Origin of the sequence: Trichocoleus sp. DQ-A2, assembly GCF_039961915.1 — a bacterium.
Lineage (GTDB): Bacteria > Cyanobacteriota > Cyanobacteriia > Cyanobacteriales > FACHB-T130 > FACHB-T130.
This window is the reverse complement of sequence record NZ_JAMPKD010000012.1, coordinates 1-115,343: the sequence shown is the minus strand read 5'-3', so window position 1 is coordinate 115,343 and position 115,343 is coordinate 1. Positions and strand designations below refer to the sequence as shown.

Sequence of the window (115,343 nt, the reverse complement as noted above, 5' to 3'; positions counted from 1 at the left end):
TACCACAAAATGTTGGTGGATGGCAAGGTAGAAGCTGAAACGAGAGGCATCCGTAAAGATGGCTCTATTTTTTATAAGCAAGTGGTGATGATCTGCGATTACGACCAAGAGCAGCGATTTATCGGTCATCACTGTTTTATGAAAGACATCACCGAACGTCACCGAACCGAACAAGAGCGATCTCAATTAGCTAATCACATCCAATTGCTGCTGCAATCGACCGGGGAAGGCATCTACGGGATAGATTTACAGGGACGTTGTACCTTCATCAACAAAGCGGCGGCTCAGATGCTGGGATACCAGCCGGATGAAGTGATGGGCAAGGATATGCACGAGTTAATCCATCACAGTCGCCCCGATGGCTCCTTCTATCCCAGTGTTGAGTCTCCGATTTTTTGTGCTGTTCGCAACAGGAACAGTTGCCGGATTGACAACGAAGTTCTATGGCGGCGGGATGGAGCTGCTTTTGCTGCCGAATATTCGGCTTATCCGATTTTTGAGGGTGAGGAAATCAAAGGGGCTGTTGTCACCTTCGTTGATATCAGCGATCGCAAGTTAGCAGAGTCAGCACTCAAACAGGCGAATGAAGCCCTCGAAATCCGAGTCGAGGAACGCACCGCCCAATTAAGGCATACCCTCCAGCAGCTAGAAGACGAAATAACTGAGCGCCAGCGGGCAGAGAAAGCTTTATACAAAGAAAGAGAATTCTTAAATGCATTGCTGAATAACTTGGCAGATGGCATTGTCGCTTGTGACGCTAATGGAGTTTTAACGCTATTTAATCGAGCGACACAAGAGTTTCATGGATTGCCGGAACAAGCTCTTCCTGCCGAACAATGGGCTGAACACTTCGATTTATATCTGCCTGATGGGAAAACACTGATGAAAACGGAAGATATTCCGTTGTTTAGAGCGTTTCGGGGAGAGACGGTTCGGGAAGTAGAAATGATCATCGCCCCGAAGCAAGGAAAAATCCGCACCCTCCTCGCTAGTGGACAAGCGATCGTTGATGCTCAGGGAAAAAAACTAGGTGCAGTTGTGGCGATGCACGACATCACCGAGCGCAAGGAAGTAGAAGCGGCTTTACAACAGAGTGAGTTACGACTCAACAGTATTCTAAATTGTCTTAAAGATTTGGTGTGGTCTATTTCAGCCACCACCTATAAAACGCTGTTTATGAACCCAGTGGCTGAGAAGTTTTATGGGCGGTCTTACTCGGAGTTCTTCAACAACTCCAACCTCTGGCTGGAGGTTATTCATTCAGAAGATCGCGAACTCGCCCTTGCCTATAACCACAGGGTTATGCAAGAGGGCAATGGTGAACTGGAGTACCGAATTATCCGACCCGATGGCGAAGTGCGATGGGTTTACAGTCGAGCCTGGATGATTTATGACGAGCACGGTACTGCTACCCGCATGGATGGTCTGTCCACCGATATCACAGATCGCAAGCAAGCCGAGGCAGCTCTGAGCGAAAGCGAGTCGCGGCTCAACAGCATCCTAAATTCGCTGAAAGACGTGGTGTGGTCTGTTTCAGCCAGCACCTTTGAAGTGCTTTACCTCAACCCAGCGACCGAGAGTGTTTATCAACGCCCAAGACAAGATTTCTTTGACAACCCCCAAGTGTGGTTTGATAGCATTCACCCCGAAGATCGCGATCGCGCCTTTGAATACAACCGTCAGGTTATAGTCGAGGGCAGCGGTGACATAGAGTACCGAATTCTCCGACCCGATGGCGAAGTTCGTTGGGTTCGTGACAAGAGCCGAGTGATTTACGATGAAACCGGGAAAGCTATTCGTATAGATGGTTTAACTTCTGACATTACCGAGCGTAAACAGGCAGAAAAAGCTCAGGCAAGACTGACCGCAATCTTAGAAGCAACACCTGACTTCGTAGGCATCGCCAATGCAGAAGGACGCGCCTTATACGTCAACAAGGCCGGTCGCCAAATGATAGGAATTGGCGAGAATGAGGATATCACAACGATGTATATCCCCGATTTCATGGCAGCTTCAGTCATCGACGGGATTCTGAACGAAGGGTGGCAGACTGTTGTCAGAGAAGGTATTTGGAGTGGCGAATCAGCGTTGCAGCACCGGGATGGCAGAGAGGTTCCTATCTCCCAGGTATGGATGAGCCATAAATTAGAAAATGGGGAGGTTGAATTTTTCTCTACGATCGCCCGCGATATCACTCCTGCTAAGCGGGCAGAGGAAGCCATCCGCCAAAGCGAAACTAGACTTGCAGAAGCTCAAAAAATTGCCCATATCGGCAGTTGGGAATTCGATCTGGCGACTGGAGAAATCGCTTGGTCGGAGGAACTATTCCGCGTGTGGGGTATGGAGCCGAACCAACCCGTACCGACTTACGAAGAGTTGGTGCAAAAAATTTATCCGGATGACCGGGAAGTTTTTGTAAAAGCAGTTGAGCTAGCAATTACTGAAGGCAAGCCCTACGAATTCGACAATCGCACTTTGCGCCCTGATGGTTCGATTGGATATATGTTCTCCAAAGGGCAACCGATTATCAACTCTGAGGGTCGGGTCATCAAGCTATTTGGAACAGGACTAGACATCACCCAGCGCAAGCAACAAGAAGAAGCCCTACGACAAAGCGAAGAACTATACCGCGCCCTTGCCCGAAATTTCCCCGACGGTTCGGTGGCTTTATTTGATAAGGACTTGCGCTACCTGCTGGCAGATGGAAGCGAATTAGCCGCCATCGGGCTTTCCAAAGAACTTATGGAAGGAAAAACCCTATGGGAGGTTTTTCCTCCAGACACCTGCGAAACTGTGGAACCGATGTATCAAGCAGCATTAGCTGGTGCCATGACGGTTTCTGAAATCCCCTATGGCGATCGCACCTATCTGGTGCAAATTCTGCCTGTCACTAACCAGCAGGGAGAAATCTTTGCGGGGATGACGTTGACGCAAAATATCAGCGATCGCAAACAGGCAGAGGAGGCGTTGCGGCAGCGGGAAGAACAATTGCGCCAGATTCTTCAGAATATGCCAGTTATGATGACTGCCTTCGATGCAGACGGAAACATCACTGTCTGGAACCGCGAGTGCGAAAGGGTTGCAGGCTACAGTGCTGCGGAAATTGTTGGCAATCCCAAAGCACTGGAGTGGGTGTATCCAGATCCCGCCTATCGCACATCAATGCTGACCATCTGGGCTGAACTTGGCAATAACTACCGTAACTGGGAATGGGAAATCACGGCTAAAGATGGAAGTGTCAAAACAGTAGCATGGTCGAATATCTCCGAGGGATTCCCCATTCCCGGCTGGACCACTTGGGGCATTGGTGTGGACGTAACCGAACGCAAAGCCGCTGAAGAAGCTCTAGCAGAGAAAGCTTGCTTAGCCGCGTTTCGTGCGGATGTAGACACTGCGCTGACTCAGGGCGATCGCTTGCAGGTGATACTGCAACGCTGCACCGAGGCTGTAGTCCAACATCTCGATGCCGCGTTTGCAAGGCTATGGACGCTTAACAGAGAGGAGAATGTATTGGAGTTGCAAGCGAGTGCGGGGATGTATACCCACCTTAATGGCTCTCATAGCCGCGTACCCGTTGGTCAATTCAAGATCGGCCTAATTGCCCAAGAGTGCCAGCCCCACCTGACCAACTCTGTGATTGACGATCCTCGTGTTGCTGATAAAGATTGGGCAGAAAGAGAGGGCTTGATCTCCTTCGCTGGTTATCCCCTGATTATCGAAAACCAGATATTAGGGGTTATCGCCATGTTTGCCCGGAAACCGCTTACCGAAGCTACGCTGGGGGCGCTAGAATTTGCAGCCGACGAGATTGCATTAGGTGTTAAGCGCCTACAGGCAGAGGAGGCGTTGCGACACTCGGAAGCACGATTTAGACAACTCGCTCAACGCGAGGCACTGCTCAACCGTTTGTCCAGCGATATCAGGAACTCCCTTGATGTCAGTACCATATTAGGAACGGCTGTGCAGGAGATCCGCAATTTGTTGCAGATTGACCGATGCCTGTTTCTTTGGTATCGACCATCAGCAGAACAACCAGTCTGGGAAGTGGTAAAAGAAGCGAAGATACCTACCCTGCCTAGCTTGCTGGGTCAATACCCAGCCCCAGCAAGTTCGCTAACTCAGAAGTTCACCAACTTGGAAATCCTCCAAGTTGACGATCTTGCAAACGCCAGCGATCCAGCCGAACAGGAACTCTATAGTGCTTCGGGCTACAATGCTATCCTATCGCTGCCAATTCAAGCTCCTTCTGGTGAGATTGGTGTGGTCAGTTGCATCCATCATCGTGGTTCTCGGTCTTGGAGTGGCTCGGAGGTGGAACTGCTGCAAGCGGTAACTGACCAACTCGCGATCGCGCTTTTCCAAGCCGAACTCTACACGCAAGCTCAAGACTCTGCACAGCAAGCTCAAGAAAAAGCTCACCAGCTACAGCAAACTTTGCACCAGTTGCAACAAACTCAAAGTCATCTGATTCAAAGTGAAAAGATGTCCAGCCTCGGTCAGATGGTTGCTGGTGTTGCCCACGAAATCAATAATCCTGTCAACTTCATCCACGGCAACCTCACCCACGCAAATCAATACAGCCAAGATTTACTGAATCTCCTCCAACTCTACAAGCAGCACTATCCCAATCCAGTTCCGGAAATTCAAGATGAAATCGAGGCGATTGACCTTGATTTTGTGGTAGAAGACCTCCCGAAAATCCTGGGTTCGATGAAGATGGGGACTGACCGCATCCGTCAGATTGTTCTGTCGCTGCGGAATTTCTCGCGCTTGGATGAAGCCGCCATGAAGGCAGTGGATATTCATGAAGGGATTGATAGCACCCTCCTGATCTTGCAAAATCGACTGAGAGCCGCCCCCAACTATCCCAGCATTGAAATTGTTAAAGAGTATGGCAATCTACCGCTGGTTGAGTGCTACGCGGGACAGCTCAATCAAGTGTTTATGAACCTGCTCAACAATGGGATTGATGCCCTAGAAACGCAGCCCGAACCGAGAATCATTACCATTCGGACTGAAGTGGGACGTGGGAAATCCCTTCCTGACCCTTATGTTTTGATTCGGATTGCTGATAACGGCCCAGGGATGACCGAGCCAGTAAAAGCTCGCCTATTTGATCCCTTCTTTACGACTAAACCTGTAGGGAAAGGTACAGGTCTGGGATTATCCATCAGTTATCAAATTGTGGTGGAAAAGCACGGTGGCACTTTAAAATGTGTCTCCAAACCAGGACAAGGAGCGGAGTTTTGGATTGAGATTCCCATTTCTCAAGGTCTAACTTAACTGGAATTATGCATAAAAAAAGAGAGGGAAGTTAATCTTCCCTCTCCTCGAATCTTTACTATTTTCAGATTCACCCTGGTCTTTTAGCTTCTTCCGCAACATCTTCTGTTGCTTTCTAATCTGTCTCGCCCTAGCGGAGCCACCTTTCCCTTTGTCGTTTCGTCCCTCTCGGCGGGGAGATTCCCACCGCTTGAGTCGTTGAGTCATGGTCGTTCTCTTGTGTAAAGAGTGGGCAGGGAGAGAATCGAACTCTCACGATCTCACGATCGTCAGATTTTGAGTCTGATGCGTCTACCAATTTCGCCACCCGCCCTTGGGTTTAGCTTCACTATTATAGCCTATCGAATGCTGTTGTAGCAAGGCTTGATATTCTTGACTGCTAGCCCAACGGTCAATTTCCCGCGCCCGCAGGACGGGTACTGGGTGGCTGAGTTGGGCTGTCTGCGCTTGTTTGAGCATTTCACCCAGCTGATTTTTACTGATATCGTCGTAAGCTCTGGCTTGATCTAAAAAGGCTTCCAGATTCAGCTGCGGCGCAAGAATGGGTGAACCTCCAGCCAGTTTCATTAAGACGGAACTGACGACTTTAGAGTCTTGAGTGGCGAGAAGTGCAGCGCGATCGCAAGTAAATTCTGCACATCGCAGCCACTGTAGCATCTGTCCCCTCAAAGTTTCAGCGATCGCTGCACCCCAAGTGGGAATTAATCCTGCTGCTAACACCATAATATTGACGGGTGTTAGGTACACTCCATGCTCGCATTTTAGGTGTCCCAGTTCGTGAGCGATGACTGCTTGAATCTCTTCGGGTGTCAGCAAATCGATTAATGAGGTGTGCAACACAATAAATGGCTGCTTTCCTCGCATGGCAAAGGTGTAGGCGTTTGGCGTGGGTGAGGAACGGACGTACAGTTGCGGGGGTTCCAAATCCAATATCTGGCAAGCTTCTAACAGCAGTTTATGCAGATGAGGTAGCTGTTGTTCGCCTACGAGGACGCCCGCCGCTATATTTTCCAAATAAAAAAACTGTTCTGCGAGGGGACCAAGCAGATTTCTGACCAGGATATCCATTCCCGGCAGTTGTTTTAAGGCGTTAGTCGCTTCTAAATCTAAGGGATGGCGAAATTTATCTGCCGAGAGACCGATTAAGGGTGTCCTTGAAGGCAACATGGAGGAAATCTCAAAAAAAAGAACTAAAACAAAAGAATTGATTGATGCGGTGCTAATCTCAGGGCGATCGTGAGATTAGATATCCCAAATTAGTATAGCGAGGGCGCTTTGTTTTTGTTTCTAAGCGGCGCATCTAACTATGATTTATTAATGCGATTTACAAAATATTGTACCTATTTTCTCTTCCTCTTCGCCCACGAATGGTATACTTTTATAATGGGATAGTTATGCTTTTTTTATAATGGTTAGTATTCCATTATTTAAAATATATTATTCATGTTTAATTAAATAATTATATCCTGAAAAGCCCTAACTTCTTCAATATTTTACTTTCAAAGTTAGGGATTCTGAGGACAATTTCCAATTAGGTAAACAACCAGTTTTTTACCCGATTTAAACCCTTCCAGTCGGGTTTTCTCGCTAATCCATCCTCAATACTTTCTTGGATATCGGGGCGTAATTCTGGATTAATCGCCAGAGATCGCTGAGCCTCTTCAATGTGTTGCCGGACGCCGGTTTTCCCTTCTTCAAGCATTGCCAGAACTAGGTTAATGTGAGCCTGGGGATCTTGGGGATTTAACTTAACAGCTTTTTGAGCGGCTTTGTAGGCCAGAGTGGCTTGATCGTCCAACAGATACAGCCACGACAGGCAAATCCAGGCAGCAGTGAGTTTAGGGGCGCGATCGCAAATATCCTTGAAAACAGGAAGCAAAGTATCCGGGCCTTCTCCCGCTTTATAGCGTTCTAGGCCATTGTCAAAAAGGTCGTTAATTGGCTCGGTCATTTCTGAAAGATGAAAGATGTTAGCGATCGCGTAGCGGATGGCGGGCTAGATAGCGACGCTCTCTTCGCCGGATGCGTTATTTTACGGGGCAATGGGGGGTTGAATCCACCCTTATCTGGAAAGCAGGCGGGATACCTGCTTTCCAATCAGAAGTTTTTACAAACTGTAAGCCAAGCTTGAACTTAGACACCAAATGCAAATGACTTAGACTCCAAATGACTTACCGCAGCCACAGCTTTGAGCAGCATTGGGGTTTGTAAATTGGAAGCCACCGCCAATCATGGCATCGCTATAGTCCAGCATCAGACCATAGAGGTATAGCATACTCTTGGGATCGCAGACAATTTTGAAGCCATCGTAGTCGTAGACTTCATCATTGTCCCGAATTTGACTAGGCTCTTCAAAATCCATCATGTACGACATTCCAGAGCAGCCACCTTGGCGGACGCCAACTCGCAGGCACAGATCCTTGCCTTGTTTCTCCCGCAGAGAGAGAACGTGTTTGAGGGCAGATTCGCTTAACTGGATGCCGCGTTTTTGCGATTGAGTAGCTTGTGTCATGGCGCTCTCGACTCCTAATTTGGTGTTTTATCTAGACGACTTGAGGAAGCCAGTCCACTAGGTCAATTTTATCGAAGATTCTTAACTTAACCGCAGACCGGCGAAGCGAAAAGCTTTTTATTATTTATGTTAACGATTAGGCGTTGAGGTTAGATAGAGCGATCGCGCAAGGATTGTATTGTGGTGCTTTCATCACTGCCAAGCATTAGTTTAGAGGAGGACGGCAGAGAGGCGATTAGTATTTAAAATGAGGATCTACAAAGCGCACGGTGTGTTGTTCCCCCAGTTGGCATAGTCTATGTCTGTTCTCACTCGCTCCACGTCTCGTCGGCTGCAAACTTTACAACAAATTCCTAGCGTCTGGGAAGGCGATCGCCGTCGATTATCTGCTGGGATGGCGCAAAGCTTAGAGTCGGATACTCAGACAGACAGCGAATGCATTGTTTGGGTGGATGGCGTCGAAGGAATGGTTCGAGCGATGGATGTCGTAACTTCCGAGACTGGGCCGGAAGCCGTTGTTCGCGCCCTGCTGCGAGCAATGGAACATCCCCACAGCCCTGCCAAGCCATCCCGTCCTCAGAAAATTGTAGTCCGACACAGAGAACTTCAGTTCTACCTGCGGGGTGTTCTTCAGGATCTAGACATTGCTGTTGATTATGTACCAGAACTGCCCCTGATTGACGAACTATTTCGCGGGTTCCAAGAAATCACCAGCACTCGCCCCCCCAAACTACCGCCTGAATATGCCGAGTTACTGGTGCAAAAAGCTTATGAAATTTGGGACGATGCACCTTGGGAACTGCTTGCCGATCACCAGATTATCTCAATTGAGCTAAATCAGTGGGATGTGGAGACGCTGTACGCCTCGGTGATGGGGATGCTGGGCATGGAGTACGGCATTTTGTTGTATCGCTCTCTGGACTCTCTGAAACGGTTTCGCTCGTCGGTTTTGGCAAAAGAGTCTTTTGAGGAGCTAGAAGAAGCATTTTTAGGGCAAGATTGCTTGTTTGTCACCTTCGAGCAGGCTGAAGATTCCTTAGACGAAGATGAAGAGGACGAAGGCATTGATTTAGCTGACTTGCCGCTTTCAGAAATTCAACCCAATTTTGGAAATGTGCATCCGTTAGAGGGGATGCGACCCTTTTTATATGAGGAAGAAGCGATCGCAGTTTACGTGGCACTCGAAGCCCTCCATCGCTTTTTCCGAGCATCCAATCGCCAGCTGGCAGCAGAGAAATTCCCTACCTTGAGCAAACGCTACCGCATCGCCGCGCCGCTAGAGGCGGATCTGCAAAAATCGATTCCCGTTAAGGTGGCAACGGTTCCCGATGTGGCGACGGAACTGTTTGACATGGCAGAGGTGGCAGGGTTGGCAGAGGAGGAAGACAGCGATCTCGAAGAGATGATGCTGCCCCTGCGGGATGACTTAGTGCCCAAAGATTCTTTCCTCAGCTTGGGGATGATGACTTGGGACAAAGTAGAGTTGCTGCGTAAAACCGTTGATTGCTATCAAGCGAAGGAAGCGATCGCGGCGGGAGAGGGAATGCCAGTGGTTTTGATTCAAACTTCCCGTCCCAAGGCAAAGGAATTGATTGAGCAAATCCAAAGCGCGGGAGGGTTAAAGGGAATTTGCTTTAATCCGGGAGAAGATCCTTTTGAAGGCGATCGCTATGACTTGGGAATTCTCCAAACAGAAAATGGCAATATGTACCTGTTTGGTGAATTTCAAGAAGACGATCCGATTCATAGCGAAGCTCGTCGCAAATGGGATCAGCGTTGTAAGAAAACCAAAGGCTACTGTGGCTTGATTGTGGCTAGGGGGCTAAAAGGCGCATCTAGGGGAAATCCTCAGCTAGGCGACATGATGGCTTTATTTGAAGCGCGATCGCTCTCTAGTAAAGATTTAGGATTGGGGATGCTCCAGCTGATGCCGCAGTTTGAGTTCGAGTGAAGCGGCAAAGGCCTAGAGGACATGGGGACGCCGTGAGCGATCGCCAATACCTAATTCCTTAATCCAAGCGATGAAAATCGGTAATCTTCTGCTGTCACCTGTTAAACTTTGTAAAGAAATTGAGAAGGACAGATGGCATGCGGGTTGCAATCGTCGGGGCAGGATTGGCTGGAATGGCAGCGGCAGTCGATTTAGTCGATGCCGGTTGCGAAGTCGAAATCTTTGAGTCTCGTCCGTTTGTGGGGGGTAAGGTCGGCAGTTGGGTGGATGCCGACGGCAATCACGTTGAGATGGGATTGCACGTCTTTTTTGGGAACTACTACCAGCTATTTCAATTGATGAAGAAGGTGGGGGCAGGTGACAATTTGCGCCTGAAAGAACATATCCACACCTTTATCAATCAAGGAGGCGTCACAGGTGCCTTGGATTTTCGCTTCATCACGGGTGCGCCTTTCAACGGATTAAAAGCATTTTTTACAACATCGCAGCTGTCATTGCAGGATAAAGTACAGAATGCGATCGCCCTTGGCAGCAGTACCATCGTGCGCGGCTTGGTAGACTTCGAGGGTTCGATGAAAACAATTCGCGCTCTCGATAAAATTAGCTTTGCCGATTGGTTTCGCAGTCACGGTGGCAGTAATGGCAGCATCAAGCGGATGTGGAACCCAATTGCTTATGCACTTGGATTCATTGATTGCGAAAATATTTCTGCTCGTTGTATGCTGACCATCTTTCAGATGTTTGCTGCTAGAACCGAGGCATCGGTGCTGCGAATGCTGGAAGGTTCTCCCTCCGAGTATCTGCACAAGCCGATTATTGAATACATAGAAGCCCGAGGCGCGAAAATTCACACTCGTCGCCGGGTAAGAGAAATTCAATATACTGGCGAAGGCAATGAGACGCGAGTAACTGGCTTACTGATTGCTAAAGGCGAAACTGAAGAAACCATCACCGCCGATGCTTATGTCTGCGCCTGCGATGTGCCCGGAATTCAGCGCGTTTTGCCGCAAGCGTGGCGTCAATGGTCGGAATTTGACAATATTTATAAGCTGGATACAGTGCCCGTCGCGACAGTGCAGCTGCGGTTTGATGGCTGGGTGACTGAGTTGCACGATGCCGAAGAAAGACACCAAGTGCATCATGCTGCCGGAATTGATAATCTGCTTTATACAGCGGATGCCGACTTTTCCTGCTTTGCAGATTTAGCTTTAACGAGTCCCTCTGATTATTACCGTGAGGGACAAGGTTCGTTGTTGCAGTTGGTGCTAACGCCGGGAGATCCGTTTATCAAGGAAAGTAACGAAGCGATCGCTCAACACGTCCTCAAGCAAGTACACGAGCTATTCCCTTCCTCCCGCGATTTGAACATGACTTGGTACAGTGTGGTGAAGCTGGCTCAGTCTCTCTATCGCGAAGCCCCTGGCATGGACCCCTATCGTCCTCCTCAGAAGACGCCAATCGCCAATTTCTTCCTTGCAGGTAGCTATACTCAGCAAGATTACATCGATAGTATGGAAGGGGCAACCCTGTCTGGGCGTCAGGCAGCAAAAGCGATTTTAGAAAATGTGCAGGAAATAAAGGGTAAGAGCCAACTGTCGGCGGTTTAGAGGAATAAACCGCAAAAACGCGGCTATAGCAGAGGAAGAAAAGAAGTAAATGGCTGAGTGGCTAGAGCATAGCGTGCAGGTAGAGGTGCCGGTTCCCATTGACGAGGTGTGGAACCTTTGGTCCGATCTGGAGCAAATGCCTCGATGGATGAAGTGGATTGACTCGGTTACAGTTCTGGATAATGACCCAACCTTGTCGCGCTGGAAACTAGCCACGGGTGGCTTAGAATTCACTTGGCTTGCCCGTATCGTCAAAAAGGTGCCTAACCAGATTATCCAATGGGAATCTGTTGGTGGATTACCCAATCGGGGTGCGATTCGCTTTTATGACCGACACGGCAGTAGCATTGTTAAGCTAACGGTGGCTTACGCCATTCCCGGTTGGCTGGGCAGGTTAATGGATAATCTCTTCCTGGGGCGCGTTGTCGAATCGACTATCCAAGCCGATTTGGATCGGTTTCGAGAATACGCCATTAACTCCCAAGCTAAAACTCAGTAGTCATCACCCCTTCTCAAAACTTTAGGGAGATTTTAGAGGGGTATATTGAGAAAGAGACGGAAGAGCGATCGCATTTTCCATCTTCGCGGTTCAAGAACTTTGCGGTAGCAGCGTGACAAACGCAATCACCAATCCGCCAAATAAGCACATCAAATACACGCCTAACAACAACAGCCTGGTTCCCCAACTGGAATGGGATTCCCGACAGCGTTGGGCAATATCTTTGACCATTCTGTACTTCTGAGCAAACGGTAGGGAACCGTAACCAGACTTTTTGAGCGTCAGGAAAATAGCCATCAGTACGCTATCAGAATCGTCAGTTGATTGGGGCAGTTCTCGCCGCAGGATCTTCAGAATCTTGGCACTGCGAAAGCTAGCAGGGATGCTAAACGCAATCAAAAATCCGAGGAAAAGAAAAATACCAGTCCCCGGACTCATGCCGATAAAAACTAGCAACCCGACGGCGAAAAGTTTGAACAAAACATCGGTGTAGGGATGGCGGGAAAATATTAATAAATCTAGGATGCGTCCTCCATCCAAGGGCAAGATAGGAAGTAGATTAAAGTAGTTAATAATGACCAGAAAGCTGATTACTTCTTGCAACCCTAGGGAACGCTGGAGAGAATCGGGAATTGCCAGCGCGATCGCAACTCCTAAGATTATCCCCGGAACCGGCCCCGCCAGCAAAACTAGAAATTTTTCCCGAATCGTCGCATTGTCTTTGCGTCCGGAAGCCGCAGCACCAAATAAGGGCAAGAAGAAAATCGATGTATCTTTATAGCCACAGCCTCTCATCGTCAAAAAGTGCCCTAGTTCGTGCAAAAACAGGACGCCGATGAGAATCAGCAGTGTCTGCAAGTCGAAAAATGGCGTGAACGAGATAGCAAACACGACCAAACTGCCAAGCAACAACCACGACTTTATCCCCTTTCTGGCACGTCCCCGTTCGATTCGTTCCATGCGGCGGAATCCCTCCACTTCCACCGCCGAAGGAATCTCCACATACCGATAGGGTTCTGTTTTTGCCTTTTGCGTCCACTTTTTGACCAGAGTTGTATACTTGCCGCTATCCCGCCCCATCTTGATAGCTGTTTTCATCGCAGCACTGAGATTGAGTTCTAGCAGTTCCGTTCCTCTAATCGGTGACAGCTGCCCTGATTTCACCAAGCTGTCTATGTAGGTGACATGATGCGATCGCAATCTCTCAATAAACGCTTTTGATGACATCGCGACGGGCGTTTTTGCAAGTGCCAAATGCTCAAGCTTGCCTTGATGGACTTGCCACTGCTCTTGGGTTTCCACCGCGTAAGGATCTTGGAGAATGGTATTGGGTATTTCTCCAATCACCCCGAAAGCCTGTCCATTCATCGTGTGTAATAGGAGACCATCCTCAAAAAAGGTAAGAAACTCGATCGTAAACAGCCTCACCGATTCCGGTAGGCTACGAATGTTTACATTAGCGAATGTTTTAAATGCCTCGTTGTATAGCACCATCCCCCAGCTTTTCGAGACATCCAGGTAAATGTCATTAAAGCTGAAATAGGAATGGAACTGAAACCCTAGCTTTTCAAGTTCTGGCAACGGAATCTCAAATAAATCTTTGATATAAGTAGGGATTTCCTCGCCGCTCCGAATTTCGTAATCGATGTACTGTAGAGTCAAGCCTAAAAGTCGCTGAAAAAAAATCAAGTAGCGGCACGCTACTAGCAACCCATAGACTGCTAATCCGTAAAGCAAATATTCCATTAACGGCCCAACCCTGTGTGTAGTTTGCTACCAGGCGGGGTCAACGTAGAGATTGATTGTTAATTGTTCGCACCCTGCCGGTACTGCTGTGATACAAGCACAGATGGTATGTCCGTCCGCTACCTCCACTTCGCAGGCGTGACACGAACCCATCAGGCACCCGGTGGGAATGAACACCCCAGCCCGTTCTGCTACCTGTAATAACGCTTCTCCTACCTCAGCGTCAACCGCAATCTCGTCAGGTAAAAAAAGTACACTTACGCTCATCAGTAGTTGGTAATGGGTAATGGGTATTTGCTAATGGGTAATGGGTGAAAAGCAATGACCCATTACCCATGCCTTAAGACAAAATAGGGTTTAAATCTAGGTGAGCTTCCACCGTATCTGCCAGCGAATCCAGAATGGTTTCTCGGTGTTCGCGGTAGTTGGCGACGCCTGTGGGGAGAGATGGAAGTCCCCGTTGCTGCCGTAGGTGATTTAACCAGGCTCTTCGCCAAGGGCCATTATCAAAAAGACCGTGGAGATAAGTGCCCACAACGGATTGAGTAGCATCGACAATCCCTAAACTCGGATCGTCAAATAGGGTTTTGTAGGAGTATTGCTTGGGTGCGTGTCCGGATGCCCCCATTCCTTCCTCTGAATCCAACAGCCGCGTGCGCCCTTGATGGATTTCATAACCGGCGACGGGTAAACCAGTTTGAGGATAGTTAGAAGTTACGAGTCGTTGGCGGGCAATTTTTTGGGCGGTAATTACGGTTTTTACGGGTAACAATTCCAGACCTTTGTAACGTCCGGTTTCACCTTCAATTCCTTCAGGATCGGCTAAAAATTTGCCTAGCATCTGGAAACCGCCGCAGATTCCCAGAATAGTACCGCCTGCTGCGGCGTAATTTTGAATTGCCTGCGCCATGCCGGTTTTTTGCAGCAGCATCAAGTCAGCGATGGTGGTTTTGGAACCTGGAATAATCACGGCATCCGGATGTCCCAAGGGTTCTCTGGGGCTAATGTATTTCACCGTAACGCTGGATTCTGCTTCTAGGGGGTCAAAATCGGTGAAGTTAGAAATCCGGGGAAGGCGGATGATGGCAATGGTGAGATCGCTGTGAGATTTGGTCGTGCGACGCTCAAACAAATCTAGGGAATCTTCGGCGGGCAAAGCTTGATCGATCCAGGGAATGACACCTGCAACGGGAATGCCGGTGCGTTCTTCTAGCCAGGTGATGCCGGAGTCTAAGAGCGATCGCTGTCCTCGGAATTTATTAATGACAATCCCCTTAATCAGCGCCCGTTCTTCCTTCTCCAGCAACTCCAGAGTACCCACTACATGGGCAAAAGCGCCCCCCCGGTCGATATCCACGACCAGCAAGGTTGAGGCATTTAAATGCTTCGCGACCCGCATATTCGCCATGTCGCGGTGCTTAAGGTTAATCTCCGCTGGGCTACCCGCTCCCTCACAGACCAGTAAGTCAAATTCTTCGGAAAGACGTTGCAGCGATTCTTCAATTGCCTGCCAACCTATATCAAAATACTGCTCGTAGTACTCCGCAGCACCCACTTGCCCGACGGATCTGCCCTTGATAATCACCTGGGAAGTCATGTCCCCTTGGGGCTTGAGTAAAATTGGGTTCATCTCCACCCAGGGCGTTACTCCCGCAGCCCAAGCTTGCACTGCCTGGGCATAACCAATTTCTCCTCCAGTGGGCGTTACGTAAGCATTCAGCGCCATATTCTGCGCTTTAAAGGGAGATACTCGCCAGCCGCGCCGAGATAGAATCCGGCAAAGTGCTGCGGTTAGTAGAGATTTTCCTGCGTGGGATGTGGTTCCCACGACCATAATCGCTTTCATTTTAATAGTTTGGGGTTATAGGGAAGAGCAGGCAAGCAGGCAAGCAGGCGAAAGGCACAAAACAGGGGGGCAGGGAAAAATTCTTACTCAGTCCTCAGTCCTCAGTCCTCAGTCCTCAGTCCTCAGTCCTCAGTCCTCAGTCCTCAGTCCTCAGTCCTCAGTCCTCAGTCCTCAGTCCTCAGTCCTCAGTCCTCAGTCCTCAAAACAAGCGGAACCAACGATTTAAGGCATTATAGAAGCGATCGCTAAGAGAGGGGGCAGGCCACGAACCACCCTGAAGTTCCCATTTTTCAACCAATTGGCGTCCCAAAGGCGTGAGGCGAAAACTATCGGTGATTCCTTGACCATCCACCTCTCGCCGCAGAATGCCTACTTGAATCAGCCACAACAGAGAACTTTCTGCGCCTAGTTCCCGCACAGGATGGCGGGTGTACTGGTGTTGGACGCCTGAAGCACCAGCGATCGCTTGCAGGGGAACGCTGGTTGAGCGCATCGCTGCAAACAAAGGCAGGAGGAAGGGCGAACAGCGCATCGCTCGTTCGGCACGGGATACACTGCCAGGGGAATATTGAATCGACTGGGAGTTTTTTGCCTCAACAGAATTCATCTCTTCATCTAATGTCAGGAAACAGCAGAGGATTAAAAATTGCCATCTAGTCAATATCGATTATTTATTAACCGACTTTTAGCGATCGCACCCACAAGCTTTATGGTTTTAGCTGTAGACGCTCTCCGGCGCGTCTCGTTAGGAGACTGACTGCCGTCATCCACCTTAGCTTAGCCCAAGCGGAATTTTAAAATATTGTAAAATTTGATTTTCACCAAACAATCATAACTGAGCAGGAAATAGAATTTATGGCTCTAGCAGTCGGTACAACGGCACCCACTTTCACCGCCAAAGATACCAATGGGAACACTGTCTCGTTGTCTAATTTGGCAGGAAAAACTGTGATTTTGTATTTTTATCCCAAAGATGATACACCCGGCTGTACCAAACAAGCTTGTAGCTTTCGAGATGCCTATGCAGACTATCAAGGCAAAGATATTGTAGTCTTGGGCGTTAGCAAGGATGATGAAGCGTCTCACCAGAAATTCACCGAGAAGTTCAATTTGCCTTTTCCCCTACTGGCAGATGTCGATGGCAGCATTATCAAAGCTTATGACGTTGAAGGAAGTAGCGGTTATGCCCAGCGCGTAACTTACGTGATTGATGGCACTGGCAAGATCGTTCACGTTGATTCCAGCGTCAACACGGGTAGTCATGCTCAGGATATCTTAGCGGCACTGGCTTCTTGAGCCGACGACTTTAGTCTCTAGAAATAATCCGAGAAGCCCGGTTTCCTTAAGGAAATCGGGCTTCTCAATCACAGGACTATTTGAATACTGATTAGTTATGGCGTCGAAGAGGCGGGTGTTACTGAGTTTACTGGAGTGACAGGTGCTACAGGTGCTGCCTGATTGGGAGTACCAAGAAGTTGTAGTTGTTGACGTCGGAACTGATCGGCGGCAGTATTCAGATTATTCTTCTGGTCAGTATTAAACTCGTCCATACTGCGAATGTTGCCCAAGGTGGCTCGATGCATCAAGTCAAAGACACCAGACGCACCGCCGTTATTCGTCCGAGAAAATGGGTCTGTATTTTGCTCTTGGAAAGTGTCTGCGGGACTGACCGCTCCTGGTTGCGACAGGGTGGATTGAGCCAGAGTCAATTGAGGCAGCAAGCAGGAGGCGAATCCCATGCCAGCCAGAACACCGAGAACCAGTTTAGTTTTTTTATTCATGACAATTTGGGGCGAAACACGCTACGAAAGTTGTGAGTTTTGAGTTTTGAATAAAGACGAAAAAATTGATCTCTATGTTCAACTTTATAACTCAAAACTCACTCAAGACTTGGTACTCATTACTCAAGACGATTCTTAAGCAAACCGACGACGCAGCAGTGGTTGAATTGCTAATAATATTACTGCATCAAAACCGAGAAGCACCAATATGGCAGTGCCAAAAGTTACAGTGCCCCAAGGAGCTTGCATTACCACGCTACTGAGTGCCCAATCACTGTGGAGATACAGATAACGAATTGGCTCAATCGCATAGCTGAGGGGATTGAGAGTTGCAACAACCTGCAACCAATTGGGCATGAAGGATAAAGGGGCGAGGGCTGTACTGGCAAACAGTAAAGGCAGGTTAGTAACAAAAATTACAGCAATCAGCTCGACGTGACCGGGCAAAGCAAAAGCTAAACCCAAGCTCAAAGCGGTGACACCCAGAACCAGCAACAGAACAATCAATGCGATCGCGCCCAAGCCTAAAAGATTAGGTAAACCGGCTCCCAGAAAAGCGCTAGCTGCAACAATTACTGCCGCTTGGATTAAGCTCAGCGTCACAATATAGATAGATGAGGCAGCAACAATCGAAAATCGGGATGCCAGAGGAGCGACTAATAAGCGGTTGAGAAAGCCAAATTCCCGGTCAAACATCACCGGCAATCCAGCATTCAGTGCCCCGGCAAAGGCGGTAAAAACAATCACACCGGCACCAAGAAATTGCCCGTAGCTCAAATCATTGCCAAAAATGCCTTGAGGAGCATTTTGAAACAGCGCCCCGAATAGAACCAACCACATTAAAGGCTGGATAATTCCCGCCACGAGAGTCGAAGGACGCCGTTGCAATTGAATGAATAAGCGCTTCGTTAAAGCCAGAGTTTCTTGAATAAAGTCACTGACGAGGCTGGATGCAGCACCGGCATTAGATTTACCCGCTGCCTCTGGCTGCAACCGGATATCAGGTTTAGGAGGCGTTATCGTACTGCTCATATCAATTTCAGATGTTGATGTTGGATTTTGGATTTTGGTCGCTTGGTGGTGTAAAAGCTTGTTTTAGCGCATATTCTGCTTTTTCTCTGCCTTCTGATCTCGGCTACCGGCTGCTGCAAGTTCTGCATCCATCAGGGTTCTCCCCGTAGCCGCAAGGTAAACATCATCTAAGCTAGGTCTAGCTTGGGCAATGCCAAAAATCGGTAAATTAGCGGCTTGGAGAGATTGCTGTATTGTCATCAGGGCGTCGCTTTGGGGCGTGACTACTAAATTGAGAGAATTCCCCTGAGCGTTATTGATGATTGCTTCTTGCACAAAGGGCAGAGATTGCAGCATATTTTTCGCTTTCTCTGCTTCTTCAACGGGAGAAAATTCGCGGATACGCAGGGTGATGCGATCGCCTCCCACCCGATCCTTCAACTCAGAAGGCGTCCCAGAGGCAATCACTACCCCTCGGTCGATAATCGCCACCCGGTCGGCTAAAGCATCAATTTCTTCTAAATAGTGGCTGGTGATCAGCACCGTTGTCCCGGATGCTCGCAACTGGCGCAAGAAATCCCACACGACTACACGGCTTTCAATATCTAGCCCTACGGTTGGTTCATCCAGAACTAAGACATCTGGCTGATGCAGCAACCCAGCGGCTAAGTCGAGGCGCTTGCGTAAACCGCCAGAGTAGGTGCCAGTTTTTTTATCAGCGTATTCTTGCAATCCCAAGACGCTCAGCACCGCCTCAATTCTCTGTTTCGCCACGGCACCGGGGAGGTGATACAGCGCGGCTTGCAGTTGCAAGAGTTCCCTTCCTGTCAGCACCTTATCTAAGGCGACCTCCTGAGCCACATAGCCTAAGCGCTGCCGTGCCCCCCTGGGGTTATCCACAACGGAGATGCCAGAAACTTCAATTTTGCCAGCATCAGGTGTTGTCAGGGTACACAAGACCCGCAGGGTTGTCGTTTTCCCGGCACCATTGGGTCCTAATAGACCAAAAATTTCACCAGGTTCGACCTGAAAGGAAACATTTTTAACGGCTTCTACTGAGCCGTACCGTTTCTGAAGCTTTTCGATTAAAACAGCGGGAGCCATAAATGTCCCAAATTAACAAATCTAAACACTATTTGTTTCTATTGTATTTCAATCCCTCATCAGGATTTATACTCCTACCGTGCTGGACTTCTCTACTTGAAAGGCGAAAAGTCCGTACAGTGACATCTCAGGACGATACAGCGCCAGACAATTATACGGATAAGCGATCGCGACCGTCCCCATATCTGAGATAGAGAAAGCGCGATCGCTTGATTTAACTAAATTGGGAAACTCTAGCCGGATTAGTGACAGAGTGCTATTTGCGTGACAGAGAAAGGAAGTTCTTTGCTATCATCCACAGCCATTCTTCGTTCCCAGCTCTTTCGCTCAGAAATCCACCTGAAACCCGCCTGTTTTGCCTGTTGACGATTGTCATAGGTTACAAGAGCTTTAAAAAGAGCTTTGGGTCTTAAAGCTTTCTCAAACATAGCTTGCAAGTTTTCCATGCGATCAAAAAGAGCTGCGATTAACTGGCAATCAGTTAGTGCCCTATGCGTTCCAAAAACTCCAATGTCATGAGCTGCTGCCAATTCGAGCAAAGATTGACCGGAACGGGTTTGACGAGGCCATTTGAAATCGTTACAAGTACATACCCAAGGAAGCGGTTCCCCTTTAAAGTTCAATAAAGTAGGTAATGTGCTTTTCCCATTTTTTGAGAGACCAAACCACTTCTTATCAAACTCGGCATTGTGCGCCACAATAACTTGCGCCATTTTTGCCATCTCAACGAGCATCCGCACTCCCCGATCAGCTTGTTCTGCTGTCATTTCCATTAGCGGTGCTGGTTTAATTCGGTTTATATGCTCTGCCGGATTACTCTGTGCAGGCAAAATTATTGAAAATTGCTCGATGGTGGTTTGGTGCTTCACCGAATAAAGGATTGCTCCAATTTCTATCACCTGGCCCGCGTTTACTTCCAGATGTGTTGTCTCTGTATCGACGATTAAAACCTGATCGGGCGTGTGAAGCCGTTGCTGAGGTACAGCTAATGGATTGTGGTTCATAATGGAGATAACAAATTAACTACAGGCCCCCAGCCTTAGAGCTGGCGGGCTTTTTTTTGGCAATTCTGCCCTTGACATCCACAGCATAACTTTGCCAATATCGCCCTGTCAACTGTTTGGGTCGCTAGTTTCTTTAGCGTAATATCTACAAGCGTGAGTAATATTCACTATGATAGCTATAGTGAGACACGTCCTGATTAAGTCTTAAGTGGTAAACAAAGCGCTTATGAAAAAAATTCGCTGTAAGTTAAAGGATTTGATGGAAAAACGGGGGCTATCCCAGTACAAACTAGCTAAAGAGACGGGTCTTAGTATCAATGCCATCAGCAGGCTTTACAAAGGTGAGTTTGATCGAATTGACTGCAATACATCTGAAGTTTTATGCAACTACTTTGGCTGCGACTTATGCGAACTTTTTCCCCTAGAAGCTGATTCCTCAGAACCAATGAAAGAGGATGAGCTTCGGAAGCGATATGCAGCAGGAGAGAGGGATTTTTCAGGAGTAAACCTCAGCTTTGCCAGCTTAAATGAGGAAAATCTGAGTGGGGCTATTCTAACTGGAGCTATGCTGAACTCAACTATTCTGACTGGCGCAAACCTAAGCAAGGCAAACTTGGATCAGGCAGACTTGACAGGAGCATATCTGGAAAAAGTAAACCTGAATGCAGCCACCCTAAGAGGATCAAAGCTCAGTTTAGCAAGACTAGATGCTGCAAAACTTGTCTATGCAGAACTAACTGACGCAGACCTCAGCCAAACTTCTTTAGAAGATGCAGAGCTTCGTTGGGCAAACCTAAGTGGGGCAGTTTTAAGAGGAGCAAACTTAAATAACGCACAAATGACTAGAGCGAACCTGAGAAAAGCCGACTTGACCAATGCAGAACTAACGGGAGCGCATTTAATGTGGGCAGACCTGAGTGAAGTAAAGGCGATCAGTGCTGCTCCTGAGGTGAGTAGTGCAAATTTTAGTAGTGCTGACTTGAGCGGTGCTAACCTCAGCAGTGCTAACCTGAGTTGTGTTGATCTAACAAATGTCAACCTCACAAATGCCAATTTGAGTAGTAGCAATTTGAGTCTTGCCATTCTGAATGGTGCTGACCTAACTGGTGCCATTCTAAATAGTGCCAATATGAGCAATAGTATTTTAGAAAAAAGCTATCGGGGAAACAATACTGTGGTAGTAGCTTTGAGTGGTGCTGACTTGAGTGGTGCTGACTTGAGTGGTGCTGACTTGAGTGATGCTGACTTGAGTGGTGCTGACTTGAGTGGTGCTGACTTGACCCATACCAATCTGAGTGGTGTCAACTTAAGAAATGCTAATCTACAGAATGCTAACTGGGACAATGCTAAATTGAGGGGAACAACAATGCCTGATGGCAAAATACTTAGCAGTTTAGAAGAGGATTTCTCCGAATTCTAGCTGTTAGATTTAGATGGATTTTGCCGGTTGAGCGATCGCGCGAATTGTTGATAGAAATGCGATCGCATTCCCAATCCTTTCCGCAAGAGTTTAAACAGAGCGACCGCTTTCAATGCAAAAAACCCGCCAAGGCGGGTTTTTTTGTTTAGATGCGATTTCTAATCGCGGGATCATTGCAAAATTGCGATCGCGCTAATGAATGTCTGGAGATGTTCGCCAACAAATGCGGTGAATTGATGCGTTACTGGTAAACTATCGACGACAATGCCGGTGCAGAGCAGCATCATGTAGAGGATGGAGTATTTAAACAGCGATCGCGCGACCTGTTTATCTCCAGGTGACTGCAACATCTGCCATGCTTTCTTAATAAAGAGACTCCCCAGGATTGAGGCAACAATCCCATAAACGATACCAGACGCGCCCAAAGGATAAACCAGCAACAACGTCATCGGTACCATAATCAGCGTGTAAAGCCAAATTTGCCGAGTCGTGACCACTTCCCCTTCAACCACTGGCAGCATCGGAATCCCGACCTTGGCGTAGTCATCTCGAATCATTAAAGCTAACGCCCAGAAATGGGGAGGCGTCCACACAAACACAATCGCAAAAAGCAGCCAAGCTGCCCAGCTTAAGGTGCCGGTAACAGCGGCCCAACCGACTAGCGCCGGGATCGCTCCTGCGGCACCGCCAATCACGATGTTTTGCGTGGTGTGGCGTTTTAGCAAGTGGGTGTAGATGCCCATGTAGAAGACAACGCCTGACATTGCTAAGAGGGCGGACAGCAGGTTGGCGAAAACTGTCAGCAAGGTGAAAGAAAGACAAGCCAGGACAATTGCAAAAATTAGCGCATCGCGGGATTGCACACGACCAGAAGGAATCGGGCGGTGGCGGGTGCGCTCCATTGCATAATCGATATCGCGATCGTAGATGCAGTTGAGGGTTTGAGCAGATGCGGCAGCGAGCGTTCCACCCGCCATCGTCACCAATAACAACAGCGGATCTACCTGTCCATCTGATGCCATCCACATACTCGCCGCCGTTGTGATCAGCAGCAGCGGGATAATTCGGGGCTTTGTCAGCTGGTAGTAACTCTGAATGACCTCTAGGAAGTTTTGGTGTCTGCGGGAGACATCGGTTCCAACTATCATTTCCTGCATTATTTATTTTTTCCTAAATTACTTAGCCTGCCGCAACGCGATCGCTCAAGGGTAAACGAGCGCAGGCTTTGTTTGTAGAGTCCCACCCTGAGGGGTGCGGATTGATGAAGAGCTATACGGAAGGGTTGGGAATGACACTGGCGCGATCGCGCAACGCCAAAACAGTAAAAGCAACAAGCGTTCCGAGTAAGGCGGCTCCGACTGCCTGGTGAGCGACGGTCAGTGGTTCTACTTGGAGGTGCAAGCGGAAGGTCGCCACACCGAGAATCACTTGTAACACCAGTAAACCACCACCCAGATTAGCCAGACGGCGCAGCATCGGGTGCAGTGCGGGTGTGCGCCATGCCAAAAGCACGACAGCAACGATCGCTAAAGTTGGGGGAACGACACCCGCAATGTGGCTATTCATCACCGTACACAACTCTTGCGCCCCAAAGCACTGATGGAGCGCCCAGCGAGAACCCACTAATCCACCCAGGAGGCTTTGTAGATAGACCAAAATTGCAGCCGTTAAACTCACCCACGGCAATTTTCCAACCGTTCCCGTGCCTTGATAAGGCAAGAGTGCCGCGCCGATTGTCAGTAGGGTGATAAAAAACAACAGTGCGGTTCCCAGGTGAGCGGTGACAATGTCAAAACGCAGCAGTTGCGTGACCGTCAGTCCCCCCAAGACGCCCTGAAATACCACTAAAAAGAGTGCGAAGGTGGACGCCCAAGGCAACCATTTAGGGAGCGATAGCCGATGCCACCAGGAAAGAACTGCTAGCGCGATCGCGCCGAAGCCGATTGCTGCCGCGTCCAACCTGTGAAACCACTCCAGAAACACCTGAAGATTCATCTGCGAAGAAGGCACCAGTTGACCGTAGCATAGAGGCCAATCCGGGCACGCTAGCCCAGCATTCATCACTCTTGTGGCACTCCCAATCGCCATCAAAACCAGCGTAGCGACGCCCAGCCGAAACACCAAGCGACGGATCTTGTCCCTTGGGTGGGAATCCTCCGGAGTGCGAACATCCTGATGAAGGACGGATTCTGTCATAGCGTTCAAAAAGCTAATTTTTCACCAATCAAATCAGAGTATCCGCTCAATTCCAACCTAGCATCTGAATGGAGGAAGATGACCGGCTCTAGCTACCACTCTAATGACCCCGTTGCATCATCAGCCACCGCTTTAGGAATTTCTTCCAATTGCCGAGATTTTGCGGAAATTGAGGCGAATTAGGGCAATGCAATAACCTCTGCGGCTAAAATTTTTAGATTTCTTCTAAATCAAGTATTTCATTGTAAAAAAGAATACTGGTATTCAAAGAGAAAACCGCTAGAATCCAGAAGCAATCTTCTAGCTCTAAATCCCGAATCCCTGACAGGGCGGGAGACGCCTCCCAGGATTCATCCTAGCGGAAATGGCTTTGTCTGCTGGTACCTTTCCTGAAAATGGCGGCGATCCCAAAAAAATTCCAAAAGATAACTCAGATTGGCTCACCTTTATGGGATCTCTGCCTTACCGTGGTTAATGAGGCTCTTACTGATTTCCTAAGATCGAACACAAAGGCAGCTTCACTTCGAGGCAGTCTAGATAGACCAAATCGGTCTGGGCATCAGCCCACACTGTTTTGTTTAGAATTGCACCAAATCCAAGACAAAGCCCGTGAAAATCCCAAGCTCGATATTAACTTTACTGGTTGGCATTGTGCTGACCCTTGTCAGCCTGTGGTACGGTCAAAACCACGGTCTTTTGCCGATAGCAGCCTCTGAGGAAGCAACCCTAATCGACAGGCTGTTTAACGCGATGATGACCATTTCCACAGGTCTGTTCCTGCTGGTTCAGGGAATAATTATCATTGCGGCAATTAGATTTCGGCAACGTCCTGGCGATGATACGGACGGGCCACCCGTGCATGGCAACGTTCCCTTAGAAATTTTGTGGACGGCGATTCCAGCGGTGATCGTCCTAGGAATCTCGATTTACAGTTTTGAGGTTTATGGTCAAATCGGCGGACTGAATCCGATGGATCATTCGGTTGCTCACGCTCCGAGTCATCAGCAGGTTGCCAAAATGCCTGGAGCGGCGATTGCAGCTACCTTAACAGAGGCTGAAAACGCCACGGACACTGAAAATCGCAATCAGCAGCTGCAAGATAAAGTCTTAGAAGACCCCGCTACGGCAAAAGTCCGCAAGGAGCTTCCTCAACTGCGGGATTCAGCCGATGTAGGCGTAACTTCTGGTCGCATTGGTCCCACACCTGACAAGCAAGGTCAAGATCCAGAATTTTATGTGAATGTTACGGGTCTACAGTTTGCTTGGCTTTTTAGCTACCCCGGAACCGATGTGACAGCGGGCGAATTGCATCTTCCGCTTGGACGGGAAGTGAAATTGAACATCTCGGCAAATGATGTTATACACGCTTTTTGGGTGCCTGAGTTTCGCCTCAAGCAGGATGCGGTTCCAGGACGCCAAACTGAGCTGCGGTTTACACCCAACAGACTCGGTGAGTATCCGCTCATTTGTGCGGAACTCTGTGGTGCTTATCATGGAGTCATGAAGACAACGGTCATTGTTCAGACCCCCGAAGATTTCCAGAATTGGCTTGCCGAGCAGCAAGAAGTTGCCAGTTCTGAGGCTCTCGATCGGGCGGTGGCAGTAAACCCCGCAGAACGCTCAGATGCTGAGTTTTTGGCTCCCTACGCCAGTGAAATGGGGATCGATGCCGAAACTCTACACCCTCTCCACCACCACTGAGTAAGAGAGTGATGAGTGATGAGTGTTGAGTTGTGAGTTAAAAAAGTTCTCGTAAAAATCTTTTATTTAATTCAAAACTCAAAATTCAAAACTCAAAACTCTTCTGACCCCCCTTAACTTCTGAATTTGAGATGACACAAGTAGAGCTTCAAGAAAAAGCAAATCTACCAGCCCACGGTGAACAACCGAAGGTAACGCATTGGCGAGAATACTTTAGCTTTAGTACCGACCACAAAGTGATTGGGATTCAATACCTGGTCACGACGTTTATCTTTTATTTGATTGGTGGAGTCCTGGCAACAGCCGTTCGCACGGAACTGGCAACCCCAGAGTCCGATTTTGTCGCCCCAGATGTTTACAACAGCTTATTTACGGTTCACGCGACGGTGATGATCTTCTTGTGGATCGTGCCTGCGGGAACCGGCGGCTTTGGGAATTACCTGGTGCCCTTGCTGATTGGAGCAAGGGATATGGCGTTTCCGAGACTGAATGCGATCGCCTTCTGGATCATCCCACCGGCCGGGTTGCTGCTGTTGAGCAGTTTCTTGGTCGGGGCACCCGGTGCGGGTTGGACTTCTTATCCCCCCTTGAGCGTTGTTAGTGGCAAACCCGGTGAAGCGATTTGGATTCTCAGCGTCCTGATCCTGGGGACCTCTTCGATCCTGGCAGCGATCAATTTTCTCGTCACCATCTGGAAGATGCGGACGCCAGGGATGGGGTGGAATCAAATGCCCTTGTTCTGCTGGGCAATGCTCGCCACTTCTGCATTGGCTCTTATCGCTACGCCTGTATTAGCAGGGGCACTGATTCTACTATCCTTTGACCTGCTGGTGGGTACGTCCTTCTTTAACCCGACTGGAGGGGGCGATCCCATCGTGTATCAACACCTATTCTGGTTTTACTCCCACCCGGCGGTTTACATCATGATCCTCCCCTTCTTCGGGATGATCTCAGAAATTTTGCCGGTTCACGCCCGCAAGCCGATTTTTGGTTATAAAGCGATCGCTTATTCCAGTCTGGCAATCAGCTTTTTGGGGCTAATCGTCTGGGCGCACCACATGTTTACCAGCGGCACCCCTGCCTGGTTGCGGATGTTTTTCATGATCACCACAATGGTGATTGCTGTCCCTACCGGGATCAAAGTATTTAGCTGGTTGGCAACCATTTGGGGCGGCAAACTGCGCCTGAACAGCGCCATGCTGTTCGCAATGGGCTTTATCTCCATGTTTGTCATCGGCGGCATCAGTGGCGTCATGGTGGCAGCTGTGCCCTTTGATATCCACGTTCACGACACCTACTTTGTCGTGGCTCACCTGCACTACGTCCTCTTTGGCGGCAGTGTTTTCGGCATTTATGCCGGATTCTATCACTGGTTCCCCAAGATGACGGGGCGGATGCTGAACGAAACTTGGGGCAAAGTTCACTTTGTCCTGATGTTGGTTGGCTTCAATATGGCATTCCTGCCGATGCACAAGCTAGGTCTAGAAGGGATGAACCGACGGATTGCTTCGTATGACCCGAAATTTACCACTCTCAACGTGATCTGCACGATTGGGGCATACATCCTCGCCGTCTCCACCATTCCTTTCATTGTTAATGCCTGCTGGAGTTGGATAGCGGGTCCCAAGGCACCTGATAACCCCTGGCAAGGACTGACCCTAGAGTGGATGACAACCTCGCCCCCGCCACCGGAAAACTTTGAAAAAGACCCAGTGTTAGCCACTGGGCCTTATGACTATGGGATGGGCGATCGCCGCACTCAAGTAGAGGTGCCCTTTGACGAGCCTCGAAATCCAGTCTTGGCTGCTGGCCCTGACTCGGCTCTCCGTGCCGATCCCGATCCCGCAGTGGCGGTGAATCCCGATGACCGCCAAGGAGAAAGTCACAATCGGTAATGGTAATCGGTAATCGGGAAACGATGACCCATTACCGATTCTCCACTACCCATTACGTATCCAACTCTTTCTAGAGGAGATTCATGCAAGGTTCAACGATTGACCCAGCGAAAACTGCCCTCAACTATCACCACAACTCAGAAGCGACTGTGGAAGCCCACGGCGTAGAACATCATGATTTCCGCATCCAGGGGCTGATTGTGTTTCTGATTGCGGAAGGCATGATCTTTGTCGGCTTATTTACTGCCTATCTCGCCTTTCGCGCTGTGGCACCCAGTTGGCCCCCGGAAGGAACGCCAAAGTTAGAGCTATTACTGCCCGGAATCAACACACTGATTCTGATTTCTAGCAGTTTCGTGATCCACAATGCGGATACTGCCATCAAAAAGAACGATGTGGCAGGTTTAAGGACTTGGTTTGCCGCAACTGCCTTAATGGGAGCGATTTTCCTGGGGGGTCAGGTTTACGAGTATACCCATTTGGAATTTGGCCTCAGCACTAACTTGTTTGCCAGCACGTTTTATGTTCTGACTGGGTTCCACGGTCTCCACGTTCTTTTAGGACTAGGGGCGATGATTGCTGTTTTGTGGCGCAGTTTAAAACCCGGTCACTACAGCAGCGAACACCACTTTGGCGTTGAAGCCGCAGAGATTTATTGGCACTTCGTCGATATTGTGTGGATTATTTTGTTCACCATCCTCTATCTGATTTGAATCTTTGTTTTTGCTTTTTTGACAAAGCTTGCCCCCAATTGGGGGCTTTTTTATGAGGAAAAGTTACTCTACTGATTGGAGGCGGGAAGGAGTCCTAAAATTTTAGATTTGGGGTTTGGGATTTTGAGTTGAAAATCTTAGACAGTCAGCGACTTTCCCGATTGAAAATCATGCAACTGTTCCGCAAATTGGTATGAATCGATGGACGCAGATGAACTACTGAGGAAATATGTAGAGGGCGAAAGAGATTTTTGTCTAGCCGACCTAAGTGGAGCCGACCTGAGTGGGGTAAATCTCAGTCAGGCGGATTTTAGTGGGGCCAACTTAAAAAAAGCTACCTTGAGTCGAGCGATTCTGAGCCGATGCACCCTAGCCGCAACCCACATGGAGGAAGCGGACTTGTGTGAGGCAGACTTGCGTAGAGCCGATTTGAGTGGAGCTGAAATGTTTGGAGCCTTCTTAATTGCAGCCAACCTGAGTTTAGCCGACTTGATTGGCACCGACTTGACGAAAGCCAATTTGAGTTTAACCGACTTGATTGGAGCTGACTTGATTGGAACTGACTTGAGTGAAGCTAACTTGAGTTTAGCCGACCTGCGGGGAGCTGACCTGAGTGGAGCTAATCTGAATGAGGCTAATCTGAGTGCATCCCATCTCTATGAAGCTGACTTGAGTGAGGCCAACTTGGAGGGAACGAACTTCCGGAGAGCGCTCTACAACGAACAAACTAAGTTTCCCGAAGAGTTTGATCCAAAACTAGCAGGAGCATTGTTGATTGCCCCGAATGTATTGCTGGCAGGGCTAGACCTGAGTAGAGCGAACCTTCCTGGGGTTAATCTGCGTGGAGCTAACTTGAGCGGTACTAACTTGAGCAAGGCAGATATGGTTTGGGTAGATTTGAGTGGAGCCAATTTGAGTGGAGCTAATTTGAGTGGAGCCAATTTGAGTGGAGCCAATTTGAGTGGAGCCAATTTGAGTGGAGCTAATTTGAGTGGAGCCATCATGCCTGATGGCAGCCTTCATGATTAAGGTCAAATAGTGAGAGATTAGACAAGACTCGTAGGGCGAATCTCTGAAAGGATTTATGCTGTTAGCGATCGCTCCATTGTTTCTCAAACTGGGCATAAGCTTGATTAATTGCCTGCATTTGAGCTTGGGCATTGGTAGAAGGATTAACATCAGGGTGATACTGCCTTCCCAAACGTCGGTAAGCACGCTTAACATCATCAGCATCAGCGTTCCTTTCCACGCCTAAAACTTCCCACCATTCCCCAGATGGCACTGCGTCAAGTGTAGATTCACTCACGCCAAAGCATTTTTGCCAAATTTTCAGTGTGTTCTTCTCACCGCCACTCACCAGCGTCTGTCCATCGAAACTGAAAGCAACAGGATGACGCCCAGGCAGAGTATCCAGCAGTTCTCCATCTAGGTTCCAAAGTTTGATAGTACCGTCTCGGCTGCCACTGGCGAGGGTTTTTCCATCAGGGTTAATAGCGATAGAAACAACCCCAGATGAATGTCCTGTAAGAGTGCGAAGCAATTCTCCAGTCTGGAAATTCCACAACTTAATTGTCGCGTCTCCACTCCCACTCGCTAGAGTCTTTCCATCCGGGCTGAAGGCGACAGAAGTAACCCAGCCTGAATGTCCGATAAGGATGCGATGCTGTTGTCCACCGCTCAAATTCCAAAGCCTGATAGTTTGATCGGCACTTCCACTAGCAAGAATTTGGCTATCAGGACTAATCGCAACAAACAAAACCGCGTCAGAATGTCCATTAAGAGTGCTTCTTAGTTTTCCCGTATAGGCACCCCAAAGCCTAATCGTTTTATCAGCGCTTCCACTCGCAATAATTTTTCCGTCAGGGCTGAAGGAAACTGAGTAAACAAAGCCCGAATGACTGTAAGAGGAGTTTAAATAAAAAAAGGTGCGGAGAAATTCTTTTTTAGGCAGATTCCAGGTAGTAATTTTTTGGTCAAAACTGCCACTGGCAATCGTTTGACCATCTGGGCTAATTGCCACTGAAGAAACTTCCTGTCCTTGCCCAAAGAAGTTAAAAATCTGTTTTCCAGTCTTCAGGCTCCACAGGGTAACGATTCTATCATCACTCCCACTAGCAATCGTCTGATTATCAGAGCTGATGGCAATTGAATTGACTGCGGCTGAATGCTCTTTTAGGGTGTGTACGCATTTCCAGCCTTGAGGTGTCTGAGACTCAATTTTTGTCAATCCTGGTGCCATCTTAGGCTGAGAAGATTCCGGTTGAGGTAACGGTGTTTGATGAGTAGAAATTTTAGGCGTTACAGAGGGATTTAAACTTGGGTGAAATGTAGAAAATTTGGATGAAATATTTTTATAAGGTGCAGAATAATTTAGATTTAAAACAGTCTTCGCTGGTATTTTTGCTTTTAGCGCCTTCAACTCGTCTTCAATTTCTATAGCGGCAAATTTTTCCTCTAAAACATCACCTGCTAGCTTCTTATCTAGCGCTGCTAATTCTAGCTCTAGAAGAGCATTAGTATAAGCTTCTTGCCATGATACTTTCTCTTCCATCCGCTCGAAAGCTTGATATGCGGTTTCCCCGCTTCCAGAGCCGTCAATCAGCTTCAATAAACCGTAAACTCCCAGCCCAAAAACTGCACCTGTTGCCGCAAAAGAACCCATACCAATTCCAACCGTTGTTCCCTTGAAAGCTAATCCCATGCCGCCAAAAACAGAGGAAAAACCTGCGCCGCCTACTGCACCAATTCCCATCGAACCTAAAGCGAAAGCATCTCCTTCTCCTACCGCTTTGAATGCTCCATAAGCAGCAGCACCAGCAACCGCGCCCGCTGCTGTAACGGGTGCCATGCCAATTCCAACTGCTCCGAATCCTCCGACTAATCCCATCCCACCAACTGCTGCGGAAACTCCAGCACCCGCCGCCGCGCCTCCGGTAACAAATGCAGCACCTGAGATAACATCATCTTGTTTATGGGTTTGAAACATTGCTTTTTTTGCTAGATGGCTGGGATAATTTGGCAACTGGAAGTTTCCTTATATACCTAGCACAAGCAAGTTTAGCCTTAAATCGTATTTTTACTTAATTTTAAATTTGTTTACAACAAATCCAATTAGTATTTGTTGCTATCTGAAATTATTTGTGAAGGCAAAAACAGTGTATTGAACCGCAAAGACACAAAGAACACGTTGGCGTTCGCGTAGCGGCGCGGATGTGCTTAGCCTGTGCGTTAGCGAAGCGGCTCTGAAAGAGCTAGCGCTTAGGAAGAGACAAAGAGGAACTGATTGGTTCACAAAGGAAATAGATTGCTATAGTCTCAATTTCATTGACGTTATGTTTTTAGTGAATAGCACATGAAAAGCGCCTCACTTTTTTCATCGACATATAATGATGTTAGATAGTCTTGAGTTATAAGCCTTATCAAAAAATGCAGTGTGAATTGTGTGAAAGAGAAGTGGAGCGGTTGACCGTCCATCACTTGATTCCAAGGCAGAAAACGAAACGGAAAAATGAAGATCCAGGACCGACTGCAAAGATATGTTCTGCCTGCCATCGGCAAATACATAATTTATTTGACAATACGCGATTAGCCCAGGAACTTAATTCTTTGGATAGGCTGAAGGATGAGCCGCAAATGGAGAAGTTTTTGTCTTGGGTGAAGAAGCAAGACCCGAATAAGCGGGTTAGAGTGCATCGGGGAAACAATTAAAGATTAAAAAACTAATTTTTAATTGTTTAGGGGTTTTGCGATCGCTTTAATAATTCCTCTGCATTAGAAGCCCACTGGGTATTCCCTTGGGCAGTGTAAAGCTGTTTGGCATATTGCAAAACTTGCTGGGCGTCACTGTAACGACCTTGGCGAAGGAAGACTAACCCAGCAGCGTAGTAGGCATTGGGGTAGTTAGAATTAGCCTCTGCTGCCTTGCGAAAGGCGGCGAGAGCTTCGTCTAAATTCCCCTGATTCATCAGGATGGAACCGAGATTATAGTGGGCTTCTGGATATTTAGGGCTGATTTTAATGGCTTGCTGGAATGCCTTTTTTGCTTCGTTCAGGTTGTTTTGTTGTAGATAAGCAAGTCCCAGATGATAGGCAGGTTCTGGTGCGTTGGGACTCAACTGCATCGCTTGTTTAAAAGACGCGATCGCTCGTTCCTCATCTCCCTGCTGTTCCCTTACCAAACCTAGATTGTAATGAGCAACTCCCAACTGTGGGTTGAGTTCCAGTGCCCGTGACAAATAATCACCCGCCTGCTGCAAGTTGTTTCCCTCAAGCAGCGCTGCACCCAAATTGGCATAGGCGAGAGCAAAGTTAGGATCGGCTTGAACTGCTTGGTAAAAGGCATCCGCTGCTGGCTGCAATTGCCCCACCTGACGCAAAGCCAGCCCCAAGTTGTAATGCGCGGGTGCCAGTTTGGGGTCGAGTTTGGCGGCTTGTCGAAAAGAGGCGATCGCTTCTTGTGTTTTTGCTTGACCGATTAGCTGGAGTCCCTGATTCATCAAGTCCACTGCCGATTGAGCTTGAGCAATTTGTACCGGCGTCACGGGTGTCCCAGCCACCGCTGGCGTCATCCTCCCACCCAGTAACAGTATTAACCCTCCAGCTATCCATCTCATCTGCTGGTACGTTCTCATTCTCCGTGTCACCTCTTTACAATTGTTACGTTTGTCGCCACCCATTCAGATTTTCTTCTAACAAATTTGCGGTTATTTGTTGCATATATTCATAAAATTTATAGCTAATTAATACTGATTCATTCAACTTAAGTTTTTGCTGGGTTTGCTTTAAAAGAAATTGCAATTTCTCAGTCATTGCCCCTAGAACGCGCTAACCTCACATTCAGGGATACAAAATTCCATCTAACTGTTAACAGCGATCGCCATCGGCACGGGAGGGCAAAAATTCTCCGGGAGCTGCCAATGGCATCAATCCCGTATACCCATGCGATCGCTCACATCTCTACATCTTTTTTATTTTGTTGGGGGTGAATCATGAACGAAAAAGTCATGTCCGGGGTACGCAATGTTGCAATTGTTGGCCCCTATTTAAGTGGCAAAACTACGTTACTGGAAAGTTTGCTTTTCGTCACGGGTGCGATTTCCCGCAAAGGTCGCACTTCAGACGGTAACACGGTGGGAGATAGTTCCCAAGAGGCACGCGATCGCCACATGAGCGTGGAAGTATCAACTGCCAGCACCGAGTACGACAGTGTCCGCTTCACCTTTGTCGATTGTCCCGGATCGGTTGAATTTGCTCAAGAAACCTACAATGCTCTGATTGGCGTCGATGCAGCAATTGTCGTGTGCGAACCCGTGAGCGATCGCGTCATGACTCTCGCGCCGCTATTTAAATTCCTCGACGACTGGGAAATTCCGCACCTAGTCTTCATCAACAAAATGGATCGGGCGAACAACAACTTCATGGACGTGCTGCACGCCCTAAAAACGGTCTCCAGTCGCCCCGTGATCCCACACCAGTATCCCATTGGTCAAGGCGAACAGCTCAGCGGCTTTATCGACCTGGTGAGCGAACAAGCTTATCACTACCATCCTGGTGCCGCCGCCGACCCGGTGCCGATGCCAGATAACCTCAAAGAGCAGGAACAAGCCGCCCGTGCCGAAATGCTGGAGGAATTGGCAAATTTTGACGACCACCTGCTAGAAGAACTGCTAGAAGAAATTAACCCGCCCCAAGAAGAAATTCTCCAAGACTTGAAGATGGAGTTAGGGGCAGATTTAATCGTGCCTGTATTCCTGGGCGTTGCCGAGCAAGATTACGGAGTGCGACCGTTGCTGGAAGCGTTGTTGCGAGAAGCACCCGATCCATCCACCACTGCCGAACGTCGGGGAATCGTTCTCCATGCCGATGCCCCCCTCGCACAAGCGATTAAAACCTATTACACTCCTCAAGGCGGGAAAATCTCCCTGGTGCGGGTGTGGCAGGGCACGTTGACTGATGGAATTGTCCTCAATGGCGTTCGGACTGGTGGCTTGTATCGTCTGATGGGTCAGCAACAACAGCCGCTGACTTCAGCCGAAGCCGGTGAGATTGTTGTCTTGGGACGCTTAGAGGGAATTAAAACAGGCGATACCTTGACCGCTTCCGGCGACCCACTGGCGACCGAACTCCCCAAAGCCGAGCAAATGGCACCCGTTTTTGCTTTAGCGATTACGCCCGAAAAACGCAACGATGAAGTTAAACTCAGCAGCGCCATCACAAAGCTGCTAGAAGAAGACCCCTCCCTAGCTTGGGAACAACATGGAGACACCCACGAAGTCATCCTTTGGGGTCAAGGTGAAATTCATCTGCAAGTTGCCCTCGACCGACTGCGGCGCAAGTACAACCTGCCAATGACGACTCACCTGCCCCGCGTACCCTACAAAGAAACCATCCGCAAACCCGCATCCTCGATTCACGGGCGCTACAAGCACCAAAGTGGCGGTCACGGACAGTTTGGCGATGTTTATCTGGATATCAAGCCGCTGTCGCGTGGCGAAGGCGTTAACTTCAGTCAAACAATTGTCGGTGGCGTCGTACCGAGACAGTATATCCCTGGCGTTGAGACGGGTGTTCGGGAGTATTTGGTACATGGCCCCTTGGGCTTCCCCGTGGTCGATGTAGCGGTGACGCTGACGAATGGTTCTTACCACTCGGTTGATAGTTCCGAACAAGCGTTTAAACAGGCAGCCCGGATTGCGATGCAGGAAGGAATGCCCAAGTGCGAACCAACGCTCCTAGAACCGATTACCGCGATTCAGGCGTGTGCCCCAGCCGAATTTACCTCTAAGGTTCTCCAGCTAGTCAGCGGACGTCGGGGACAAATTCTCGGCTACGAAGGGAAGTCAGATTGGCCCGGTTGGGATTGCATTTCTGCTTACTTACCCCAAGCAGAGATGCACAATTTTATTGTGGAATTGCGATCGCTTACAATGGGCGTCGGCTTCTTTCACTGGAAGTACGACCATCTCCAAGAAGTTCCAGACAAGCTGGTTGAACGCGCGATCGCAACTTCTGGAAACGGCAACGGCGCACATTAACTAGAAAAGTTATGAGTTTTGAATTTTGAATTCTGAATTAATTGCTCATCATTCAAAACTCATCACTAAGCTACTCTTCAAGGCGTTTTTTGCGAATCTTCACCGAATGACTGCTACACAAATCTGGTATATTGTCAAGCGCCAAGAAGGAAAATGCGAAATCCTCTCCAGCGAACAAGTCGAAGGAGAGGATAAATCAGCTTTTGTGGAACGATGGGGACCATTTGATTCTCAAGCGGAAGCGATCGCTCGTCGCGTCGGCTTAATTCGCGCTGGAAAGTGCCAACCCCAATAAGTTATGAGTTTTGAGTTTGGAATTTTAACTCAAAACTCATAACTCAAAACTATTTCTGCGCCTGGTTCCCTCGCTGGGCGGCAATCCTCTGATTCAGCACTTCCAGCGCTTTAGCGTATTGAGGATCGTCAGCACTGCCGATTTTATTGCGATCGGCTTGCAATGCCTTGCGCTGCTCTTCCGTCATTTCCAGCACCACATCCGGCTTGATCCCCGCCTGATTAATATCGCGCCCGTTGGGAGTGAAATACTTAGCGATCGTCACCGCTAGTCCCGAACCATCCCCCAGCCCCCGCACCGATTGCACCAAGCCTTTACCAAAGGTTTTTGTCCCTACCAAAACAGCTCGCTTGTTATCCTGCAACGCCCCAGAGAGGATTTCACTAGCACTCGCCGAGCCGCCATCTACCAACACCACCAACGGTTTATCTGTGAGGGCGCGATTATTCGCTTTCTCTCGCTCCCTTTCGCCCTGACGATCCACCGTTGAGACAATTGTGCCGTCTTTTAACCACATCTGGGCAATTTCAATACTGGCGTAGAGTAATCCACCTGGATTAGAACGCAGATCCAGAATGTAGCCATTTACCTTCTGCCGTTCTAAACCCTTAATCGCATCTGCCATTTCCTTAGCAGCATTGGCGCTAAACTGATTCAGGCGAATGTAGCCTATCTCACCCGTAGGACTGTTCTGCTTGCTAGAGCGCACCGGATGGATTTCAATCCGCGCTCGTTTCAGAGGAAATACTAATTCCTTTTCGCCCCGCTGAATGGTCAAGGTTACTTGCGTTCCTGGTTGTCCTCGGATCAGGCGCACAGCATCATTGACATCCATGCCCTCGGTACTCTTGCCATCAATTTTAGTGATAGTGTCCTTTGCCAGAACACCAGCCTTAGACGCTGGTGTATCTTCAATTGGCGCAATAACCGTTAGCTTTTTCGATTTCTCATCTTGAGCGAGTTGAATGCCAACGCCAGTTAATTCCCCAGAAGTATCAATCTGCATGCTCTTGAACTCTTCCGGGTCCATGAAGCGGGTGTAGGGATCGTTCAGCTTTTTCAGCATCTCCCGGATCGCCTCATAGGCTTCCTTCTTGCTGGGGTAAGACCGATTCAGGTAGTCTTTACGAACTGACCGCCAATTGACTTTATTAAAGGTGCCATCTACGTAACTGCGGTCAATAATCTGCCATACTTCATCTACAAGTTCCTTGGGACTTTCACGAAAAAAAGCCTGACCTTGAGACAGATGAATACCAGCGCCCGTAACAGCAACAGTCGATAAAACCAGTGCTGTCGCACCGAGAACGAGCCCGCGTTTTGTAATTACCATGATCCTTTCTGAGCCGGGGGGAAACTACTGCCAAGGAATTACGCTAACTCTAGCACAGGCCATATATGGAAGCCGGAGAGCGCAATTATTTATCCAGCTGCACTAAGTGCAAGTCCGGAAGTAGAGAGTTTTGAGTTTTGAGCTGTAAAAACGCGATTTCTCGCGATTGAGTTTTAAATTAATGCTTTCCTCAACACTTATTATTTTGTGAGTTTTGAATTAACTTTTGTCTCGACACTCACCACTCAGCACTTACTTAAGGATCGACCCAACGTCCATCTGCCTTAATTAAATTAATCAACTCTTCAACTCCTTGAGACTCTGGCACTTTTTTGATTTCTTCTCTGCCACGATACAGAGAGATGTAACCGGGCTGTTTACCAACATAACCATAGTCGGCATCCGCCATTTCTCCGGGACCATTGACAATACATCCCATGACTGCTATGTCCAGACCTGTAAGATGTTTGGTGGCTTCCCGCACTTCGTGCAGCACTTCTTCTAGATTAAACAATGTCCGCCCACATGAGGGGCAGGCGACATATTCCACCATCGTTTTCCGCAATCCCAGAGCTTGCAGAATGCTGTAGCAAACGGGAATCTCCTTTTCCGGTGCTTCAGTGATTGAGACTCGAATCGTATCGCCAATCCCATCAGCAAGCAGAGGCGCAATGCCTGCGGTAGACTTAATCCGTCCGTATTCGCCATCACCCGCTTCAGTGACGCCCAAATGCAAGGGATAATCCATGCCTAGCGCATCCATCCGCTGTGCCATCAGACGATAAGCGGCTAACATCACTGGCACCCGCGAGGCTTTCAGAGAAATTACCAGGTTCCGGAAGTCGAGAGATTCACAAATTTTGATAAATTCTAGGGCAGATTCCACCATCCCTTCGGGGGTGTCGCCGTAGGAAAACAGCATTCTTTCAGCAAGAGAACCGTGATTTACCCCGATTCGCATTGCCTTACCCTGATCTCGCAAGGAAACTACCAGGGGTTCTAAAGTTTCGCGAATTTTTTCGCCAATTTCATCAAATTCAGCTTGGGTATATTCCGTCCTATCCGCTTTTGGCTTTTCAAATACATACAACCCTGGATTAATCCGCACCTTATCAACGTGCTTGGCAACTTCCAAGGCAATCTTCATGCCGTTGTGATGCACATCAGCGACCAGGGGCACTGGTTGATAGGTTTGAGCTAATTTATGCTTGATTTCCGCTAAAGCTTTGGCATGACCGATACTTGGCACGGTAACGCGGACAATTTCGCAGCCAATCTCGTGCAGGCGGCGAATTCCGGCAACCGATCCATCAATATCAAGGGTGTCTTCATTAATCATCGACTGCACTACCACTGGGTAGTTGCCGCCAATCGTGACATTTCCCACCTTGACGGGACGAGTTTTGCGCCGCTTGATAGTGGTTTCAAAGGAGGGTTGACTGGAAGATGCACTGGTAGTGCTTGGATTGGGCAGGGTTTGCATAACCTTTTGTTTAATTTTGGCTTTCCTCTCTGTTTCTCAGATTGCCACAGAAAGGAGCAAATTTGGCTAAGTCCGTTTTTATCTGTTTATATCTGTTTAGTAGTAAGGAGGGATATTGTCAGCAGCAAGCCAACCGTTTTGACAGTCTCTATATCAGTGCTAAAATATACAACTTATATCCGTCTTTATATTGAATAGGAAAACCAAGACTTATATAAGCAAATGATGCAATTCTTTGGCATTCTGCATTCCTCATCATGAACCAAAAGGAGTGTTTAAAGTGTCTGGTTTACTCAGCATTGAAATTTATTTTTGCTTATTCACAAAAAGGAATCGGCTCAAGCTTGAGCCGATTCCTTTTTGTTGCGAAACTACGGGCATTGGGTACCGAGCTAGATACTTTGTAGGGCTTAAACTGAATTCGCCCACTTGTTCGCCCACTCTAAGGTGTGATGAACTTGTTTCAGCGTTGGCGCTTCGCAGTACAACCGCAAAACGGGTTCGGTTCCGCTGAAGCGAATCATCAACCAACTATCATCGGCTAACCGGAACTTATAACCATCAATCGTTAGGCAATCAATTACCGACCGACCGGCAATCTCAGTTAAGGGTGTATTTTGTAATTGTTCTAGCAGGCGCGATCGCACTTCCATACTCGCTAATGGTAGGTCAATGCGGTCGTAGGCAGAATGAAAGCCAGTTTTCTCTTGCAAGCGCTGGTAAAGATCGCTGAGATCCATTCCTGATTGCGCGATCGCTTCTAGCAGATACAGCGCTGACAACAGCCCATCCCGTTCTGGAATATGATTGCCGTAGCCAATCCCTCCCGACTCTTCACCACCGACTAACACCTGAGTCGTTAGCATCCGGTCGGCGATGTACTTGTATCCAATAGGCGTCTCATATACTGGCAGATTGTACAGGGAGGCAACGCGGGGAAACAAGTCGGAACCACTCACTGTTTTAACGACTTCGCCCGTCAATCCCCGCCGAGAGGCCATGTGTTCGATCAAAATCGGGATGAGAATTTGGGAACTGAGGAAATTTCCCTGTCCATCGACAGCAGCAATGCGATCGCTATCTCCATCAAACACAAACCCCACTGCTAACCCATCACCGCTGCGGCGTCGGTGAGTCCGCATCTGCCGAAACATCTGGGAAAGGTAACGCGGCAAAGGTTCCGGCGCACTTCCACCAAATAAAGGATCGCGGGAACTATTAATTTCCTGAATTGGCGTTTGCAGCAGTTGTTCTAGTCCTGTCGCAGCAGCACCGTGCATCACATCAGCAAAGACAGCAAGCTTATGTTGGGCGATCGCATCCTGAATGCAAGCAATATCGACTTTCGCCCGTAGTGCTTCGCAGTAATTGGGCCACGGGTCGAACATCTCGAAGCTTCCCGCCATCGTCGAGTCAGGTGACGGTTCCTTCTCTAACAACGCTTCAATCTGCTGAGTAATTTCCGGGGGTACCGATCCTCCAAATGCACCCTTGACTTTTAACCCTAAATATGAGCCGGGATTGTGACTAGCGGTTATCACCAAAGCTCCCAAAGCTCTCCGTTGATAAGCCGCCCAGCTGAATGCCGGTGTGGGGGCATAACTACTGCTCAGCAGCACCTCAAATCCGGCTGCTTGCACGACTTGGGCCGCTTTACGGGCGAACGTTTCCGCCATAAAGCGCCGGTCATAACCCACAATAATTGTGCGGCTACCCGTCGTCTCGCCATAGACATTTGCCAGGACTTGTGCCGCCAACGGTGCTACCAAAGCCACCCGCTCAAACGTAAAGTCTGCGGCGATGATGCCTCGCCAGCCATCTGTACCAAACTTAATCGGATTAACAGCAACCGGCATAAATTAAGCAGGGGGTTAGTGTTCAGAGATTGCATTAATAATCTGGAGGATCTTAGCATTTGTTGTACTTTATAGCCCAATAAAGATTGACAACTTCACACGCCTAGAGCCACGCCAGTGAAAGAGTTTTGCCTTCAACCGTGTAACTTCAACCAGGCTGAGGTGGGTGAGTTTCTGACTCCAGTGGTAGAGGGTGTGAAGAATTGGGCGATTCTGCGGCTGAGAGCTTTTCCAACAGCGATCGCACCTTCATGCGCTCAATATAGGGCCAGCCGCCTTCTTCTTCCATATCCTTCAGCAGGGCATATAGAGCCTGACGATTATCCGGTAAAGACGCTTGAAACACAGTATCTCGAATCTCACGATGCCAACTTTCTAACGCCCGCAGCAACGCCAACAGAGCCAGAGTATCCCCCTGGCAAGTCTGTGCCAAAGCGCGAACAGAAGTAGCGATCGCTTGCAGTTCCGGCTTCAAAAGCCCCAATTCTAAATTCTGATCGCTGTTCACGCCATCCCCTTTACTCCGTTTGATAAACTCAACTTTAACCGAGTCTTTCACTGACTGGAATGGTCAATTTACACTGAGCTTCAGGATAAAGGCAACACAAAGCCTTGTAAAATTCACTGTAGAGATTCTGAGCCGAACCATTCCGAGCCTGATTAAGAATTTCACTTTTGTCTGTTGTAACTTAAGCCCAATATCAGATTCTACTGGTAGGGATTCCTAGATTAAATATTTGAGGTTGACCATGAGGTATCGCGCTTTCATTGTTGCCTTCCTAGCTTTGTGCTTGGGAGTATTAACTGCTTGTAGTGAAGGTCCAGCAGCTGCGACCAGTGTTCCCACTCCACTCACTTACGACCAAATTCGAGGTACCGGGCTTGCGAATAACTGCCCGCAACTGTCAGAAACGACACGCGGTGCCATTCCCATTCAGCCTGGACAGTCGTATGCTTTGACGAATCTGTGCCTACAGCCAACCAGCTTCTTTGTCAAAGAAGAATCTACAAACAAACGTCAATCCGCCCAATTCGTTCAGGGTAAGTTGTTGACCCGGTTTACTTCTAGCATCGACCAGGTGCTGGGTAAATTGCAAGTTGATCAAGATCGTCGTTTGACCTTTATTGAACAGGATGGTCTCGACTTCCAAGCTATTACCGTCCAGCTACCGGGTGGTGAGCGAGTACCCTTTCTATTCACGATCAAAAATCTGGTTGCCAAAAGCCAGCCAGGAATGGACAGTATTAACACCTCGACTGACTTTGAAGGCGAGTTTAACGTTCCCTCCTATCGGGGAGCAGCTTTCCTCGATCCCAAGGGTCGCGGTGTTGTCACTGGTTATGACAATGCAGTAGCACTCCCCAGTCAAGCCGATCAGGAAGCACTGACACGTGCCAATGTGAAGCGTGCTGAAACCCTTAAGGGCGAAATTTCTCTCCAAGTCGCTAAAGTGGATAACGCCACAGGTGAAATTGCCGGTACATTTGAGAGCGAACAGCCATCCGATACCGATCTAGGCGCTGGCGAAGCTAAGGAAGTGAAAATTCGCGGCATTTTCTATGCTCGGATTTCACCAGACCAGGCTTAAATCTGATCGTTAGCACCGAGCCACGCGGCTTGGCTTTGCTTGCAGGTGAGGAAAAGGGGTTTGGAACCCCTTTTTTCTTTTCTTTAGCAAGGTCAGCATCTGCTGTTTAATCCTTCTGCCTACACTCCGCAATCATGTGAGTGATTCCCACAAGAGAGTTTCTCGGTGAAAATGCTGTTGTAATTGACCAGGTTCAGAGAATAAACTGAATTTTGAAGCGAGGAAAAGAAAGCAACTTATCGCAATTTGGGGAAAAGGCTACATTCCTGGGCGTTTCCCCAACTGCATTTGTTCGCTTTCCGGCTTAAAGTTTTGTTATCGCAACCTATGTTTAGTATCACAGCACCCACTTCAAAAACAGAATATAACTGAAACAAACGTTTTTAACCGGGCCACTCTACCAACTGAACTTCGTATATGTATAGCACTGCCACTCCTGAACTGAAGCATGAAAGCTTACGGCTGTTGCGAGAGTACCAGCAAAATCGTTTAGATACTGTTCGCAATCAGCTGGTAAAACTGAATTTTGGATTGGTGAGAAAAGAAGCACATCACTGGACTAATCAGTGTACAGAAAGTTATGAAGACTTGCTTCAAGTCGGCTGTTTAGGCTTAATTCGAGCAATTGAGCGCTTTGACTTGTCCAAGGGTCACGCCTTCAGTTCCTTTGCTATCCCCTACATTCGCGGAGAAATTCAGCACTATTTACGGGATAAAGGCGGCTCATTCCGCATTCCTCGCCGTTGGGAAGCACTGCACTATCAGGCAGTTTCTTTGACGCGGTATTTCCAGCAGAAGTACAACCGACCTCCTACCGATTCAGAGGTGGCAGCAAAGCTAGAAATTTCACAGGCAGAATGGCAGGAAATCAAGTTGGCCTTTCAAAACCGCGAACTTGTAAGTTTAGATGTACCCCTAGGGGATGGTTCGGAAGGTGAAACTTGCTTAGGTGAAATCGTCCCAGACCCGCAATATCGGAGTTTTCAGTTAGCGCAAGAAGACCAGCTTCGCCTGCAACAAGCTTTAGTTCAGCTAGAAAAGCGAACCCGCGAAATCTTGGAATTTGTTTTCTTACACGACTTAACGCAAAAAGAAGTTGCAGAACGCTTAGATATCAGTGTTGTGACCGTTTCTCGACGGGTCAAAAAGGGACTGGATGCACTGAAAAAGTCAATGGTTGGGATTGATGATTGATTCTTCCAACAACCGGAAACTGAGATTCCCGATTCTTTGAAGATAAGGAACACAAAAGCGATGGATCGATCTCTGTCCAGTAAACTGAATATATAGATGGGTGTTTTTGCACACATTTAATAAAATAAATTATCCGCATATATTTAGAACTGTTGAAAGCAAACAGGGAATTTCTATGGGCGGATGCAGGTAAAGCTCTGGGAGACTGGTCATGCGTCAACATTCATGGATTGCGTTTTTGGGAATACTTGCTGTGTTAGCGGGGGGATGTTCACAGGGAGAGGATACGGCTGTAGCTCCTAGCCCTAGCATTGTTCCAGTTCCCGCTCCGTCTGCTGTACCTACTGCTTCACCAACAACCCCGCCATTTCCTCCCAATAGTGGGATCGTTCCCCCAAAACCGCCAAACGTTCCTGGGCTTTCCGGCTTGATTCCATCCACTAACTCTGATGTGCGGCTGCGAGAAATTCAGAAAGGGCGGCAAGATCCGTTTGCACTTGTTCCCCTGAAACCAATTGTGGAAGTGACACCAAACGAGACGGGTTCGGGTTCGCCTCCCCCTCCGTTTCCGGCCCCTGGTGTAGCTCCTCCTCAGGGTTTGACTCCTGGGCGTCGAGTGATTCCCGTACCGCCACCCCTGCCCCCTGTCAGACCTTCCAGAACCGCTGGAGGCGGAGGGAATGCTGGCAGTCGGGGGAACGCAGGCGGCAGGACGACGATACGCCCCACTACCACTCCAGGTGCTAGAAATGGGAATGGGGCGACTGCGGGTAGGAGAAACGCTACACCTCCAGGGAACAGAAACGGTATAACGCCAGGTAGCCGGATTGCGACAGCTCCTCGGATTCCTGCTCCCGCGCCACTTCTACCCAAACTGCCACCGCTACCAGAACCAAACTTGGCAAGAAGTGTAGAAGTCACAGGAGTGGTTCAGGTGGGGGGTGAACCTCAGGCAATTGTGAGGGTACCAAACGAGCCAAGTCGCTACGTCGGAGTGGGACAGCGCTTATCTAATGGGCAGGTGCTAGTCAAGCGGATTGAAGTCAATAATGGTGCCAGTCCGGTAGTGATTCTGGAGCAATACGGCAGAGAAGTTGCCAGACGGGTTGGGGAAAAACCAGTGGCAACGCCCGATCAACCCGGTACACCGACGGCTGTTGCTCCTGCGAAGGAGCCAGGAATCAATGGCTCTCCTCAAGCTTAAACAAGTACCACGATTCAGTTGTTGTAGGAGTTGAAAGGTGCAGACTGCTGGAGGAGAACGCCTGCGGTATGAAATTCGCTTCCCTGGATTACCCTTAGCGGTATATCGGGAAATTGCTGCTCATTTGCGTCAGGTGGGAGGGGTAGACACAGGTTTGGTTCCCCAGCCTTCGGGGCAATCAACCCGGTACACCGACGGCTGTTGCTCCTGCGAAGGAGCCAGGAATCAATGGCTCTCCTCAAGCTTAAACAAGTACCACGATTCAGTTGTTGTAGGAGTTGAAAGGTGCAGACTGCTGGAGGAGAACGCCTGCGGTATGAAATTCGCTTCCCTGGATTACCCTTAGCGGTATATCGGGAAATTGCTGCTCATTTGCGTCAGGTGGGAGGGGTAGACACAGGTTTGGTTCCCCAGCCTTCGGGGCAATCGTTCGACTATTATCAAAGCCAAGTTGGCGGCTTGTGGATCCAGTATGCAGAAGATGCCGATTCCTTGAGTCGCCAATGGGTCAGGCAGATTTTGGACTACTATAGTCAGCGCTATTGTCCTTGGGAGGAAAACCAATAAATTTTGGATTTTAGATGGGATTGAATCTAAAATCTTCAGTGTCATGAAGTTTTCGCCATTGCAATGACCTAACCCCCAATCCCCGAAGGGGGTAAAGTGAAAATCCTGGGGGTGAAAAACTCATGACACTCACTAAAATCTAAAATCTAAACAATGGGAAGCATTCAAGCGATACGGGGAACGCGGGATATTCTGCCCGAAGAAGTCGGGTACTGGCAATGGGTAGAATCGGTCGCACGGGATATTCTAAGCAGAGCGGCTTATCAAGAAATTCGCACCCCGATTTTTGAGCTGACGACGCTTTTTGAGCGCGGGATTGGCGAAACCACAGATGTGGTAGGGAAGGAAATGTATACCTTCAAGAGTCGGGGGGAAAATCCCTATTCCATGACCTTAAGACCGGAGGGAACGGCTGGGGTTGTGCGCTCTTATATTGAACACGCTCTTGATGTCAAAAGTGGGATTCAGCGCCTCTGGTATTTGGGACCAATGTTTCGTTACGAAGCTCCCCAGAAGGGACGACAGCGGCAATTTCACCAGCTGGGGGTAGAGGTGTTGGGGACTGCCGATCCGAGGGCAGATGCAGAAGTAATTGCGATCGCGACCGATATTCTGCAAACCCTCGGTCTAAAAAATCTCCGCATGGATATTAACTCAGTAGGAAATCCTGAAGATCGACAGCGTTACCGGCAAGCACTGGTAGATTACCTGACTCCTTACAAAGAAGAGTTGGACTCGGATTCGCAGGTACGGCTGAGTCGCAATCCATTACGGATACTCGATAGCAAGGATCGGCGGACGCAAGAAATTGTTCAAGATGCTCCCAGTATCTTGGATTATCTGAGTTCAGATTCTTGTCGCTATTTTGAGCAAATCCAAGCACGTCTGGCTGATTTGGGGATTGCCTACCAACTCAATCCGCGTCTGGTGCGCGGTCTGGATTACTACACCCACATTGCCTTTGAAATTATCTCAGACGACCTAGGAGCGCAAGCAACTGTCTGTGGTGGGGGACGCTACGATGGGCTGGTAGCAGAACTAGGGGGACCCAAGACACCAGCAGTGGGTTGGGCAATGGGCTTAGAACGCTTGATCATCCTGCTGCAACAGCTGCAAGAGGCACCCGTCCCGGCGTTGGATTTTTACATTGTTTCCAGAGGCGAGAAAGCCGAATCCCAAGCTTTACAATTAGCTCAAAAATTACGTCAAGCTGGGTTTAGCGTGGATCTAGACCTGAGTGGAAGTGCTTTTAAAAAGCAGTTCGCTAGGGCTGACCGTAGCGGTGCTGTCGCTTGCTTGGTTTTGGGAGAGGAAGAAGCAGAGAACCAAACCGTCAAGCTGAAGTGGATGGCATCGAAAGAGCAGAGTGCGATCGCTCAAAGTGAATTATTAGGAACGATCGAGGAACTGCGGCAGCAGATTAAAGTAAAAAGGTAACAAGAATATGAAGTATGAAGTGTGAAGTTTGGCGTGTAATAATACGTCACACTGTCTTTCAGCCGCGCCTCTAATAACTTCATCCTTTATACTTCATCCTTTATGCTTGCTGCTTGCCTCCTATGGAATACTGGCAATTTCTAATACAACAAGAGGGTGATTCTTCCTGGCTCTCCCTAGAGACGCCAAGTGTGGAAATCCAAGAAGGTCGGTATCGGGTGGTTGCTCACTCCAGCCGTCCCAACACCGAGGTGGAAATTCGCATCACCTATGACAGCACTGAGGAAGTTCCCCCCAAGCGGCGGTTTCAGAAGCGATCGCGCCGCACCAACGCCGAAGGCTTGATGGTGGTCATTCCCTTCACCTATCTCAAGTCGGGGCGCTGGGAGTTGCGTTGCTCTGGCGATATCATGTCAGATTTCCTCGGCAACACTTGGCAGCAGGCAATTCAATTCCAGGTTTTTCCAACCACCCCGGCAGATGCAGATGTCGATTTAGTTGGACACATGCGACCCGTTTGGAGTGCCCAGGTAGGTGTCGCCACCGAAACCGTCCAAGAATCATCCGCAGGTTCTGCCGCTGACCGCCCCGTTAACCCTGCCCCGACAACCACTGAAACGCTCACCGCCGACGTTGACCTTCCGAATCCAGTGCCTCCTTCCCCAGAGGACGAATCAGTGACAGAGGCGATGACTAATGCTGGGTGGGAAGAAGACGATGATGAAGCAGTCAATGAATTATTCCTCTCTTTCGGGGCATCGGAGTCACAAAGATGGGAGACGGCACTCAACCGCACCCCTCCAAAGGCGGCAGTGCCCGTCAGCCGCCTCGTAGAACACTCGCTACAAATGGTGGACGAAATCTTACAGGAAGTCGTCGATCCCGTCTGGCAAGCGTTTGAGCCGACATCTACGGCTCGTGGAGCTATCCCGCAGAGTGAGTTTTCCCGCGATTCCTTAACGTCTCCCCCTGTCAGTAACTCGTCGGAGCTTTCCTTTGCTGCCGCCGGAAGAAGTTACTCAGCAGAAACTGAGCCACCTGAAATTGATGAAGCACCGATCCGACTGACCCTCGATCGGGAGACGCTGGTCGTGCGTCGAGGAGAGCTGATTGCCTTCAGCGGACAAGTAGAGATCCTAGACAGTTTTAGGGATTTGCATCTTTTGCCGCCAGACGTACTGCGAATTGAAATGCGCGATCCGCAAAACTCACAAATCTTGGTAGATGTCCAGCAGCTGATACCCGAACAGGTGCCGAGTTTTTCTTTTAGCTGTAATTTAGAGCTGCCCGAAAATTGCCAAACCCGTTTGATTTTAGGAGAAGTCACGTTAATCGATGAGGCTCAGACAGTCTTAGTGACTCACTCATTTACCGTGACCGCCGATTTGGAAGACTTGCTCGATGCGATCGCTCACGATAAACAGCACGCAAATTTATTGAACCCGCCGTTAGATTCCCTTTTAGGAGAGACACCCCCGATCGATTCATCTTTCCTCGATCTGGTGGAAACGGCAAAAGATACTCCGCCGCTGCACTTAGAACCTTTACCTAATAAACCCCTACCGGAGCAGATTGCTAAATCCGATCCTGCCATTGCAGCGCTTAAACCCCCGGAACTTCCAGCAATTGCTTCCGATACTGAGGCAACAGGGAACGGGGAGGCAACCGATAGCGATGAGCCTGAGGACATTCTCGCTTTGGGCGATCGCAATACATCAGTGACTTCTGAACCTCCGCCGGTGGTATCCCTTCCCCCGCAACTTTATCGACCCGATCCTGCCAATCCAGTTAATCGATCGCTTAAACTTCCGGTGATTTCTGATGCGATGCCTGCAACCGAGCGCATCGAGAATGGCGACACATCCGCTGCGAAAGAGGAAGATTTATCTTCTGCACTAAATCCTCCCCAACCTGTTGATGCCGCCCCTCCTGAGGGGGCTGCGCCTGATGTAGAGCAGTTATTTGATAATTTATTGAATCACTTAGCTCAGACTTGGCAGCGTCCAGAGGAACCCGATGGAACAGATGCCAGCGCTGATGCCGATACAGATTTGCATAGTCAGCAGGACGTAGGTGTTGAAGATGCTTCTGATATCGAGGGGGCACAACACTCCGCTGAACACTCCGCCGAACAAAGAGAAGCGCATCCCTCTGCTGACTCCCAAGCATCGCCCTTAGATACGGCTTTTGCGACCCTGAAGCTGCAAGATCGTTTTTTGTCGCGGTTGAACGACCTGGCAACAGATGAGGAATCTTCAGCATGGCTGCAACCGGAAGAGGTACTGGCGACGGAGGAGGAATCTACCGAGGAAGCAGAGCCTTCAGCAGACCTGACCGAGGGCAGCGAAGATACTGACGTTGCGGATGGTGACGTTGCGGATGGTGACGTTGCGGATGGCACCGAAGCAACTGCCGCCGAGCCGCAGGGGGAAACGGATGACCGTTTGCCACCAATGCCGACAGACTGGGAACTTGTAGCACTATTGCTTGACCAACAACCTCCCCTCCCAGAGTTGGAGGAAGAATTGGGTGAAGATGGCGGTATTGCCAGCGATGCAACGAACAATTCCCAAGAGGTGGGAGCCGCCTCTGGTCAACTGCCAGCAACTCCGCAGAACCCAGTTGAGATGGCTAAGAACGTTTTATCGATGGCAGAGTCTGCGGTTAACTGGACAGAGCGAGAAATTGTGGTAGACGATGATCCTTCTGAACTCCCTCCCAGCACCAGTGGGCGAGGCGGGTATGGCTCGCGAGAAGCTTCCTCTAGGGGGGTACAACCAGGGCGATCGCGTTTTGCCAATGCGGGGCGGGGGGTTCCCCCAGAACCGCAGCCATCGTCGCTGGACGAGGAACCCGTGCCAGAGCCTGAGCTAGTTTTACCCGAAGGCGAACTGATTGCCGGACAACCGCTGGCTGTCCGCCTGACGTTGCGATCTGAGTCCCCCCGGCTCTATGTCAAGCTGTGGGTGCATGACCGCCAAACGCGATCGCTGCTGGATGGCCCGCGGTGGCTAGTCGATTTTATCCCTACTGGTTTAGAATCCCTAGAGGCAACGACTCAACTAACTGTGCCATTTGGGAGCGTGGAAATCCGTTTTGAAGCTGTCACGGTTGATACTTATACCCAACGAGAGAGCCATAAAGTAACCGTTGACCGTATAGTTATTCCCCCAGATTTGCCCAACTGGTCGCTAGATGAGTTTGCGGATTAGGCGCTTGTTAAAAATTTTTATGATTCGGTTTTTGGCTACCAATTCACTGTAAATTCAATTACGAAAGCTGTTTCATTAAAATAGGAAATTTAAAGATGGGAGCTTCATTCTTACCCTCAATCCTAGTGCCTCTAACTGGCTTGATCTTCCCGGCTGTCGCAATGGCCTTCTTGTTTCTTTACATTGAACACGAAGATCCAACGGGAATTTAACTTTAGCTGGGCATTAGTTGGGCAATGGAAAAAACCGCCTGTTCTAGTCAGAGAGGCGGTTTTTTTTGATGATTTGATGAGAGTTCTCTCAAATCTAGTTGATTACCCAGCTTTTCTCTACAAAGAGGAGCCTAGACCAGCGTAGGCACCATAGAAGAAAACACCTAGCACAGCGATCGCGCCCAGACCAGCGACGGTAGCTACAATCCACAACGGGATTCTTCCACTTCCAGACACAGCTTTTCCCTCCTAATTAAACTTAAAAATGATGCAGTCAAGCCCAGTTAGTTAAAGAAATAACTGGAAAACAGGATACCAAGGACAAAAACCAGTAGCAAGCCCAAGTAAAGAGAAGTACGGTTTAACTCAACTGGTTGATTATTGGGATTTGGACTCCGTTCTGGCATGATTAGGTTTCTCCTATCGTTGAATAAATTGCATAGAAGCGATCGCGCCCAAGAAAAAGATTGTTGGGACAGCCAGCGTATGAACCGCTAGCCATCTAACGGTAAAAATGGGATATGAAACTGGCTGATTGGGCGTATTAGTAGTCATGTTTTGCCACCTCTTTTAAACGACTTACTTGTTGACACCCCCAATTCTTTTGATAGAAATGGGGCTTTTCGTACCGTAACGGGAAGGCTTTTCCTGCAAAAAGGGCTTCGTAAACCTATATTGAGCCTACTGACCCTTTGAAGTCTCCTCCAACCAGCTAGAGGTGATTCTTTTTCCAAACACTTCCGTATACCTACGGTACTTCACTACCGATGTATCAAACTGGATTCCCGTTCGCTCTTTAGAGCCGAATTGATGCGGTACTTTTAATCCCTTTTTTGCATCAAATCCAGCCAAAATTACCCCGGCAATCCTAACACAAATAGGTGCTTTTATTTTCACACCCAGCGATGTCTAGAGACTGCCCGCTTATTTTATAAAATCCTCGATTTGTTGCTTGGATTCAAAGCGATCTTGAACAATCGGCACTTCCTGCCGAGTTTGGGTGTAATACTCGTTGGGGCGGGGTGTCCCAAAGGCATCGTATGCAAGACCTGTGCTAACAAATAGCCAGCCTGCAATAAATAATGCAGGGATGGTGATGCTGTGAATTACCCAGTAACGAACGCTTGTAATAATGTCCGAAAATGGACGCTCTCCAGTTGTACCAGCCATTCAGATTCCTCCTCTGACAACAATTAAAAGCTAACTTAATTATGATACGAAACTCGGTAGAGAGTCACAAGCAAAGCATTAGTTGTATGACAACAATCTTGCTTTCCTCTTCAAGCCGCTTGCGACGAACCTTCGTATTTCAACAAAACACCTCGCTGACCTATGATAAATCCTTGCTGGGGTGTTAGAAACATAATCCTGTAAAGATTGGAAGGGATATCCTCTATCTCGCGAGCTTTTTCCCAAGTTTTGCCGCCATCCAGACTCCGCAGCAAATTTCCACTGCCGCCTGTTACCCAAACTTCCTCAGGTGTCCGGTATGCCAAATCGAGTAAACCCCAACTGGTGGATACCTCAGGGTATTGTGCTTCTTCCCACTCGTCTGTCTTTTCCGGATTGCTAAATTGTAGCTGACCGCCCCGCGCCAGCATCCACAGCCGACCATCTTGTGCAAACCCCATATTCTCCACTCTTCGGGAGCTATTCCGATTATGGGGAACCCAGGCATCTAGACCAGGCTCCCAAGTGGAGTAGAAGTTACCTTTGGCAGACACGGCAACATATTTGCCATCGGGAGAGCGAGACATATTGCGGACAACGCCCACCGCTTCTTGCACCATCGCTCTCCAAGTCTGTCCTGCGTCTTGAGTGCGATAAATTGCCCCAACGTTGGTGCTCATCTCAGCGGAGTTCGGACCGAGTGCCACAATTTTATTGGGTGCCCCCGGTAACTTGTTACTCAGCGCGATGCGAGTCCAAGATTTTCCCCCATCTGTGGTGTGGAGCAAGATAGAGGGTTCGCCTGTAATCCAGCCTTCTTGATCGGCAAAACTCACGCCAGTAAAGCGGTATTGCCGATCTCCCAGTTCCAGGTTTCTAGACTCCCAAGTCTTGCCGCCATCCGTTGTCTCCAACAGTGTGGAGTCACTCCCCACAACCCAGCCATGATTGGGGTCGCCCGTAAAAGCGAGATCCTGTAAGTTTGCCTGTGTTGGTAGAGAAATGGCGTGCCAGGGGCTGTTGCTCACCGAAGGAACTTGACTGCAACTGGCGCAAAAGAGGACAACTGCCAACAATATTGCAATTTGTTTCAGCTTTCTCACAAATAAATTCATACTATCCAGAACTGGTGCGTGCAAATCTTCTACTATACGAGTGTTAATCCAGCGAATGCGGCGGGGATTCGCTTCAGCTTTTGCAAGCTGAGGCTGGTTTTATTGCAAACCATAGAGACTGATAAAGAACAAGAAGCCCAAGGCTAATGCCCCAAAAATGAGAAGATTCTTCTGTCCTGGGGTTAAACGGTTAACGCCTAGACCATAGCTCAGATTTTCCTTGAATCCAGAGGGGGAGCCTACAACGCCAATGTTTTGAAACTGTGTTTTTCGCACCCCACAAATTGGACAGCGCCAATCTATTGGCAATTCTTCAAAGGATGTCCCTGAGGGAACGTTACTCTTACTATCACCTTTAGTCGGCTCATAAATGTAGCCACAGGCGCGACATTCATAGCGATCTAGTGGTTGGGCATCGACGGCTTGATTGCTCATGGCTCAAGATGAAATTGAGAAGCCAATCTTAAAATGTATGTTAAAAATTATGCCATAAGTAGGGGATTTTCTTAATATTGTTTAGCTTGCCTCTGCCTTGAGGAGAGGACTTCGCTGTCATCCCTCGCTAGCAGTAACGTTGTCCGCTTCAGTAGGAGCCTTGACTAGAAAAGCTGAACGGGTCAATCAGAAAACAGTATCGATGATCGACGTTCACTGCCCCGCCACTAGCAACTTTGGCAGAGGCAGGCGCTTTATAATGTATAAATGTGAAGAAGTAATAACAGCCGTCCTTTCATCTGAGTGGTAGTACAAGATCGTGTTTGTCCTCAGTGGGTATGAGTATTTTTTAGGCTTCTTGCTAGCTTCCAGTCTGGTGCCGATTTTGGCGCTGACTGCCTCCAAGCTCCTGCGGCCCAGTGGTAGTAGTCCAGAGCGGCGCACCACTTACGAATCTGGCATGGAACCGATTGGGGGAGCCTGGATTCAGTTCAACATCCGCTATTACATGTTTGCGCTGGTTTTCGTCATTTTTGATGTTGAAACTGTTTTCCTGTATCCGTGGGCCGTTGCCTTCAATCGTCTAGGTGTACTGGCGTTTATTGAAGCTTTGGTCTTTATTGCAATTCTTGTAGTTGCTCTTGTTTATGCGTGGCGCAAAGGAGCCTTGGAATGGTCATGAAATCTAACGGTAACAGTGATATTGCTGCCTTTGAGGCGCAGCAGAAAGAGAAGATCCTTAACCCGATTGAGCGACCTTCTGTTACTCAAGAACTTTCTGAAAATGTCATCCTGACAACGGTTGACGACCTTTACAACTGGTCGCGGCTTTCCAGCCTGTGGCCTCTGTTGTTTGGAACCGCCTGCTGCTTCATTGAAGTGGCGGCGATGATTGGCTCCCGATTTGACTTTGACAGATTTGGTCTAGTTCCCCGTTCTAGCCCTCGGCAAGCAGATTTAATTATTACTGCTGGCACGATTAACATGAAGATGGCACCGGCTCTGGTGCGCCTTTATGAGCAGATGCCAGATCCCAAGTACGTGATTGCAATGGGAGCCTGCACGATTACTGGCGGGATGTTCAGCGCTGATTCCCCGACTGCGGTGCGGGGTGTGGATAAGCTGATTCCTGTCGATGTCTATTTGCCTGGATGTCCCCCACGTCCGGAAGCGATCATGGATGCGATCATTAAACTGCGGAAGAAAATCGGGAACGATTCTATCCAAGAGCGGGATCAGTTTCAGCAAATCCATCGCTATTACAGCACCACTCACAAGATGCAAGCTGTAGAAACCATCCACGATGGCAAGTATTTACAGTTGGCAACTCGCCAAACTCCGCCGCAAGAGCTGGCGGCAGCGACGGGTATGCCTGTAGCACCAGCACTGTTGACGGCAGAAAAACAGGAGGAACGTCGTGGCTGAAGCAGAATCTCCAGCAGAATCTTCAGGGGAACCCCAAGCAGAATCCCAAATTGTGGAAGCGGGTAAGGTTTCCCTTTGGTTGAAGGAAAACGGTTTTGAGCATCAGGAACTAGAACGCGATCGCAGTGATGTTGAGATCATCAAAGTTGACCGGGACTTCTTGATTCCGATTGCTACAGCTCTCTACGCTTACGGATTTAACTACCTCCAGTGTCAAGGTGGCTATGATGCGGGGCCAGGAGAGCATTTGGTCAGCTTCTATCATCTAATCCAGGTGAGCGACAATGCTGACAGACCAGAGGAACTGCGGCTGAAGGTGTTTTTGCCGCGAGATGACGCTAGAGTTCCTTCGGTGTATTGGATTTGGAAGACGGCAGACTGGCAAGAGCGGGAAGCTTTTGATATGTATGGCATCGTCTATGAAGGACACCCGAACCTGAAGCGGCTTTTGATGCCGGAAGATTGGGTGGGCTATCCGTTGCGGAAGGATTATGTGTCGCCTGATTTCTACGAGTTGCAGGATGCTTATTGATTCAAGCAAAAGGCAATTAGTGAAAGAAAGACTTTTTCCTGGTTGACTTGTGGAAAGCACTCACTTTTGATTTGAAGTGGGTGCTTTTTTTTGGCGTAGGAATTAAGTGTAGACTGTATCAAATATCACTTGATTTTTTCTACGTATTGACATATACTTGAAGAATGGGAATCTGTGCGCCTAGGTAAATTGATTTTTAAGTTAAGTTTGCAGCTATTTGAGTGTAGTGAATCCTTAAATTAGCTGGTTAGATAAATAGCGATCGCACCCAATTACTCCCCTAAACCCATAAAATAAATCAACAGCTTGAATGGCAGGGGTACTGGCGCGTGAAGTTGTCGTCAAATGGTGTTTATCAAGTCGAAAGTCAGGCAAAAAAGCAATCCTATCCTGTCGCTTCGCCAGTAGAGTATGACCTGCAACCGATTAACAGACTTTTAGCAGTTGCTGCTTCTAAGGGAACCTACCATCTGCATCCCTCAGAAGGGCATGAAATACTCCTAGGATGCCCCAGAATACCAGCATCTTTACAACTGCGGCAGTATCAGCAGGAAGCGGTTGCTAGCTGGTTTGCCAATCAAGGCAGAGGAACGCTGAAGATGGCGACGGGGAGTGGGAAGACGATTACGGCGCTAGCGATCGCTACCTCACTTTATCAACAAATTGCCTTGCAAGTATTGGTAGTCGTGTGTCCCTATCGACATCTGGTGACACAGTGGGCGCGAGAATGCGAGAAATTTGGACTACAGCCAGTTTTAGCTTTTGAGAATGTACGCAACTGGCAGAGTCAGCTATCAACGCAACTCTACAATCTGCGTTCTGGCAATCAACGGTTTCTCACACTCATTACAACAAATGCCACCTTGATGAGTGAAGGATTGCAATCTCAACTTAAATATTTTCCAGACAAAACGCTAATTGTAGGAGATGAAGCGCATAATCTCGGTGCAAGGCAGTTGGAGAAGAGTCTGCCTTCGAGAGTGGGATTAAGACTAGCGCTGTCAGCAACACCAGAACGATATTTTGATGATGAAGGTACGCAATCTTTATTTGATTATTTTGGTAGAGTTTTAGAGCCGGAGTTCACGCTGAAAGATGCGATTCAACAGGGTGCGTTGGTGCATTATTTGTACTACCCTATCCTGGTAAAACTCACAGAAACAGAAGCCCGTGCTTATGTAAAATTAACCGCTAGGATTGGTAGGGCGCTGTTGTTTCAAGAACGCCAGAACGGTTCTAGCAAAGGCAATTGGGAAGACCGTGAAGAACTCAAGCCATTGTTGATGCAACGGGCGAGATTAATTGGCGCTGCTACCAACAAGTTAACTGCTTTGCGCGAGTTAATGAGTAAACGCTTGGACACGACGCACACTTTATTTTATTGCGGAGATGGTTCTGTAGAAAGCACGCGCCAATTGAAAGCCGTTGCTAAAATTTTGGGAGATGGATTGGGATACCGAATCAACACCTACACTGCCCAAACTCCATTATCAGAAAGAGAAAATTTGCGGCGTCAATTTGAGACGGGAGATTTACAAGGTTTGGTAGCGATTCGCTGTCTAGATGAGGGTGTCGATATTCCAGCAATTCAGAATGCTGTAATTTTAGCCAGTAGCAGCAATCCGCGCCAATTTATTCAGCGTCGAGGACGAATTTTGCGCCCACACCCAGGTAAGCAACGCGCCACTTTATTTGACATGATTGTAGTGCCACCAGAGCTAGATCGGGAAACTTTGGAAGTAGAACGCAATTTGTTAAGAAAGGAATTGCGGCGATTTGTAGAGTTTGCTGACTTAGCGGATAATTCGGGCGAAGCTAGAGTTAAATTACTGGATTTACAGAGAAACTACGAGTTAATGGATATGTGATGCTTCGGCTCAATATATATATAGCGCTTCTCGTTTAGATGCAGTACAGTTTAACCCCACCCCTGCCCCTCCCCGCAAGCGAGGAGGGGAAATAATTCAAAGCCTCTCTCCTCCCAGGAGAGAGGTTTGGAGAGAGGTCAAAATTGTAGCGCCTAAAAGTGAGAACCGCTATAGTATTCCTAAATTTCTATATCACCAGAAATATATCACCAGAAATAACCGGGTACTACGGTTGTCTGCCGATCGCTTGTGTCATACTTCAGCAGATACTCGTGAGCGATCGCATCCAGTTCTCGCAACCTTTCGGCTTCAGTTTTGCCAACCTCAGTATCGGTGGATAATAGAATCACCTGATGACTCGCAGAGGGAAAATATCGCTCAACTAAATTCTGTCGGTGAGAAGAATCTAGTCGCCCCAGCGGTGTGTCGATTGCTACAGGTAAGTGGTGTCCGGCGACTCGTGCTAATCCCCATAAGAAAGCGATCGCAAGTAATTGTTTTTCTCCGGCTGAGAGGCGATGTTTTGGTACGGGTTGTCCTTGCGGATCGTAGATAGAAAGGCTGAAGGTTTGAGTGTCAATGGCTACGCGATGCACTAAGTCGGATTTGTGCAGCAGATAGCGGAAACACTCGGTTACTTCTATTTCTAATTTGTTGAGTTTTTTCAGGGTTAATTTTTCCCGAAATAGCTTTAGAGTCGCTTGGACTTTGGCGACAGAGGCGATAATATGCTGATTATTCTTTAGCTTGATATTGTCTTCGCTATACTCTGCTAATTCTTTTTTGGTTTTAGCGATCGCTCTATTTAATTCTTCACAACGGCGGGTAGCCATTTCATGAGCAACTTGAGCTTTCGCGACTGCATTATTTGTTTCTCTAACAGCATCTTGTAGTTGTTGATAGGCTTCTGGGGAAGCAGCAGCGGCTATCTGTCTATCGAGAGCATCTATCTCAATTTCTAGGTTTTCTAGTTCTTCTAGTTTTTCTTTGGCTCTAAATTTAGCAGTATTGATGCCAAAACTTAAGAAATTATCCAGTTCCTTGATTTCTTCTAATTCTGCTAATAACCAGGGACTTTCATTGGCGGCAATTTCTTTCTCAAGTTGTTGATTTTCTTGGTCTAGGAAGAATTTAATTTTGTCAAGTTGCTCGGAAACTAATGACAATTCTGAAATATAATTTAAGAGGCGATAGTCTCGTTCTATCAAAACATCTCGTGCGATTTTTTTCTGTTGTTGACGGCTTTCCTTTTCTGCTTGGCATTTAGCTTGTTCAAGCAGGGGAGAAATTAAGGTGAGAGGAAAGCTACCAGCAGCTAAGTCTCGCAGCGCTTCCCGCGCCTTTTCTGCTTGGGTTGTGAAATGGTCTTTTTGTTTTTCTAGACGGTTGCGATCGCTCGCAATTTTCCCCCCTTCGTAGAGAAATTTTTCAGAGGCTTCACGCTGCTTTTCTTCAGCCCTATCTAAGTTATTTCGCAGAGAACCTACTTCTAGGGTTGCAGCTTCTAATTCATCTTTTTGTACATTAAGTCTTTGTTCAATTTCTTCTAAGGTAGCGAGTTCTTTAGCGCTAGCAATTTCTTTGCGCTTACGGCTAACGAGGACATCTAAATCGGCGGATAGACGTTCTGAGAGTTCTAAGCCTAATAGCGATTGAATTGCCCCTACAACTAAAGGGGGTGGGGTATCTAATTCGGCAAGTTCTTTTACCTGTTCGCCGTCAAACAAAAATAAATTAGAAATTCCCAGCGGTAGCAGGTTCTCGATGTATTCGTCCCAGGTGTTGGCAAGGGCTTTATCGGGCCATTCTTCATCTACTAGAATACCGAGAGTATCTTTTCCGTCTTTGGGTTCCTTTTCCCAATATCGGACAACTCTTAAAATAGTTGGTTTGTCGTCTTGAATGACCTCGAAAGCTAATTCAATTCGGGCTTTTTCTGTGGGTGGGGTGTTGCGGTTGACTGACTGGGTAAGAAAGTCGTTATAGCTTAAGTTGCCGCGTGTAGAACATTGGGCGCGAGAACCGTATAGGGCAAGGCGAATGGCGTCCATCAGGGTCGTTTTACCGCCGCCATTCATGCCGCCAATTAAGATAATCGGGCGAGTATTTTCATCAGTTTCGGGGCGGAGGTTGATGACTTGTCGCCCTAGATAAGGGCCGAAATTTTGCAGGACGAGTTCGAGAAATATCACAGCTTATTGAGAATAGGTAATCGGTAACAGCTAATGGGTAATCGGGAATAAACAGCACTTATTCATTAGCGTCATCTGCTTTTGGAGATGAAAATTTCATGCTTGCCCAAGTTAGCTGTTTCACTTTGTCAATATCTTCTTCTACAACAGCATTTTTTAAGTCGCGCTTATCGTGGGCATTTTGAATTGCATCCTCTTTCGATCGAGAACTGCTTTCAAAGCATTTATCTAGCTTTTCATAGACTCCGCGCCGAGTTTTGGCATGATGCTGGCGTTCTGTATCTAGCAGCTTCGCCATCAGTTCTAGGTGCATTTCATCATTGCAGATTTCTTGTAGCACTTCCCACTCGTCACTGCCTAAAAGTTTCCTCTCGGCACCAGGACGAGTGTCTTGAAAGGGTTCACCTGTGACTTCTTCATAAATACGCGGCAAGCTGTCATCAAATTCGTGTTTTTCTTCTAACCAAGTTCGACGAATTTCGCTTAATTCATCCTGGGTAATTAGGGTGATGTCGCGCATCTCAGGCGGTGCAGTACGACGAATTTGAGTTTGTGCTTCTAAGACTCGCCTTAACCAATGTTCTCGCCAGTATTTTGTATAGGGTCCATGAATTGGTTCAACTGAGATTCCACCATCAACATTGCGTTCAAAAAGCTCGACTTTGCCATAGATCCGGCGAAAGTCTCTCTTATCACGGTCATTTTGAATATCTAATTCACGGCGGATATCTAAAAGAGGCTGTAACCACTCTTTCTCTTCATCATTCTGGATCATGGCCTCCATCGATTTATCTTGATTAACTAAGGTGCAAACCCAGCAACCAAACCGAGAATCACCACAGCTAGGGGTAGAAGTATCCACAACTAGAGGACATTCGTTATCTGCTGTTGCACCTCGATACATCGAAAATAAGTCTTTATTGCTATATCCCCAAGGGTTTTGGCACTGATTAAGATATATCCACACTTCATCATTGTGCCAGTCTTCAATAGGGGTATATGCAAGAGCATTAACTAAACTTGATCTAGGACTCAGACGATCGCGAACTCGTCCCTTTTCATGTTTCGCCATGACTGTAGCGCGTTTGTTGCTTTCAGCTTTACGCATACCTAAGACAAGAATTACCTCACCACTGGCACGAACCATGTCACGAATGAAGCGGTTAGCAGGCTGTATTTTTAAGCGCTCTGTACACCAACGAAATCGCATTCGAGGTGCAGGATATCCCTTCCCTATTAAGCACACCCAGAAACTTTCTTTAGTATCTGGATAGAGCAAGTGAGGTTCTATTGGCATTCCTTGTTCTTGAGCAGCAATCTTCATCTGTTTTAGAGAATTGCTCACCCAAGCAGAAACTATAGGATTCTCTACCAGCGTATCTGTTGTAATAACATGAATTGTCTTAGTGCGTTTCTCTGGTGGGAGAGCAGAGACTGCATTCCAAATTAGCTGTACGACTGCTGTACTATCTTTCCCCCCAGAGTATCCAATTACCCAAGGAATCTCATCCGAGCAGTAAAGTTCTTGAATTTCAGTAGTTAAAGATTGAATATCTTCAACTAGATCCGCAACTGTACTTCTATCGTGTTTTTTGTCTGATTGTTGTTTTGTAGTCATTTGTCTCTCTCTATTGACGCATTTGTTCCGCAACTTTCCTACTTACTAGACGGGTGGAGCCTATAGGATCGTGTTCCGAGCATATAACACGCAAATTTGTTGGATTCATAGCGCCTTCAGGGTGCTTATGAACTACTGTCAGTTGAGCATTATCTACGGTCTTATCGCAGCCATCCTCGAACTCACAGCGTCTACGCACAGACAGAAGTCGAACAATCCAAAATGGATGAGGTACGCTTTGTTTTCCAAGTTTTGGATGCTCCACTATACGCGGCTTGATTGCAACGTCATATATAGATATTCGATCGCTTTTATGAGAGTTGCACCATCCACAAGCTAGACGAAGGTTATCTTCCTCTTTGCCACCTTTTGAAAAAGGTATAGCATGATCAACTTCAACGGAAATATCACGTTGAGACAAACCATGTAAGGTCATATAATCAATAAAGTGATGTTGCGGTGGTTCTGTATCGCTCCCATATCCTAAGAACTTATTTTCAGCCCACTTTGTAAATTCATATCCACAAATCCAACAACGGGGTTCTGGTCCATAAATATCCCATAAAAGCTTTTTATCCTCTAAACTAATAAAACTGCGCTTTCTCGGGCTTCTGCGCTGGACTTCTTTATCTATCAATCTTGAAATATACTTTGTAAGCGTTTTACGCTCCTCCTCAGAAACTCCAGAAAAAATGATAGGGACTGTTTTTTGAACAGCTACCAATATATGACCATAGCTCTGAGTAGAGTCAGCAAATTTTTCTGGATCACAGATTGATTCAATGAACCATTGTGTCCAAAGTATGTGTATGTCTGCTCTAAGTAGAGAACCCCGACCACTCAGAATAAAGTCAGGAACTCTCTGATTAGCAATATTACTTAGAATCCGTATGTCCCAGCAAGCTTCCAGCTTATCTGCCGTAGTGTTAAAGAAAGAATAAATTTCTGCAAATTCCATGAATCATAATAAGCTAGTTAGTTTAAGGGAATCCGATACTGGCTTTCTTTAGGTAGTTTCTGTGGGTCTTTTCTATACTGAACCCACTCTGTTGACCATCTTTTACGAATACCAGGCATATCTTTTTTTACTCCGTGCAATTTCCAATCTCCATGGAAGTAGTCTTTATTTACACCTTTTAACCAGTCGTCAACAAGTGAAGGAACCTCCTGTACACTATCTATTCCTTTACCACGTCCACAGAGATATTGAAAGAAATCTGCTGCAAGAATTGTTAGAGATGTTTTATTAAAAATATTCGATATCTTAGGATTACCCCAGTAATTATTTGCTTGATCGTTATCCTTGTCTGCTAGTTTGTCACGGACTGTACTCCAAAATTTAATAAACACATCTCGCCAAGGACCATCGAGTTCCTGCCAGTATTCAGTAGCTTCTTCAACTCCCGATACAATTTTTGATTCAGCTAAGTAATCACGTTTCCACTTATCGGCATAATCGACAGTTTCATGAAAAAGTTTACCTCCTTTCAAATCACGAAATATTGAGACTATAGATGCAAGAACATTCCATTTAAGACGGTCTTTGGTATCAGAGGTCATTCCTCTTTCAACTAAATTGTAGAAAGGACTGTCTGGATGTCTTGCAAGGAATGTCACAGCTCGTGATTCTTCTAGCTTAATACCAGCATTTTCAAGTCGCTCTGCTACTCTCTCTAGTTCTTCATTAGAAAGGCTAGTAGATACAATGGTTCCGAGAAGTGCAGGTTTGATAGGAGTCGCTTTCTGATTCACAACGACAAACTGAAAGACTTGCTCGGCTGGATCAGTATTCATGAGAAGTGAAATTGGAAGCTTGCGAGCCGCTTCAGTTTCAATCTTTCGTTGAGCTTCTCCTGGATCAATTCCCTCATGAAGGATGGCTTGCTCTATGTAATCTTTGTAACGATCTTCTCTCACCAATTCTTTAGCTGATGAAATAGCTGCACGCAATCTGTGTTGTCCATCAACAACAACTATTGGGCGCAGAAACGAAATTAGTGCATTTTTAGAATAGTCAAGAAACTTATCTCCTTTAAAGTTGTCATTTATTTCCTCTAGAACAGAAATATAAGCTGCAACCTCTTTCCAGAAATCTTCAATATGAGATTCATCACTAACTACTACTTCTATCTCCTCGTTGTTAACTGAATTGTCAGCTATTTCCTGCTCATCTGATGATTCAATGAGATTTTCCTGAACACTATCTTTAATTTCCGCACGCTGCTTTAGCTCTCTGATGAAGCTATCGGGAACTTGGTTCTCAACAAGTCCGGAAACCCGGCGCTCTAAATTTGTTTTTACTCTTTTTAGGAGTTCTAGCAAACTGAGTTCTTCTAGGGATTCCGTAATTAGTGTTAAAAATCCATGTTGAATAGCATCACTAGAACCATTTTCATCTTCACTCGGTTCAAAGTTCACATTTGCCTGATCGGGTTGGCGCAATGCACAAAGTAAAGGATTTTGGATTATATTCTTTTCATTTCGATAAAAATCAGTAATTTCGTTAATACGTTTCTTATTCTCTTCTCGCTGGAAACCTGTAGTTTCTTGAGTTCCAATTTTCTTTTTTTGAGGTACTCCTGCCCACGTATCTATCTCTATTGCAGAAGCAGCAAAAAGTACCAGCCAATCACCAGAGTTAGTTTGTCGAATACGAACTGCTTTGTATTTAAATTCTTGCTGTTTTCCTGTACTCATTTCTCCCTCCTTATTAAACGGGCATTCTCTAACCGTTCCTCTTCCGGTGTCAGCGACAAATTCAGGTGCTTTTTAATATAAGCACTCATCTGACTGACACTGGTGCGGGATTTAGAAATCCCACCACTAGACATAATTATCCCTTCCCAATCAGGATTAGAGCGCGACCAGTCGATTTGTTGCAAACCTTCTAAATGTGAGTCCCAGTTTTCCGGGTAAAGCGACAGCAAAGTTGCTCCAATAGCGCCTAAACTAGCGATCGCGATCGCGTGACTATGCACGTAATCCCGCCGGATTTCGCCTGCGCTGACCTTCCCGTGTAGAACTTGCTCCCAAGCTGGGATATAGCGACTAACTGCATTCCAGTAACGGGCTGCTCGTTCAATCTGCTGTTCAGTCTCCTGGCGATCCGTTAGCAGGGCAAGAGTAGCATTATAGATGCTGTTGAGAGTAAATAGCTTGCCGGAGCGAGTAGGCAGCGTACTGCGTTCCGTATCTGTGAGGTTTCTAAAAACCTGGACTTGCTTGACAACTGACCGCACCCAGTTTGTTTTCGCGTCCCGATGATCGTAAAGAATGTTTAGCGATGGATCGGCATCGACTGTATAGCGGTTTAAATCAATAAACATCTGCTGCGATCGCTTTAGACCAATATCTAAAAAGAAGATAACCGCGATCGTTTCATACCCCAGTTCGGGATTTTCCTTCAGCGCCATTTCCAACGCCGCCCGTCGGTGTTGCCCGTCATGGATGGCAAACCGCGCATCCATTGGCACTTTCAAGCGTCCAATCTTCCGCGCTTCTGTCTCTGTTCCAATCGGTTCAAAAGTGATATCCGCGTCAATCGATGCCGTAATTGCCGAGAAAATGTAGTTAGTCGGATTGTTCAAAATATATCGGGCAATTTCTGGCACGCGGGTGCGGTTGAGCGATCGCGTTGTCCTCATTTCCGGCGGCATTTCCCCATCGTCCAAGGGGAACAGCTTCGGGATAAATCGCACCGGACACATCGAAACGTAGTATTCTCGCCCTGCCTGAATTCCCCGAATCACAGGCAAAACGTACTCAAAGGAGGGGGTAAGCATAAATACCCAGCCTTATTTAGTTTTGGACACGATCTCAGTATACATAAAGTTTTTAAAAACTAGATTTGACACAACAACTTTTGACTGATAGTTTTTAAAAATTAATTGAATTCCCCGCTAAATCTGCCTATGAACAGCCCCAGCAACCCTACAACTGACCTTGCCACCCAGATTTTGGAACGGGAAAACCAAGAAAAACAGGCGATCGCCCTCCTTTTAGATAGATATCTGGCGCGGAACGACCAATTTTTAGTTCAAAAAATAGAAATGGGCGGCACCGAAGCTTATATCGGTTCGGCAACCCTGGAGTGGTTTGCCAGTCGCGTTCGCTTCGCCTCTCGCCTACCACTTTTCCGGCAAAAATTCGACCCAGAGAAAGACAATGTGGAAATCGACGCCGAGAGTATAGAAGAAATTCAGCAACGCCCCCTAGATTGGTCGCGTCAAGCGCCCTTAACCCAGTATTTAGCAGCCCGAACCACCCACAAATTCCCCCCAGTATTAGTCGTTGTCAATCAACCTTGGGTAGATAATCCGAATGCTGCCGAATGGGATGCAGACGGACGGGCGATTAAATCCGCTGCTGATTTTATGGCACTCGATAAAGACGGCAAAGTAGGGTTATTGAACGTTTCCCCAGATGTCACGATTTTTGCCTTGGATGGTCAACATCGGCTGATGGGAGTGCAGGGTTTAATGGAGTTGCTTCAAACGGGAAAACTCCCACGATATAAAAAAGATAAAAAGCCTTCAGGTGCTGTTATTACAATTGACGATCTCAGACAGAACTATCAGATAGACCCGGCTTATTTGCAAAACTTAGCCAAAGAAAAGATAGGCATTGAATTTATTTCAGCCGTCGTTACTGGGGAGACGCGGGAACAGGCACGACGACGAGTAAGATCCATCTTTGTCCATGTCAATCTCATGGCTGTACCTTTAAGTAAAGGTCAGATGGCACAGCTAGATGAAGATGATGCATTTTCAATTGTTGCCAGAAAAGTTGCTGTCACCCATCCTCTACTAAAAGATGTTGACGGGCGCAATCCTCGTGTCAATTGGGATAGTGCAACAGTTGCTGCTAAGTCAACCGTTTTAACTACCCTGCAAGCGCTCAAAGAAATGTCTGAACGCTACTTAGAATACAAATTCCCCAAGTGGAAACCTGTGGGCAAAAAGGGTCTAATTCCGATGCGCCCTGATGATGGAGAACTAGAGGAGGGAATTGAGGAATTTAAGCAACTTTTCGACTATTTAACCACTCTGCTCAGTTTTCAAAGGCTAGAAAATGGCGCAGAAACCCCGGAAATGCGCCGCTTCAATTTTGAGAAAGGTGGGGGGGAAGGAAATATACTTTTCCGTCCAGTTGGGCAAGTTGCCTTAGCTCAAGCTTTAGGAATTTTGGTTTTTAAAAAGGGTTTTTCACTCAAAACTATTTTTGAAAAGCTTCAGAAATACGATGCGGATGATGGCTTCAGCGGCATGGAGTCTCCTGATTCTCTTTGGTATGGCGTTTTGTATGACCCGAATAAAAAGCGGGTTTCAGTTGCCGGAAAAGACTTAGCCGCTAGATTAATTGTTTACTTGCTAGATGGTGTTGATGATGACATGGAACGTGCAGAAATTCGCCGCGCGGTAGCTGAAGGAAGAACAATAGAAGATAAAGCAATGGGATTTAATGGCAAGTTTGTAGAGCCAAGGCAGGTAGGATTACCGCCAATCTTATCTTGAGCTTTGCCTTCTAGATACGGCTTTCGTGTAACTGAATGAGTTCCTAAGTTCCAGACGCGATTAATTGCGCCTGGAACAAACTATCAAAATTGTCTTGACAGACTAATAGTGATTTTATGACTCAACCAGATTTGAGATAAATGAGTTCTGCTTCTACGGGTAAGTGATCTGAACCTGTTGTCAGTAAAACTTTGCTAGAGTGAGAACCCCAATGTTTTGAATACCCAATATAGTCAATTCTGAAGAGAGGATAATTTAATTTTGAAGTTGAGTTTTTAATCAGGAAGCTTAGTTCCCAGCCATGAGGCCAAGTAAAGCCAAAACCTAACCCTGATGTTTGGAAGCAATCTTGCATAACTGTTCTTAAATAATGATAGTCTTGCGACTGGTCTGTCATATTAAAATCACCAGCAACAATAAATGGCTTGGTTTCTTTCTGAAGCCGCTGCACTAACTCCTGAATTTCTGCCGAGCGTTTTGTGTAATCATAAATCGGGACAGTGAGGAAAGGCAAAATTTTCTGAGGACGAATCCAGGGAGAGATAACTTGAATGTTATAAACAACTACGTCTTGCTGGTTAATTTGGATAATCGCTCGTTGCTGAATTTCTTGATGACCCGCTAGGTGTAAATTTTCGGAGAATAAAATTGGATATTTGCTGAGGATTGCCACGCTTTGGGCATAAATTTGGTAGGGGTAGGATGTCTGTAAGCGAGGAAAGGCTTTTTCAGTATGTCTGCGAACAATTTCTTGTAAACAAATGATATCGGGTTGTTGTTGTTGAATTAATTTAACTAAATTTTGGGAACTGGTTTTATGCCAACTGCTGTTTAAGGATAAAATTCTGATATTAGGCTGGGAACTGTTTGATCGTAAAGCGTGAGGAGAAAAGTATTTCAGATGCAACCAACTGACCAGAAAGATGCAAGCAATCGATGAAATAATTGAGAACCATCGTTTTTTTATAGTTGAAAATGCCAATAGTGGTAAAATTAATATCGGTAAAAAAATAAAAGGGATAAAGGTGCTAACAAAGCCAACAAGCCAGAAACTATCCCAAAATATTAGTCTCAGCAGGAAATACAAGACGATAAATCCTGAGTAGGCGTAAGCCAAAATTTGAGTGACTAACCTCAAAATTCGGCAAAATTTAATCGCAATCATTTCCTGGCTTGATTAAATTATTTTGTGTATCGTTGGATGTGTAAAAGATTTTCCCGACGAACCACGTTAGCGTTTGCGTAGCGGCACGGATGCGCTTAGCTATGCGCGTTAATGCTCGCTAAGTACACGAGGGAGAGAAAAAATTTAATGATTCATGTAAATTAGCTAGATAAACTTGTCGGACGTAATAATAAAAGCTAACTTAAGTGAGAAACCTGCTGAGATCGAATTCCCCTTCTACTGGTTCTTCCTTATTACGTTCAGAACTAAGGATTAATAAAAGGGTGGCTGTATAGTCTACTGTTCCCCGCAACTCATCTTGTATAATCTCTAACCCTCCGTTGGCATATTCTTCAAAAATCCGGATACGTTGCTCTTCAGAATTTTCATCAGTCGGGGAGAGAATTTTTATGTCTTTAGTTTCAGCGATCGCTAATAACTGGATTACCCGGTCGGTTCCTCTAGATACAAAAACCTCTAGCGCGATCGCACCCGGTTCCCTTTTGGAGATTTCCCCTAAAGGCGATCGCTTTTTCCGCTTCGCCCCCAAGGCTGCTGCAAACGCGATCGCATCAGCGTAGGTTTGGAAAGGGCCAGTTGTGCTATCAGATGCGACTAAGGCTTGCACCAAATCAGCTTTATCTTTCGCAATTCTGATTCTATTTGCACCCATTGTGTTAATATTTTTTGCTTAAATACTCATAACGAATTGAAATAGCGATCGCTCTGTTCATCTTCTAAATTAAGATGTTCATTTTTTGCCTTGGGAACGTTTCAATCCTTGCTCTAGATATATTTTTCCCAAGCTAACCAACTCCTTGCCAAGCCTAAAAATTGTTGCCCCAAGCTCAAGAAAACCTTTCGGTTTTTTGAATTCGGTTTCTTGAGGCAAATCCACTTTTTCTTTTTTCTTGGGCTGACGAGGCGCTGGGTCAAATCCTTTAGGCTTTTGAGTCATAGTCTGATTAGAAAATAAGACTTTGCACAATGAACTTTCTTTATATTATCTGCCGAACCGATGCAGATACAGAGCGATCCTCAGATTAGGGAAACAGTTGATTCACTGGAACTTCAATCTCTGGAAAGGCAAGAGGGGAAAAGATGGCATCTCCATCTAAAATAGTTTCTTGTTGATAATTTGCTTTTCCCGGTTCGCGGAAAACGTAAACTCGTCGCGTGTTCACATCCAGAACCCAGTAATCAGCAATCCCAGCTTTGGCATAAGTGCGTGCTTTCATCTGGCAATCTCTATTTAGAGTAGAGTCTGCCACTTCAACTAACAGGAAGATATCATCGGGTGTAGGGTGACGCTCAAGATGCGGGGATCGATACGAACAACAGCAATATTGGGTTCGGGTTCTGAGTTGGGGCGCAGCGTAATCGGTAACTGCATCCGCAGGAACGCTTGATTTGTCAGTAGACTGTTGAGATAGTTGAACGCCCGTTGCGTTGCAGCAGCATGGGGAGGTTGTTGAGGACTCATTTCTAGAATCTGTCCTTCTAGGAGTTCCACTTGCTCGTCAGTTGTCAGAATTTCTGCCTCGATCATACGGTGGTACTCATCTACAGACCACAAGCCTACACCTGTTGTAGTCATAGATTTTTAGCTGTAAAAATAGCTTGATTGAGTGTTATTAAAAGTGGGCGTCTAAACAAACAAATCGTCTACTGCCATCAACCATCCCGGCACCGCGGGTTCAGCTTCAGCCACCTCACCACGACGGTAAACTTGCGGCTTTGAGGGATTGCTAGCACGATACACCTTGACAACTTCCGCCTTGAGTACATCTACATCCCATACCACCAGCGTACCCACCGCAAAGTAATCCCGACGCTTGGCTGCCATTTCCGCTTCTGCTGCCTCACCGTAATCATTCTCGCTTCTCACTTCAGCAGCAAAAACGGGTGCCCCTTCTAAGAACTTTCCGCCGCTAGGGTTGCCGATGTAGAATGCAGCATCAGGGCTGAAAGAGCGGCGGTTTGGAAGATTGACAATAAAGCCAACATTATCAGGCAAAGCATAACCACTTTTGGTGCTGCGTTCGTAATCGCGCAGGCTAACATATATTTCACCTCCTGCACGTCCTGGCAGAAACCCTGTCGCCGCCATCAGTACCAATTCTCCATTTACAATTTCCGCTTTGCCATTCTCCGGTATGCGGTATAAAGCTTCAATTGTTGTTTCTGTTTTTAAATTCATTGTGAGTTACCCATTTGTGCTGATGGTGAGAACCTGCGGCGGTGTGGAATCTGGAGGATAGAGAAAATCTACCTGTACAAGTCTTTTGTCACCTGGCGGCATCTTTAGCGTTACCAATGGTTCTCCCGCTTGTCCGCGTCGCTGTACCAGATGCATGTAGCGCGTCTTTTCCACTCCATTATCATCGTTGTAACGCAACCTGACTGTGCCTCGAAAAAACACTTGCTTAGTGAGAGGATTTAAGAACAAAAGTCTATCGGTTCCTCCCTCATCTTTCAGGGGTGTTTGCACGGATACAGTAACAGTTTGGGTTTGATTAGTAGAGTTTTTTAGCGGCAAAGTGAGATTGTATTCCACCCCATAGTTGCTGTGGGCAAAATACGCCGTATCGGGATAGCGAACTAGCATCGGGGCGCTTTGAATTTGCTTTGTGCCGAGGGTAATGAGATGCAGAGTGCCTAATACATAAGAAAACGCTTTCCCCGGCTGAGGAATCGTTAAATCTGAGGAATTAGAACCATCGGTCATTTGTGCTTGCCATTGTGCCCCTTGGGACACACCCGCCACGCGGCTAAAAACTGTAGGTTCTCTGGGAGGATCTAACGGTGTGGGAATTGGATCGCGCTTCCCCGCCAAACCGCCTGTATTCAGCAGCTTTTGCCATTCAGCCAAGGTGGGTGTCCTCTCACTGCCATTGCCATTGCGGGGGGCATTCATGGCTAAATTGGCAACATAAATTGGGCGATCGCTCGACAACCGCATCATTGTGGAGCGACCATTGGATGAAGGAGCCTTCACCGGAATTGGCTGATTCATCAGCATTTGGCTTTGTCCCGGTGGAATTGTCACCTTTTGGGAGAATTTCTCCTGCCTAATTCCTCGCAGCACATCGTTCATCGTCCGACTGCCAGGGCCAGAGTAGACGGTGCCGTTAGGATTATCTTGAATATCTGGCAAGGAAATAAACGGCGCATCGGGAGTGGAAAGGTAACTTGCTGCTTGCAGCACTTCGACAGTGGCAGGTTGATCGCCGGGATTGTGCAAAATCACGCCTTGGTACAGGGTGCGCGTTTGCGAGGAATTTTCTGCCCTGGCGATGTGGTGAGAAAATAAATCAAATCGTCCCTGGAAGGGGAAATTTAAATGCGCTTCCGGCACCTGTTTGCCTGCCGGGGGGAAGGTAGACAGCAGAATGCCTTCAGTTGTCACGAGTTCGGGACTGTTGCTGTTAAAGGTGGGAACTGCATCCAGTTTTCCCGGTAAAGCCCGCACCTCCATCGGTTGCACTTCCACCCCGGCTATATACTGCGGCGGAATCGTATAAATGTTTAACGCCCGACACATCGACGCTGCCACTTCGCCTCTGGTGGCGCTGCGATTGGGGTTGAGTTGTTTGACGTTGGGATAATTGACGACAAGGGTGCCCACGGCGGCGGAAGCGATCGCATTTTGGGCATAACTGGGAATCTGTGCCGCATCGTTAAAATACTGCCCCAGCGTCTGACTGACATTTTCCGGGATGGGATAATTTGCCGCACCTGCTATAACGCCGATTGCTTGCACTCTGGGAATGGCTTGACTCGGTTGAAAAATCCCGCCTGGATAACCCGAAAAAAAGCCTTTTTGATAAGCGGTTGCGATCGCTTTATTCGCCCAGTGACTAGCAGGCACATCTCTAAAAGCTGTGCTGCTACGCTTTACTGGCGCATTCGGGAAGGCATTCAACATCAGCACCGCCGCCTCAGCGCGTGTCACCGTTGCTTCTGGGCGAAAGCTGCCATCCGGGTAGCCCGTCACTAACTTTCTTTGGGCTAACTGAGTAATGCAATCTTTCGCCCAATGGCTTTGAATGTCAGAAAAAGCGGCAGTACTGGGCGTTGATAAACCCAACAGAGACACAAAAAGAACGGAAGTAACGGCAGGATTTGTTAAGAATTTGAGAGTTTTAACCATTAAAAGGCTTGAATATCAACGAAAGTCTTTGAAGCATTTTTAGACAAATTTGTTGCCAGCGGATAGCGATGCGCGATCGCCCTGTATCTACAACGCTGATTCAGTAATCCTAGGGAGAATCTCTTTCCTGCTATAGGAAGGCAGTAATTTTCCCCTTTTCCTTGCAGGGAAGAGGACTGGGGGGTTAGGTTTTTGATTGCTAAATCAATGTTTTAATAACATTGCAGGAGTGCTCCACCGACCAATTTTATTTATAAACTACGCAGCCATACATAAAAACTGGCTCGCTAGCCTCAATTGGTTTTGCCGATAAGTCAGCCTGCCACGCCTCAACTGGCAGGATACCATGCTCAGTTAATTGCCAGCGTCCCAGCAGCGCTCGGATCGTTTCGGGATTACGCATATAAACATGCGCCCCCATCGAGTCCAATAGTTCTAGCATTTCCGGATACACGATCCCCGCTTCACCATCAAAATCCAGCGCCAAGAAACTACCCGCCGGTGCCCAATCATAAAGTTGATCGAGCATCTGGGTCATAATTTCATCAGGGATAAAGGCTGCAACACCGACAAAAACCATACCTAAACGCCGAATTGACCCTAGCACTTGTGCAACAACCGATTGCTCCAGGGTATCCAGGTTTGTCGCATCGCAGAAGGTGTAGCCAGCGTTCGAGTTCTCGGCTAAAATCTCTTGACCCAGTTTGATATTTGCTCGATCGATATCGGTATAAAGAACCTTTGCTTGCGGTACAACTTCATGCACATTCCCACAAGTTGGTAATCCGGAACCAAAAACAATAACTTGGTTAATTCCCTGAGATTCGATATAGCGGGATACCTGACCAATGTAGTCTCGTAACTTGCGAAAAACGGTTGGGAAATCAGGATATACTCCGGCACAAACTTTGGCTGCTTCCACATCAATTGGGAAGTAATGAGAACCGCCAAGCCAATAATCAATTATCCGGGCTGTGTTGGGAGAAACTTCCATTCCTACTCCTTTGGCGGATAAATTTTAAAAATAGCGGTCGCTATTTTTAGCCTCTTCTGTATGAGAAGCCTTTTTAGCTGATTAGCTAAATGATTGTAGCAGCCAGCGAGTAATTGCTCCATCATCCTCGGTTTGGCTGCGTTGCAGTGCTTCTTCAACCAGGGAAAGCGTCAATCCCGGCAATACCAACGACTCCTGGATTTCACCACTCCGCCCATCGGAAATAGAGAATGCGATCGCATCATCTGCACTCGCATCAACGACCCAATATTCCCTCACTCCTACACGTTCATAAATTAACCGCTTCATCCCCAAATCGTCATTCACCGATGACGCCCCAATTTCAATCACTAAGGCAGGGGATTGAAACTCATTCAAATTGATTGGCGAGTTTGTTCGTGGTGGTAATTGAAACTCAGCGCCGATATAATAAGACAAATCCGGTTGAAATTCGCCTACCCCTCTTTGGCGAAAAGTGGCATTGTTTAACTCTACAATTCTAATATTTCTAAGTGTAGCAAACATCTTCACTACGCTAGAAACAATAGAATTTTCCCTAGCATGAAGTGGTCCAAATGCTGCCATTTCAATCCTCATGTAGCCGTGATGATAGAAAAATTTACCCTTTTCATAAGCAGGATTATCAGCTAGTGCAATAAATTCTTCCCAAGGTGCTTTTATCCAGGTATCTGTCACTAAATTCTGTTGTACAGCCGATGATGAACTAGAAATCATAATCCACCTCTACAATCTCGGTATATTCAAACTCGTTAGGACTTTGCCTAACTAAATCGTAATCGTTTCCGTTTAATTCAATCGAATCTTTTTCGCATTCCGGCTTAGAAGAGTAATAAGTCAATACATATTGCCTACCAATCCGAGTAGCGATTTCTGCGGCTACTTCACCGCGCCATTGAGTTTTAGTGACTAAAACCACTAACTGATTTGCTAATCTGGGAATCGTCTTCGCAATTTGCCGCCGATAAATTTCATCCAAACTTCCGAAGGGAGAATCCATCACAATTGGAAACGTGCTGCTATCTGGTACCATCAGCATTTCCTTATGGCTCCACTCGCGAACCCTATCGATAATGCTACCGATAAACGATAAGCTGAGAATTTGATTTTCTCCCGTAGAAGCGGCAACGGGTGACTCTGAACCGGCGGTATTTTCTACTAATGTTAGCTCGTATTTTTCACTAAGCTTTGGGATATAGGGAGTAAAGGAAATTTCGCTAAATATTTCTTGTACTCGCTTTTCTAGCTGCACGCGGAACTGTTGATCGAGACGCGCTCGCACTTCGGTTAATCGCTCAATTGCATCCTGGACTGCGGCAATTCGTCGCTGGGCTAGCGCTTGCTTTGCCTCATTCATCTCATGTTTAGCAATTTGCTTCCCTAAGCTTTCAACTTCAATTTGAATGTCGGCAATTTTTTGGCGATTCTCGCCTTCTTCTAGAGTTAAATCTCGAATTTTAGTTTCAATTTCATCTAACCGCTTTTGAAAGTTGCGAATTTCCTCACTGGGATCTTTTCTTAACTTCTCCCTAATTTCATCTAGTTGCGTTTCTATTTGAGAAATGGCTTGTCTACACTGAGCAATATTCGCTTGCTCTGTATCCACCTCTTCCCAAAATGCCGGTGCTTGCTTATCAATTTCATCTACTTGGGCACTCATGCGAATCGCAGTTTCCTCAACAGCCGCAATTCCTGCTTTATCTAGCCAACCTTCAACATTTCCATAAGCAGCAGTTCCCTCATGCAATTCCGTACCGCAAATACAGCGTTGCTGATATAATAAATTAGTGACAAATTGCCGATCGATGCCAGAGGGTAGCTCGCCTCGCTGTCGTAAATTATCAATAATCGCTCGGAATGCTGCTGTTGTCTCTGATAGTAAAACGGTGTAACCTTGGGTTGAAATAGCCCGTTTTAATGCTTCCTGGCTTCTTTTGAGATTTTGTTGATTGACAGCTTTCTGTTCTTCCAGAGATTTTCGTTCTTCTTCTAAACTTTTAGCCGCATCGAGTTCCCGTAACTGGTTGCTAATTTCTTTTTTCAGCGTCTGTTGAGCTGCTAACTCTTCCCCAATTTCAGTTTGACGATTAGATAAGCGATCGCTTTCTTTCTCTCGCTGCTCTTTTTTCTTTAATAACTGGTGAGTTTGAGAGTCACCAATTGCTTTTAACTCAGCTTCTAGGGTTTTTCTTGCCTCCCCCAGATGCTTGATGGCACGATTTAAAACTTCGACTCCCAAAAGTTTTTTCGTTGCTTCAGCGATTTCCTCCTTTTTTTCGGAGCGAACAATTTGCTCAATTCGCTCTCCATCAAAAAAGAAATACTGATGCAAACTTTCTGGTAAGATTCGCCCAATGATATCTTCTGGATGCTGGGTAGGCAATCTCCAAATTCCATCATCTCCGGCGATTTGCATATACAGCTTGCTTTCGCCTTTCTCAATAGTTGCACCCTTATAAGCGCGACACTCGCGTTTTGCTCGGTAGCGTTTATCGTTATGTTCCCAAGTAACTTCTACCCAGCATTCTGCTGGAAAGCCTGGTTTGGCTTCTGCAAGCGATCGCTTATTCACCAGCTGCTCTTGTGAAGCAAAAGCGGCACTAAATTTCTCGTACAATACCCACGTAAATGCATTTAACAGCGTTGTTTTTCCCGCACCATTATTGCCGTGGATAATCGTAGTATTTTCTTCCTCTCCACAGGAAAGCAAAATTTCTGGAGTTTTACCATAAAATTGCCGAAAATTGCATAATTTGATGGAAGTTAGCTTCATCGCACCACTTCCTTCACAATTGTCAAAATATCATCATTGATATTGCGCGGTTGTTTCATGTAGAGCTTATCTTTCTCCGCCTGTAATACTCGCTCAATGATTTGATAAACTTCTGATGGAGCTGTCGTAATTGGCTCCTGTACTTCATTTAAATAGGGTTCTTTTGTCATTTGGCTTACCACCCTGCAAATCAACTCTATTTTATTTTTAAACGCTTTAGGTAGCAAAAGTTAACCGCAAAGGTACGCACAGAGGAATTATTGCTCTGTGCGTACCTTTGCGGTTTCCTTCGCGTCCTCTGCGTTTAAAAAGAATTAAAGGAATATAGCTTTTGGAAAGCTACACCACAAGGCACTCTAGGAATGCTCTTAGAGTGCCGTATAGTCATTATTGAATCACTTCTCCTCAGCCCTCCCCACTGGCAGGAAGATAAATTGAGCTTAGATTACTTATAAGGGGCAAACATCTAAAGGTGTTGCGTTAGTACTCGAAGCAGTCGCAGTTCGCCGTTTTCCCGGAATCGCTAAAGTCCAGACTAAGTTGCCTCCGTCGAACTTTACGCTAAAGGCATTGTATACACGTCCCGACAAGAACGATGTTGTCTGCCCACGATTCTCCGGGCTGGGAGTGAATTTGTTATACACGCCAACCGGATTGTCAACAGTTGCGCTGTTTTCATTTTTATAACCAAAATAAGCAATGTAAGGTCCAGTAGGGCAAGATACGACACCCTCCAGAACTGGAGTCAGTGGCTTATTAGCTTGAGTTACCGGGATGATCGCCTCTTCAGCTGCTGAGGCTGCTGTTGCGAAAGCAACCAACGTTGCTGTAAATGTAGCTGCTGATAACTTGTTGAGTATGTTCATAGAATTAAGGCTTTTAAAAAGCTATGGTGTAAAAGGTTGCGCGTAGCGCCAAGGATGAATTTTTAAAGCATTCCTCAAACTTTCAGGATTAAAGTAGGGTTTGCTAGCTGTTGAGCAAGTTTACATTAATTACTCAACCTCTAATCAGAGGGCTTTGATTTACATATAACTGTTGTTTAAGGTGGAATTATAGTGGCTATTTTCATTGATACAGGTAGAGGGAAAATCAATGAATTGTCATTTCATCGTGTAACTTGATGGCTTTAAGTAACTGTTCTATATTCAGGAATTCGGTAAAATAGTTAAACTTGAGGTTAAGTGTCCGCATTTTTCCTCTGGTTACATACTTACGTAGAGACTTGTTGTCATCCAGATAAGCGCTTATGCGTAAGTTTCACCTGCCACCCATTATGTAAATTTACAGATAATTCTGTCATCCTTAAGAAATATTTGTTTACAAAATATTTACTTGCGCCCGGTTTAATCTAAAGAATTAGAAGAGGCTCCGTGCTTAGCACTCCTTGGAAGCGATCGCTTTCGGGTGAGTAAGCCTCATGTTTTATCGTTTAAGGCTTTATTTAAAGACTGATGGAACCACCCATTGACCGTATTCGCCTGTCTCAAACAGCCAAAGATCAGCTAAGTAAGCTCAAGCGCAACACCAAAATCGATCAGTGGAATATTCTTTGCCGCTGGGCATTTTGTCGCTCTCTGGCAGAGCCAACAATCCCTTCGCCGGTGCCAATTCCAGCAGATAGTAATGTCGAAATGACTTGGCGCGTCTTTGGAGGAGAATTGTCTGATATTCTGTTAATTGCCTTAAAACAGCGCTGCCATAACGATAGATTAGGAACCGATCGGGAGACTTTGGCGACTCAATTTCGCCTGCATTTGCATCGCGGGATTGGTTATTTAGCAGGAGATCCAAATATCAAGAAAATTGAAAATTTAATTGAAGTTGCTGAAACAATTAAAAACGAAAAAGCAAATTTTTAATTGTTTTATGGCATCGTCAAACCTTTGAGCTTTAGCTTTCTCTCTTCCTCGCTTAGCCCTTTGCACTGCACCAGTACGCCAAAACCACCCAATCCCGTTGGATCGATGAGCTGGTGTAGGGCGTCACGACGGCGCAGCACATCCATAATGCTTTGCTGCTCGGCAATCGGGCGATCGCTATGGGAAAGGGCAGCAATGCGATCGCCCAATCCCAGCGCCATCAGAAATAATGCCTGTTTCGTAAAACCCACCAATGCCAAGCCGCAGCGATCGCCCCAACGCTCCAAGGCAGTAAAATCCACATGAGCGGTGATATCCTGTTGCCCAATCTGCACGTAAGGATCGTTATGGTGCCGATGCTGGTAATAACACTGAAGCGTCCCCTGACTCCGCTGGGGATTGTAATATCGAGCCGCTGGGTAGCCGTAGTCAATCGTCAATAAATATCCGCGCTTGAGCTTGTCGGCAACTGTACTCAGCCAAGCACCAGCGGCTAGATTAATCTCACTGCGATAGCCATCCTGATAAGCAGCAGAGGGCAACTCAATCCCTACTAAATCAAAATACTCAGCCAGTTGAGGCGTAGAAAGTTCGCCAATTACTTCCTCAATTTGGGTTCCATCCGGCGTGGTAACATAGATTTCTCGGAGCTTCCCTTGCGCGATCGCAAACTGATGCACCGGCAATGCATCCACCAACTCATTAGAAAAAAAGCAGCCGGTGATGGAAGCGCTAGGTATCTCCTCCAGAGAACACCACCTAACGGGTGTAGCGCCTTGCGTTTGGGCGAATATTGGGGCTAATTTTTGCAACACCTGCTGCTGTTGAGAAATTAGCCCCGCTGCCTTTTCAACGATCAGGTACTCTAAAGCATTAAAGAATGCTGGATGATGCTGGTGTAAATGCAGCAGAATATCTGCTGCTAGGAGTCCTTGTCCCGCCCCCATTTCCACAAGCGTAAATTGCGCCGGACGTCCCAAAATATCCCACATTTGGACAAATTGCTCAGCCAGCAGTTCGCCAAAGTCGGCACCTAGATTGGGAGCGGTAAAAAAATCACCTTCCGGCCCAATGTTGACGGCGTTGGTGGCATAGTAGCCGTAGTCCGGCTCGTACAGCACCCACTCCATATACTGAGCAAAGGTAATCCGCTGGTTGGGACTGTTGGCAATTCGCTCACCAATTAAGCTCAAGAGCGATTCAGACTCGTGCATCAACGATTCTTTCAACCTTCAACCTTTACCGTTTTGAGGAAGTCTTCCACTTCAGCCGTCGTTGGCTGTGCAGCGATCGCTCCCGGCTTCATTGCGGTGATTCCGCCCACTGCATTTGCATAAGTCACCACCTGCTTTGCCATTTCAGCATCGGCGAGATGCTGAATGCCGTGTTTGCACAACTGATCGATGAACCCGGCAAGGAACCCATCCCCCGCACCCGTGGTATCGACCACCTTGACGGAAAAAGCTGGCACCTTGTCTTCATTCCCGCCCAAGCAGTAAGCACAACCTTTTTCACCGGCTGTAACTAAAACGCCCTCGACGGAATCCAGACGGTAAGCGATCGCGCCAGCATCAGTGGTTTCAAATAACCATTCAGCTTCTTCGTCAGTGATTTTCAAGAAATCAACGTGCTTGATCAGTTCCTGAATCATCGGCTTGGAATCACTGGGATCGGGCCAAAACATATCGCGCCGATTCACATCCAGCACAATTTTGACATTGTACCGATCTGCTAGTTCCAGGGCTTTCTTAATTGCCGCTCGCGCATCAGGATAAGCTAACTCCAGACTTCCCAGGACGAGAAAATCAGCGTTTTCAAACAAAGCCTCTGGCAATGCAGACGCTTGTAGGTGCGTATCGGCAAATTCTGTCGTGTCACGAGTTTCTTTTGCAGAAGTGGAACTAATGCCAAATGCGGCAAATTCTCGTTCGCCCGATAGCGATCGCACTACATAAACTTGTCGCGTCGGTGCGGTGTCATGGCGCTGCACGCCCGTACTATCCACACCCACTTCCTGCAACAACTGCACCAACTGATCTCCCGGCTGATCCTTACCTACACAGCCGATAAATCCAGAAGGGGTTCCCAACTTTACCAAAGCACACGCCACATTTGCGGGTGCGCCGCCCGGATAAGGCGTCCAAGATTCGACATCTTCAAGCGATCGCCCCAGTTGATCGGCTAGACAATCAAACAAAATCTCTCCGAGGCAGAGAACGCGGGGATGGGTCACAACTGCACTCCTTGTCAACATGAACTCAGCCTACCAGAGCCTCTACCCCCTAGATCCGGATATTCACAGAAGCTCAAGATGATCCCAGCCTTTTTTCCGACTCCCAGAGGTGGGGGATATTGTCTCAATCCCAGTCACGAACGGGCTTACCCCCAAAGGATCTTCTAAAATTAAAGAGATAGTAAGTAGATATAACTAAGGAAAAAATACTTATGGCTGGTAGCGAGACTTATACCCCTGCGACACTCTCCGAGCGAGAACTGCAAATCATTGAGCTAGTTGCTGCTGGCTTAACGAATCATGACATCGCCCAAAAGCTGGAAATCAGCAAACGAACCGTGGATAACCACATCAGCAATGTATTGACCAAAACCAAGACTGACAATCGGGTGGCGCTGCTACGCTGGGCTTTGCAATGGGGCAAAGTTTGTATCAATGAAGTCAACTGCTGTACCTTGCCCACACCGGCGGATGAAGTGATTTCCTAAGCAAGCAACCGGGAAACCCTGCGAAAAAAGACAATCGTCATTAGTCATTGGTCATGGGTTGTTGGTTATGGGTTGTTGGTCAGTCAATTATTGTGAATTGTGAGATTAGCGAATTCATGGCGAATTGTCAATTGCTTTTCAATTTGTCAATGGCTAATTCGCTAGCAAACGAATCAATCAGGGTCGCGGATTCAATAACCTACATCCCTTCACCTCGTAGATTGGGTTAAGCGATCGCGTTACCCAACGCTACATTCAGTACTCTGGTTGGGTGGTCGTAACATCAAACGCCACATCGAAAGGGCGGGGGGAATCTCCGCCCTTTTGACGTACTTCCCCGACCAGACTGAAGTTATTTAATATCTATTCCGAAAAACTAATGACAAATGACTAAACACAAACGTTATCTGCCAGTTTTAGCAGTTGGTTTATTTGCCGCCTTGAGTGGATGTCGCGATCGCGGTTTGCTCACTCCACCTCCGCAACTGCTGGGAGCCTCCCTCAACAGCTTAGCCGCCGAACAAGAACCCCGGTTTTCTTACGATGGTCGCTACCTCGTCTTTACCTCAAATCGCCAAGCCCGTCGCGGCGTCTATCTCTACGACGTTCAGCGTCGTCGCCTTATCCCTCTCCCCGGACTCAACCAAGCGGGTGTCATCCACGAACAGCCAGATATCAGTGCTGATGGTCGTTACATCGTCTACATCTCCGAGGAACGGGGCAAACCAGATGTTTTCGTTTATGACCGCCAAAGCCTGCAATCTGAGGTCATTACCGACAATATTCTCGGTGAAGTCCGCCGTCCCACCATTAGCGGGAACGGTCGATTTATTGCCTTTGAATCCAATCGTTCCGGGCAGTGGGACATTGAAATTTACGATCGTGGACCCAGTGTCGAATTATCCTTACCCACCAGCCGTTCGGCACCTCTAAACAGCCCTGAAGTCCCCGCCTCACCCACACCAGCGGCTCCCAATTGATGGACGCATCCAAATTAAAGTTAAATAGCAGGGGTTAACCTGCTGTAGAGACATGAATAACCGCGAGTCTTCTGCAACCCTTCTAAATTTGGCTGACCCGGTGACTTTACGCTTTGTTTGTCATAAATAAACCGATGCTCTAGAAGTTCTTGTATCGGCGATTACATTCTAACTTAACACTGACGATTGCTTTAGGCATAAGTCCGAAAAAACAATCGCGATCGCGGACGATTTTTTACAATCAGAATATTGATTAAAAATCACTTATCATAAAAATAATTTTATTTAACCAATCTAATTAAATAAATTATCGCAAACCAAACTTCAACGTAACTAGGGAAATTTTTCCTAAAAAAGTGAAATGTTCTTGTTGATGAATGCTCGCAATGCTTAAGGAAACAGAATCAGCTTCTTCTGTGGAACAGCCATTAACCGTCTTACTCGTTGACGATCAAGCTCTGGTCGGTGTAGCAATACGTCGGATGCTTGCCACTGAAGAAGATATCATTTTTCACTATTGTAGTGAGCCGACTCAAGCAATTCAAATGGCGACAGAAATTGCTCCAACAGTCATCTTACAAGATTTAGTAATGCCCGAAATTAATGGGTTGCTGTTGGTACGGTTTTTTCGGGCTAATTCCGCAACGCGAGATGTTCCGATTATTGTACTTTCAGCGAAAGAAGATCCAGCAGTCAAAGCGGAAGCCTTTGCTCTGGATGTAAATGACTACTTGATAAAACTGCCAGACAAAATTGAGCTAGTCGCTCGTATCCGCTACCACTCCAAAGCCTATCTTAACTTTATCAAACAGGCTCGGTTGCACGCTCAAGTAGAAGCACAAGTCGAGATGCTCAGCGAGAAATCTCGACAACTGACTGAAGCCTTAACACAACTGCAAAATACTCAAGCTCGGCTCATTCAATCTGAAAAAATGGCGAGTTTAGGTCAACTGGTTGCCGGTGTTGTTCACGCCATCAACAACCCAGTTAATTTCATCTACGGCAACCTCACTTACTTAGATGAATATACTCAAGCTTTATTGGATTTGTTGGTAGTTTATCAGCAAGAATATCCTCAGCCGTCTTTAAGGATTCAGGAACAGGCAGAAGAAATCGATCTAAATTTTCTAATTGAAGACTTGCCCAGAATGTTGTCTTCCATGAAAGTAGGCGCTGACAGAATCTGTCAGATTGTTTCGAGTTTGCGTAACTTCTCGCGCTTAGATGAATCAGCGATGAAGCCGGTCAATATTCATGAAGGAATTGAGAGTACTTTATTAATATTGCAGCATCGACTGAAAGCCAAGACAGAACATTCGGGAATTCAGATCCTCAAAGAGTATGGAAATTTACCCCCGGTAGAGTGTTATGCCGGACAACTCAATCAGGTGTTTTTGAACATTCTCAGCAATGCGATTGATGCCTTGAATGATTATGACAAAGAGCGATCGCCTGATGAAATCCGAAACCATCCCAGCCGGATCGTCATCCAAACCTCAATTGTCAGCACTCAGGGTTCGGCGGTCAGCGAACACACAACTGACAATCAAACAAATAATCAACAGGACGCACACGGCACAGTGGTGCCCCTAGTTGCTGATAAAGTAGCGATTCGGATTATCGATAATGGGCCGGGTATCGCTTCCGAAGTAAAGTCACGCATTTTTAATTCTTTTTTCACCACTAAAAATGTGGAAAGAGAAACAGGGCTGGGATTAGCCATCAGCTATCAAATTGTCGTTGAGAAGCACGGTGGCAGCTTGCAATGCTTCTCAGAGCCAGGAAAAGGAACAGAATTCGCAATCGAAATTCCCATTCAGCAGCCTGCTCATCAATCTACCTTGCTGGAGTAGCCTTTCAACAACTCAACCGACAAAACCCCAACGTGACCGGCTTTTGAGCGCGAGTAGCAGGAGTGGCAATCTCACAAAAATTTGCAACGGCTCAAAGGCGTAAACGCTAAAGTTGAAAAACATCCCAGTTAATCTATCTGCTTTTGGAGTAGTTCTACTCTATGACTACTGCTTCTGCTTCTTCTCAGACTGGCAACTTCTGGAGCTTTGACTGGAGCTTTGACTCCCCAGCTCCTCAACCGACACAAGATGCCGATCTCCTCAGAACCCTGAACTTTGTTCCTGGGCTAAAGGAAATCCTGATGCTGCGTCAGGTTCATGCCTTAGAACACGCCACGGTTTGGGTCTTGAGCGACACCTGTAACTCCCCGAACGCCAGGGGTGTATCAACCTCCAGACAACTAGATAACAACACTCTAGGAGGTCTTTCCACCGACCAAGGATTTTACCTCTACGGTCAAGTCAACAGCGCTGATTTGCATCGTGCTGTTCGCACTGCCCTCTGGCGCATTACCCGTGGAGAATGGAACCTCGCCGTGCATCCGCGTTGCGGCACGAATTTTTCAGTCGGGATGCTTGTCACCGCCGGACTCGCCTTGGGTATCCATCTCGTCCTGCCTCGTGGCCCCATCGAGCAACTTTTGGGTTTAGGCATCGCTACCACCGCTGCTGCCCAATTAACGCCCGATCTGGGCGGTCTTGCCCAACAATACATTACAACCTCCATTCCCTTTAATTTGGCGATAGAAGACATTTCGGCAACGCCTGACATCTGGGGTCGTCCCGCTCACTTCGTCCGACTGCGTTGGATCGAACAGTAATAAAACTTAAAGACTGGGAGGCTCAGCAGCTCCCGATCGAGTAGTACGCTGTACCTTAATGACGTAAGGGAAAAAACACTTATGGTTCAACGTGGTTCAAAAGTTCAGATTCTCCGCAAAGAATCTTTCTGGTTTCAGGATACTGGGACTGTTGCTTCCATAGACCAGAGCGGCATCAAATACCCAGTGATTGTCCGTTTCAATAATGTCAACTACGCTGGCGTTAATACCAACAACTTTGCCATGAACGAAGTGGTAGAGGTTGAAGCACCCAAGGCAGCAGGGAAGAAACCCACTACTGCCGCTTCCGGTGGCAAACAAACCACCATCGACGAGCGGACTCGCAGAACAGGTCAGGGCAACCGAGTTCTTGATGGGAAGGCCAGCGCTGCACCAGAGTCTGGAGAAGGTAGCTCAGTTGTACAAGGCTCTCCCAATCAGGGAACTGACTCACGTTAAGTTGTGCCAGAACTGCCTGAAGTTGAAACAGTTCGCCGGGGTCTAAATAAATTGACCCTGAATCAGGAAATATGGGGTGGCGATGTGTTGCTTGAACGCACAATTGCCCACCCCCTTTCCTCTGTAGATTTTTTGGCTGGGCTTGCCGGTTCAGTTATTACTCAGTGGCACCGGCGTGGTAAATACCTGCTGGCAGAACTCTCCTCATCTGCTTGGTTGGGCGTTCACCTGCGGATGACGGGTCAGCTGCTATGGCTTGACTCGCAGGAATCACTCCAGAAACATACGCGAGTGCGGCTGTTCTTTACCAGTGAGAAGACCAGTGAGAAGGAGTTGCGCTTTGTTGACCAGCGAACCTTTGGCAAGATGTGGTGGGTACCGCCAGGAACACCGCCAGAAAGCATCATCACTGGTTTACAGGTTTTAGGCCCCGATCCCTTTTCCCCAGCGTTTTCCGTGGAGTACCTGGCGCTGGCACTGCAAAATCGCCGCCGTCCCATCAAAACCGCCTTGCTGGATCAATCGGTGGTGGCTGGAGTCGGCAATATCTATGCCGATGAAGCTTTGTTTCTCAGTGGTGTGCCACCCAAAACCCTTTGTGCCGATCTAAAATTAGCGCAAATTGAGCGTTTGAGAGGGGCAATTATTCAAGTGTTGCAAGCCAGTATTGAGGCTGGGGGAACGACTTTTAGTAACTTTCTCAACGTGCAGGGCGTTAACGGCAACTATGGCGGGGTCGCCTGGGTTTATAACCGCACGGGTGTCCCCTGTCGAGTTTGTAGCACACCGATTGAGCGCATTAGATTAGCCGGACGCTCCGCGCATTTTTGCCCCCAGTGTCAACGCTAGAATGTCAGCCCTATAAAATGCAGATGGGCAGGGGTGCCGAGGGGAGGGAGTTATCAATTCGCGATTGGCGATTAGACAATTGACTTCAGGTTTAGGGCTGCTTCGTTGAGGTTTTGGGTGCCCGCTTTGGTTTGCCCGATCCCACTCGCCGTTTCTTTTGCTCCCTGGTTGAGGACGTTCATGGCATCAACGACTTGTTGAATCGCGATCGCTTGTTGTTGGGCACTCAAGGCAATTTGTTGGCTGTTTGTAACTACATGGTTGATGGCGTTCGTCATCCCCGTAAAGGCGTCCGCAGTTTGATGAGAGAACTGTACCCCGGCTTCCACCGTCTTCGTGCCCTCCGCTGTCACTTTTACGGTTGAATTAATCGCGCGTTGGATGTCAACGACGAGGGTGTTGATTTCTTGCGCTGACTTCTTGCTTTGATCGGCGAGTTTCCGAATTTCCCCCGCCACCACCGCAAATCCCTTACCATGTTCTCCAGCCCGAACCGCCTCTACAGCAGCATTCAGCGCTAGCATATTTGTCTGGTTCGCGAGATCGCTTACCAAGTTTGTAATGTTGCTAATTTGATGAGTTTGTTCGTTCAATTGCAGAATTTGAGCTGCGATCGCTTCTACCTTCTCGCTGAGCGTCGCCATCCCTCCCAGAGTTTGCTGCACGGCTTCGGTTCCCCCTTCTGCTAATATCAGAGCCTGACGCGCTCCCGCAGAGGCTGCTGCGGCTTGTTGCGCCGATTGCAGGGAAGAAGTCCCCAACTCATCCATCGTTGTAGTAGTTTGATTCACCGAACTGGCTTGAGAGACAGCGATGCGTTCTTGCTGTTCAACGGTGCTAGCGATCGCTCTGGAAGAGTGCGCGATCGCATCGACGATCTCATTAATCTGCTGGCTGATGCGCGAAGCGATTAACGAACCAATTCCCAAAGCAAATATTGCAGATAATCCGGCACCGAGCCAAACTACAATCGTGAGCCAGTACATCGCAGTATCTTGTTGTTTAGCTTGTGCCGCTAACTGATAATTTGCTTGTTTAAGCATATCCTCACGCCAGTCATTAATTCCCAGCATTCGTATAGACTTCGTTAACTCAACAGCCTCGGCAATCTTACCGCTATCGAGCAAGTTGAATATCTTTCTAGACGCCTCATCAATTTCCTGACCCGCCTCAATAATTTTAGTCAAATTTTCTCGTTGCTGAGGGTCTTGAATCTCTCCCTCTAAAAATTTAGATGCTTCTCGAAATAACTTAATTCCTTCTTCGTAGGTTTTCTCGTAGCTTTTCTCCTTGGGGAAAACCACATGACCTCTGGTATTCCGTACCATTACGGATATTCCAAGAATTATTTCATCTATTTGTATAATATTGTTTTGTATGGATTTGACCTCTTCCGCAACTTTAGCGACTTTGTGAATGTTGTAATGCACCACTCCAGCCACGCCCATTGCCAATAAAATTGGAACAGAATATCCTAGCAAAATGCGGGACTTCAGTTTTAATGGCTTATTCACCGAGTTACTCCTTTCCTGGCTACTGGCTGCTAATTGCCTGTTTGAGTGTTATTGATCGCTGAGATAATCCAAGATAACTTGGTTCAGTTTAAAATAAAATAATTAGTTAGGAAAATTTTTACTTTTGCAAACCAAATGTATTTCTATATTTAGGAGCAGTATATTTATCAATTTAGCTCATTGTATTTTCGATTAGTACAGAAACTTTCAATGATTTACGAAACTAGCTTCGGGTTGTTATTGAACCACAAAACCGCAAAGAGCAAAGAGACGTCCGCGTTCGTGAACTGCGTCTGAAAGAGCGAGCGTTTAGACAATGTTTGAGAAGTATCAAAAGTTGATTCTATCTGCCTATCCCGCCTTAGAAAGGGGATAATTCAGCTAAAATCCCTTCTTTTCAAGGGGGATATTCACCATCTAAGCGTCTCAATTAGGACTTTTTCAGGCATCCTCTAAGTAAATTTGCTTTAAGATGATTTTCCCGCCCTCATAGAAACTAAAATAGTGATGAACTAGACACAAGGGCAGAACAAAAATATGGCAGTCAAAAGTGGCGATTTGGTTCGTGCTGTGCGAGAAAAATTAGAAAACAGTGTGGAAGCGCAAGCTAGCGACTCGCGCTTCCCTTCCTACATATTTGAAACCAAGGGTGAAGTTGTACAATTGCGGGGTGACTACGCACTCGTCAAATTTGGTCAGGTGCCAGCACCAAATGTCTGGTTACGTGCCGATCAGCTAGAACCCTTTAAGTAAACTCAACGGGTAGCTGCAACCTTGTAGGGAGACGAACCTCTAAGTAAGGTTTTAGCTTAGGGAGAGCCGACTTCCGTGGGCGGGTTGAAAATGTCCCTGTTGACAGCTGACGTGCTGTACAGGCAGTTATCACCCGCCCTTACCCTCAACGCTAACAATTCGCTAATGATTGCAATAGAGCGATTTTCTAAGAGCAACACCGCTTCGCTACCGTGTCCACCAACTTTCAATGAGTGAGAAAAACCCTTCAGTAAATTCTCGTTCCGGAGACGCTGAAGTTTTTTGATCGTCCGAATTTTTACGGATTTCAGTAAAGCTCCAGAGGGCTATGATGTACCGCATACTAGGCTCTATTCTGAATCGTTTATTTAAGCACTTTTAGTAGGCGATTATCGGGAGAAAGGAGATTGGTTCAGTTTGCTTTTTTCTGGCTTTTGACCTAAGTTTTTAGCCGAAAATTGTATCAATTTTCGGCTAAAAATACTTGAATTGTTAAACAATAAATGGTATTTTCACGATGAATTATTTAAATAAAAACTTTTGTATTACTGGGAAGTTATTTTCAATTTTTGTTACAGTATTCTGCCTAGTTTTGATAAGTAGCAAAGTCAATTTACCTGGTTCAGCTTCTGCACAAGACTCAAAAGTTTACTATGTATCGCCCTCTGGCGCAGATTCTAATTCAGGAACTTTGTCTAAACCCTTTCAAAATATCCAAAAGTGTGCCAGTGTAGCGACGGCTGGATATACCTGTTTGATTCAAGGCGGGATTTATCGAGAAACTGTTATCCCCGCTAATTCTGGAACTGCGGGAAAACCCATTATTTTTAAAGCTTATCAAAACGAACAAGTAACAATTAGCGGTGCAGATCCGGTTTCTAATTGGACTCTGCACAATCACCCCAGTGGGAAAGTCTACAAAGCAACAATGAACTGGGATTTAGGTGAAGGGAATAACCAGGTTTTTGTAAATGATGAAATGATGGTCGAGGCTAGATGGCCTAATATTAACAAAAACCCAGCACAAATTACCAGTAAAGACAAAGCGATCGCTGATGGTGGTTCAATTAGCAACCCAAATGCTGCTGACAATTCACGAGTCAGCGGCACAATTTTAGATGAAGCTTTAAGTGACTTTCCTACTAGTTTTTGGAATAACGCCAAAGTCAATCACGTTCCTGGTCCAAATTGGGCACCCCATACCAGCACGATTACCAGTCACACCCCTAAAACTATTAATTTTAGCGACTATCAATATTATGCAAACTCTCTAGGCTATGCTCCAAAAGCGGGTAATTACTACTATATTTGGGGTAAATATGAAGCTTTGGATGCACCAAAAGAATGGTTTAGAGATGCTTCGGGAAATTTATATCTATGGACGATAGACGGAAGCAATCCTGCAAGCAACCGTGTAGAAGTCAAAAAAAGGCAATGGGCATTTGAGATTAATAATAAATCTAATATAAGCATAGAAAATATCAATATTTTCGCGGCAGGCATCCACTCAAATAATAGTTCAAATATTTTAATTAATAAAGTCAAGCTTTTGTATGGTTCTAATTTCGCAGTGATTCCCCATCTTTGGTACGACCAAGGAGCGCCAGCTATTTTATTGGGAGGAAATAATAACGAAGTAAAAAATAGCGAAATTAGGTATGCGGCAGGAGCGGGAATTAGAATTGAAGGCAATTCGAGTAAAATTACTAATTCTATTATCCACGATACAAATTACTCCGGCACTAGCAGCGCCATCCATATTAAAGGCGCAGTCAATGCAATTATGTACAACACCTTATTTGATTTAGGAACTCCGGGCGCGATCAATATCAATGAATTGACGCAGGGCAAGGTGATGTACAACGAAGCATTTAATATGGGGCGGCAAAATAGCGACGGAGGTACGGTGCAGGCATGGGGACATGATGGCAAAGGGACTGAGATTGCCTATAATAAAATTCACGATAGTCAAGCAGAATACAACCCCAGTTTGCATTATTTTGGCAGCATGGGAATTTATTTAGACGGCAACAGTTCTAACTATGTAGTGCATCACAATGTTCTGTGGAATATTCCCAAGCATGGGATTGCGATTAACAGTCACGGCACTCCCTGTCTAAATACAAATAGGCAAGTGTATAACAACACTGTAGATGGAGAGATTTGGTGGGAACCGTCTCGATCTAATATGAAAGGTACTATCCTCAAAAATAATATTGCTAAAGAATTTAAAGATACCCAGTCCGCAGGGGGGATGACAGTGGAAAACAATATTGTCATGGAAAAAGATGCGGCAGGTCAAATCACTGTTCCCGATGTACAGTTTGTAAATAGAAGCAACCACGACTATCAACTCACTGCTACTTCTGCGGCTGTAGATAAAGGTGCGGTCATTTCTCCTTACACCAATGGATTTGTAGGGAAGCAACCAGATATTGGCGCTTTTGAATACAATAAGAAACCGTGGACCGCTGGTGCCGCGATCGCTCAAGAAGATTTGTCTCTGAAATAACATTCTCCGCACTGATAGGGCGGATATTCTTCGTTCAACGATTCGGCTTGCCAATCTCCCGTTCGCGAAGCGGCGCGTCAGCACGAGCATTCGGATCTAAAATCCATTGGAACCTCACTCCCAGCTCCTCGACCTCCACGGAGAGGGGAGAATAGAATATTGAACTCATCCACGAAGAGCGGGAAGGGGCAGGGGTAGGGTTAGGTGGTACTCCTTGTCCAGTCTTCTCCACCAAGAACCCCCTCGATCCTCTCAGACTAAGGGGAACAAGGGGGTTACTGCTAATTACTTGTATCGTCTCGTTCAGGATCTGTTGAGAAAACCCTGAATTTGTTTCAGAGCATACGGAAGAATATTAAACCCTGCCCAGCCTGCTGCTGCGATAATTGGCAGCAAAACGATTAACACGCGCCAGTCAAACTCCATTGAAGTTTCCTCTCTTATTGCTTAAAGATTTTTGAACAATTCTCATATTTTATTTTTAGGCATCGGGGGACAGTTTGATACAATCCCTTGACTTATCCAAACTCCCTAACTGTCCCAGACATCAATGGGGCGTCGTAAATCCCAGATCCGTCCCCTTGCCTGCATGAACCAAAGCCAACTTCTCGTAGCGCCTCGCGTGTTCGATCAGTTCTGCCGTCTCAGCCTCAGAAAGTTCGCGCACCCGCTTGGCAGGCATCCCCACCATCAGCGACAAAGGGGGCACGTCCTTCGTCACCACGCAGCCAGCACCGATAAGACTCCCAGCACCTACGCGCACGCCATCTAGCACCACTGCGCCGATGCCAATCAGGCAACCGCGTTCAATATGAGCCGAATGAATCACAGCGCGATGCCCGATGGTTACATGATCTTCCACAATGGTTGGCTTGCCCGGATCGCCGTGCAAAATCGCACCATCCTGAATATTTGTCCGTTCTCCAATTTCAATGCGTTCTACATCTCCTCGCACCACAGCCCCGAACCAGATGCTGACCCCTGCACCAATCTTTACCCAACCCATGACAACGGCATTCGGGGCGACAAAGGCAGCTAAGGAGAGATCGGGGCTAGGCCAATAGGAATTATCGGCACCGAGGGACGGGTTTAAATTGCTCACAAGATGCGCTCAGTGACTCCACAAAATAACCACACTCTTTATGGTGAGGGCGAAGCTTCACCTACACAGATATAATAAAGCCACTGGCACCGTTGGACAGATACATAGAATGCCGATACACACTCCATGATGAATCCAGGCTTACAGTACCCGATCTTTGGGCCGGAGATTCACTGCCCCCATTGCCGCCAAACGATTCCGGCCTTGACGCTAACGGATACTTATCTGTGTCCGCGTCATGGTGCCTTTGAGGCAGATCCGAAGACTGGTGAACTGATTCACTTACAGTCTGGGCGTCACTGGCGTCGGTGGAGTGATGAATGGTACCGGCAGCACACCCATCCGGATGGGATTCGGTTTGAGATTCACGAAGCCCTAGACCGGCTGTATACTCAAGGCTACCGAGCGACGCGAGTCATTATTGCCAGTCGTTATCGGGAGTTAATTAGTGCTTATCTGGAACGCAGCACCCCTTGGCGGGGGCAGTCAGATCCGCCGAAACCCAGACTGTACGGATTGCCAGTGGAATTTAGCCCGGAACCGGAAGAAGAACCCTGCTGGGAAGTGATTAATTTCGATTTGGAAAAAGAACCGGGTATCCCTGTGAGATATCCTTATTTTCGGTTGTTTGAATAATTTCGTTCGTGATTAGTCATTTGTGATTAGTCATTGGTCATTTGTGATTAGTTATTGTCAATTGGGTAAAGACTGGCAGATGATCGCGAAGGACTAAACACTAAGGGCTAAAGACTGATCGCAAAGGACAAAAATCATGCATCATGTTTCGATCCGCACCGCAAATATTCATCGCGCGATCGCTTTCTACGAACATCTGGGATTTACTGTCTGCGAACGCTTCACCGCCGGGATCACGCTTGCCTGCTGGATGGAGGGTAGTCTCGGACGCATTGAATTAATCCAGATTCCGCAACCGAAACCCGCCCCTGACGCTTTTGGAGATGAGCATTACGTCGGGTACTACCATTTGTCTTTTGATATCACCGATACCGCATCTGATTTGCCGAGTTGGTTAAATTCTTTAAAAGAACGCTTTGATGAGGCAGCACAGACTTCTCCAGAGCAGTTTTTTCCCCTGAAGGTACTTTTAGAGCCAACGCAGCAAATGATCGGCTCAAGCGTCTACGAAGTCGCTTTCATTGCCGATACCGACGGCTTACCCCTGGAATTTATTCGCGTTTTGAGCAGCAGCGGCTCGGCAAATTAAGTGTTATTAATTGGGGAAATGATGTTGTAGGGTAGCCCCTGCAACATCATTTTTTGATTTCGCAATGTCCTGACGCGCAGATGCGATCGCTTATACACCTTGCAATCGCAGATTTTCTGAATCTCAGTCTTAGAGAGGAGGAGTATTCCTTCAAATTATGCCAAAAGTAACAGATTTCTTCACCATACAATGATTAACTTAAAAATCCTCAATGCCCCCCTATCGCATTGCTTTTTTTGAAAAATTTATGTTTTATTAGAGGGTTGGATTTATTAAATAATCTGGCAGTAAAGGACAATTTTTAATGATAATTACAGCCCCGCTCCCTAGTATTGTCTCCTCTGGCTTACTGCACTGGATAATACAGCCGCAGTTAGCCTTGCACATTCCAGATGGCTTCTTGAGCTTGCCCGTTAGCCTCGTGACATGGGTACTCGCCATCGGACTGATTGCACTCGCCCTCAATCGAGTGCAGGCTGACTACCAGGAACGGGCAGTCCCGCTGATGGGTGTGTGTGGAGCCTTTATTTTTGCCGCCCAAATGATTAATTTCCCGATTCCAGGGGGCACCTCCGGGCACCTGCTGGGTGGGACGCTCGCGGGAGTTTTACTTGGCCCGTGGGCAGGATCGCTCGTCATGGTGGCAGTCTTCATCGTCCAGGCAGTCTTGTTTCAAGATGGTGGACTGACTGTGCTAGGAGCCAACATCACCAATATGGGTCTCATTGGCACCTTTGCGGGTTACTACCTCTACAAAACAATTCGGTTTGCCTTAGGACGGGATAACTGGCGGGGAATGTTAGTGGGTACGGCAATTGCAGCTTGGGCAAGCGTGTTTATTGCCTCAATTTTGACAGCAGTACAACTAGCTTTGTCCGGAACAGTGCCCTTTGGGGTAGCCGTAGGGGCAATGGCATTTTGGCACGTCCTAATCGGCATTGGAGAATCACTGATTACCGTCGTAGCAGTGAGTTATGTATGGCGATCGCGTCCCGATCTGTTGTTCGATCCACCCCGCCGAGCTGTTTCCACTGCATCTCGTTCGTTGTCACAGCGTTAAGCACTGCGTGCATCTAGTTATATAGGGAAGGGATGAAACGTTTATGAGTAGCAACCTCTCGCGGGAACGCAACCGGGCTTTTGTCATCACTGGGTTGGGTGTTGCCTTGCTGATTGCAATTTTTTTGTCTCCATTCGCTAGCTCAGATCCAGACGGATTAGACCGAGTTTCTCAGGATCTAAAGTTTGAGGATAAAGCAGCCGAAGAAGCACCCGCCCAAAAACTCCCCTTTTACGCTGTTTTTGAAGAATATGCCCTCAGAGGCGTACCAGAAGGACTCGCCACACCCTTAGCCGGTTTGATTGGAACCTTAACAACATTTGGTTTGGCTTGGGGGATTGGGAAGTTGGTGGTTCGCAATTCTGTTTCATCTTCCTCAGACTATGAAGTCCCCTCGTCCTCAGATAATCCAGATGGCCCCCTGGATAGATAAGAACTAAAGCGTAAAGCGAATGCTGCTGCACATTATTGCCGTTCAACTAGATGCCGATAGCGATCGCAAAACTCCCTGGCACTCATTAGCACCCCGGACTCGAATCCTGTGTACGCTACTGCTTGTATTTGCGATCGCCCTGACGCCAAACGGACGCTGGTGGACTTGGGCAATCTATGGGTTAGGCGTGCTAGGCGTTGTTCTCCTGAGTCGAGTCACTTGGAGCATCCTGCTGAAGCGAATCGCCGTTGAGTTTGCTTTTATTGGCGTTGTACTGCTGGGCACTTTGTTTCGGGATGGCGGCGAGGTGCTGTGGTCTTGGGGAGTGCTACGGATTACCACCGTCGGGCTGATGGTTTTGGGTAGCGTGACCCTCAAGGCGTTACTCTCACTGATGATGCTAAATGTGCTGACTTTAACTACTTCAGTTGCAGCGCTACTGAATGGATTAGTCGCCTTGCGAACCCCACCCCTATTGGTGGCGATTCTCGCATCCATGTATCGCTACATTAGCGTCCTAATTGGGGAGGTTAACGCCATGCGTCGGGCAGCAGCCTCTCGCAACCTGATGGGCAGCAACCACTGGCAACGCCAGGTGATTGGCAACATGATGGGAACGCTATTTATCCGTACCTATGAGCGGGGGGAGCGGGTTTATCAGGCAATGCTGTCGCGGGGTTATCAAGGACTACCGCCGGTGGAGAAGGTGCCGTCGGGCGGACGCCGCGACATTGTGGCTTTAACCTTAACCGTAATTTTGGCATTATTGGGACAAGTGGTTTATTTGTTCTAAAAATTTTTAATTTTTAATTGTTTCTATGCACCATAATCCAATATTTATCGAAAATCTTAGTTATATCTACCCCGACGGAACTCATGCACTCAGGGGAATTAATTTATCGATTAAAGCAACGGAACGAGTGGCATTAATCGGAGCTAATGGTTCGGGAAAATCCACTTTGCAGTTACATCTAAATGGAATTCTCTTACCCGAAGAGGGAGAAATCATCATTGGAGAATGGCCTGTCAGAAAGGAGAATTTGCAAAAAATTCGGAATTTTGTGGGGCTGGTATTTCAGAATCCAGATAATCAGTTATTTATGCCCACAGTTTGGGAAGATGTTGCCTTTGGCCCAATGAATCAAGGCTTGCGAGACAAGGAACTCACTGCACGAGTGCTTCAGGCGATGGCAGCGGTGGATATCGATCCAGAACGCTATGGACAGAGGAATACAGATAATTTATCTGGAGGCGAAAAGAAGCGGATTGCGATCGCAGGCGTGTTGGCAATGAACCCCCAAGTGTTGGTATTTGACGAACCCTCGGCTCAGCTAGATCCCCGTTCTCGTCGCCAGTTGATCGAGTTGTTAAAAAGCTTGCCGCTGACGCAACTGATTGCCACCCACGACTTAGATTTAGCCTTGGAGTTATGCGATCGCACGGTAGTCTTGAGTCAGGGTCAGGTCGTCTACGATGGTGCAACTGAGCAGGTGATGAGCGATCCTGACTTCTTAGTTCAGCACTCTCTAGAGTCGCCCCTCTGCTACAGTCGCCCTTACTGCCAGCTTGAAGATGCGCCGGTTAAAAAGCGCGTTCTTGTTTGAAATTTAATACTTTTCGGTGAATTACCGATAGTTCCCCACTGCATTCAAACGAGATATTGCTATAGATTTGAAATCTTCCCACCACTATAGCCAATTCCCCACTAGCACGTAGGGTGCCCAGTAACGGGGATGCTGGTATCGCGGATTCTGCAACAGAGACATCTGGGCAAACCGGAGTGCTTCCGCTTTCGTCTCCTTGGTATTGGTTAACTCTTGATAAAACTGACTCATCAGAAGGGCGCTACTCTCATCGTCCAGCGACCATAGAGACGCGAGGGTACTCCGCGCCCCAGCGCGTACCGCAACCCCAGCCAGTCCTAAAGCCGCCCGTTTGTCCCCGGTAGCGGTTTGGCAAGCACTGAGGACGAGTAATTCGATCGCAGTTGGTCGGTTCGTATCTCTAATTCGGAGTAAATTATCCAACTGAGTGACATTAATCCGATTATCCCAAGTTAGAATAAATGTCTCCTCAGCTTTAGAACTGAATTGACCGTGAGTGGCAAGATGTACGACTGGAAAGGAAACCGCATTCATTTCTTTTTGGAAAGCGGTACTGGTAAATTCCTGATTGAGCAGTACCGTAGTGGGCACTACAGATTTAATCTGATTTAATTCCAGGGTTACATTGTTGAGCGCAGCAAAGCCTTGGCGAGATTCAGTGATTCCGGCAGTTAAAGCTTTGATTTTTCCCCGTTCTAAAGATTTGGAACCCAGTAACTGCAAGCCTGGAGTTAATGCAACGCCATACTTTTGGACCAGGTATTGTTGACCGTCGTAGAGTGCAGCCATCGGGATATTTCGCAAGGAACCATCTAGGACAAATACCAAAGTTTTAATGTTGCTCGCGAGATCCTGCGATGCAGGTAAAATCAACCAATCATAGACTTGCTTGGATAAAGCTTGAGTTTCTTTCAGCGTGTAAGGTTTGGTCAGTTGCTTTCGCAATTCTCCGACAATTCTTTCGACTTCACTCTGGCTGATATCAGTTTTGTAGTGGCGTAGCGGTTGTTGAGGTAATTTGAGAATGATTTCTAATCGGTCTGCCAAAATAATCGGATAAATGACTGCGGCGGTCGGATCGTCTTTATCGATGACTTGGTCGATTTGGACTGTTTTGCCTTGCAAACAGGCGGTGCGAAAGAAATTATCGAGTTCAGCAAGTTGCAGAGATTCGATGGTGTTACGGGCTAGTTTGAGATTGTCTTGACTCGGCTTTGAAGTTCCCTCTGTTTGCAATAGCAACTCGACCAGTTGCCGATAGATAGGCTCGACTTCCTCTCGAAAAGAAAACTGAACGTCAGGATTAATGGTAACTAAATCGCTGCGGAGAGATTGGAGAATATTGACCGCTTCCGTGTAAGCCGCGATCGCGTCTTTGGTTTTTCCCTGCGCTTTCAATAAGCGTCCTAATTGCCATTGCCAACGATAGGAAATATCTGAGGCGTTAATTGATTGGGCGAGAAGTAAAGCTTGCCGAGTCAAGTCTTGGGCATTCTGCAATTGCTGAGTTTGTTCGTATAGTCCGCCGAGATGTCCCAGCGCATAAGCTTCTGCCCGGATATCTTGGATACTTTTGGCTTGTTGAACTGCATTTGCCAACACCTGACCGATTTCTGTCCAGGAGGAAGTATTTGCCGTGTCAGCTTGTTTGATCCGCGTCAAACTTTGGGCAAAATTAATCTTGGCATAAACTGCTGTTCGACTGGGGGGAAAACTCGCAATTTCTGCTTGCATTTGGGAACCCAACGCCTTGGCAGCGCTCAATTGCTTCGTTTCCACCAACAAGCTCAATTGATTGAGTTTGGCTTGGTTGCGGGTCATTGGTGAAGGAGCAGTTGATTCAGCTTGTTGATAAAACTTTAAAGCTGCTTCCGTATCCTGTTGCGATCGCGCGGTATTTCCTAAACCCAGGAACGCTGCACTGATATCTGGGGGAGAGTTGAGTTGCTGGGCGACATCCAAACTTTGCTGCAAAACCTGCCGGGACTTCTCTAAATCACCAACGACGCGGAGGGTGTTACCGAAAGAACTCAGCGCGATCGCTTTCATCGGATTGGGTTGATTCGCCAGCGTCTCCTCTACCTGAGTCAATGCCTTCGCCGCTTGACGATAACGCCCTAAAGATTGCAGCGCTAAGCTTTGGTTAATTAAGCTACCCGTAATTCCCGCCTTGTCGCCTGCTTGCGTATAAATAGCCGCCGCTTGTTCCCAAGTCGTTAAAGCTTGTTCCGCTTGTCCGAGTGCCAATTGCAGCTGCCCTTGGATGTTGAAAGCTTGGGCGAGAACCGGCAAGTGGTCTTTGTTGGGATTTCTCGCTTCTAATAGTTTCAGACTGTTTGCGATCGCTTCCGTTGCCTCCGTCCACTGTCCGAGTTGTTGGTAAGCTAAGGACAGGAAGCTCAACGTAGAAGCTTGATTGAGGATATCTCCTTGCGTTTGAAAAGTTTTTGCCGCTTGTTGCCAAATCCTTACCGCCTCAACAAACTGCCCAGTTTCATAAAATTCTCGTCCCTGTTGCACTTGAGTTGGATTGGTTAGTTCGGTAACGTCTAATGCAATGGTTCTCGAATCGGGGAAACCTAACCCCCTAACCCCCTTCCCTACAAGGGACGGGGGAATCGCTTTTTGTCCCTCTCCTACTAGGAGAGGGGTTGGGGGAGAGGTATCCAACAGCAGCGAATGAGAGTGTACCTTTTGACCCCAAGAAAGCAAAAGGGTCAAAGTTAATCCGAAAAGCCCGTATTTTAGAAAAGATTGTACTGCACGGAAAAGTACAGACCGTTTTCTTGCCATGTTCTTTCCCTCGAAGAGAGATTCACTAAAGGAATTCCCCAGTCCAGGCGGGCGCTGAAGCGTGGTGATTGCCGCCACTGCAATCCTAACCCAACCGATAAAAGTCTATTGGGTTCAGGATCTTCTGTGCCCGAACTGTTCCAGGCGGTGCCAAAATCGACAAACGGAATGATTTGGAGAACACCCTGTACTTGGGGGACGCGCAGCACGGGGTACTGAAGTTCTGCACTCAGCAAGACTCCGTTATCCGTCAGCAAAGCATCCTGACGATAACCCCGAATGCTTTCTAAGCCGCCTAAACCAAATTGTTCTAAAGGGACTAGCGTTCTATCTGCCAGTTGCACGTTGCCACGCACCAATAGCAACGTTTCTGGGGCGAGGAGACGTACCCATTGGGCTTGCCCTTGCCATGAATAAAAGCGACTATCGGGACCAGATTCGTTGAGAGTTGCATCAAAGGCACCAAGTCCGATATTAAATTGCGATCGCAAGGCAATGACTTGGCGAGTCCCGGTTTGCGTCCATTCCTGAAACAATCGTAATGCTGATATCCGCGTGCGTCCCTCGTCATCAGCGCCCGCCGACAGGGGAAACGGAATCTCTAGCAAAGAAGTTTCGCTCTCCCTCCGAGATGCTGTTAAACCGACGGTGAATTGTTGGGTGGGGGTTTGAACAATTGGCTGGCGCAGGGTCAATTCGTAGTAGCGCGAGGCGGCATAAATATCGAGACGGTCGAAGGGTGGCTCAATCACATCGCTGGATGTGGTGCCGTAACTGACGCTAAACGTGCCATTGTAAGGATTAATCGGCAGTGTGTAGGAAGTATCGAAGCTATCGCTGCCATCTGTATTGCTGTAGGCAAGGCTTAAACCATCTCCCAAACCGAATAAATTCGCTTCATTCACTTGCAAGCGACGTCGGAAGCTGCCCACACTAGGGGAACGACCGTTATCGATGCCGATTTGGGTGCTAAAGGTCTTCGCCTCTGTTATCCGAACCTCCAGCAAACTGAATCCCGGACGGGTTCCAGCAGAGAGTTCCGCAGATAAATTGGCAATCAGCGGATTGAGTTGCAGCAGTTGTAATGCTTCGAGAAGACGCTCTCGATTGAGAGGCTTTGATGTGGCGACAGCCAAACGCGATCGCACGTAGTTGGAATTTAACCGTCGCGTGCCACTAATTTTAATGTCTTCTAAGCCGCCTTCGACGACCTGAATGGTAACGACGCCTCCCTGAATCGTTTGGTTAGCTGGAATCAGGGCACCTGACGTAATGTACCCTTGGTTGACGTAAAACTCGGTGACAGCAGTTCGAGCTTGCAGCAGTTCGCTAAAGGAAATCGGTCGATTGGTAAACGGCTTGGTAATTTCCGCTAGCTTTTCGGAACTGAAAGCTGTATTGCCGATGAATTCAAACTTTTCCACCGTAATGTTGCCAGGAACAGTCTCTCCCGGTGTCTCCTCATCTGGGGAAGGCTGGGTAGGAGATTGGAGTAAGTCTTCTGGCGGCGGTAGTGGGGCAGGCGTTTCTGGTAAAGGAAGCGGGGAAGGGGAGGGAGATGGCGGTTGAAGGATGTCTTGTGGCGGAGGGAGTTGAGGAACTTGAGCCGAGTCAATCGTTTCAGGAAGCGATCGCGCGACTTGCGCCGTCAAGCAGAGACTCAGCATTGCTAAACCCAGCCGAAGATACAATAAGCGATCGCCCCCAGAAAGATTACGGCACATAGCACTTAGCGGTTGTTAGCCCGGAATGAAGAGAGGAGTACGGAACAGCAGCGGTGAGAACGACTTCGCCTCGATCGTTTTCCACCCAACCTTGTGCTTCTACTGGCTCTTTTGTCAAGTTTGACTGTATGGCAACATCCTTTTGGGAGTGAGTGGAAGCTGGTGCAACCTGACGCCAATCTGTCCAAACGGCGTTGCTAGTTCGGGTTTCGCTAGGATTATCTGGCAACCCTCCGCTTCCCGTCACGGTGAAAGAACTCGCAACGTTGCTGCCACTCGCCGGACAAGTTTGCGCCACCAATCCAGAAGCATCGACCAATTCTGCTGGTAAAGTCGCTAACCCGCGACTGGGATCGACATCCAGGGTATTAATTTGTACGGTGCCATCGACCCCAAATTCCGAACTCGCCGTGATGTCACTTTGGGAGGTTGGGCGCGATCGCAACTGGCTACCAAAGATACTAGAAGTGGTGATGTTGATACTCCCTCCCCGACCTTGGAAGGCATTGGCGGTAATATCGCTATTTTCAGATGGGACAGCGACGATGAATTTGGCATTGATGTCCAGATTCCCGCCATCTCCACCCGCTTTTGCAGTGCCTGCGGTGGTGGAAAGGTTACTATTGCGGCGCAGCAATAATAAGTCTTGCACTCGCAATCGAATATTCCCGCCGTCACCGGATACAGTTTGGGCGTTGAGGGTTGCCCCATTGTCTAGCAGGATAGAGCCAGAGTCAATTTCGAGTTCCCCAGCTTTTCCTAACCCTTGACTGCCCACAGAGATTTGTCCCCGATCTCGAACCGTTAACAACTGAGTTTTAACCGTCAGACTTCCCCCATCTCCGGTCGAAAATGCCGGAAGATTACTGCTATCGGAGGGGGAACCATCTCCGTCTCGGATGACATCGGCGGGGTTGCCGGTGCCAGCAAATAATCTGCTGCGAAGCTTTCCATTCCCTGAAGTCCCAACCAGTTCTACCAACTCAGAGGCATTCACCTCCAAATTTCCCCCGAAACCTGCCCCAAAAGTAGCCGCAGAGACTTCTGCCCCATTTCGGATCGTCAATTTCCGAGTTGTAATCGTTAAGTTTCCAGCTTTCCCATTGCCTCTAGAAGTTTGAACCGACAATCCACTGGGACGGCGATCGCTCGGTGCGGTGCCACTCAGTTCCACCCGATCGGTGGCATAGACGTTGATACTCCCGCCCTGCCCCGTTCCGGAACCACTCGCTGATATCCGCGCCCCGTCCCGAACTAGCAATTGCCGGGTCGTAATTGTCACGTTTCCCGCATCTCCTGCTGCATCTTTAACATCACTGGCGAGTTTGCTGGGTTTTTGACCATCTGCTGAGGTGCCGATCAGTTCTACCGAATCCGAGACATTGATGTCGATGCTCCCTCCTTTTCCCTTGCCGGAGGTCGTTGCAGATACTTGAGAACCCCCCTGAATCGTTAGCCGCACCGCTTGGATAAAGATTCCTTGCCCATTTCGATTCCCCAACGTATTTGCAGACACTTTTGACTCATCGCTGAATGTCACCTGTCTGCCGGAAAGCTGGATCGCCCCGCTACCTTGACTGCTGACATCAATCGCTGCTTGATTCGTGAGGGATATATCTGCTTGGACGACACTATCTAGAAATTTCAAGCGCCAACGATTGCCTTCGACATTCAGCTTTACGGTTCCTGGTTCTGCGACTCCTGCCAACTCGACTCGACCACTCCGCGCTTGTAAAAGCCCGCCCTTCCAACTCACATCACCGCCTAATAACAACAAAGTCTGATTTTCTGCGACTTTCAGGGTGCTAGCAGAACCCACGATTGGTTTCGGCAGTTGTGAAGAGATGAACCCACTCGGATCGCCAACCATCGTCAGTAAGCTACTCGCTCCTTCTGGATTGGTGGCGCTAAACTGACTACCATCCGCCCACACCAAAGCATCCAGCGTGGTGGCAACAAAAGAGCCTCTGGTGGTGCTGCCGACATTGAGTTGAGCCTTTGGCCCGAAGTGAATGCCACTGGGATTGATCAAGAAGAAGTTGACCGGCTGATCGGTAAAAATTGAGCCGTTAATCAAGGAGGGAGAACCCCCTGTAACACGGGATAGAATATTCTGGATATTGGCGGCGCTGCTAAAACCCGCTACCTCGCCTGCGTTGAGGCTAAATTTTCCAAAGCTGTGGAACAGATTACTGCCGACGGTTTGACCCGCTGATTGAGGAATAACGTAATTAGGACCCGTTAAGGTTTTTACCAAGCCGAGGCTGCCATCAAGGGTGATATTTTGGGCGATCGCGCGATCGCTCCCAGCGGCGATCGTACCCAGCGCGATCGCGCTTCTTATCCAACAAGGGTGGCAATGCAGCGATCGAAGCACTCTGCGAATTAACACGCTTGGCTAGCATTACCTTGACGGTAAGGTTTCCGTATATTCACGCAATAGCCTAACACAGCCTACCCATTTAGATGCTCACGTTTAACCTTTTTCCATAAAAGTTGAACTAACTTGCTGACACTGAATCATCAAGACGCGATCGCAATTAGCGAGGACACTGGGACGCTAACGCTAAACTCTTAGGGGAAGAAGAAACAGCAGCCATCAGCACGACTTCACCTTGATGATTTCTCCCCCATCCAGTCGCTTCTACGAAAGGCATTGCCGGGGAATCAGTCTGAGATTTAGCAACCGTAGAACTTGAACGACTTGAACGAGGGGAAGCTTTTGCAGCGTGCGAGATCCGATTTGGACGACTTGTTTGAGAAATGCGCCAATCTGTCCAAACGGCGCTGCTGCTTCGGGTTTCGCTGGGATTGTCCGGCAATCCACCGCGCCCAGTCAAGATTAATTCACTTTGTGCAAGCCCCCCACCAGTCGGACAAGTTTGTGCCACCAATCCAGACGCATCGACCAATTCTGCTGGCAAAGTCGCTAACCCGCGACTGGGATCGACATCCAAAGTATTGATATTGACTGCGCCATTTACACCAAATTCCGAACTCGCGGTGATGTCACTTTCTGGCGTCAGGCGAGGACGAAACTGGGAGCCAAAGATGCCGGAGGTGGTGATATTGATATTCCCTCCCCGACCTTCAAAGGCATTCGCAGTAATATCGCTATTTTCCTCAGGGACGGCAACGATAAATTTGGCATTGATGTCCATATTGCCGCCGTTTCCACCTGTTTTATCGGTGCCTGCGGTGGTGGAAATGCTACTGCCGTGGCGCAACTGCAATAAGTCCTGCACCTGTAGGGTAATATTGCCGCCATTTCCCGATTTGGTTGTCGCGGTGAGGGCGGCTTGGTTGTCTAAAAGAATCGAACCTGCCTCGATTTCTAGATTGCCTGCATTTCCCGTCCCTTGGCTGCTGACATTGACTTGAGCGCCATCTTGGACAATTAACTGCCCCGTCGTAATTTTTAAGTCTCCCGCAGTTCCAGCCCCTGATGTTTGAGTCAGCAAGCTGCTGGCTTGCCCCTGAGCCGATGTTCCCACCAACTGCACAGACTTCTTAGCGGTGATGGTCAATTTTCCTCCCTGACCCTCCCCTAAAGTCCCCGCCGATACCACTGCTCCATTCTGGACAGTCAACTGTCCCGTTTCAATCGTCAAATCTCCAGCTGCGGCGCTCCCTTCCGTCCCCACCAACAAGCCGCTTCTATAGTCACTATTTTTGGATGTTCCTATCAGTTGCACCGAATCTGCGGTGACGCTAACCGTTCCGCCTTTGCCTGTCGCGCCGCCAAAAGTAGAAGCGGAAACCTGTGCCCCATCCTGGGCAATCAACTGTCCGGTTTTAATGGTCAAGTTTCCAGCAGCTCCGGAGCCACCTTGAGTTACCGCAAACAAACCGCTAGGATTCCCTTTTGCGGAGGTGCCAATCAATTGTACGGACTCTTGTGCGGTGACACTCAATTTTCCGCCCTGACCTGCATCAACCGTAGAAACTGAGACCTGCGCCCCATCTTTGAGAGTTAGCTGATCCGTTTTCAGCGTTAAGTTTCCGGCGGCTCCAGCACCTTCAGTTTGAGTAAACAAGCCACTAACATCTACCCCATCTGCTGAAGTACCAATCAGTTCCACAAACTTTGCAGCAGATACGCTTAACGTTCCCCCCTGACCAGTGCTAAAAGTAACGCTTCCTATCTGCGACCCATCTTTGACAATCAACTGTCCCGTTTCAATTGTTGCGTCTCCAGCCGCGCCATCCCCGATAGTCTGGGTTAACAAGCGGCTTCCTGCTAAGAGTTCGAGGGACTCCTGTGCAGTTACTGTAATCTTCCCTCCTGGTTTTGACCCGATGGTGTTCGCCTCAATTTTTGAGCCATCGGTGAGCGTAATCCGCTTGCCTGAAAGCTGGATAGCACCGCTACCCTCACCACTGGTATCAATGACCGCTTTTTCTGTTAGGGAAATATCTGATAGTTGCACCCCTGCCGGAAAATTCAAATGCAGATTGTTACCATCAACATTTAGCTCTACGGTTGCTGCTTGCGCCACTCCTCCCAACTCGACGCTACCGCCGGGAGCTTTTAATTGCCCTGCTGGCAACTCTATATCCCCACCCACTAACAACAAACTCCGACCATCAGGAACTTGTAAACCTATCTCAGATTGAATGACAATCGGCTGAGGGGCAATTTGATTAAATAAAAAAGCTGAAGGATTAACCGTCAGAATTGGGGGAACATTCGGCGCAGAAGCACTGAAAACACCCTGAGTGTCAAACGCAATTGCATTCGCTGTCGTTGCTACAAACGAACCACCGATATCCAGAGAAGCTTTTGATCCAAAGAGAATCCCATTGGGGTTCATTAAAAATAGATTGGCATCGCCAATTACTCCCAGCGTCCCCAGAATCTCGGAACGACTCCCTCCTGTCACCCGACTCAGTATGTTTTTAATCTCTGGAGGAGAGAGAAAATAGGCGGCTCGGATTTCTCCAATGTCGAATTGTTTAAAACTGTGGAACAAATTGGAACCCCGCGTTGCTCCGCCAAAGATGAATTCAACTGGGAAGCCAGGAGCAAAAGGTACCACTACAGAACTTTCAGTTTCTAAAGTTTCATCGGGTACGATCTGGGAACATAAGCGGCTGACTTTGAAAAGCGCCCCTACTATCGCCAACGTGCATACCAGCCCCAACTGCAAAGTCTGCTGGAGCCAGCTTTTAGGATTCACAGCATTTGTCTCCATTCAGGTAAGTGAAAAACTGAGTATGGTATTTCACTGCAACAAAGTTTATAAGATGTCTAGAAATTTTTCGCTCTTTCCTAACCCACCTTAAAAATGGGAATTGAGCGTTTAAATACTCCCAGATTTACCCAAATTTCCACTAGCACCTATTCCGTGAAGCTCAAGTTCAAACTTGACTCGAATAGAGTTGCAAAAGTTACGCGATCGCTCACCAAACTACTAGGGTCAATTTTTAGAGTTTGGCTGACTAAGTTGCTATTTGCTAAAGCGAACCCAACCAGAGGTCGCTCGTTAAGCATTGCGCCTACGATATGTTTGAAATGGGCAGGAACGTTAGGAGTCGGAGTAGCGGGCACATAACTTTTGATGGCATCCTGAGCTACATTGAAGTCTTTAATGATGTCAAAACCATCAGCACTTTGGACATAATAGCCAACTCCCGGCTGTATGCCCCAGCTAATAACGTTGGTAAATATAAAAATATCACTGCCAGCATCGCCCGTGAGAGTGTCAAAGCCAGCACCTCCAACTAAGGTATCATCGCCAGCGCCACCGATGAGATCGTCAATGCCATCGCCGCCATAGAGGTCATCCTTTCCTTCAAAACCAGTAATGGTGTCATTTTCTACACTCCCCTTTAAATTCGGGTCATTTCCAGAAGTGCCGTTGATAATTGCCATGTCGATTACTCAATGTTTTTGTTGGTAGTTTAGTGTTAAAAAATACAACAATAAACGCCCGTTTTTAGAGAAATTCACTCAGCTACAAACTCTATCTTTGTGCGGCTAAATGCGAGATTAGCTGTATAGCAATTCAAGGGTTGGAGACATTGGGTGACAATGTGCCACTGGAATTGAATTAATGGCACACAACTGCTTGAAACTAATCTCTTGCTCAGCAAATTTCAAACCTTTATTCAACCCTTACTTTATAAGGTTAACTATTTTGTGAGCTTGTTACCAGTCACTTGTTCAGGCAAAATACATTTGTGGTAGCTCGGTTCAGCTTCACTCAGTTAGGTAACACTTAGATGATATGAGTTTATTTTATTTAGTAGATTTATCCGAGCGCTAGAACAGTGACAGCCAAGCGTTTTTTCTAGGTCATATCTAGCGCTCAAATTTCGGAAACCTAAAACAGCAACGATTATATGAAAATCGCGTTTGATTCCGACTCAAATTGATTTACGTAACTTATGCGATCGCTCAAAAAAATACTAACGTCAAGTGTTGGGGATGTGCTGACAAAGCCGCTATTTGTCAGCGCGCCAAGAAACTCCAGGGGAGGCCGGATGGGTGCGCCTGTAACGTGTTTAAAATGGGGTGGAATACCAGGTTTATCAGAAACAAATTCTTTGATAGCATCCTCAGATGGATTGAAGTCTTTAATGATGTCATAACCATCAGCACTCTGAACGTAGTAACCGCCTTTTGGGTTAACTCCATATGAAACAGAGCCTTTAAATACAAAAATATCAGCGCCAGAACCGCCCGTGAGAGTGTCAGGGCCAGCACCTCCCATTAAGGTATCATTGCCTTCTCCACCGCCAAGGGTATCCATGCCTTTGCCGCCATAAAGGTTATCGTTTCCGGCAAAACCATTGATGGTGTCATCCTCTGTGCCTCCCGTCAAATTAGAGTCATTTCCCAAAGTGCCGTTGATAAGTGCCATGTCGATTACTCTTTCCTAATGTTTTGGTGGTAGTTTAGTGTTAAAAGATATAAGGCTAACTATCCGCTTTTGTGGAAACTTACTCAGTTAAAAACTCTATTCGCTTTGCAGCTAAATACGAGGTTAGTTGTATAGCAATTCTCGCTTGGTTGCGATACATTCTGTAGGAACATGGCAATGCTATGTCCTTACCAAGGCAGCGGGAACGTGCAATATATTCCACTCAACTGAGAAACGCTATAAAATTCTTTCAACCTTCTCCAAACAGGAGGGGTTTCAGTGCATTGAGTGACTATTTGCCATTGGAATTGGACTAAGGGCATAGAACTGATTGAAAATAATTTTTTGAGCAACAAACTTTCGACTTTTATTTTATAAGTCTAACTGTTTTCAAAACTTGTTGTCAGTCGCTTGTTTTGGCAAAACATATTTGTGGTAGCTCGTTTAAGTGTCACCTAATTGAGTGACACTTAACTGAGATAAGTTAATCTTATTTTGCACATTTATCTGAGCGCTAGAACAGTGACAGCTAAGCGTTTTTACTAGGTCATGTCTAGCGCTCAAAGTTCGGGAATTTAAAACAGCAGCGATTGTGTGAAAATTGGGTTAAATCCCGACTCAAATTGATTTACGTAACTTATGCGATCGATCAAAAAACTACTAAGGTCAAGCGTTGGAAATGTGCTGACAAAGCCGCTATTTGTCAGCGCGCCAAGAACATCCCCTGGAGGTATGATGGGTGGGCCTGTAACGTGTTTAAAATGGGGAGGAATACCAGGCTCAGAAACAAATGCTTTGATAGCATCCTGATCTGGATTAAAGTCTGTAATGGTGTCAAAACCATCCGCACTCTGAACATGGACAACGCCGCCCGACGGTGGAGTGTGGTTAATATAGCCTTTAAATACAAAGATATCAGCGCCAGGACCGCCCGTGAGAGTGTCAAAGCCAGCACCTCCAACTAAGGTATCATTGCCTTCTCCACCGTTGAGGGTATCTATGCCATTGCCGCCATAGAGGTTATCGTTTCCGGCAAAACCATTGATGGTGTCATTTTCTGTGCCTCCCGTCAAATTAGGGTCGTTTCCCAAAGTGCCATTGATAAGTGCCATATTAATTAGTCCTTGAAAAAATTAGTGGTTTGGCTGTGATTTTAGTGTTGAAATATACAACACTGAAGTTTTCTACTTTTTTAGGAACACATTTATCTACAAACCGAATTTTTAGCTTCCGGATTCTTTAGTATTTTTTGAACAAAAGTGCAATTTAGTTATGTAAGCAGGGCGGAAGCTAACAGCATCGATTGATAGGAATCTTGTTTTAATGGTGAGCTAGCCCTTCAGATACCCGGCTTCTCTCTTGAAGTCGGGTATCTCGCCTTCACGAATCATTGAGGAGTGCGATCGCTTCGATGTCAAATCCGGTGAATTACCGCATAATCCACGATCGCCTGCCAAAGCCTTGAGGCTAAATTAGACTTGTTTGTTTACTGTTGTTGAGCGGTACAGCAATCAATTACAGGTTCTTGAGCGATCGCTTCCAAGCCACCAGAGTTTAATAAACTTACCCAATCATTCGTGAGGGCAGCATCGTTGGGATTCGCACTCCGGAGTTCAGCAAGAGCAGTGAGGGCATCATGCCAGATTCCTTGTTTGGCATAAAGAACCACACGTTCCCGTGGGGTTGCTTTCTGTAACTGACTCATCAAAGTGGCAGAAGGTGCAATCCGTTGAACCGATCCTTCAACCAAGGGTGGAGCATCCGGATCGCAATCAATCATGAAAAACCAACGGTACATCTTGCCCACTTTTAGGGGCGCTATTGTAGCCGGAAGACGCACTTTGACTACACCAGGCTGCTTTTGGGATGCGATGAACTTGGTTTGATAGACATTGTTACCTTGGTCATCCTGTAGGATGAATTCCACAGGCAGGTCGGGTGTGAGCGCATAAGGAATGTAATACCAAAAGGTAGGAGCCTCAGCAGCCGTTAATGCCCATACGGACTCAAAGGTTTTTAAGGGTGAGTTCCCAGATTGTCCTTCATTCAAACTTGTCTGAGTCGCAGGCACCAAGGCAGTCAGAGGCTCCTCGCCGATCGCGGCTGGACACGTACCACGGCTAGCCCCTCCTCGCTGTCGTCCAGCGGGGGCGCTGCGGTCTGCTGGTGGTGGGGGTGCCTTGAACAGAAGGGTGCCAGGGCTACGGCTAGCGCCTCCTTGCCGTCGTCCAGCGGGGGCGCTACGGTCTGCTGGTGGTGGTGGCGCGTTGGACTGTACGGTTAAGACTTCTGCGAAAGCAGGTTTTACGGGGATTTGTGTCAAACTGCCGATAAAAGCAACCAGGAAGAGGGTATGCCATTTGGCACCGCTTGTATTAGGAGACCTCTCCCCCAACCCCTCTCCTGCAAGGCGAGGGGAGTTCGGCTCCCCGTTCCCTGGTAGGAAAGGCTCATGGGGGCTTAGGTTTTTCAGGTGCAAGATATAAGGTTTGGCACGCTGCGCGATCGCTCTGGCAAGGATTATCTGTTTAAAAGGGAACTTCATATAGCTAGTCGAAGGAATTTTAAGGTGAGTGACTATCGTCTAGCTCGAAAGGTTGCATACACGGCTACGCTGGTGCTGCTCGCTACCAAGGCTAGCGCTGGTGGAACCAAAGGCACCCAACAACCGCTTTGGATTAACAGTGCCAAGCATAAACCATACAACAAGATTTGTGCGGCGGCGATCGCTATCCCTAAGTGGACCGGGGACTTCAGATAGCAGACGAACAACCCTCCCAGTAAAGACCAGCCCCAAATCCAAAAAACTTCGCCCCACTGAGGCCACACCCATAATAGCGATCGCCCATCTTTCACTGCACTAATCATTTGACTCACCATTTGCGCTTGCACAAATACTCCCGGCATTTGCTTTTCAGCCCACTGACCTTGACTGTAGGGTGTGAGCCAATAGTCATGAAAACTGTTAGCACTCGTGCCGATCAAAACAATCCGATCCTTGATGGAATTGGGATCGATCTGACCGTTGAGAACTTCTCTGAGGGTCACTCGATCCGCAATATTTTCCGGGGAGCGGTGGGAGCGATAATTCAGCAATACTTGATGACCCCAGGCATCGGTTCCTTGGTAGCCACCTGTAAAACTCTCCAAAGGCTTAAAAACCACCTTACCCAGTTGCAAGAACCCCTCTGAATTAATCGTCGGTACAATGCCTTCTGCCGCTAAATAACGGAATGCCAATTGGGCGCTGAAGGCGTAGTAAGCCGTACAGGGAGAGGCGGGGTCTGGTTTCAGCGATAACAGATGGCGACGAACCACTCCATCCGAATCGACCATGAAATCACTAAACCCTAAGCGTTCTGTCGGGATTTCCGGTGGTGGTGGAATCCCCGGTTCCTCCGCCTGAGGATCGCTGACTTTGCAAATACCAATTAAGCGATCGCTTTGGCGTAACCGATTGGCTAAATCTTTCTGACTGGGTAATGCGGGAAAATCTCGATAAATATCTAAGCCAATCGCTCGCGGTTTATACTGCTCTAGTTTCTGCAACAGTTGATTGAGTGCCGGATCTGACAACGACCCACGCCTCTGTTCTGGATTCTGAGCTTGAACATCTGCTTCAGTAATGGTAATCACCAAAAGGCGCGGATCTGGCTTTTCATCGGGTCGCCTGGTCAGTATTTGGTCAAAAGCTTTTAGTTCTATTGATTGCAGCATTCCCTGATGCCGCACCCCCGCAATCAATGATGCGATCGCTACGCTGGCAAGCAACGCTGCCCGCAGTCGTCCCCGCCAGGTTTGAGGTTGAGTCTGGGAGGTTCGGGAGGGGGATGGTAGTGGGGAATCGAGAATCGGGAATTCTTCTTTCCTTTTTCCAACAATTCCTTGCCAAGTCGGTGGCAACACAGCCGGATTTTGGCAAACGATTGGCAACCAAGTCGCGCAAGGAAATTTAGCTTCTAGTCCTTGCAATCTTTCCCGTGCTTCCCGTACTGCTAAATAAAACGACTCACCACGAGCAAAGGCTTCGAGAAAAGACTTCAAAAATTCTTGTGCAACCTTATCCGGTACGGGTTCCCGCATCACAATAATTTGCGGAATATGTAAAGAAGCCAAATCTTTTGCCAAACCTAACCCATCGCAAGAGTTAAAAATCGCGATTTTCAACCCGCGTTCAACCGCTTTTTTTAATCCATATTTAAGTTCTTCTATTGATAAACTTTCTGTTTGATTAATATAAATTTGTCCCGTCCCGCCATTCTTCTGGCTGGAACTATGACCCGCAAAAAATAAAATATCCCAGCCTTGTTTCCAAAGCTGTTCGGTTAATTCTTCCCGTTGTGGTTCTACCAGAAATCTGACTTCTGCATCAGGTAATTGCTCTAATAAAATCCGATCGGCTTGGGTATTAATTCCCGTACTATTCCCCAAAATTGCTAAAATTCTCACCTTCTCGATGGGCGATGAGAGTTGTTCTACACGTTCGTAGACTGGGGCACTTAAGGCAATTTCGGCTTTTGGGTAGCGATCGCATAATTCCCAAAGATGCCAAGGTAATTTCCGTAGCTGAACGTCTTCGGTTTGGATAATGAACCGAATTTCATCGGCAGGAACTAATTGTTCTAAGAGTTTTTCTCGAATTGCCCGAAACGGCTCCGAATTCAGCCAGACATTTAAGCGATCGCGCAATACATTGGCTGCCAAACTACAGTCATCAATCTTGGCAACATTAGTCGGTTGACTAATTTTTGCTTCTAGTCTGTAGGGCACTCCCAAGCGACGATAAGCGGTTGTCCAGATGGTGTAGTGTTGGGGAATTTCTGGAGCGGGAGGTAACATTCCAACGCTTTCTATCGAAGGGCGTTCACCATCGTTCCCAATTTGTAATGAGACTGGGAAACCTTCTTCAAAAGAACCACTCCATAGTTTTATAACAACTAATTTAACCATTGTGACGGTAGGACGATTAGTTTTCAGCAATTAAATGTAAGAGTTGTTTCCAGATAAATGGAAAAATTGCTCTTGGATTACAAGAGGTGTCTCAAGTTTACAAATAATCGCTAAATAACAAAGTCTTCTTGAATGCTGGCATTCCCCAAAGCGACTCTAACGCTAAACTGTTCTCCAGAATTGCCACTAAACTCTAATTGAATGTAATCATCTGCATCTCTTGACTCAGCTTCTAGAAAATTAGAGCCAGATTCATCGAGGACAATCAATTGGAGGGAAGGGGGTAAATAAACTTGATTACCCATAGGATGCACCTGAAGAAGAATATTCGTTTTTTCTTCAGATTCTGGATTGATTTCAACAACTAAAGCAACAAAAAGGTCGGCAATCTCTACCCCTAAGTCTATCAATTTTGCTTTGCGAACGGCAGCTTCTGGCTGTTCCAAACTGGGAGCAAGTACATCGCCTCTAAAACTAAAGGCTAGATTTGATGTTGGCGTTAACAAAGTTTCAACGGTTTGCCAACCGGCTTCAAAAACATTGTTGAACCATTGGCTCAAGTTGGCTTGGGTTCTGCGGAAGGCAGGGGTGAGGGACGATGCAGCCGCTGTAATCGGATGCATTAATTCCTGCAAGCGATCGAGTAAATCTTCAGGCGATCGCAATTGACCGATCGACAACTCTGAGGTAGTAACGCTGGGGGTAAATCCCAACACACTTGCCTGTCGCATCGATTCATCGATTTGAACCATCACATAGCCAATTCGATCTGACCAAACTTCGGGGGGAATGTGGCAGATTTGTTCGGTGCTTCTCAACGGACGACATTCTAAGCGACCAAGTCCCCGCACTTCTAGGTCAGCTACATCAGAACATAAGCGCACGATGGGATTCCAGCTATCACTGGCTGCAAGATTGGTGGGAATCCCCATCATCTGCAAGTAATCATTGACCACACAGACAGATAGGGTATTCAACAGAACTTGCTCTGCTTTGTGCGGCGTCGGCTGCTGAGTGGCAAACTGCTGTGCTATTGTGCGTGCGGCTTGGGTAATCGGTAACGGTAGGGCAAAATCTTCTAGTTCGTGGGGGTTAAAAGTCATGGTTGGGAAGCTCCGTTCTTTATTTATCTTTATTTATAGATATCCCTCCGATTCACCAAATTTACGCAAGCGAGGGATACATTGGCGCTGATAAAAACTGCTCAATGTGGAAATGGGGAGGTTAAATTCCGCTGAAAGCTCTTTCCAACCGGCTTCTGGGGGTAAGCGTCGCAAGATTAACGCTTGAGCATTCACTTCGGGACGACCGGCAATGTGCGTGCGGCGCAACTCCCCTTGAGAATCGGCTTCCACCCACTTTATGATGTCGTCCAACAAGGGGGGAACATCCGGAGTGGCTTCCAGACTATCCACCGGGTCAGTCGTTTCACCGATATCGCCCGACTTTGACCTTTTGGCTTGACCTGTAACGGTTCTCGATTCTTGTTTTTTACCGTCAATATAGAAATCTTGAAGCCGCCGTTTCAGGTAGGTATTCAGCCAGGTGATGACACTGCTGCGATTCGGGTCATAAGCTTCGCCAGTATTTCCTTCACAGATGTTTTGACAGAAATACACCCAGGTCTGTTGCAGTGCATCTTCATAGTAAGGCGTATATTCTTTCCAAAGCTTGTGTGCGATTAAGCGGATCACCCTAGTTAAGTTTTTCTGGCGCTGGGCACTTCCATGCGGGTGCATACAGGCTTCTTTCACCAGATAGCGAAGCTTTGACTCTAGTCCATCCATAATTTGCGATCGCCCCTTCGGTTGATACAGCGCCAATTTTGTCTGGAAGCCTATCTATTTAAGATAACTTTCCTCTTGATGTCTACTCCATACAGTTAGAGATTACGGATTCTCGATGGCTGATGAGTGAGGATTCCGGCAGGTGGCAAGGAAGAACTAGGCGCGTAATTATGCGTTCTTCAAGGATAGCGATCGCTCTGGTTGAAAGTAAATAGCCCAACTGTCGCACGATTCAGTGACACTCATTTGAGCGATCCAAGATATGTTTCAACGTCAAAAGCAATTGTTAACGCCGCTTTGAACAACATTTATCTACAGTGCCAAAGCTGAAAAGCCTATGTAGGAAGGGTTTTCATTTCCTATCTCCCCACTGATCTGAGGCACAACCACCCATATTTGCCAATTTTATGTAAACGTTTGTAACGACCTGCATAATTGGCTCTACTCAGGCTGACAAGTGCATAGAGGTCAACGAAATGCAACGGGGAGATTAACAACCCAACTTCTGGTTTCCCACGCATCATCACCAGCCTCCAGTCAACAGAGCAACGAGCGATGTCCGAAAGCTCTCTAGAAGTGCAACGGCGAACAATAACACTTCTTGAACATACAAACCTTTCGGACATCCGCCACCACCAATCAACCGATTCAAGCGATTGATTGATTCCAACACACCAAACAACACCAATTCTCATCCTTACTAAAGAGCAAAGATTATGGCGATTATCAACGGCACCATTTACAACGACACACTCAACGGCACCGCTTACAATGATTCCATTTACGCCAAAGACGGGAACGATACAGTTTATGGCGGAAGTGGCAATGACTACATTGATGGCTGGTATGGCAACGACAACCTCTATGGTCAAGATGGCAATGACACCATCCTCGGCTACTACGGCGATGACTACATCAATGGCGGCTACGGCAACGACAGTCTCTATGGCGAAGTAGGCAACGACCACATGGATGGCTGGTATGGGGATGACTACCTATCCGGTGGTGCAGGCAACGACACGATGCTGGGCTACTATGGCAACGACAGCCTGTATGGCGGCACTGGCAGTGACAAACTCTATGGCGAAGCCGGTAAGGACTACCTGAATGGTTATGGCGGCACGGTTGGTGAATACGATACCTTGAGTGGTGGCAGCGAAGGTGACACCTTCGTTCTGGGTACCGCTAGTAGTGTCTCCTACCTGGGTGCTGGCTACGCAACCATCACTGACTTCAAGTGGAATGAGGGCGACAAGATTCAGGTCAAGGGCAGCTACACTGACTACACGCTCAATAAGAGCTATGACTTCGGAGGCACCACGGCGCTGGATACAGCACTCTATAAGGGCAATGACTTGATTGCGGTGGTTCAGGATACGACCAATGTTTACGCTTCTGCTGACTTTGTCAGCGTCTAGGTTGACACATCGGGATAACTTGACTCGATAACTTCACCTCCCCTCAGAGACCTGTTTCTCTGGGGGGCTTTTTTCTTTTCTGTTTACGCGATCGCTACCCTTACTTGAACTGTATGGTTGCACAATTTCATGTAAACGTTTGTAACAACTTGCATAACTAGCGCTACTCAGGCTGACAAGTGCATAGAGGTCAACAAAATGCACCAGGGAAAAAACAAAGTAAATTCTGGTTTTCCCAGCAGCATCAACCGCCTCCAGTCGATAGAGCAACCAGCGAGATTCAAAAGCTCTCTAGAAGTGCAACGGCGAACGATAACATTTCCTGAGAATACAAACCTTTTGGACATCACTGACCACCAATCAACCGATTCAAGCGATTGATTGATTCCAACACCCCGACCAACACCAATTCTAAGCAATCCTAAAGAGCAAAGATTATGGCGATTATTAACGGCACCGCTTACAACGACAACAACACCTACAACGGCCCCGGCTATCCTTTCAACTATCACGGTCAGATCATCGGCACTGCCTACGACGATTCTATCTATGCTGGAGCCGGTGACGATATTGTGAAAGCTGGCGCAGGCAATGACTACGTAGATGGTTGGACTGGCAACGACAGCCTCTATGGTGAAGATGGTAATGACACTATCCTCGGCTATGACGGCGATGACTACATCAATGGCGGCTACGGCAACGACAGCCTCTATGGCGAAGTAGGCAACGACCACATGGATGGCTGGTATGGGGATGACTACCTATCCGGTGGTGCAGGCAACGACACGATGCTGGGCTACTATGGCAACGACAGCCTGTATGGCGGCACTGGCAGTGACAAACTCTATGGCGAAGCCGGTAAGGACTACCTGAATGGTTATGGCGGCACGGTTGGTGAATACGATACCTTGAGTGGTGGCAGCGAGGGTGACACCTTCGTGCTAGGTACCGCTTACGGTGGCGTCTCCTACCTGGGTGGTGGCTACGCAACCATCACTGACTTCAAGTGGAATGAGGGCGACAAGATTCAGGTCAAGGGCAGCTACACTGACTACACCCTGAGTAAGAGCTATGACTTCGGAGGCACCACGGCGCTGGATACGGCAATCTATAAGGGCAATGACTTGATTGCGGTGGTTCAGGATACGACCAATGTTTACGCTTCTGCTGACTTTGTCAGCGTTTAGGTTGACACATCGGGATAACTTGACTCGATAACTTCAGCTCCCCCAGAGATTCATGTCTCTGAGGGGCTTTTTTTTCTGCTGAGGCAATGACTACCCCTAGCTCAGGACTTACGCAGGTACGCTATAGGTAGTGGCATAGGGGCTGATAGAGCTACATCAAAAAAAACTAATTAATTGAGCCTGAGCATGTTAGTCTCAAGTCGAGTAGAGATTG

General features: G+C 47.4%; 107 protein-coding genes and 1 tRNA gene (1 of these 108 running past the window's edge). 46 read left to right on the top strand and 62 right to left on the bottom strand.

Features of this window, described 5'->3' with window-relative positions; translation table 11 throughout:
• On the top strand, positions 1-5,283 hold the 3' portion of the coding sequence (locus NC997_RS14075) for a PAS domain S-box protein (RefSeq protein WP_190529250.1). Its footprint begins 585 nt before the window's first position; 5,283 of the gene's 5,868 nt are visible here — the last part of the coding sequence; its start codon lies beyond the left edge, outside the window; it ends in the stop codon at positions 5,281-5,283.
• A gap of 6 nt (positions 5,284-5,289) precedes the next feature.
• Here the strand turns inward: NC997_RS14075 and NC997_RS14070 are convergent, their stop codons facing one another.
• The 4 genes from NC997_RS14070 to NC997_RS14055 form a co-directional block, all read right to left on the bottom strand.
• Entirely contained in the window at positions 5,290-5,490 is a 201-nt protein-coding gene (locus NC997_RS14070) for a hypothetical protein (protein ID WP_190426623.1), read from the bottom strand.
• Between the two features lie 22 nt (positions 5,491-5,512).
• Positions 5,513-5,596, bottom strand: a tRNA-Leu gene (locus NC997_RS14065).
• A complete protein-coding gene (locus NC997_RS14060) occupies positions 5,575-6,450 on the bottom strand; it encodes a M48 family metallopeptidase (protein WP_190410957.1) in 876 nt (291 codons plus the stop codon). The genes NC997_RS14065 and NC997_RS14060 overlap by 22 nt, the downstream gene beginning before the upstream one ends.
• 364 nt (positions 6,451-6,814) lie before the next feature.
• Entirely contained in the window at positions 6,815-7,234 is a 420-nt protein-coding gene (locus tag NC997_RS14055; protein WP_190410958.1) for a hypothetical protein, read from the bottom strand.
• A gap of 9 nt (positions 7,235-7,243) precedes the next feature.
• Here NC997_RS14055 and NC997_RS14050 point away from each other — a divergent pair, with 9 nt between their 5' ends.
• Positions 7,244-7,414, top strand: coding sequence for a hypothetical protein (locus tag NC997_RS14050; RefSeq protein ID WP_190435105.1), 171 nt, complete (start codon positions 7,244-7,246; stop codon positions 7,412-7,414).
• A 24-nt stretch (positions 7,415-7,438) separates the two neighbouring features.
• Here NC997_RS14050 and NC997_RS14045 read toward each other — a convergent pair whose 3' ends face one another.
• Positions 7,439-7,795 carry an iron-sulfur cluster assembly accessory protein gene (locus NC997_RS14045; protein WP_190410960.1) on the bottom strand — a complete coding sequence of 119 codons (357 nt, stop codon included), beginning with the start codon at positions 7,793-7,795 and terminating at the stop codon, positions 7,439-7,441.
• Positions 7,796-8,093: 298 nt separating this feature from the next.
• On the opposite strand from NC997_RS14045, the gene NC997_RS14040 reads away from it, so the two are divergent.
• The 3 genes from NC997_RS14040 (at position 8,094) to NC997_RS14030 (ending at position 11,852) form a co-directional block, all read left to right on the top strand.
• Positions 8,094-9,746, top strand: a complete 1,653-nt coding sequence (locus NC997_RS14040; RefSeq protein ID WP_190426634.1) for a hypothetical protein — start codon at positions 8,094-8,096, stop codon at positions 9,744-9,746.
• 137 nt (positions 9,747-9,883) lie between these two features.
• A complete protein-coding gene (gene zds, locus NC997_RS14035) occupies positions 9,884-11,353 on the top strand; it encodes a 9,9'-di-cis-zeta-carotene desaturase (RefSeq protein ID WP_190529248.1) in 1,470 nt (489 codons plus the stop codon).
• 49 nt (positions 11,354-11,402) lie between these two features.
• Positions 11,403-11,852, top strand: a complete 450-nt coding sequence (locus tag NC997_RS14030; RefSeq protein WP_190529246.1) for an SRPBCC family protein — start codon at positions 11,403-11,405, stop codon at positions 11,850-11,852.
• Between the two features lie 90 nt (positions 11,853-11,942).
• Here NC997_RS14030 and NC997_RS14025 read toward each other — a convergent pair whose 3' ends face one another.
• The 3 genes from NC997_RS14025 to cobQ all read right to left on the bottom strand — a co-directional run bounded on the left by NC997_RS14025 (position 11,943) and on the right by cobQ (position 15,444).
• Positions 11,943-13,598: a site-2 protease family protein gene (locus NC997_RS14025; RefSeq protein ID WP_190410964.1), complete on the bottom strand. Its 1,656-nt coding sequence runs from the start codon at positions 13,596-13,598 to the stop codon at positions 11,943-11,945.
• A 27-nt stretch (positions 13,599-13,625) separates the two neighbouring features.
• The gene (locus NC997_RS14020) at positions 13,626-13,865 is read right to left on the bottom strand and encodes a 2Fe-2S iron-sulfur cluster-binding protein (protein ID WP_190410965.1); all 240 of its coding nucleotides are present in this window, start codon (positions 13,863-13,865) and stop codon (positions 13,626-13,628) included.
• 73 nt (positions 13,866-13,938) lie between these two features.
• Positions 13,939-15,444: a cobyric acid synthase CobQ gene (cobQ, locus tag NC997_RS14015; protein WP_190410966.1), complete on the bottom strand. Its 1,506-nt coding sequence runs from the start codon at positions 15,442-15,444 to the stop codon at positions 13,939-13,941.
• On the opposite strand from cobQ, the gene NC997_RS14010 reads away from it, so the two are divergent.
• Positions 15,416-15,670 (top strand): hypothetical protein, encoded by a 255-nt coding sequence (locus NC997_RS14010; protein WP_348257794.1) that lies wholly within the window; start codon positions 15,416-15,418, stop codon positions 15,668-15,670. The genes cobQ and NC997_RS14010 overlap by 29 nt on opposite strands.
• Here NC997_RS14010 and NC997_RS14005 read toward each other — a convergent pair.
• Entirely contained in the window at positions 15,644-16,051 is a 408-nt protein-coding gene (locus NC997_RS14005) for an Npun_F0494 family protein (RefSeq protein ID WP_190426582.1), read from the bottom strand. The two genes, NC997_RS14010 and NC997_RS14005, sit on opposite strands and share 27 nt — an antisense overlap.
• Positions 16,052-16,299: 248 nt before the next feature.
• Between NC997_RS14005 and NC997_RS14000 the strand changes: the two genes are divergently transcribed.
• Entirely contained in the window at positions 16,300-16,740 is a 441-nt protein-coding gene (locus tag NC997_RS14000) for a peroxiredoxin (protein ID WP_190426580.1), read from the top strand.
• 95 nt (positions 16,741-16,835) lie between these two features.
• On the opposite strand, the gene NC997_RS13995 is transcribed toward NC997_RS14000, so the two are convergent.
• The 4 genes from NC997_RS13995 to NC997_RS13980 form a co-directional block, all read right to left on the bottom strand.
• Positions 16,836-17,225 carry a hypothetical protein gene (locus tag NC997_RS13995; RefSeq protein ID WP_190410969.1) on the bottom strand — a complete coding sequence of 130 codons (390 nt, stop codon included), beginning with the start codon at positions 17,223-17,225 and terminating at the stop codon, positions 16,836-16,838.
• 135 nt (positions 17,226-17,360) lie between these two features.
• Entirely contained in the window at positions 17,361-18,257 is an 897-nt protein-coding gene (locus NC997_RS13990) for an ABC transporter permease (RefSeq protein ID WP_190426577.1), read from the bottom strand.
• Between the two features lie 63 nt (positions 18,258-18,320).
• Positions 18,321-19,340 carry an ATP-binding cassette domain-containing protein gene (locus NC997_RS13985; protein WP_190529839.1) on the bottom strand — a complete coding sequence of 340 codons (1,020 nt, stop codon included), beginning with the start codon at positions 19,338-19,340 and terminating at the stop codon, positions 18,321-18,323.
• Positions 19,341-19,582: 242 nt separating this feature from the next.
• Positions 19,583-20,344 (bottom strand): 3'-5' exonuclease, encoded by a 762-nt coding sequence (locus NC997_RS13980; RefSeq protein ID WP_190529837.1) that lies wholly within the window; start codon positions 20,342-20,344, stop codon positions 19,583-19,585.
• 226 nt (positions 20,345-20,570) lie between these two features.
• Here NC997_RS13980 and NC997_RS13975 point away from each other — a divergent pair, with 226 nt between their 5' ends.
• Entirely contained in the window at positions 20,571-21,764 is a 1,194-nt protein-coding gene (locus NC997_RS13975; RefSeq protein ID WP_190529835.1) for a pentapeptide repeat-containing protein, read from the top strand.
• A gap of 170 nt (positions 21,765-21,934) precedes the next feature.
• Here NC997_RS13975 and NC997_RS13970 read toward each other — a convergent pair whose 3' ends face one another.
• Entirely contained in the window at positions 21,935-22,921 is a 987-nt protein-coding gene (locus NC997_RS13970) for a heme o synthase (RefSeq protein ID WP_199306293.1), read from the bottom strand.
• 112 nt (positions 22,922-23,033) lie between these two features.
• Positions 23,034-23,960: a heme A synthase gene (locus NC997_RS13965; RefSeq protein ID WP_190529833.1), complete on the bottom strand. Its 927-nt coding sequence runs from the start codon at positions 23,958-23,960 to the stop codon at positions 23,034-23,036.
• Positions 23,961-24,569: 609 nt separating this feature from the next.
• On the opposite strand from NC997_RS13965, the gene NC997_RS13960 reads away from it, so the two are divergent.
• From NC997_RS13960 to NC997_RS13945, 4 genes are all read left to right on the top strand, one after another.
• Positions 24,570-25,661, top strand: coding sequence for a cytochrome c oxidase subunit II (locus NC997_RS13960; RefSeq protein WP_190430223.1), 1,092 nt, complete (start codon positions 24,570-24,572; stop codon positions 25,659-25,661).
• A gap of 131 nt (positions 25,662-25,792) precedes the next feature.
• Positions 25,793-27,556: a cytochrome c oxidase subunit I gene (gene ctaD, locus NC997_RS13955; protein WP_190410977.1), complete on the top strand. Its 1,764-nt coding sequence runs from the start codon at positions 25,793-25,795 to the stop codon at positions 27,554-27,556.
• Between the two features lie 83 nt (positions 27,557-27,639).
• Positions 27,640-28,269, top strand: coding sequence for a heme-copper oxidase subunit III (locus tag NC997_RS13950; protein WP_190410978.1), 630 nt, complete (start codon positions 27,640-27,642; stop codon positions 28,267-28,269).
• Between the two features lie 201 nt (positions 28,270-28,470).
• Positions 28,471-29,298: a pentapeptide repeat-containing protein gene (locus NC997_RS13945; protein WP_190529831.1), complete on the top strand. Its 828-nt coding sequence runs from the start codon at positions 28,471-28,473 to the stop codon at positions 29,296-29,298.
• A gap of 61 nt (positions 29,299-29,359) precedes the next feature.
• On the opposite strand, the gene NC997_RS13940 is transcribed toward NC997_RS13945, so the two are convergent.
• Entirely contained in the window at positions 29,360-31,255 is a 1,896-nt protein-coding gene (locus NC997_RS13940) for a DnaJ domain-containing protein (RefSeq protein WP_190529829.1), read from the bottom strand.
• 440 nt (positions 31,256-31,695) lie between these two features.
• On the opposite strand from NC997_RS13940, the gene NC997_RS13935 reads away from it, so the two are divergent.
• The gene (locus tag NC997_RS13935; protein WP_190435063.1) at positions 31,696-31,977 is read left to right on the top strand and encodes an HNH endonuclease; all 282 of its coding nucleotides are present in this window, start codon (positions 31,696-31,698) and stop codon (positions 31,975-31,977) included.
• 26 nt (positions 31,978-32,003) lie between these two features.
• Here the strand turns inward: NC997_RS13935 and NC997_RS13930 are convergent, their stop codons facing one another.
• Positions 32,004-32,837, bottom strand: a complete 834-nt coding sequence (locus NC997_RS13930) for a tetratricopeptide repeat protein (RefSeq protein ID WP_242031499.1) — start codon at positions 32,835-32,837, stop codon at positions 32,004-32,006.
• A 420-nt stretch (positions 32,838-33,257) separates the two neighbouring features.
• Here NC997_RS13930 and NC997_RS13925 point away from each other — a divergent pair, with 420 nt between their 5' ends.
• A complete protein-coding gene (locus NC997_RS13925) occupies positions 33,258-35,303 on the top strand; it encodes an elongation factor G (RefSeq protein WP_190529825.1) in 2,046 nt (681 codons plus the stop codon).
• Positions 35,304-35,409: 106 nt separating this feature from the next.
• Positions 35,410-35,598 carry a DDE transposase family protein gene (locus NC997_RS13920; RefSeq protein WP_190430219.1) on the top strand — a complete coding sequence of 63 codons (189 nt, stop codon included), beginning with the start codon at positions 35,410-35,412 and terminating at the stop codon, positions 35,596-35,598.
• A 49-nt stretch (positions 35,599-35,647) separates the two neighbouring features.
• Here the strand turns inward: NC997_RS13920 and ctpC are convergent, their stop codons facing one another.
• The 4 genes from ctpC to NC997_RS13900 all read right to left on the bottom strand — a co-directional run bounded on the left by ctpC (position 35,648) and on the right by NC997_RS13900 (position 40,778).
• Positions 35,648-36,931 carry a carboxyl-terminal processing protease CtpC gene (gene ctpC / locus NC997_RS13915; RefSeq protein WP_190410985.1) on the bottom strand — a complete coding sequence of 428 codons (1,284 nt, stop codon included), beginning with the start codon at positions 36,929-36,931 and terminating at the stop codon, positions 35,648-35,650.
• A gap of 256 nt (positions 36,932-37,187) precedes the next feature.
• On the bottom strand, positions 37,188-38,414 hold the full coding sequence (gene ispG / locus NC997_RS13910; RefSeq protein WP_190410986.1) for a (E)-4-hydroxy-3-methylbut-2-enyl-diphosphate synthase: 1,227 nt from the start codon (positions 38,412-38,414) through the stop codon (positions 37,188-37,190).
• A gap of 410 nt (positions 38,415-38,824) precedes the next feature.
• Positions 38,825-40,270, bottom strand: a complete 1,446-nt coding sequence (locus NC997_RS13905) for a phosphoglucomutase/phosphomannomutase family protein (protein ID WP_190529823.1) — start codon at positions 40,268-40,270, stop codon at positions 38,825-38,827.
• Positions 40,271-40,418: 148 nt separating this feature from the next.
• Positions 40,419-40,778 carry a hypothetical protein gene (locus NC997_RS13900; RefSeq protein ID WP_190411053.1) on the bottom strand — a complete coding sequence of 120 codons (360 nt, stop codon included), beginning with the start codon at positions 40,776-40,778 and terminating at the stop codon, positions 40,419-40,421.
• 241 nt (positions 40,779-41,019) lie between these two features.
• On the opposite strand from NC997_RS13900, the gene NC997_RS13895 reads away from it, so the two are divergent.
• The 7 genes from NC997_RS13895 to psaI all read left to right on the top strand — a co-directional run bounded on the left by NC997_RS13895 (position 41,020) and on the right by psaI (position 49,685).
• Entirely contained in the window at positions 41,020-41,859 is an 840-nt protein-coding gene (locus NC997_RS13895; protein ID WP_190410988.1) for a photosystem II manganese-stabilizing polypeptide, read from the top strand.
• 417 nt (positions 41,860-42,276) lie between these two features.
• Positions 42,277-43,053: an RNA polymerase sigma factor SigF gene (locus tag NC997_RS13890; protein WP_190410989.1), complete on the top strand. Its 777-nt coding sequence runs from the start codon at positions 42,277-42,279 to the stop codon at positions 43,051-43,053.
• Positions 43,054-43,264: 211 nt separating this feature from the next.
• Positions 43,265-44,257 (top strand): hypothetical protein, encoded by a 993-nt coding sequence (locus NC997_RS13885; protein WP_190529821.1) that lies wholly within the window; start codon positions 43,265-43,267, stop codon positions 44,255-44,257.
• 285 nt (positions 44,258-44,542) lie between these two features.
• On the top strand, positions 44,543-44,824 hold the full coding sequence (locus NC997_RS13880; RefSeq protein WP_190529819.1) for a hypothetical protein: 282 nt from the start codon (positions 44,543-44,545) through the stop codon (positions 44,822-44,824).
• Between the two features lie 153 nt (positions 44,825-44,977).
• Positions 44,978-46,261, top strand: a complete 1,284-nt coding sequence (hisS, locus tag NC997_RS13875; RefSeq protein ID WP_190529817.1) for a histidine--tRNA ligase — start codon at positions 44,978-44,980, stop codon at positions 46,259-46,261.
• A gap of 122 nt (positions 46,262-46,383) precedes the next feature.
• Complete coding sequence (locus NC997_RS13870) at positions 46,384-49,473, top strand: hypothetical protein (protein ID WP_199306292.1); 3,090 nt, start codon at positions 46,384-46,386, stop codon at positions 49,471-49,473.
• Positions 49,474-49,568: 95 nt separating this feature from the next.
• The gene (gene psaI / locus NC997_RS13865; protein ID WP_190410993.1) at positions 49,569-49,685 is read left to right on the top strand and encodes a photosystem I reaction center subunit VIII; all 117 of its coding nucleotides are present in this window, start codon (positions 49,569-49,571) and stop codon (positions 49,683-49,685) included.
• Positions 49,686-49,802: 117 nt separating this feature from the next.
• Here psaI and NC997_RS13860 read toward each other — a convergent pair whose 3' ends face one another.
• The 6 genes from NC997_RS13860 to NC997_RS13835 form a co-directional block, all read right to left on the bottom strand.
• On the bottom strand, positions 49,803-49,922 hold the full coding sequence (locus NC997_RS13860) for a photosystem II reaction center protein J (RefSeq protein ID WP_190410994.1): 120 nt from the start codon (positions 49,920-49,922) through the stop codon (positions 49,803-49,805).
• Between the two features lie 47 nt (positions 49,923-49,969).
• Positions 49,970-50,092, bottom strand: a complete 123-nt coding sequence (locus NC997_RS13855; protein WP_190410995.1) for a photosystem II reaction center protein L — start codon at positions 50,090-50,092, stop codon at positions 49,970-49,972.
• Between the two features lie 13 nt (positions 50,093-50,105).
• Positions 50,106-50,240, bottom strand: a complete 135-nt coding sequence (psbF, locus tag NC997_RS13850) for a cytochrome b559 subunit beta (protein ID WP_190410996.1) — start codon at positions 50,238-50,240, stop codon at positions 50,106-50,108.
• A 369-nt stretch (positions 50,241-50,609) separates the two neighbouring features.
• Positions 50,610-50,855, bottom strand: a complete 246-nt coding sequence (psbE, locus tag NC997_RS13845; protein WP_190410997.1) for a cytochrome b559 subunit alpha — start codon at positions 50,853-50,855, stop codon at positions 50,610-50,612.
• A gap of 110 nt (positions 50,856-50,965) precedes the next feature.
• Complete coding sequence (locus tag NC997_RS13840; protein WP_190529851.1) at positions 50,966-51,970, bottom strand: photosynthesis system II assembly factor Ycf48; 1,005 nt, start codon at positions 51,968-51,970, stop codon at positions 50,966-50,968.
• 99 nt (positions 51,971-52,069) lie between these two features.
• Positions 52,070-52,405, bottom strand: coding sequence for a rubredoxin (locus NC997_RS13835; protein WP_190410999.1), 336 nt, complete (start codon positions 52,403-52,405; stop codon positions 52,070-52,072).
• 319 nt (positions 52,406-52,724) lie between these two features.
• On the opposite strand from NC997_RS13835, the gene ndhC reads away from it, so the two are divergent.
• From ndhC to NC997_RS13815, 4 genes are all read left to right on the top strand, one after another.
• The gene (gene ndhC, locus NC997_RS13830) at positions 52,725-53,087 is read left to right on the top strand and encodes a photosynthetic/respiratory NAD(P)H-quinone oxidoreductase subunit C (protein ID WP_190411000.1); all 363 of its coding nucleotides are present in this window, start codon (positions 52,725-52,727) and stop codon (positions 53,085-53,087) included.
• Positions 53,084-53,830 carry an NADH dehydrogenase subunit K gene (locus tag NC997_RS13825; RefSeq protein ID WP_206753379.1) on the top strand — a complete coding sequence of 249 codons (747 nt, stop codon included), beginning with the start codon at positions 53,084-53,086 and terminating at the stop codon, positions 53,828-53,830. The genes ndhC and NC997_RS13825 overlap by 4 nt, the downstream gene beginning before the upstream one ends.
• On the top strand, positions 53,823-54,362 hold the full coding sequence (locus NC997_RS13820; RefSeq protein WP_190529815.1) for an NAD(P)H-quinone oxidoreductase subunit J: 540 nt from the start codon (positions 53,823-53,825) through the stop codon (positions 54,360-54,362). Before NC997_RS13825 ends, NC997_RS13820 begins: the two co-directional genes overlap by 8 nt.
• 470 nt (positions 54,363-54,832) lie before the next feature.
• Complete coding sequence (locus NC997_RS13815) at positions 54,833-56,230, top strand: DNA phosphorothioation system restriction enzyme (RefSeq protein WP_199306296.1); 1,398 nt, start codon at positions 54,833-54,835, stop codon at positions 56,228-56,230.
• A 206-nt stretch (positions 56,231-56,436) separates the two neighbouring features.
• On the opposite strand, the gene dndD is transcribed toward NC997_RS13815, so the two are convergent.
• The 5 genes from dndD to dndB are packed head-to-tail and all read right to left on the bottom strand — an operon-like array spanning position 56,437 to position 63,822.
• Entirely contained in the window at positions 56,437-58,422 is a 1,986-nt protein-coding gene (gene dndD, locus NC997_RS13810) for a DNA sulfur modification protein DndD (RefSeq protein WP_190529811.1), read from the bottom strand.
• A gap of 58 nt (positions 58,423-58,480) precedes the next feature.
• Complete coding sequence (gene dndC / locus NC997_RS13805) at positions 58,481-60,040, bottom strand: DNA phosphorothioation system sulfurtransferase DndC (RefSeq protein ID WP_190529809.1); 1,560 nt, start codon at positions 60,038-60,040, stop codon at positions 58,481-58,483.
• Positions 60,041-60,050: 10 nt separating this feature from the next.
• Positions 60,051-60,998, bottom strand: coding sequence for an HNH endonuclease signature motif containing protein (locus NC997_RS13800; protein ID WP_199306291.1), 948 nt, complete (start codon positions 60,996-60,998; stop codon positions 60,051-60,053).
• A 17-nt stretch (positions 60,999-61,015) separates the two neighbouring features.
• Positions 61,016-62,737 (bottom strand): hypothetical protein, encoded by a 1,722-nt coding sequence (locus tag NC997_RS13795; RefSeq protein WP_190529807.1) that lies wholly within the window; start codon positions 62,735-62,737, stop codon positions 61,016-61,018.
• Complete coding sequence (gene dndB / locus NC997_RS13790) at positions 62,734-63,822, bottom strand: DNA sulfur modification protein DndB (RefSeq protein ID WP_190529805.1); 1,089 nt, start codon at positions 63,820-63,822, stop codon at positions 62,734-62,736. The genes NC997_RS13795 and dndB overlap by 4 nt, the downstream gene beginning before the upstream one ends.
• A gap of 129 nt (positions 63,823-63,951) precedes the next feature.
• Between dndB and NC997_RS13785 the strand changes: the two genes are divergently transcribed.
• The gene (locus NC997_RS13785) at positions 63,952-65,553 is read left to right on the top strand and encodes a DGQHR domain-containing protein (protein WP_190529803.1); all 1,602 of its coding nucleotides are present in this window, start codon (positions 63,952-63,954) and stop codon (positions 65,551-65,553) included.
• Between the two features lie 121 nt (positions 65,554-65,674).
• On the opposite strand, the gene NC997_RS13780 is transcribed toward NC997_RS13785, so the two are convergent.
• Positions 65,675-66,460, bottom strand: coding sequence for an endonuclease/exonuclease/phosphatase family protein (locus NC997_RS13780; RefSeq protein WP_348257793.1), 786 nt, complete (start codon positions 66,458-66,460; stop codon positions 65,675-65,677).
• A 16-nt stretch (positions 66,461-66,476) separates the two neighbouring features.
• Here NC997_RS13780 and NC997_RS13775 point away from each other — a divergent pair, with 16 nt between their 5' ends.
• Positions 66,477-66,659, top strand: coding sequence for a hypothetical protein (locus tag NC997_RS13775; protein ID WP_348257792.1), 183 nt, complete (start codon positions 66,477-66,479; stop codon positions 66,657-66,659).
• A gap of 261 nt (positions 66,660-66,920) precedes the next feature.
• Here the strand turns inward: NC997_RS13775 and NC997_RS13770 are convergent, their stop codons facing one another.
• From NC997_RS13770 to NC997_RS13720, 11 genes are all read right to left on the bottom strand, one after another.
• Positions 66,921-67,391 (bottom strand): DNA phosphorothioation-associated protein 4, encoded by a 471-nt coding sequence (locus NC997_RS13770; RefSeq protein ID WP_190529799.1) that lies wholly within the window; start codon positions 67,389-67,391, stop codon positions 66,921-66,923.
• Between the two features lie 78 nt (positions 67,392-67,469).
• Positions 67,470-67,676, bottom strand: a complete 207-nt coding sequence (locus tag NC997_RS13765) for a hypothetical protein (protein WP_348257791.1) — start codon at positions 67,674-67,676, stop codon at positions 67,470-67,472.
• An 85-nt stretch (positions 67,677-67,761) separates the two neighbouring features.
• On the bottom strand, positions 67,762-67,989 hold the full coding sequence (locus NC997_RS13760) for a Uma2 family endonuclease (RefSeq protein ID WP_347276160.1): 228 nt from the start codon (positions 67,987-67,989) through the stop codon (positions 67,762-67,764).
• 5 nt (positions 67,990-67,994) lie between these two features.
• Positions 67,995-68,315 (bottom strand): Uma2 family endonuclease, encoded by a 321-nt coding sequence (locus tag NC997_RS13755; protein WP_277881824.1) that lies wholly within the window; start codon positions 68,313-68,315, stop codon positions 67,995-67,997.
• 51 nt (positions 68,316-68,366) lie between these two features.
• Positions 68,367-68,918, bottom strand: a complete 552-nt coding sequence (locus tag NC997_RS13750; protein ID WP_190529795.1) for a Uma2 family endonuclease — start codon at positions 68,916-68,918, stop codon at positions 68,367-68,369.
• Positions 68,919-68,924: 6 nt separating this feature from the next.
• Positions 68,925-70,871, bottom strand: coding sequence for a DUF3370 family protein (locus tag NC997_RS13745; RefSeq protein WP_190529793.1), 1,947 nt, complete (start codon positions 70,869-70,871; stop codon positions 68,925-68,927).
• A 247-nt stretch (positions 70,872-71,118) separates the two neighbouring features.
• Complete coding sequence (locus tag NC997_RS13740) at positions 71,119-71,865, bottom strand: SAM-dependent methyltransferase (RefSeq protein ID WP_190529791.1); 747 nt, start codon at positions 71,863-71,865, stop codon at positions 71,119-71,121.
• Between the two features lie 81 nt (positions 71,866-71,946).
• Complete coding sequence (locus NC997_RS13735; RefSeq protein ID WP_190529789.1) at positions 71,947-72,600, bottom strand: Uma2 family endonuclease; 654 nt, start codon at positions 72,598-72,600, stop codon at positions 71,947-71,949.
• Complete coding sequence (locus tag NC997_RS13730) at positions 72,590-74,656, bottom strand: AAA family ATPase (protein WP_190529788.1); 2,067 nt, start codon at positions 74,654-74,656, stop codon at positions 72,590-72,592. Before NC997_RS13730 ends, NC997_RS13735 begins: the two co-directional genes overlap by 11 nt.
• Positions 74,653-74,826, bottom strand: coding sequence for a hypothetical protein (locus tag NC997_RS13725; RefSeq protein WP_190411017.1), 174 nt, complete (start codon positions 74,824-74,826; stop codon positions 74,653-74,655). Before NC997_RS13725 ends, NC997_RS13730 begins: the two co-directional genes overlap by 4 nt.
• A gap of 279 nt (positions 74,827-75,105) precedes the next feature.
• The gene (locus NC997_RS13720) at positions 75,106-75,522 is read right to left on the bottom strand and encodes a hypothetical protein (RefSeq protein WP_190411018.1); all 417 of its coding nucleotides are present in this window, start codon (positions 75,520-75,522) and stop codon (positions 75,106-75,108) included.
• Between the two features lie 588 nt (positions 75,523-76,110).
• On the opposite strand from NC997_RS13720, the gene dndE reads away from it, so the two are divergent.
• The gene (gene dndE / locus NC997_RS13715) at positions 76,111-76,518 is read left to right on the top strand and encodes a DNA sulfur modification protein DndE (RefSeq protein ID WP_190428657.1); all 408 of its coding nucleotides are present in this window, start codon (positions 76,111-76,113) and stop codon (positions 76,516-76,518) included.
• Positions 76,519-76,523: 5 nt separating this feature from the next.
• Here dndE and NC997_RS13710 read toward each other — a convergent pair whose 3' ends face one another.
• Together NC997_RS13710 and NC997_RS13705 are read right to left on the bottom strand one after the other, a co-directional pair.
• The gene (locus tag NC997_RS13710; RefSeq protein ID WP_190529786.1) at positions 76,524-77,732 is read right to left on the bottom strand and encodes a class I SAM-dependent methyltransferase; all 1,209 of its coding nucleotides are present in this window, start codon (positions 77,730-77,732) and stop codon (positions 76,524-76,526) included.
• Between the two features lie 11 nt (positions 77,733-77,743).
• Positions 77,744-78,751 carry a PfkB family carbohydrate kinase gene (locus tag NC997_RS13705; RefSeq protein ID WP_190529784.1) on the bottom strand — a complete coding sequence of 336 codons (1,008 nt, stop codon included), beginning with the start codon at positions 78,749-78,751 and terminating at the stop codon, positions 77,744-77,746.
• Between the two features lie 212 nt (positions 78,752-78,963).
• Between NC997_RS13705 and NC997_RS13700 the strand changes: the two genes are divergently transcribed.
• The 6 genes from NC997_RS13700 to NC997_RS13675 all read left to right on the top strand — a co-directional run bounded on the left by NC997_RS13700 (position 78,964) and on the right by NC997_RS13675 (position 84,201).
• On the top strand, positions 78,964-79,239 hold the full coding sequence (locus NC997_RS13700) for a LuxR C-terminal-related transcriptional regulator (RefSeq protein ID WP_190411022.1): 276 nt from the start codon (positions 78,964-78,966) through the stop codon (positions 79,237-79,239).
• Positions 79,240-79,625: 386 nt separating this feature from the next.
• Positions 79,626-80,219: a PD40 domain-containing protein gene (locus NC997_RS13695; protein ID WP_190529781.1), complete on the top strand. Its 594-nt coding sequence runs from the start codon at positions 79,626-79,628 to the stop codon at positions 80,217-80,219.
• Between the two features lie 386 nt (positions 80,220-80,605).
• Complete coding sequence (locus NC997_RS13690; protein WP_190529779.1) at positions 80,606-82,072, top strand: ATP-binding protein; 1,467 nt, start codon at positions 80,606-80,608, stop codon at positions 82,070-82,072.
• Between the two features lie 161 nt (positions 82,073-82,233).
• Positions 82,234-82,893 carry a DUF6391 domain-containing protein gene (locus NC997_RS13685; protein ID WP_190529777.1) on the top strand — a complete coding sequence of 220 codons (660 nt, stop codon included), beginning with the start codon at positions 82,234-82,236 and terminating at the stop codon, positions 82,891-82,893.
• An 81-nt stretch (positions 82,894-82,974) separates the two neighbouring features.
• The gene (locus NC997_RS13680; protein ID WP_190411026.1) at positions 82,975-83,352 is read left to right on the top strand and encodes a photosystem I reaction center subunit IV; all 378 of its coding nucleotides are present in this window, start codon (positions 82,975-82,977) and stop codon (positions 83,350-83,352) included.
• A 3-nt stretch (positions 83,353-83,355) separates the two neighbouring features.
• Complete coding sequence (locus NC997_RS13675) at positions 83,356-84,201, top strand: DNA-formamidopyrimidine glycosylase (protein WP_190529775.1); 846 nt, start codon at positions 83,356-83,358, stop codon at positions 84,199-84,201.
• Positions 84,202-84,272: 71 nt separating this feature from the next.
• Here the strand turns inward: NC997_RS13675 and NC997_RS13670 are convergent, their stop codons facing one another.
• Positions 84,273-85,715 (bottom strand): methyl-accepting chemotaxis protein, encoded by a 1,443-nt coding sequence (locus NC997_RS13670; RefSeq protein ID WP_347276159.1) that lies wholly within the window; start codon positions 85,713-85,715, stop codon positions 84,273-84,275.
• A gap of 537 nt (positions 85,716-86,252) precedes the next feature.
• Here NC997_RS13670 and NC997_RS13665 point away from each other — a divergent pair.
• Entirely contained in the window at positions 86,253-86,468 is a 216-nt protein-coding gene (locus tag NC997_RS13665) for an NAD(P)H-quinone oxidoreductase subunit O (protein WP_190411028.1), read from the top strand.
• Between the two features lie 691 nt (positions 86,469-87,159).
• Positions 87,160-88,980 (top strand): right-handed parallel beta-helix repeat-containing protein, encoded by a 1,821-nt coding sequence (locus NC997_RS13660; RefSeq protein WP_190529773.1) that lies wholly within the window; start codon positions 87,160-87,162, stop codon positions 88,978-88,980.
• Positions 88,981-89,014: 34 nt separating this feature from the next.
• Here the strand turns inward: NC997_RS13660 and NC997_RS13655 are convergent, their stop codons facing one another.
• From NC997_RS13655 to NC997_RS13645, 3 genes are all read right to left on the bottom strand, one after another.
• A complete protein-coding gene (locus NC997_RS13655) occupies positions 89,015-89,149 on the bottom strand; it encodes a hypothetical protein (protein ID WP_348257790.1) in 135 nt (44 codons plus the stop codon).
• A 134-nt stretch (positions 89,150-89,283) separates the two neighbouring features.
• The gene (locus NC997_RS13650; RefSeq protein WP_190411030.1) at positions 89,284-89,406 is read right to left on the bottom strand and encodes a photosystem II protein Y; all 123 of its coding nucleotides are present in this window, start codon (positions 89,404-89,406) and stop codon (positions 89,284-89,286) included.
• 121 nt (positions 89,407-89,527) lie between these two features.
• Positions 89,528-90,082: a gamma carbonic anhydrase family protein gene (locus NC997_RS13645; protein WP_190529769.1), complete on the bottom strand. Its 555-nt coding sequence runs from the start codon at positions 90,080-90,082 to the stop codon at positions 89,528-89,530.
• A gap of 126 nt (positions 90,083-90,208) precedes the next feature.
• Between NC997_RS13645 and NC997_RS13640 the strand changes: the two genes are divergently transcribed.
• The 6 genes from NC997_RS13640 to NC997_RS13615 all read left to right on the top strand — a co-directional run bounded on the left by NC997_RS13640 (position 90,209) and on the right by NC997_RS13615 (position 94,404).
• On the top strand, positions 90,209-90,718 hold the full coding sequence (locus tag NC997_RS13640) for a TIGR02652 family protein (RefSeq protein ID WP_190411032.1): 510 nt from the start codon (positions 90,209-90,211) through the stop codon (positions 90,716-90,718).
• A 136-nt stretch (positions 90,719-90,854) separates the two neighbouring features.
• Entirely contained in the window at positions 90,855-91,307 is a 453-nt protein-coding gene (locus NC997_RS13635; RefSeq protein WP_190430292.1) for a VOC family protein, read from the top strand.
• A gap of 304 nt (positions 91,308-91,611) precedes the next feature.
• Complete coding sequence (locus tag NC997_RS13630; protein WP_190434947.1) at positions 91,612-92,367, top strand: energy-coupling factor ABC transporter permease; 756 nt, start codon at positions 91,612-91,614, stop codon at positions 92,365-92,367.
• Between the two features lie 43 nt (positions 92,368-92,410).
• Complete coding sequence (locus NC997_RS13625; RefSeq protein ID WP_190529767.1) at positions 92,411-92,800, top strand: PDGLE domain-containing protein; 390 nt, start codon at positions 92,411-92,413, stop codon at positions 92,798-92,800.
• Between the two features lie 19 nt (positions 92,801-92,819).
• The gene (gene cbiQ / locus NC997_RS13620; protein ID WP_190529765.1) at positions 92,820-93,593 is read left to right on the top strand and encodes a cobalt ECF transporter T component CbiQ; all 774 of its coding nucleotides are present in this window, start codon (positions 92,820-92,822) and stop codon (positions 93,591-93,593) included.
• Positions 93,594-93,618: 25 nt separating this feature from the next.
• Positions 93,619-94,404 carry an ATP-binding cassette domain-containing protein gene (locus NC997_RS13615; protein ID WP_190529763.1) on the top strand — a complete coding sequence of 262 codons (786 nt, stop codon included), beginning with the start codon at positions 93,619-93,621 and terminating at the stop codon, positions 94,402-94,404.
• Between the two features lie 84 nt (positions 94,405-94,488).
• Here NC997_RS13615 and NC997_RS13610 read toward each other — a convergent pair whose 3' ends face one another.
• The 12 genes from NC997_RS13610 to NC997_RS13555 form a co-directional block, all read right to left on the bottom strand.
• Positions 94,489-97,197 (bottom strand): CHAT domain-containing protein, encoded by a 2,709-nt coding sequence (locus tag NC997_RS13610; RefSeq protein ID WP_242031495.1) that lies wholly within the window; start codon positions 97,195-97,197, stop codon positions 94,489-94,491.
• Positions 97,149-98,921 (bottom strand): ShlB/FhaC/HecB family hemolysin secretion/activation protein, encoded by a 1,773-nt coding sequence (locus tag NC997_RS13605; RefSeq protein ID WP_190529761.1) that lies wholly within the window; start codon positions 98,919-98,921, stop codon positions 97,149-97,151. Before NC997_RS13605 ends, NC997_RS13610 begins: the two co-directional genes overlap by 49 nt.
• The gene (locus NC997_RS13600; RefSeq protein WP_190529759.1) at positions 98,911-101,313 is read right to left on the bottom strand and encodes a filamentous hemagglutinin N-terminal domain-containing protein; all 2,403 of its coding nucleotides are present in this window, start codon (positions 101,311-101,313) and stop codon (positions 98,911-98,913) included. The genes NC997_RS13605 and NC997_RS13600 overlap by 11 nt, the downstream gene beginning before the upstream one ends.
• 148 nt (positions 101,314-101,461) lie before the next feature.
• Positions 101,462-104,101 (bottom strand): S-layer family protein, encoded by a 2,640-nt coding sequence (locus tag NC997_RS13595; RefSeq protein ID WP_190529757.1) that lies wholly within the window; start codon positions 104,099-104,101, stop codon positions 101,462-101,464.
• A gap of 161 nt (positions 104,102-104,262) precedes the next feature.
• A complete protein-coding gene (locus tag NC997_RS13590) occupies positions 104,263-104,796 on the bottom strand; it encodes a hypothetical protein (protein WP_190529755.1) in 534 nt (177 codons plus the stop codon).
• 466 nt (positions 104,797-105,262) lie between these two features.
• Positions 105,263-105,787, bottom strand: coding sequence for a hypothetical protein (locus NC997_RS13585; RefSeq protein ID WP_190529753.1), 525 nt, complete (start codon positions 105,785-105,787; stop codon positions 105,263-105,265).
• A 575-nt stretch (positions 105,788-106,362) separates the two neighbouring features.
• Positions 106,363-106,899 carry a calcium-binding protein gene (locus tag NC997_RS13580; protein ID WP_190529750.1) on the bottom strand — a complete coding sequence of 179 codons (537 nt, stop codon included), beginning with the start codon at positions 106,897-106,899 and terminating at the stop codon, positions 106,363-106,365.
• A gap of 374 nt (positions 106,900-107,273) precedes the next feature.
• Complete coding sequence (locus tag NC997_RS13575; protein ID WP_190529748.1) at positions 107,274-108,332, bottom strand: DUF928 domain-containing protein; 1,059 nt, start codon at positions 108,330-108,332, stop codon at positions 107,274-107,276.
• A gap of 32 nt (positions 108,333-108,364) precedes the next feature.
• The gene (locus NC997_RS13570) at positions 108,365-110,737 is read right to left on the bottom strand and encodes a CHASE2 domain-containing protein (protein ID WP_190529843.1); all 2,373 of its coding nucleotides are present in this window, start codon (positions 110,735-110,737) and stop codon (positions 108,365-108,367) included.
• A 110-nt stretch (positions 110,738-110,847) separates the two neighbouring features.
• Entirely contained in the window at positions 110,848-111,840 is a 993-nt protein-coding gene (locus NC997_RS13565; RefSeq protein ID WP_190529746.1) for a DUF1822 family protein, read from the bottom strand.
• Between the two features lie 33 nt (positions 111,841-111,873).
• Positions 111,874-112,524 carry a sigma-70 family RNA polymerase sigma factor gene (locus NC997_RS13560; protein WP_190426806.1) on the bottom strand — a complete coding sequence of 217 codons (651 nt, stop codon included), beginning with the start codon at positions 112,522-112,524 and terminating at the stop codon, positions 111,874-111,876.
• Positions 112,525-113,047: 523 nt separating this feature from the next.
• A complete protein-coding gene (locus tag NC997_RS13555) occupies positions 113,048-113,209 on the bottom strand; it encodes a hypothetical protein (RefSeq protein ID WP_190411047.1) in 162 nt (53 codons plus the stop codon).
• Positions 113,210-113,240: 31 nt separating this feature from the next.
• Here NC997_RS13555 and NC997_RS13550 point away from each other — a divergent pair, with 31 nt between their 5' ends.
• The 3 genes from NC997_RS13550 to NC997_RS13540 all read left to right on the top strand — a co-directional run bounded on the left by NC997_RS13550 (position 113,241) and on the right by NC997_RS13540 (position 115,129).
• Positions 113,241-113,942, top strand: a complete 702-nt coding sequence (locus NC997_RS13550) for a calcium-binding protein (protein WP_190529742.1) — start codon at positions 113,241-113,243, stop codon at positions 113,940-113,942.
• Between the two features lie 198 nt (positions 113,943-114,140).
• Positions 114,141-114,323 carry a hypothetical protein gene (locus tag NC997_RS13545; RefSeq protein ID WP_348257789.1) on the top strand — a complete coding sequence of 61 codons (183 nt, stop codon included), beginning with the start codon at positions 114,141-114,143 and terminating at the stop codon, positions 114,321-114,323.
• A 56-nt stretch (positions 114,324-114,379) separates the two neighbouring features.
• On the top strand, positions 114,380-115,129 hold the full coding sequence (locus NC997_RS13540) for a calcium-binding protein (protein WP_190529740.1): 750 nt from the start codon (positions 114,380-114,382) through the stop codon (positions 115,127-115,129).
• The last annotated feature ends 214 nt before the right edge of the window (positions 115,130-115,343 follow it).

Excerpts from the sequence above, each read along its gene's own strand:
- NC997_RS13940 (WP_190529829.1), bottom strand. The coding sequence starts at position 31,255 with ATGTTTCAAACCCATAAACAAGATGATGTTATCTCAGGTGCTGCATTT.
- NC997_RS14060 (WP_190410957.1), bottom strand. The coding sequence starts at position 6,450 with ATGTTGCCTTCAAGGACACCCTTAATCGGTCTCTCGGCAGATAAATTT.
- NC997_RS13950 (WP_190410978.1), top strand. The coding sequence starts at position 27,640 with ATGCAAGGTTCAACGATTGACCCAGCGAAAACTGCCCTCAACTATCAC.
- NC997_RS13730 (WP_190529788.1), bottom strand. The coding sequence starts at position 74,656 with ATGAAGCTAACTTCCATCAAATTATGCAATTTTCGGCAATTTTATGGT.
- dndE (WP_190428657.1), top strand. The coding sequence starts at position 76,111 with ATGGAACCACCCATTGACCGTATTCGCCTGTCTCAAACAGCCAAAGAT.
- NC997_RS13990 (WP_190426577.1), bottom strand. The coding sequence starts at position 18,257 with ATGAGCAGTACGATAACGCCTCCTAAACCTGATATCCGGTTGCAGCCA.
- NC997_RS13895 (WP_190410988.1), top strand. The coding sequence starts at position 41,020 with ATGAGGTATCGCGCTTTCATTGTTGCCTTCCTAGCTTTGTGCTTGGGA.
- NC997_RS14040 (WP_190426634.1), top strand. The coding sequence starts at position 8,094 with ATGTCTGTTCTCACTCGCTCCACGTCTCGTCGGCTGCAAACTTTACAA.
- NC997_RS13570 (WP_190529843.1), bottom strand. The coding sequence starts at position 110,737 with ATGGTTAAATTAGTTGTTATAAAACTATGGAGTGGTTCTTTTGAAGAA.
- NC997_RS13650 (WP_190411030.1), bottom strand. The coding sequence starts at position 89,406 with ATGGAGTTTGACTGGCGCGTGTTAATCGTTTTGCTGCCAATTATCGCA.
- NC997_RS13740 (WP_190529791.1), bottom strand. The coding sequence starts at position 71,865 with ATGGAAGTTTCTCCCAACACAGCCCGGATAATTGATTATTGGCTTGGC.
- NC997_RS13630 (WP_190434947.1), top strand. The coding sequence starts at position 91,612 with ATGATAATTACAGCCCCGCTCCCTAGTATTGTCTCCTCTGGCTTACTG.
- NC997_RS13540 (WP_190529740.1), top strand. The coding sequence starts at position 114,380 with ATGGCGATTATTAACGGCACCGCTTACAACGACAACAACACCTACAAC.
- NC997_RS14055 (WP_190410958.1), bottom strand. The coding sequence starts at position 7,234 with ATGACCGAGCCAATTAACGACCTTTTTGACAATGGCCTAGAACGCTAT.
- NC997_RS13575 (WP_190529748.1), bottom strand. The coding sequence starts at position 108,332 with ATGAAGTTCCCTTTTAAACAGATAATCCTTGCCAGAGCGATCGCGCAG.
- NC997_RS13545 (WP_348257789.1), top strand. The coding sequence starts at position 114,141 with ATGCACCAGGGAAAAAACAAAGTAAATTCTGGTTTTCCCAGCAGCATC.
- dndC (WP_190529809.1), bottom strand. The coding sequence starts at position 60,040 with ATGACTACAAAACAACAATCAGACAAAAAACACGATAGAAGTACAGTT.
- NC997_RS13985 (WP_190529839.1), bottom strand. The coding sequence starts at position 19,340 with ATGGCTCCCGCTGTTTTAATCGAAAAGCTTCAGAAACGGTACGGCTCA.
- NC997_RS14005 (WP_190426582.1), bottom strand. The coding sequence starts at position 16,051 with ATGAATTCTGTTGAGGCAAAAAACTCCCAGTCGATTCAATATTCCCCT.
- NC997_RS13800 (WP_199306291.1), bottom strand. The coding sequence starts at position 60,998 with ATGGAATTTGCAGAAATTTATTCTTTCTTTAACACTACGGCAGATAAG.
- NC997_RS13685 (WP_190529777.1), top strand. The coding sequence starts at position 82,234 with ATGACTACTGCTTCTGCTTCTTCTCAGACTGGCAACTTCTGGAGCTTT.
- NC997_RS14020 (WP_190410965.1), bottom strand. The coding sequence starts at position 13,865 with ATGAGCGTAAGTGTACTTTTTTTACCTGACGAGATTGCGGTTGACGCT.
- hisS (WP_190529817.1), top strand. The coding sequence starts at position 44,978 with ATGGGAAGCATTCAAGCGATACGGGGAACGCGGGATATTCTGCCCGAA.
- NC997_RS14070 (WP_190426623.1), bottom strand. The coding sequence starts at position 5,490 with ATGACTCAACGACTCAAGCGGTGGGAATCTCCCCGCCGAGAGGGACGA.
- cbiQ (WP_190529765.1), top strand. The coding sequence starts at position 92,820 with ATGCTGCTGCACATTATTGCCGTTCAACTAGATGCCGATAGCGATCGC.
- NC997_RS13925 (WP_190529825.1), top strand. The coding sequence starts at position 33,258 with ATGAACGAAAAAGTCATGTCCGGGGTACGCAATGTTGCAATTGTTGGC.
- NC997_RS13995 (WP_190410969.1), bottom strand. The coding sequence starts at position 17,225 with ATGAATAAAAAAACTAAACTGGTTCTCGGTGTTCTGGCTGGCATGGGA.
- NC997_RS13610 (WP_242031495.1), bottom strand. The coding sequence starts at position 97,197 with ATGGCAAGAAAACGGTCTGTACTTTTCCGTGCAGTACAATCTTTTCTA.
- NC997_RS13695 (WP_190529781.1), top strand. The coding sequence starts at position 79,626 with ATGACTAAACACAAACGTTATCTGCCAGTTTTAGCAGTTGGTTTATTT.
- NC997_RS13710 (WP_190529786.1), bottom strand. The coding sequence starts at position 77,732 with ATGCACGAGTCTGAATCGCTCTTGAGCTTAATTGGTGAGCGAATTGCC.
- NC997_RS13885 (WP_190529821.1), top strand. The coding sequence starts at position 43,265 with ATGCGTCAACATTCATGGATTGCGTTTTTGGGAATACTTGCTGTGTTA.
- NC997_RS13580 (WP_190529750.1), bottom strand. The coding sequence starts at position 106,899 with ATGGCACTTATCAATGGCACTTTGGGAAACGACCCTAATTTGACGGGA.
- NC997_RS13745 (WP_190529793.1), bottom strand. The coding sequence starts at position 70,871 with ATGGTTAAAACTCTCAAATTCTTAACAAATCCTGCCGTTACTTCCGTT.
- NC997_RS13635 (WP_190430292.1), top strand. The coding sequence starts at position 90,855 with ATGCATCATGTTTCGATCCGCACCGCAAATATTCATCGCGCGATCGCT.
- NC997_RS13550 (WP_190529742.1), top strand. The coding sequence starts at position 113,241 with ATGGCGATTATCAACGGCACCATTTACAACGACACACTCAACGGCACC.
- dndB (WP_190529805.1), bottom strand. The coding sequence starts at position 63,822 with ATGCTTACCCCCTCCTTTGAGTACGTTTTGCCTGTGATTCGGGGAATT.
- NC997_RS13970 (WP_199306293.1), bottom strand. The coding sequence starts at position 22,921 with ATGCAGGAAATGATAGTTGGAACCGATGTCTCCCGCAGACACCAAAAC.
- NC997_RS13735 (WP_190529789.1), bottom strand. The coding sequence starts at position 72,600 with ATGATTTCTAGTTCATCATCGGCTGTACAACAGAATTTAGTGACAGAT.
- NC997_RS13905 (WP_190529823.1), bottom strand. The coding sequence starts at position 40,270 with ATGCCGGTTGCTGTTAATCCGATTAAGTTTGGTACAGATGGCTGGCGA.
- NC997_RS13625 (WP_190529767.1), top strand. The coding sequence starts at position 92,411 with ATGAGTAGCAACCTCTCGCGGGAACGCAACCGGGCTTTTGTCATCACT.
- NC997_RS13655 (WP_348257790.1), bottom strand. The coding sequence starts at position 89,149 with ATGAGTTCAATATTCTATTCTCCCCTCTCCGTGGAGGTCGAGGAGCTG.
- NC997_RS13720 (WP_190411018.1), bottom strand. The coding sequence starts at position 75,522 with ATGAACATACTCAACAAGTTATCAGCAGCTACATTTACAGCAACGTTG.
- NC997_RS13935 (WP_190435063.1), top strand. The coding sequence starts at position 31,696 with ATGCAGTGTGAATTGTGTGAAAGAGAAGTGGAGCGGTTGACCGTCCAT.
- NC997_RS13605 (WP_190529761.1), bottom strand. The coding sequence starts at position 98,921 with ATGTGCCGTAATCTTTCTGGGGGCGATCGCTTATTGTATCTTCGGCTG.
- ispG (WP_190410986.1), bottom strand. The coding sequence starts at position 38,414 with ATGCAAACCCTGCCCAATCCAAGCACTACCAGTGCATCTTCCAGTCAA.
- NC997_RS13765 (WP_348257791.1), bottom strand. The coding sequence starts at position 67,676 with ATGACTCAAAAGCCTAAAGGATTTGACCCAGCGCCTCGTCAGCCCAAG.
- psaI (WP_190410993.1), top strand. The coding sequence starts at position 49,569 with ATGGGAGCTTCATTCTTACCCTCAATCCTAGTGCCTCTAACTGGCTTG.
- NC997_RS13980 (WP_190529837.1), bottom strand. The coding sequence starts at position 20,344 with ATGAACCACAATCCATTAGCTGTACCTCAGCAACGGCTTCACACGCCC.
- NC997_RS13750 (WP_190529795.1), bottom strand. The coding sequence starts at position 68,918 with ATGAATTTAAAAACAGAAACAACAATTGAAGCTTTATACCGCATACCG.
- NC997_RS13840 (WP_190529851.1), bottom strand. The coding sequence starts at position 51,970 with ATGAATTTATTTGTGAGAAAGCTGAAACAAATTGCAATATTGTTGGCA.
- cobQ (WP_190410966.1), bottom strand. The coding sequence starts at position 15,444 with ATGAAAGCGATTATGGTCGTGGGAACCACATCCCACGCAGGAAAATCT.
- NC997_RS13965 (WP_190529833.1), bottom strand. The coding sequence starts at position 23,960 with ATGACAGAATCCGTCCTTCATCAGGATGTTCGCACTCCGGAGGATTCC.
- NC997_RS13665 (WP_190411028.1), top strand. The coding sequence starts at position 86,253 with ATGGCAGTCAAAAGTGGCGATTTGGTTCGTGCTGTGCGAGAAAAATTA.
- NC997_RS13565 (WP_190529746.1), bottom strand. The coding sequence starts at position 111,840 with ATGACTTTTAACCCCCACGAACTAGAAGATTTTGCCCTACCGTTACCG.
- NC997_RS13890 (WP_190410989.1), top strand. The coding sequence starts at position 42,277 with ATGTATAGCACTGCCACTCCTGAACTGAAGCATGAAAGCTTACGGCTG.
- NC997_RS13930 (WP_242031499.1), bottom strand. The coding sequence starts at position 32,837 with ATGACGCCAGCGGTGGCTGGGACACCCGTGACGCCGGTACAAATTGCT.
- NC997_RS13975 (WP_190529835.1), top strand. The coding sequence starts at position 20,571 with ATGAAAAAAATTCGCTGTAAGTTAAAGGATTTGATGGAAAAACGGGGG.
- NC997_RS13680 (WP_190411026.1), top strand. The coding sequence starts at position 82,975 with ATGGTTCAACGTGGTTCAAAAGTTCAGATTCTCCGCAAAGAATCTTTC.
- NC997_RS13755 (WP_277881824.1), bottom strand. The coding sequence starts at position 68,315 with ATGACTACAACAGGTGTAGGCTTGTGGTCTGTAGATGAGTACCACCGT.
- NC997_RS14000 (WP_190426580.1), top strand. The coding sequence starts at position 16,300 with ATGGCTCTAGCAGTCGGTACAACGGCACCCACTTTCACCGCCAAAGAT.
- NC997_RS13870 (WP_199306292.1), top strand. The coding sequence starts at position 46,384 with ATGGAATACTGGCAATTTCTAATACAACAAGAGGGTGATTCTTCCTGG.
- NC997_RS13920 (WP_190430219.1), top strand. The coding sequence starts at position 35,410 with ATGACTGCTACACAAATCTGGTATATTGTCAAGCGCCAAGAAGGAAAA.
- NC997_RS13725 (WP_190411017.1), bottom strand. The coding sequence starts at position 74,826 with ATGACAAAAGAACCCTATTTAAATGAAGTACAGGAGCCAATTACGACA.
- NC997_RS14025 (WP_190410964.1), bottom strand. The coding sequence starts at position 13,598 with ATGGAATATTTGCTTTACGGATTAGCAGTCTATGGGTTGCTAGTAGCG.
- NC997_RS13560 (WP_190426806.1), bottom strand. The coding sequence starts at position 112,524 with ATGGATGGACTAGAGTCAAAGCTTCGCTATCTGGTGAAAGAAGCCTGT.
- NC997_RS13855 (WP_190410995.1), bottom strand. The coding sequence starts at position 50,092 with ATGCCAGAACGGAGTCCAAATCCCAATAATCAACCAGTTGAGTTAAAC.
- ctpC (WP_190410985.1), bottom strand. The coding sequence starts at position 36,931 with ATGGTAATTACAAAACGCGGGCTCGTTCTCGGTGCGACAGCACTGGTT.
- psbE (WP_190410997.1), bottom strand. The coding sequence starts at position 50,855 with ATGGCTGGTACAACTGGAGAGCGTCCATTTTCGGACATTATTACAAGC.
- NC997_RS13825 (WP_206753379.1), top strand. The coding sequence starts at position 53,084 with ATGAAATCTAACGGTAACAGTGATATTGCTGCCTTTGAGGCGCAGCAG.
- NC997_RS14045 (WP_190410960.1), bottom strand. The coding sequence starts at position 7,795 with ATGACACAAGCTACTCAATCGCAAAAACGCGGCATCCAGTTAAGCGAA.
- NC997_RS13590 (WP_190529755.1), bottom strand. The coding sequence starts at position 104,796 with ATGGCAATTATCAACGGCACTTCTGGAAATGACCCGAATTTAAAGGGG.
- NC997_RS14050 (WP_190435105.1), top strand. The coding sequence starts at position 7,244 with ATGAAAGATGTTAGCGATCGCGTAGCGGATGGCGGGCTAGATAGCGAC.
- ctaD (WP_190410977.1), top strand. The coding sequence starts at position 25,793 with ATGACACAAGTAGAGCTTCAAGAAAAAGCAAATCTACCAGCCCACGGT.
- NC997_RS13795 (WP_190529807.1), bottom strand. The coding sequence starts at position 62,737 with ATGAGTACAGGAAAACAGCAAGAATTTAAATACAAAGCAGTTCGTATT.
- zds (WP_190529248.1), top strand. The coding sequence starts at position 9,884 with ATGCGGGTTGCAATCGTCGGGGCAGGATTGGCTGGAATGGCAGCGGCA.
- NC997_RS13640 (WP_190411032.1), top strand. The coding sequence starts at position 90,209 with ATGATGAATCCAGGCTTACAGTACCCGATCTTTGGGCCGGAGATTCAC.
- NC997_RS13835 (WP_190410999.1), bottom strand. The coding sequence starts at position 52,405 with ATGAGCAATCAAGCCGTCGATGCCCAACCACTAGATCGCTATGAATGT.
- NC997_RS13945 (WP_190529831.1), top strand. The coding sequence starts at position 28,471 with ATGGACGCAGATGAACTACTGAGGAAATATGTAGAGGGCGAAAGAGAT.
- NC997_RS13770 (WP_190529799.1), bottom strand. The coding sequence starts at position 67,391 with ATGGGTGCAAATAGAATCAGAATTGCGAAAGATAAAGCTGATTTGGTG.
- psbF (WP_190410996.1), bottom strand. The coding sequence starts at position 50,240 with ATGACTACTAATACGCCCAATCAGCCAGTTTCATATCCCATTTTTACC.
- NC997_RS14030 (WP_190529246.1), top strand. The coding sequence starts at position 11,403 with ATGGCTGAGTGGCTAGAGCATAGCGTGCAGGTAGAGGTGCCGGTTCCC.
- NC997_RS13690 (WP_190529779.1), top strand. The coding sequence starts at position 80,606 with ATGCTTAAGGAAACAGAATCAGCTTCTTCTGTGGAACAGCCATTAACC.
- NC997_RS13585 (WP_190529753.1), bottom strand. The coding sequence starts at position 105,787 with ATGGCACTTATCAACGGCACTTTGGGAAATGACTCTAATTTGACGGGA.
- NC997_RS13700 (WP_190411022.1), top strand. The coding sequence starts at position 78,964 with ATGGCTGGTAGCGAGACTTATACCCCTGCGACACTCTCCGAGCGAGAA.
- NC997_RS13615 (WP_190529763.1), top strand. The coding sequence starts at position 93,619 with ATGCACCATAATCCAATATTTATCGAAAATCTTAGTTATATCTACCCC.
- NC997_RS13775 (WP_348257792.1), top strand. The coding sequence starts at position 66,477 with ATGCAAGCAATCGATGAAATAATTGAGAACCATCGTTTTTTTATAGTT.
- NC997_RS13785 (WP_190529803.1), top strand. The coding sequence starts at position 63,952 with ATGAACAGCCCCAGCAACCCTACAACTGACCTTGCCACCCAGATTTTG.